General features: G+C 70.3%; 102 protein-coding genes and 1 pseudogene (1 of these 103 running past the window's edge). 55 read left to right on the top strand and 48 right to left on the bottom strand.

The window, feature by feature from the left end; genetic code table 11:
* Nucleotides 1-1,032, bottom strand: partial view of a type III polyketide synthase gene (locus AWB89_RS05510; protein ID WP_085172131.1) — the 5' portion only. It extends 57 nt beyond the left edge of the window; only the first 1,032 of its 1,089 coding nucleotides appear in the window; it begins with the start codon at nucleotides 1,030-1,032; its stop codon lies off the left edge, out of view.
* A 56-nt stretch (nucleotides 1,033-1,088) separates the two neighbouring features.
* Here AWB89_RS05510 and AWB89_RS05505 point away from each other — a divergent pair, with 56 nt between their 5' ends.
* Nucleotides 1,089-2,234: an NAD(P)H-binding protein gene (locus AWB89_RS05505; RefSeq protein WP_085172130.1), complete on the top strand. Its 1,146-nt coding sequence runs from the start codon at nucleotides 1,089-1,091 to the stop codon at nucleotides 2,232-2,234.
* Nucleotides 2,231-2,953 carry a CPBP family intramembrane glutamic endopeptidase gene (locus AWB89_RS05500; RefSeq protein ID WP_085172129.1) on the top strand — a complete coding sequence of 241 codons (723 nt, stop codon included), beginning with the start codon at nucleotides 2,231-2,233 and terminating at the stop codon, nucleotides 2,951-2,953. The genes AWB89_RS05505 and AWB89_RS05500 overlap by 4 nt, the downstream gene beginning before the upstream one ends.
* On the opposite strand, the gene AWB89_RS05495 is transcribed toward AWB89_RS05500, so the two are convergent.
* Nucleotides 2,916-4,283, bottom strand: coding sequence for a DUF2867 domain-containing protein (locus AWB89_RS05495; RefSeq protein WP_085172128.1), 1,368 nt, complete (start codon nucleotides 4,281-4,283; stop codon nucleotides 2,916-2,918). The genes AWB89_RS05500 and AWB89_RS05495 overlap by 38 nt on opposite strands.
* A 75-nt stretch (nucleotides 4,284-4,358) precedes the next feature.
* Nucleotides 4,359-5,171, bottom strand: coding sequence for an enoyl-CoA hydratase (locus AWB89_RS05490; protein ID WP_085099679.1), 813 nt, complete (start codon nucleotides 5,169-5,171; stop codon nucleotides 4,359-4,361).
* A gap of 89 nt (nucleotides 5,172-5,260) precedes the next feature.
* Between AWB89_RS05490 and AWB89_RS05485 the strand changes: the two genes are divergently transcribed.
* Both AWB89_RS05485 and AWB89_RS05480 read left to right on the top strand, forming a co-directional pair.
* The gene (locus tag AWB89_RS05485; RefSeq protein ID WP_085172127.1) at nucleotides 5,261-6,343 is read left to right on the top strand and encodes a CaiB/BaiF CoA transferase family protein; all 1,083 of its coding nucleotides are present in this window, start codon (nucleotides 5,261-5,263) and stop codon (nucleotides 6,341-6,343) included.
* Nucleotides 6,344-6,385: 42 nt separating this feature from the next.
* Nucleotides 6,386-7,138, top strand: coding sequence for a 3-hydroxyacyl-CoA dehydrogenase (locus AWB89_RS05480; RefSeq protein WP_085099686.1), 753 nt, complete (start codon nucleotides 6,386-6,388; stop codon nucleotides 7,136-7,138).
* 130 nt (nucleotides 7,139-7,268) lie between these two features.
* On the opposite strand, the gene AWB89_RS28250 is transcribed toward AWB89_RS05480, so the two are convergent.
* The gene (locus AWB89_RS28250) at nucleotides 7,269-7,400 is read right to left on the bottom strand and encodes a hypothetical protein (protein ID WP_255361745.1); all 132 of its coding nucleotides are present in this window, start codon (nucleotides 7,398-7,400) and stop codon (nucleotides 7,269-7,271) included.
* Nucleotides 7,401-7,697: 297 nt separating this feature from the next.
* Here AWB89_RS28250 and AWB89_RS05475 point away from each other — a divergent pair, with 297 nt between their 5' ends.
* Genes AWB89_RS05475 through AWB89_RS05465 form a run of 3 tightly spaced genes read left to right on the top strand, consistent with a single transcriptional unit; the run spans nucleotide 7,698 to nucleotide 11,363 of the window.
* Entirely contained in the window at nucleotides 7,698-10,022 is a 2,325-nt protein-coding gene (locus AWB89_RS05475; protein ID WP_085099689.1) for an MMPL family transporter, read from the top strand.
* 1 nt (nucleotide 10,023) lies between these two features.
* On the top strand, nucleotides 10,024-10,725 hold the full coding sequence (locus AWB89_RS05470) for a TetR/AcrR family transcriptional regulator (RefSeq protein ID WP_085172126.1): 702 nt from the start codon (nucleotides 10,024-10,026) through the stop codon (nucleotides 10,723-10,725).
* Nucleotides 10,722-11,363 (top strand): class I SAM-dependent methyltransferase, encoded by a 642-nt coding sequence (locus tag AWB89_RS05465; RefSeq protein WP_085172125.1) that lies wholly within the window; start codon nucleotides 10,722-10,724, stop codon nucleotides 11,361-11,363. Before AWB89_RS05470 ends, AWB89_RS05465 begins: the two co-directional genes overlap by 4 nt.
* Before the next feature lie 25 nt (nucleotides 11,364-11,388).
* On the opposite strand, the gene AWB89_RS05460 is transcribed toward AWB89_RS05465, so the two are convergent.
* Both AWB89_RS05460 and AWB89_RS05455 read right to left on the bottom strand, forming a co-directional pair.
* A complete protein-coding gene (locus tag AWB89_RS05460) occupies nucleotides 11,389-12,282 on the bottom strand; it encodes a hypothetical protein (protein ID WP_085172124.1) in 894 nt (297 codons plus the stop codon).
* A gap of 104 nt (nucleotides 12,283-12,386) precedes the next feature.
* The gene (locus tag AWB89_RS05455; protein ID WP_085099700.1) at nucleotides 12,387-13,100 is read right to left on the bottom strand and encodes an NAD-dependent deacylase; all 714 of its coding nucleotides are present in this window, start codon (nucleotides 13,098-13,100) and stop codon (nucleotides 12,387-12,389) included.
* A 37-nt stretch (nucleotides 13,101-13,137) separates the two neighbouring features.
* Here AWB89_RS05455 and AWB89_RS05450 point away from each other — a divergent pair, with 37 nt between their 5' ends.
* Nucleotides 13,138-13,503 (top strand): Rv1152 family transcriptional regulator, encoded by a 366-nt coding sequence (locus tag AWB89_RS05450; protein WP_066914931.1) that lies wholly within the window; start codon nucleotides 13,138-13,140, stop codon nucleotides 13,501-13,503.
* 21 nt (nucleotides 13,504-13,524) lie between these two features.
* On the opposite strand, the gene AWB89_RS05445 is transcribed toward AWB89_RS05450, so the two are convergent.
* Nucleotides 13,525-14,049 (bottom strand): DUF1697 domain-containing protein, encoded by a 525-nt coding sequence (locus tag AWB89_RS05445; protein WP_085099702.1) that lies wholly within the window; start codon nucleotides 14,047-14,049, stop codon nucleotides 13,525-13,527.
* A 33-nt stretch (nucleotides 14,050-14,082) separates the two neighbouring features.
* Here AWB89_RS05445 and AWB89_RS05440 point away from each other — a divergent pair, with 33 nt between their 5' ends.
* On the top strand, nucleotides 14,083-14,526 hold the full coding sequence (locus AWB89_RS05440; protein WP_085099705.1) for a PPOX class F420-dependent oxidoreductase: 444 nt from the start codon (nucleotides 14,083-14,085) through the stop codon (nucleotides 14,524-14,526).
* Nucleotides 14,527-14,568: 42 nt separating this feature from the next.
* The gene (locus AWB89_RS27245; protein WP_158089805.1) at nucleotides 14,569-14,745 is read left to right on the top strand and encodes a DUF5302 domain-containing protein; all 177 of its coding nucleotides are present in this window, start codon (nucleotides 14,569-14,571) and stop codon (nucleotides 14,743-14,745) included.
* A 23-nt stretch (nucleotides 14,746-14,768) separates the two neighbouring features.
* On the opposite strand, the gene AWB89_RS05435 is transcribed toward AWB89_RS27245, so the two are convergent.
* Both AWB89_RS05435 and AWB89_RS05430 read right to left on the bottom strand, forming a co-directional pair.
* The gene (locus AWB89_RS05435) at nucleotides 14,769-15,443 is read right to left on the bottom strand and encodes a hypothetical protein (RefSeq protein ID WP_085099708.1); all 675 of its coding nucleotides are present in this window, start codon (nucleotides 15,441-15,443) and stop codon (nucleotides 14,769-14,771) included.
* A gap of 18 nt (nucleotides 15,444-15,461) precedes the next feature.
* Nucleotides 15,462-15,995, bottom strand: a complete 534-nt coding sequence (locus AWB89_RS05430) for a nuclear transport factor 2 family protein (RefSeq protein ID WP_085172123.1) — start codon at nucleotides 15,993-15,995, stop codon at nucleotides 15,462-15,464.
* Nucleotides 15,996-16,026: 31 nt separating this feature from the next.
* Between AWB89_RS05430 and AWB89_RS05425 the strand changes: the two genes are divergently transcribed.
* Together AWB89_RS05425 and AWB89_RS05420 are read left to right on the top strand one after the other, a co-directional pair.
* Nucleotides 16,027-16,608, top strand: a complete 582-nt coding sequence (locus tag AWB89_RS05425) for an HhH-GPD-type base excision DNA repair protein (RefSeq protein ID WP_085172122.1) — start codon at nucleotides 16,027-16,029, stop codon at nucleotides 16,606-16,608.
* A complete protein-coding gene (locus tag AWB89_RS05420) occupies nucleotides 16,605-16,751 on the top strand; it encodes a hypothetical protein (RefSeq protein WP_003875447.1) in 147 nt (48 codons plus the stop codon). Before AWB89_RS05425 ends, AWB89_RS05420 begins: the two co-directional genes overlap by 4 nt.
* On the opposite strand, the gene AWB89_RS05415 is transcribed toward AWB89_RS05420, so the two are convergent.
* Nucleotides 16,752-17,183 (bottom strand): MarR family winged helix-turn-helix transcriptional regulator, encoded by a 432-nt coding sequence (locus AWB89_RS05415; RefSeq protein ID WP_085172121.1) that lies wholly within the window; start codon nucleotides 17,181-17,183, stop codon nucleotides 16,752-16,754.
* A gap of 51 nt (nucleotides 17,184-17,234) precedes the next feature.
* Here AWB89_RS05415 and AWB89_RS05410 point away from each other — a divergent pair, with 51 nt between their 5' ends.
* Nucleotides 17,235-17,849 (top strand): TIGR03086 family metal-binding protein, encoded by a 615-nt coding sequence (locus AWB89_RS05410; RefSeq protein ID WP_174627809.1) that lies wholly within the window; start codon nucleotides 17,235-17,237, stop codon nucleotides 17,847-17,849.
* Between the two features lie 14 nt (nucleotides 17,850-17,863).
* Here AWB89_RS05410 and AWB89_RS05405 read toward each other — a convergent pair whose 3' ends face one another.
* Together AWB89_RS05405 and AWB89_RS05400 are read right to left on the bottom strand one after the other, a co-directional pair.
* Nucleotides 17,864-18,934 (bottom strand): Rv1157c family protein, encoded by a 1,071-nt coding sequence (locus tag AWB89_RS05405; protein ID WP_085172119.1) that lies wholly within the window; start codon nucleotides 18,932-18,934, stop codon nucleotides 17,864-17,866.
* 45 nt (nucleotides 18,935-18,979) lie between these two features.
* Nucleotides 18,980-19,651 carry a hypothetical protein gene (locus AWB89_RS05400; protein ID WP_085172118.1) on the bottom strand — a complete coding sequence of 224 codons (672 nt, stop codon included), beginning with the start codon at nucleotides 19,649-19,651 and terminating at the stop codon, nucleotides 18,980-18,982.
* An 87-nt stretch (nucleotides 19,652-19,738) separates the two neighbouring features.
* Here AWB89_RS05400 and AWB89_RS05395 point away from each other — a divergent pair, with 87 nt between their 5' ends.
* Complete coding sequence (locus AWB89_RS05395) at nucleotides 19,739-21,028, top strand: mannosyltransferase (protein WP_085172117.1); 1,290 nt, start codon at nucleotides 19,739-19,741, stop codon at nucleotides 21,026-21,028.
* On the opposite strand, the gene AWB89_RS05390 is transcribed toward AWB89_RS05395, so the two are convergent.
* Nucleotides 21,025-21,309, bottom strand: coding sequence for a 4a-hydroxytetrahydrobiopterin dehydratase (locus tag AWB89_RS05390; protein ID WP_085172116.1), 285 nt, complete (start codon nucleotides 21,307-21,309; stop codon nucleotides 21,025-21,027). The genes AWB89_RS05395 and AWB89_RS05390 overlap by 4 nt on opposite strands.
* Nucleotides 21,310-21,912: 603 nt before the next feature.
* Here AWB89_RS05390 and AWB89_RS05385 point away from each other — a divergent pair.
* From AWB89_RS05385 to AWB89_RS28245, 8 genes are all read left to right on the top strand, one after another.
* Nucleotides 21,913-22,305, top strand: a complete 393-nt coding sequence (locus tag AWB89_RS05385; protein WP_085099734.1) for a (deoxy)nucleoside triphosphate pyrophosphohydrolase — start codon at nucleotides 21,913-21,915, stop codon at nucleotides 22,303-22,305.
* A gap of 298 nt (nucleotides 22,306-22,603) precedes the next feature.
* Nucleotides 22,604-26,284: a nitrate reductase subunit alpha gene (locus AWB89_RS05380; protein ID WP_085172115.1), complete on the top strand. Its 3,681-nt coding sequence runs from the start codon at nucleotides 22,604-22,606 to the stop codon at nucleotides 26,282-26,284.
* On the top strand, nucleotides 26,284-27,936 hold the full coding sequence (narH, locus tag AWB89_RS05375; protein ID WP_085172114.1) for a nitrate reductase subunit beta: 1,653 nt from the start codon (nucleotides 26,284-26,286) through the stop codon (nucleotides 27,934-27,936). Before AWB89_RS05380 ends, narH begins: the two co-directional genes overlap by 1 nt.
* Complete coding sequence (gene narJ, locus AWB89_RS05370; RefSeq protein WP_085172113.1) at nucleotides 27,933-28,598, top strand: nitrate reductase molybdenum cofactor assembly chaperone; 666 nt, start codon at nucleotides 27,933-27,935, stop codon at nucleotides 28,596-28,598. The genes narH and narJ overlap by 4 nt, the downstream gene beginning before the upstream one ends.
* A gap of 10 nt (nucleotides 28,599-28,608) precedes the next feature.
* Nucleotides 28,609-29,340: a respiratory nitrate reductase subunit gamma gene (narI, locus tag AWB89_RS05365; RefSeq protein ID WP_085099746.1), complete on the top strand. Its 732-nt coding sequence runs from the start codon at nucleotides 28,609-28,611 to the stop codon at nucleotides 29,338-29,340.
* A 146-nt stretch (nucleotides 29,341-29,486) separates the two neighbouring features.
* On the top strand, nucleotides 29,487-31,376 hold the full coding sequence (typA, locus tag AWB89_RS05360; RefSeq protein ID WP_085099749.1) for a translational GTPase TypA: 1,890 nt from the start codon (nucleotides 29,487-29,489) through the stop codon (nucleotides 31,374-31,376).
* Between the two features lie 45 nt (nucleotides 31,377-31,421).
* Complete coding sequence (locus tag AWB89_RS05355; RefSeq protein ID WP_085172112.1) at nucleotides 31,422-33,320, top strand: ABC transporter family substrate-binding protein; 1,899 nt, start codon at nucleotides 31,422-31,424, stop codon at nucleotides 33,318-33,320.
* A gap of 238 nt (nucleotides 33,321-33,558) precedes the next feature.
* Nucleotides 33,559-35,856, top strand: coding sequence for a PE family protein (locus AWB89_RS28245; protein WP_085172111.1), 2,298 nt, complete (start codon nucleotides 33,559-33,561; stop codon nucleotides 35,854-35,856).
* On the opposite strand, the gene AWB89_RS05345 is transcribed toward AWB89_RS28245, so the two are convergent.
* A complete protein-coding gene (locus tag AWB89_RS05345; protein WP_085172110.1) occupies nucleotides 35,853-36,455 on the bottom strand; it encodes a TetR/AcrR family transcriptional regulator in 603 nt (200 codons plus the stop codon). The two genes, AWB89_RS28245 and AWB89_RS05345, sit on opposite strands and share 4 nt — an antisense overlap.
* 60 nt (nucleotides 36,456-36,515) lie before the next feature.
* Here AWB89_RS05345 and mshB point away from each other — a divergent pair, with 60 nt between their 5' ends.
* Nucleotides 36,516-37,421: an N-acetyl-1-D-myo-inositol-2-amino-2-deoxy-alpha-D-glucopyranoside deacetylase gene (gene mshB / locus AWB89_RS05340; RefSeq protein ID WP_085172109.1), complete on the top strand. Its 906-nt coding sequence runs from the start codon at nucleotides 36,516-36,518 to the stop codon at nucleotides 37,419-37,421.
* A 92-nt stretch (nucleotides 37,422-37,513) separates the two neighbouring features.
* Nucleotides 37,514-37,975 carry a hypothetical protein gene (locus AWB89_RS05335; protein ID WP_085099765.1) on the top strand — a complete coding sequence of 154 codons (462 nt, stop codon included), beginning with the start codon at nucleotides 37,514-37,516 and terminating at the stop codon, nucleotides 37,973-37,975.
* Nucleotides 37,976-37,985: 10 nt separating this feature from the next.
* Here the strand turns inward: AWB89_RS05335 and AWB89_RS28240 are convergent, their stop codons facing one another.
* On the bottom strand, nucleotides 37,986-39,089 hold the full coding sequence (locus AWB89_RS28240) for a PE family protein (protein ID WP_085099768.1): 1,104 nt from the start codon (nucleotides 39,087-39,089) through the stop codon (nucleotides 37,986-37,988).
* A 226-nt stretch (nucleotides 39,090-39,315) separates the two neighbouring features.
* On the opposite strand from AWB89_RS28240, the gene AWB89_RS05325 reads away from it, so the two are divergent.
* Nucleotides 39,316-41,907 (top strand): bifunctional FO biosynthesis protein CofGH, encoded by a 2,592-nt coding sequence (locus tag AWB89_RS05325; RefSeq protein ID WP_085172108.1) that lies wholly within the window; start codon nucleotides 39,316-39,318, stop codon nucleotides 41,905-41,907.
* Between the two features lie 30 nt (nucleotides 41,908-41,937).
* A complete protein-coding gene (locus AWB89_RS05320; RefSeq protein WP_085172106.1) occupies nucleotides 41,938-42,702 on the top strand; it encodes a maleylpyruvate isomerase N-terminal domain-containing protein in 765 nt (254 codons plus the stop codon).
* A gap of 11 nt (nucleotides 42,703-42,713) precedes the next feature.
* On the opposite strand, the gene AWB89_RS05315 is transcribed toward AWB89_RS05320, so the two are convergent.
* Complete coding sequence (locus AWB89_RS05315; RefSeq protein WP_085099904.1) at nucleotides 42,714-43,046, bottom strand: hemophore-related protein; 333 nt, start codon at nucleotides 43,044-43,046, stop codon at nucleotides 42,714-42,716.
* 392 nt (nucleotides 43,047-43,438) lie between these two features.
* Here AWB89_RS05315 and fdxA point away from each other — a divergent pair, with 392 nt between their 5' ends.
* The 4 genes from fdxA to AWB89_RS27680 are packed head-to-tail and all read left to right on the top strand — an operon-like array spanning nucleotide 43,439 to nucleotide 48,568.
* Nucleotides 43,439-43,765, top strand: a complete 327-nt coding sequence (gene fdxA, locus AWB89_RS05310) for a ferredoxin (protein WP_085099779.1) — start codon at nucleotides 43,439-43,441, stop codon at nucleotides 43,763-43,765.
* 26 nt (nucleotides 43,766-43,791) lie between these two features.
* Nucleotides 43,792-44,904 (top strand): succinyldiaminopimelate transaminase, encoded by a 1,113-nt coding sequence (gene dapC / locus AWB89_RS05305; protein WP_085172387.1) that lies wholly within the window; start codon nucleotides 43,792-43,794, stop codon nucleotides 44,902-44,904.
* A gap of 32 nt (nucleotides 44,905-44,936) precedes the next feature.
* Nucleotides 44,937-47,312 carry an APC family permease gene (locus tag AWB89_RS27685; protein ID WP_085099782.1) on the top strand — a complete coding sequence of 792 codons (2,376 nt, stop codon included), beginning with the start codon at nucleotides 44,937-44,939 and terminating at the stop codon, nucleotides 47,310-47,312.
* The gene (locus AWB89_RS27680; RefSeq protein WP_085172385.1) at nucleotides 47,282-48,568 is read left to right on the top strand and encodes an alpha/beta hydrolase; all 1,287 of its coding nucleotides are present in this window, start codon (nucleotides 47,282-47,284) and stop codon (nucleotides 48,566-48,568) included. Before AWB89_RS27685 ends, AWB89_RS27680 begins: the two co-directional genes overlap by 31 nt.
* Here AWB89_RS27680 and AWB89_RS05290 read toward each other — a convergent pair.
* From AWB89_RS05290 to stf0, 3 genes are all read right to left on the bottom strand, one after another.
* Complete coding sequence (locus AWB89_RS05290) at nucleotides 48,554-49,204, bottom strand: GAP family protein (protein WP_085172104.1); 651 nt, start codon at nucleotides 49,202-49,204, stop codon at nucleotides 48,554-48,556. The genes AWB89_RS27680 and AWB89_RS05290 overlap by 15 nt on opposite strands.
* Before the next feature lie 30 nt (nucleotides 49,205-49,234).
* A complete protein-coding gene (locus AWB89_RS05285; RefSeq protein ID WP_085172101.1) occupies nucleotides 49,235-50,362 on the bottom strand; it encodes a YeiH family protein in 1,128 nt (375 codons plus the stop codon).
* 156 nt (nucleotides 50,363-50,518) lie between these two features.
* Nucleotides 50,519-51,322, bottom strand: coding sequence for a trehalose 2-sulfotransferase (gene stf0, locus AWB89_RS05280; protein ID WP_085099913.1), 804 nt, complete (start codon nucleotides 51,320-51,322; stop codon nucleotides 50,519-50,521).
* A gap of 99 nt (nucleotides 51,323-51,421) precedes the next feature.
* Between stf0 and AWB89_RS05275 the strand changes: the two genes are divergently transcribed.
* On the top strand, nucleotides 51,422-52,414 hold the full coding sequence (locus AWB89_RS05275) for a class I SAM-dependent methyltransferase (protein WP_158089804.1): 993 nt from the start codon (nucleotides 51,422-51,424) through the stop codon (nucleotides 52,412-52,414).
* A 128-nt stretch (nucleotides 52,415-52,542) separates the two neighbouring features.
* Here the strand turns inward: AWB89_RS05275 and AWB89_RS05270 are convergent, their stop codons facing one another.
* The 4 genes from AWB89_RS05270 to AWB89_RS05260 all read right to left on the bottom strand — a co-directional run bounded on the left by AWB89_RS05270 (nucleotide 52,543) and on the right by AWB89_RS05260 (nucleotide 57,101).
* A complete protein-coding gene (locus AWB89_RS05270) occupies nucleotides 52,543-52,953 on the bottom strand; it encodes a hypothetical protein (protein WP_085172097.1) in 411 nt (136 codons plus the stop codon).
* A 76-nt stretch (nucleotides 52,954-53,029) separates the two neighbouring features.
* Nucleotides 53,030-53,377 (bottom strand): hypothetical protein, encoded by a 348-nt coding sequence (locus AWB89_RS26900; protein ID WP_142282452.1) that lies wholly within the window; start codon nucleotides 53,375-53,377, stop codon nucleotides 53,030-53,032.
* Between the two features lie 83 nt (nucleotides 53,378-53,460).
* On the bottom strand, nucleotides 53,461-55,380 hold the full coding sequence (locus AWB89_RS28235; RefSeq protein WP_085172095.1) for a PE family protein: 1,920 nt from the start codon (nucleotides 55,378-55,380) through the stop codon (nucleotides 53,461-53,463).
* A 134-nt stretch (nucleotides 55,381-55,514) separates the two neighbouring features.
* Complete coding sequence (locus AWB89_RS05260; protein ID WP_142282451.1) at nucleotides 55,515-57,101, bottom strand: PucR family transcriptional regulator; 1,587 nt, start codon at nucleotides 57,099-57,101, stop codon at nucleotides 55,515-55,517.
* Between the two features lie 84 nt (nucleotides 57,102-57,185).
* On the opposite strand from AWB89_RS05260, the gene pruA reads away from it, so the two are divergent.
* From pruA to AWB89_RS05245, 3 genes are read left to right on the top strand one after another with little or no spacing between them, the layout of a single operon-like run.
* Complete coding sequence (pruA, locus tag AWB89_RS05255; RefSeq protein ID WP_085172093.1) at nucleotides 57,186-58,817, top strand: L-glutamate gamma-semialdehyde dehydrogenase; 1,632 nt, start codon at nucleotides 57,186-57,188, stop codon at nucleotides 58,815-58,817.
* Entirely contained in the window at nucleotides 58,817-59,773 is a 957-nt protein-coding gene (locus AWB89_RS05250) for a proline dehydrogenase family protein (protein WP_085172091.1), read from the top strand. Before pruA ends, AWB89_RS05250 begins: the two co-directional genes overlap by 1 nt.
* Nucleotides 59,774-59,790: 17 nt before the next feature.
* Nucleotides 59,791-60,534 (top strand): MBL fold metallo-hydrolase, encoded by a 744-nt coding sequence (locus tag AWB89_RS05245; protein ID WP_085172089.1) that lies wholly within the window; start codon nucleotides 59,791-59,793, stop codon nucleotides 60,532-60,534.
* Nucleotides 60,535-60,639: 105 nt separating this feature from the next.
* Here AWB89_RS05245 and AWB89_RS05240 read toward each other — a convergent pair whose 3' ends face one another.
* Genes AWB89_RS05240 through AWB89_RS05200 form a run of 9 tightly spaced genes read right to left on the bottom strand, consistent with a single transcriptional unit; the run spans nucleotide 60,640 to nucleotide 68,392 of the window.
* The gene (locus AWB89_RS05240) at nucleotides 60,640-61,245 is read right to left on the bottom strand and encodes a TetR/AcrR family transcriptional regulator (RefSeq protein WP_085172087.1); all 606 of its coding nucleotides are present in this window, start codon (nucleotides 61,243-61,245) and stop codon (nucleotides 60,640-60,642) included.
* A complete protein-coding gene (locus tag AWB89_RS05235; RefSeq protein WP_085172085.1) occupies nucleotides 61,242-62,312 on the bottom strand; it encodes a zinc-binding dehydrogenase in 1,071 nt (356 codons plus the stop codon). Before AWB89_RS05235 ends, AWB89_RS05240 begins: the two co-directional genes overlap by 4 nt.
* Nucleotides 62,313-62,323: 11 nt before the next feature.
* Nucleotides 62,324-63,490: a lipid-transfer protein gene (locus AWB89_RS05230; protein ID WP_085172083.1), complete on the bottom strand. Its 1,167-nt coding sequence runs from the start codon at nucleotides 63,488-63,490 to the stop codon at nucleotides 62,324-62,326.
* Nucleotides 63,487-63,939, bottom strand: coding sequence for a MaoC family dehydratase (locus tag AWB89_RS05225; protein WP_085096822.1), 453 nt, complete (start codon nucleotides 63,937-63,939; stop codon nucleotides 63,487-63,489). The genes AWB89_RS05230 and AWB89_RS05225 overlap by 4 nt, the downstream gene beginning before the upstream one ends.
* Nucleotides 63,936-65,051, bottom strand: a complete 1,116-nt coding sequence (locus AWB89_RS05220; RefSeq protein ID WP_085172081.1) for an acyl-CoA dehydrogenase family protein — start codon at nucleotides 65,049-65,051, stop codon at nucleotides 63,936-63,938. Before AWB89_RS05220 ends, AWB89_RS05225 begins: the two co-directional genes overlap by 4 nt.
* An 8-nt stretch (nucleotides 65,052-65,059) precedes the next feature.
* The gene (locus AWB89_RS05215) at nucleotides 65,060-65,458 is read right to left on the bottom strand and encodes a Zn-ribbon domain-containing OB-fold protein (RefSeq protein ID WP_085096827.1); all 399 of its coding nucleotides are present in this window, start codon (nucleotides 65,456-65,458) and stop codon (nucleotides 65,060-65,062) included.
* The gene (locus AWB89_RS05210) at nucleotides 65,458-66,006 is read right to left on the bottom strand and encodes an FAS1-like dehydratase domain-containing protein (RefSeq protein ID WP_085096830.1); all 549 of its coding nucleotides are present in this window, start codon (nucleotides 66,004-66,006) and stop codon (nucleotides 65,458-65,460) included. The genes AWB89_RS05215 and AWB89_RS05210 overlap by 1 nt, the downstream gene beginning before the upstream one ends.
* A complete protein-coding gene (locus AWB89_RS05205) occupies nucleotides 66,003-67,202 on the bottom strand; it encodes an acyl-CoA dehydrogenase family protein (RefSeq protein WP_085172079.1) in 1,200 nt (399 codons plus the stop codon). Before AWB89_RS05205 ends, AWB89_RS05210 begins: the two co-directional genes overlap by 4 nt.
* A complete protein-coding gene (locus AWB89_RS05200) occupies nucleotides 67,202-68,392 on the bottom strand; it encodes a cytochrome P450 (protein WP_085172077.1) in 1,191 nt (396 codons plus the stop codon). The genes AWB89_RS05205 and AWB89_RS05200 overlap by 1 nt, the downstream gene beginning before the upstream one ends.
* Before the next feature lie 201 nt (nucleotides 68,393-68,593).
* On the opposite strand from AWB89_RS05200, the gene AWB89_RS05195 reads away from it, so the two are divergent.
* From AWB89_RS05195 to AWB89_RS05175, 5 genes are all read left to right on the top strand, one after another.
* Nucleotides 68,594-70,063, top strand: a complete 1,470-nt coding sequence (locus AWB89_RS05195; RefSeq protein WP_085172075.1) for an aldehyde dehydrogenase family protein — start codon at nucleotides 68,594-68,596, stop codon at nucleotides 70,061-70,063.
* Entirely contained in the window at nucleotides 70,060-72,264 is a 2,205-nt protein-coding gene (locus AWB89_RS05190) for a CaiB/BaiF CoA transferase family protein (protein WP_085172072.1), read from the top strand. Before AWB89_RS05195 ends, AWB89_RS05190 begins: the two co-directional genes overlap by 4 nt.
* A 47-nt stretch (nucleotides 72,265-72,311) precedes the next feature.
* On the top strand, nucleotides 72,312-73,220 hold the full coding sequence (locus AWB89_RS05185) for an alpha/beta fold hydrolase (RefSeq protein ID WP_085172070.1): 909 nt from the start codon (nucleotides 72,312-72,314) through the stop codon (nucleotides 73,218-73,220).
* 22 nt (nucleotides 73,221-73,242) lie between these two features.
* Complete coding sequence (locus tag AWB89_RS05180; protein WP_085172068.1) at nucleotides 73,243-74,667, top strand: acyl-CoA synthetase; 1,425 nt, start codon at nucleotides 73,243-73,245, stop codon at nucleotides 74,665-74,667.
* Nucleotides 74,668-74,795: 128 nt separating this feature from the next.
* Entirely contained in the window at nucleotides 74,796-76,082 is a 1,287-nt protein-coding gene (locus tag AWB89_RS05175) for an MFS transporter (protein WP_085096878.1), read from the top strand.
* 1 nt (nucleotide 76,083) lies between these two features.
* Here AWB89_RS05175 and dapD read toward each other — a convergent pair whose 3' ends face one another.
* Nucleotides 76,084-77,028 (bottom strand): 2,3,4,5-tetrahydropyridine-2,6-dicarboxylate N-succinyltransferase, encoded by a 945-nt coding sequence (gene dapD, locus AWB89_RS05170; protein WP_085172066.1) that lies wholly within the window; start codon nucleotides 77,026-77,028, stop codon nucleotides 76,084-76,086.
* Nucleotides 77,029-77,093: 65 nt separating this feature from the next.
* Nucleotides 77,094-77,579: a winged helix-turn-helix transcriptional regulator gene (locus AWB89_RS05165; RefSeq protein WP_085172064.1), complete on the bottom strand. Its 486-nt coding sequence runs from the start codon at nucleotides 77,577-77,579 to the stop codon at nucleotides 77,094-77,096.
* 97 nt (nucleotides 77,580-77,676) lie between these two features.
* On the opposite strand from AWB89_RS05165, the gene AWB89_RS05160 reads away from it, so the two are divergent.
* From AWB89_RS05160 to dapE, 3 genes are read left to right on the top strand one after another with little or no spacing between them, the layout of a single operon-like run.
* Nucleotides 77,677-78,597 carry an NAD(P)H-binding protein gene (locus AWB89_RS05160; RefSeq protein ID WP_085172062.1) on the top strand — a complete coding sequence of 307 codons (921 nt, stop codon included), beginning with the start codon at nucleotides 77,677-77,679 and terminating at the stop codon, nucleotides 78,595-78,597.
* A gap of 46 nt (nucleotides 78,598-78,643) precedes the next feature.
* The gene (locus tag AWB89_RS05155; protein ID WP_085172060.1) at nucleotides 78,644-79,381 is read left to right on the top strand and encodes a hypothetical protein; all 738 of its coding nucleotides are present in this window, start codon (nucleotides 78,644-78,646) and stop codon (nucleotides 79,379-79,381) included.
* Between the two features lie 25 nt (nucleotides 79,382-79,406).
* Complete coding sequence (gene dapE, locus AWB89_RS05150; RefSeq protein WP_085172058.1) at nucleotides 79,407-80,471, top strand: succinyl-diaminopimelate desuccinylase; 1,065 nt, start codon at nucleotides 79,407-79,409, stop codon at nucleotides 80,469-80,471.
* A 6-nt stretch (nucleotides 80,472-80,477) separates the two neighbouring features.
* On the opposite strand, the gene AWB89_RS05145 is transcribed toward dapE, so the two are convergent.
* Both AWB89_RS05145 and AWB89_RS05140 read right to left on the bottom strand, forming a co-directional pair.
* Nucleotides 80,478-81,977, bottom strand: a complete 1,500-nt coding sequence (locus AWB89_RS05145) for a cellulase family glycosylhydrolase (protein ID WP_085172056.1) — start codon at nucleotides 81,975-81,977, stop codon at nucleotides 80,478-80,480.
* A gap of 114 nt (nucleotides 81,978-82,091) precedes the next feature.
* The gene (locus AWB89_RS05140) at nucleotides 82,092-84,209 is read right to left on the bottom strand and encodes an ATP-binding cassette domain-containing protein (RefSeq protein WP_169716579.1); all 2,118 of its coding nucleotides are present in this window, start codon (nucleotides 84,207-84,209) and stop codon (nucleotides 82,092-82,094) included.
* Nucleotides 84,210-84,270: 61 nt separating this feature from the next.
* On the opposite strand from AWB89_RS05140, the gene AWB89_RS05135 reads away from it, so the two are divergent.
* A complete protein-coding gene (locus tag AWB89_RS05135) occupies nucleotides 84,271-84,834 on the top strand; it encodes an LOG family protein (protein WP_085172054.1) in 564 nt (187 codons plus the stop codon).
* 36 nt (nucleotides 84,835-84,870) lie between these two features.
* Complete coding sequence (gene fadD6 / locus AWB89_RS05130; protein WP_085172052.1) at nucleotides 84,871-86,655, top strand: long-chain-acyl-CoA synthetase FadD6; 1,785 nt, start codon at nucleotides 84,871-84,873, stop codon at nucleotides 86,653-86,655.
* A gap of 85 nt (nucleotides 86,656-86,740) precedes the next feature.
* Here the strand turns inward: fadD6 and AWB89_RS28230 are convergent, their stop codons facing one another.
* Nucleotides 86,741-88,555 carry a PE family protein gene (locus AWB89_RS28230; RefSeq protein WP_142282450.1) on the bottom strand — a complete coding sequence of 605 codons (1,815 nt, stop codon included), beginning with the start codon at nucleotides 88,553-88,555 and terminating at the stop codon, nucleotides 86,741-86,743.
* Nucleotides 88,556-88,824: 269 nt separating this feature from the next.
* On the opposite strand from AWB89_RS28230, the gene folP reads away from it, so the two are divergent.
* From folP to AWB89_RS05085, 5 genes are all read left to right on the top strand, one after another.
* The gene (folP, locus tag AWB89_RS05105) at nucleotides 88,825-89,649 is read left to right on the top strand and encodes a dihydropteroate synthase (RefSeq protein WP_142282467.1); all 825 of its coding nucleotides are present in this window, start codon (nucleotides 88,825-88,827) and stop codon (nucleotides 89,647-89,649) included.
* Entirely contained in the window at nucleotides 89,646-90,602 is a 957-nt protein-coding gene (locus tag AWB89_RS05100; protein ID WP_085172047.1) for a glucosyl-3-phosphoglycerate synthase, read from the top strand. The genes folP and AWB89_RS05100 overlap by 4 nt, the downstream gene beginning before the upstream one ends.
* Before the next feature lie 47 nt (nucleotides 90,603-90,649).
* The gene (locus AWB89_RS05095) at nucleotides 90,650-91,015 is read left to right on the top strand and encodes a DivIVA domain-containing protein (RefSeq protein WP_085172045.1); all 366 of its coding nucleotides are present in this window, start codon (nucleotides 90,650-90,652) and stop codon (nucleotides 91,013-91,015) included.
* Entirely contained in the window at nucleotides 91,012-91,593 is a 582-nt protein-coding gene (locus tag AWB89_RS05090; protein WP_085172043.1) for a DNA-3-methyladenine glycosylase I, read from the top strand. The genes AWB89_RS05095 and AWB89_RS05090 overlap by 4 nt, the downstream gene beginning before the upstream one ends.
* A 178-nt stretch (nucleotides 91,594-91,771) precedes the next feature.
* Nucleotides 91,772-91,939, top strand: a complete 168-nt coding sequence (locus AWB89_RS05085; protein ID WP_003406247.1) for a DUF3117 domain-containing protein — start codon at nucleotides 91,772-91,774, stop codon at nucleotides 91,937-91,939.
* Nucleotides 91,940-91,945: 6 nt separating this feature from the next.
* Here the strand turns inward: AWB89_RS05085 and glgA are convergent, their stop codons facing one another.
* The gene (gene glgA / locus AWB89_RS05080) at nucleotides 91,946-93,109 is read right to left on the bottom strand and encodes a glycogen synthase (protein WP_085104395.1); all 1,164 of its coding nucleotides are present in this window, start codon (nucleotides 93,107-93,109) and stop codon (nucleotides 91,946-91,948) included.
* Between the two features lie 242 nt (nucleotides 93,110-93,351).
* Between glgA and glgC the strand changes: the two genes are divergently transcribed.
* Nucleotides 93,352-94,566 carry a glucose-1-phosphate adenylyltransferase gene (gene glgC / locus AWB89_RS05075; RefSeq protein ID WP_085104393.1) on the top strand — a complete coding sequence of 405 codons (1,215 nt, stop codon included), beginning with the start codon at nucleotides 93,352-93,354 and terminating at the stop codon, nucleotides 94,564-94,566.
* Nucleotides 94,567-94,645: 79 nt separating this feature from the next.
* On the opposite strand, the gene AWB89_RS05070 is transcribed toward glgC, so the two are convergent.
* The 6 genes from AWB89_RS05070 to AWB89_RS05045 form a co-directional block, all read right to left on the bottom strand.
* The gene (locus AWB89_RS05070; protein ID WP_085172041.1) at nucleotides 94,646-96,328 is read right to left on the bottom strand and encodes a CocE/NonD family hydrolase; all 1,683 of its coding nucleotides are present in this window, start codon (nucleotides 96,326-96,328) and stop codon (nucleotides 94,646-94,648) included.
* 29 nt (nucleotides 96,329-96,357) lie between these two features.
* Nucleotides 96,358-97,032, bottom strand: a complete 675-nt coding sequence (locus tag AWB89_RS05065; protein ID WP_085172039.1) for a methyltransferase family protein — start codon at nucleotides 97,030-97,032, stop codon at nucleotides 96,358-96,360.
* Between the two features lie 13 nt (nucleotides 97,033-97,045).
* On the bottom strand, nucleotides 97,046-98,686 hold the full coding sequence (locus AWB89_RS05060) for an ABC transporter permease (RefSeq protein WP_142282449.1): 1,641 nt from the start codon (nucleotides 98,684-98,686) through the stop codon (nucleotides 97,046-97,048).
* Nucleotides 98,683-99,594: an ABC transporter ATP-binding protein gene (locus AWB89_RS05055; protein ID WP_085172037.1), complete on the bottom strand. Its 912-nt coding sequence runs from the start codon at nucleotides 99,592-99,594 to the stop codon at nucleotides 98,683-98,685. The genes AWB89_RS05060 and AWB89_RS05055 overlap by 4 nt, the downstream gene beginning before the upstream one ends.
* Nucleotides 99,584-100,222, bottom strand: coding sequence for a TetR/AcrR family transcriptional regulator (locus AWB89_RS05050; protein WP_085172034.1), 639 nt, complete (start codon nucleotides 100,220-100,222; stop codon nucleotides 99,584-99,586). Before AWB89_RS05050 ends, AWB89_RS05055 begins: the two co-directional genes overlap by 11 nt.
* Before the next feature lie 80 nt (nucleotides 100,223-100,302).
* Nucleotides 100,303-100,971 carry an O-methyltransferase gene (locus tag AWB89_RS05045; RefSeq protein WP_085172032.1) on the bottom strand — a complete coding sequence of 223 codons (669 nt, stop codon included), beginning with the start codon at nucleotides 100,969-100,971 and terminating at the stop codon, nucleotides 100,303-100,305.
* 202 nt (nucleotides 100,972-101,173) lie between these two features.
* Between AWB89_RS05045 and sigE the strand changes: the two genes are divergently transcribed.
* Complete coding sequence (gene sigE / locus AWB89_RS05040; RefSeq protein WP_085104381.1) at nucleotides 101,174-101,941, top strand: RNA polymerase sigma factor SigE; 768 nt, start codon at nucleotides 101,174-101,176, stop codon at nucleotides 101,939-101,941.
* A gap of 2 nt (nucleotides 101,942-101,943) precedes the next feature.
* Here the strand turns inward: sigE and AWB89_RS28225 are convergent.
* Nucleotides 101,944-103,019: pseudogene (locus tag AWB89_RS28225) on the bottom strand (PE family protein).
* Nucleotides 103,020-103,384: 365 nt separating this feature from the next.
* Here AWB89_RS28225 and AWB89_RS05030 point away from each other — a divergent pair.
* A complete protein-coding gene (locus AWB89_RS05030) occupies nucleotides 103,385-103,807 on the top strand; it encodes a hypothetical protein (RefSeq protein ID WP_085172030.1) in 423 nt (140 codons plus the stop codon).
* A gap of 11 nt (nucleotides 103,808-103,818) precedes the next feature.
* On the opposite strand, the gene AWB89_RS05025 is transcribed toward AWB89_RS05030, so the two are convergent.
* Nucleotides 103,819-104,550: a lipoprotein LpqH gene (locus tag AWB89_RS05025; RefSeq protein WP_085172028.1), complete on the bottom strand. Its 732-nt coding sequence runs from the start codon at nucleotides 104,548-104,550 to the stop codon at nucleotides 103,819-103,821.
* 116 nt (nucleotides 104,551-104,666) lie between these two features.
* Nucleotides 104,667-107,303, bottom strand: a complete 2,637-nt coding sequence (locus AWB89_RS05020) for an ATP-binding protein (RefSeq protein WP_085172025.1) — start codon at nucleotides 107,301-107,303, stop codon at nucleotides 104,667-104,669.
* A gap of 232 nt (nucleotides 107,304-107,535) precedes the next feature.
* Here AWB89_RS05020 and AWB89_RS05015 point away from each other — a divergent pair, with 232 nt between their 5' ends.
* Nucleotides 107,536-107,832, top strand: coding sequence for a hypothetical protein (locus AWB89_RS05015; RefSeq protein WP_085104373.1), 297 nt, complete (start codon nucleotides 107,536-107,538; stop codon nucleotides 107,830-107,832).
* A gap of 30 nt (nucleotides 107,833-107,862) precedes the next feature.
* The gene (locus AWB89_RS05010; RefSeq protein WP_085172023.1) at nucleotides 107,863-108,402 is read left to right on the top strand and encodes a hypothetical protein; all 540 of its coding nucleotides are present in this window, start codon (nucleotides 107,863-107,865) and stop codon (nucleotides 108,400-108,402) included.
* Nucleotides 108,403-108,449: 47 nt separating this feature from the next.
* On the opposite strand, the gene AWB89_RS05005 is transcribed toward AWB89_RS05010, so the two are convergent.
* Nucleotides 108,450-111,071, bottom strand: coding sequence for an ATP-binding protein (locus AWB89_RS05005; RefSeq protein ID WP_085172021.1), 2,622 nt, complete (start codon nucleotides 111,069-111,071; stop codon nucleotides 108,450-108,452).
* Between the two features lie 232 nt (nucleotides 111,072-111,303).
* Between AWB89_RS05005 and AWB89_RS28220 the strand changes: the two genes are divergently transcribed.
* A partial coding sequence (locus AWB89_RS28220; protein WP_142282446.1) for a PE family protein occupies nucleotides 111,304-112,862 on the top strand: 1,559 nt, incomplete at its 3' end.

The following is a 112,862-nucleotide window of genomic DNA, read 5'->3' as shown; positions in this document are numbered from 1 at the left end:
CCCGATCGAACCCGGCGACGGTGGGTCGGCCATGGTGGCGTGCAGTATATCAAGTACCGAAACCGACGAGAGGTTTCCGTTGTTGCGCAACGAGTTTCTGGTGACCTCGAGCGCATCCGGCGGAAGCTCCAACGCGTCCTCGACCGCGTCGATCACCTTCGGGCCCGCGGCGTGCAACAGCCACGTGGACACGTCCGTGATAGTCAGTCCGTGGTCGGCCAGGAACGCGCGGATGTCGTCGCCCACAAATTTCTCGACGAGCGTCGAGATCTCGGCGGACAGGACGATCCCGAACCCGTTGCTGCCGATGTTCCAGCCCAGCACGTCCTCGGTGTCGGGGTAGGTCCGGCTGCGGGTGGCCAGCACCTTGGGCCCGGCCGCTTCCCGGTCCGCCCCGGTCGCGATGACGACGCCGGCGCCGTCGCCAAATAGGCTGGAAGCCACCAGGTTTGGGATCGAATTGTCCTGCCGCTGAACGGTCAGCGAGCACAGCTCGACCGCCAGCAGCGCCGCCACCTCGTTGGGGAACGCGCGCAGGTAGTCGTGCACGCGCGCCATGCCCGCGGCGCCGGCCACGCAACCCAGGCCGAACAACGGGATGCGTTTGACGTCCGGGCGCAGCCCGATCCGCGTCGCCAGCCGCGCCTCCAGCGACGGCACGGACAACCCGGTGACCGTCGTCGAGAAGACGGCGTCGACCTCCGACGGCTCGACGTTGGCCTGGTCGAGCGCGTCGAGCATCGCCTGCTCGGCCAGGTCGAGGGCGATTTCGATGTAGGCGTCGTTCGCCTCGGTGAAGCCGCTCAGCTTGCTGTACCGCGAGAGCGGCAGCGCGATGTTCCTGAACTCCACCCCGGTGCTGAGCGCAAAACGCCGGAACTCCGGACCGGCGAAGTCGGTCAGCGCCCCGATGGTTTCGTCCTGCGTATAGCGGTTGGGTGGGAATGTAACGGCCACGCCCGCGACGGACGGGTCCGCTGTCTGTTTGTTGATGCGCACGCGCGTAGAAGCGCCCCCGGTGATCTCCTCCATGTGGGGGTCACGGTGCGGCCGCCGCATCGGTTCAAAAGTCTGGCTAGTGTCGGGGTATGCGGATTCTGGTCACCGGCGCCACCGGCTATGTCGGGTCGCGCCTGGTCACTGCGCTGCTGGGGGATGGGCATCAGGTCGTGACCGCCACCCGAAACCCGGAGCGCCTCAAGCGTTTAGGCTGGTTCGACGACGTCACACCTGTCACCCTCGACGCGTCCGATCCGGCGTCGGTGCGGGCGGGCCTGGCCGCCGCGGGCCCGATCGACGTGCTGTATTACCTCGTGCACGCCATCGGCCAGCCCGGCTTTCGCGACGCGGACAAGGCCGCGGCCCACAACCTCGCGGTGGCGGCACGGGACGCCGGGGTGGGCCGCATCGTCTACCTGGGCGGCTTCGTGCCCGCCGACGAGGCGCTGTCCGAACACCTGACCAGCCGGGCTGAGGTCGCCGAGGCCCTGACCGTCGAGGACGGGCCCGAGCTGGTGTGGTTGGGCGCGGCGATCATCATCGGCGCGGGGTCGACGTCGTTCGAGATGATGCGGTACGTGGGGGACCGGTTCCCGCTCATCCCGATCCCAAGCTGGATGGACAACCCGATCGACCCGATCTCCATCCGCGACGTGCTGCACTACCTCGTCGCCGCGGCGGACCGCGAACGGGTGCCGGCGGGGGCGTACGACATTTCCGGCCCGACCACCACCAGCTACCGGGGCCTGCTCAAGACGTACGCGCGCGTCTCGGGCAGGTGGCATGCCCCGGTGCCGGTCGGCAGGATCGACACCGCCCTGGCGTCGCTGGTCACCGGCGTCGCGCTGCCGGTGCCCCCGGGCCTGGCCGCGGACCTGGTCGAGTCGCTCGACCATCCGATGGTGGCGTCGGCCAGCGGGCTGCGCGAGCGCGTTCCCGACCCGGCCGGGGGGCTCCTCGGCGTCGAGGAGGCGATCGCCCTGGCGTTGGCCGGGTCGAGGCGCCGGCCCCGGCCCGTGAACGCGCTGACCGATCCGCACGACCTGGCCGACAGCGATCCCTCCTGGGCCGGCGGCGACGCCCTGCGGATCCGCCGCCTCGCACGCGCGATCACCCCACGCGTCGCCCGGCCCACACTGAGGCTGGTCAACACCGTGCCCGGCCCGCTCGCCGGGGCGCTGCGCACCTGGCTGGACATCCTGTCCGCGCTGAACGCGAAGGTGCGTCCGGCATGAGCCAGTCGACCGCGCCGTACCGCACCAGCGTCGCGTCCGAATTGCGCCGCGCGATCACCAATGTCGCTGTGCCACATAACGAACCGCCCGGCGTGGTGCGCCGCCGCCGCGTCGTCGTCGCCATCACGCTGGTGATCGGCGCCGCGGTGCTCGGGTTCTCGCTGCGCCGCCACCCGGGCGAGTCCAGCTTCTACTGGTGGACCCTGCTGCTGGCGGCGGTGTGGATCGCCGGCGGGTTCCTGTCGGGCCCGCTGCACCTGGGGGGCATCTGCTGGCGGGGCCGCAACCAACGGCCGGTGATCACCGGGACCACCGTCGGGCTGCTGCTCGGCGGGGCGTTCCTGGTGGGCGGGCTGATCGCCCGGGAGATACCGCCCGTGGCCGCCCTGATCACCCGGGTGCTGCTGTTCGCCCACCACGGGTACCTGCCGTTCATCGTGGCGATCACCCTGATCAACGGCATCGCCGAGGAGATCTTTTTTCGCGGCGCGCTCTACACCGCGCTGGGCCGGCACCGCCCGGTGGCGATCTCGACGCTGCTGTACATCTGCGCCACCCTGGCCAGCGGCAACCCGATGCTGGGGTTCGCCGCGGTGATCCTCGGGACGGTGTGCGCGCTGGAACGCCGCGCCAGCGGCGGGGTGCTGGCGCCGGTGCTGACCCACTTCGTGTGGGGCCTGATCATGGTGCTCGCACTGCCCCCGTTGTTCGGCGTCTGACGCCCCGCGCGGCGTCGCGCGCCAGGGCGCGCAGCGCGGCGGTGAGCAAGGGCCGCAACGCAACCCAGTACAGCCGCCCGGGAAGGCCGCACGGCACGAAGGTCGCCCGCTGCGTGTATCGGGCGCCCCCGGCGGCGCGCGGCGCGACGCCGATCTCGAGCCACCCCTGGCCCACCGAGCCCGGCGCGGAGCGCAGTCGCAGCGCGCTGCCGGGGGCGCGCTCCTCGACGACCCAGCCCCTGAACAGGCGGCTTCGGGCGACCCCGGCCTCGGCCGCCCGCCACACGTCGGCGGGTTCCGCGGTGGTTTCGGCGGTCCGCACATCGGAGTGGATGATCTCGCCGGCCCAGCGCGGGTCGCTGGGCAGCGGCTCGGCCGGGTCCGAGCCCAGGGAGTCCCAGGTGGCCTTGGTCAGGCCGCGCGTCGCGCGGTCGAGCGCGAGTTCGACGGCGCGGCGGTAGCCCGTCAGGCCGCCGGCGGGCGGCTCGACAATGCCGTCGATGTCCGAATTGCGCATCACCGCATCGCATTCCAGCGATTCGATCAGCGGGCGCGCCAGCCCGGGCGGGATCGGCGTGACGGCCCCGATCCAGAGGCTGGCGATCGTCGGGGTCAGGAATGGCAGCACGATCAGATAGCGCCGCCCCAGCCCGGCGACGTCGGCGTAGACGCGCATCATGTCGCCGTACTCGAGCACGTCGGGCCCGCCGATGTCCCACGTCCGCGATCCCGGCACCGGCGCGGTCGCCGCGGCGACCAGGTAATGCAGCACGTCGCGCACCGCGATCGGCTGAATTTTGTTGTGCACCCACTTCGGCGTGGTCATCACCGGCAACCGGTCGGTGAGGTGGCGGATCAGCTCGAACGACGCGGAACCCGACCCGACGACCACCCCGGCCTGCAACACCACCGTCTCGATGCCGGAGCCGATGAGGGCCTCGCCGACGGCCGCGCGCGATTCCAGGTGCTCGGACAGCTTGGCGCCCTCGGGATGCAGCCCGCTCAGATACACCACCCGCCGCACCCCGGTGCTGCGCGCGGCGGTCACCACGTTGCGCACGGCGCGGTCTTCCTCGGTGGCGAAATCCTTGGCGGCACCCATCGAGTGCACCAGGTAGTAGACGACGTCAATCCCGTCGAACGCGGCGGTCAGCGACTCGACGTCGGCGAGGTCGCCGCGCGCCACCTGCGCCCGCTCGCGCCACGGCACGTCGGCCAGCTTGTCCGGGTTCCGCGCCAGGGCGCGCACCTCGTGGCCCTCGTCGAGCAGTCGGGGCGCCAGCCGGGCACCGATGTAGCCGGTCGCCCCGGTGACCAGGCAGCGCACCATCGACCCTCCATTCCTCGCAGGGTTATTCGGAACCAACGCGAGGAAGGATTGCCGGTTCTGGCCGGAGTAAGCGCGTCAGTCGTCGGTGAAGTTGGGCGCGCGGCGCTCCTGGAAAGCCGTTGTGCCCTCCTTGAAGTCGTGCGACACCAGCAGCCGCGACTGCCCTTCGTATTCGCGGTCCAGGGCGGCGTCCAACTCGGTGAGCGTGGCCGCGTTGATCGCCTGCTTGGTCTTGGCGAACGCCACAGCCGGGCCCGCCAGCAGCCGCGCGATCACCTTGTCCACCTCGGCCTCGAAGTCGTCGGCCGGATAGACCGCGCTGACCAGCCCCCACGACAGGGCCTCGGTGGCCGGCAACCGCTCGGGCAGCAGCGCCATCTGCATCGCCCGGATCCGGCCGACCGCGGCGGCGATCAGCGCGGACGCGCCGCCGTCGGGCATCAAACCGATCTTGGTGAAGGCGAGCATGAAAAACGCTTTGTCCGACGCCAATACGACATCACAGGCCAGGGCGATGGAAACGCCCACGCCGGCCGCCGGTCCCTGAACCGCCGCGACCACCGGGTGCGGCACCGCCGCGATGGCCCGCACCAGCCGGTTGATCTCCAACACGATTTCGTCCGGCGGGACGCCGCCACTGCCGGCCATGTCGTCGGCGCTGATGCCCGCCCCGGAACTGAAGCCGCGGCCCGCGCCGCCCAGCCGCACCACCCTGACCGCGGGGTCGGTGGCCGCGCGTTCCAACGCGTCGGCGATCCCGGTGATCACCGGGATCGTCAGGGAGTTCAGGCTGTCGGGGCGGTTGATGGTCACCGACAGCACGCCGTCGGCCAGCGTGACGTCGAGACCAGCAACCGGTGCGAGCGTGGCGATTCCAGAATCCGGCATGCGCCTCAGACTAGGTGACCGGGCTGCGCGGCTGCCGACCGCGGCTGAGAAGATGCCAACGACGTCAAAGCGGACGAAGGGGCAACATCATGGCGGGACCGCTACAAGGGCTGCGCGTAGTCGAGCTGGCCGGCATCGGGCCGGGCCCACATGCCGCCATGATCCTGGGCGACCTGGGCGCCGACGTGGTGCGGATCGACCGGCCGTCGGCGACTTCCGGCGGTGTCGTCAAGGACGCCATGAGCCGCAACCGCCGCATCGTGACGGCCGACCTCAAGTCCGACGAGGGCCGCGACCTGGTGCTCAAGCTCGTCGCGAAGGCCGACGTGTTGATCGAGGGTTATCGCCCCGGCGTCACCGAGCGGCTCGGCCTGGGCCCCGAGGAGTGCGCGAGGGTCAACGACCGGCTGGTCTACGCCCGGATGACCGGCTGGGGCCAGACCGGCCCGCGTAGCCAGCAGGCGGGCCACGACATCAACTACATCTCGCTGAACGGCATCCTGCATTCGATCGGCCGGGTGAACGAGCGGCCGGTGCCGCCGCTGAACCTGGTCGGCGACTTCGGCGGCGGCTCGATGTTCCTACTGGTCGGCATCCTGTCCGCGCTGTGGGAGCGGCAGAGCTCCGGTAAGGGTCAGGTCATCGACGCCGCGATGGTCGACGGGTCCAGCGTGCTGATCCAGATGATGTGGCAGATGCGCGCCTCGGGGATGTGGACCGACGTGCGCGGCACCAACATGCTCGACGGCGGCGCGCCGTACTACGACACCTACGAGTGCGCCGACGGCCGCTACGTCGCCGTCGGCGCCATCGAGCCCCAGTTCTATGCGGCCATGCTGGCCGGGCTGGGTCTGGACGGCGCCGACCTGCCGGCGCAGAACGACGTGACCCGGTGGCCCGAGCTTAGGGCGGTGCTGACCGAGAAGTTCGCCGCCCACGACCGCGACCACTGGGCGAAGGTGTTCGCCGACTCCGACGCCTGCGTGACGCCGGTGCTGGCCTTCGGCGAGGTGCAGACCGAGCCGCACATCACCGAGCGCAACACCTTCTACGAGGTGAACGGGGCCCTGCAGCCGTTGCCGGCGCCGCGGTTCTCCCGCACCGCGCCGGACACGCCCCGCCCCGCGGCCCCGGCGGCCGATGTCGAAGCGGTGCTTGCGGACTGGGTATAGTCCCCAACCAACTGGTTGGCTGGACGAGAGGGAAGGACTCGCATGGAAATCAAGGACGCCGTAGCCGTCGTCACCGGAGGAGCGTCGGGCCTGGGCCTCGCCACCACGAAGCGACTGCTCGACCGGGGTGCCCAGGTGGTGGTGATCGACCTGCGCGGTGAGGAAGCGGTCCGCGAGCTGGGCGATCGCGCGCGTTTCGTCGAGGCCGACGTCACCGACGAGGCCGGCGTCGCCAAGGCCCTGGACACCGCGGAGTCGATGGGGACGCTGCGCATCAACGTCAACTGCGCCGGCATCGGCAACGCCATCAAGACGCTGTCCAAGGACGGCCCGTTCCCGCTGGACGGGTTCAAGAAGGTGATCGGGGTCAACCTGATTGGCACGTTCAACGTGCTGCGGCTGGCCGCCGAGCGCATCGCCAAGACGGAACCGATCGGTGAGGAGCGCGGCGTCATCATCAACACCGCGTCGGTCGCCGCGTTCGAGGGCCAGATCGGCCAGGCGGCCTACTCGGCGTCCAAGGGCGGCGTCGTCGGCATGACGCTACCGATCGCGCGCGACCTGTCGCGCGAACTCATCCGCGTGGTGACGATCGCGCCGGGGCTGTTCAAGACCCCGCTGCTGGGCTCGCTGCCCGAGGAGGCGCAGAAGTCGCTGGGCAAGCAGGTTCCGCACCCGGCCCGGCTCGGTGACCCCGACGAGTACGGCGCCCTGGCCGTGCACATCGTCGAGAACCCGATGCTCAACGGCGAGGTCATCCGGCTCGACGGCGCCATCCGCATGGCGCCCCGCTAGTTCCGCAAACGAAAGCCCCCCGCGGTGAGCGGGGGGCTTTCGTTCGTAAGCAAGACCAGTGGCTATCGACGGAACCATCGACTGACGGCGGGTTCGGCCATGAGGAGCCGCGCTAATACGCTCATGACGGTCAGCTCGCCGTCTGCAGCGGGTGCCAGTCTTCGAGCTGCTCGGAGGTCTCGCCTTCCACCAGCATGTCGCCGTGGTAGAGGGCGTCGAAGTCAGCCTTGATGACGTCTGCGCTTGAGTCGTCGATCCACATGACACTGAGCGTATGGGCCGCCTCTAAGGATTCCTTGAGTCACGATTCGGAAAATGATGGCAATTTACCGGCGGGTAGGTTTCCGGCGGGTAAGGACGGGTCTCCGGCCCCTGAGCGGCTTAGACGCGGGCAATTTTTCTTGCCGGGCTCTTAGCGCCGCCCGGGTTTGAACCATCCGGCCGCGCCGAACCGTACTAATGGGTAAGGTTGTTTTACACCTGTCAGTTATCGCTGATAAGTTACCGCGGATAGGGGCGGTCCAGCGTGGCCGGCACGGCGGCGGGAGGACCGGGGAATATGCTGCAAGCGATCGCTCGACTGGCCATAGCGGCGCCACGAAGAATCATCGCGATCGCGGTCCTGGTGTTTATCGGCGCGGCCGTCTTCGGCATCCCCGTCGCCAAGAGCCTGTCTCCCGGCGGCTTCCAAGACCCGAACTCCGAATCGGCCCACGCCATCGACGTGCTGACCAACAAGTTCGGCCAAAGCGGCCAGCAGATGCTGATCATGGTGACGGCGCCCGGGGGCGCCAACAGCGAGCAGGCCCGCAAGGTGGGCACCGACCTCGCCCGCGACGTGCAGGGGTCGCCGCTGGTGTACAACGTGACGTCGGCCTGGACGGCGCCGCCGCAGGCCGCCGCAGACCTGGTCAGCAAGGACGGCAAGTCGGGGCTGATCGTGATCAACCTCAAGGGCGGCGAAAACTTCGCGCAGAACAACGCGCAGACCCTGGCGGACCAATTCGTCCACGACCGCGACGGCGTCACGGTCCGCGCCGGCGGCCCGGCGATGCAGTACGCCCAGATCAACAAGCAGAACCAGGACGACCTGGTGGTCATGGAGATGATCGCGCTGCCGCTGAGCTTCCTGGTGCTGATCTGGGTGTTCGGTGGGCTGCTCGCGGCGGCGCTGCCGATGGCCCTCGGGGCCCTGGCCGTCGTCGGCTCGATGACGGTGTTGCGGCTCATCACCTTCACCACCGAGGTGTCGATCTTCGCGCTGAACCTGAGCACCGCCTTGGGCCTGGCGCTGGCTATCGACTACACACTGCTCATCGTCAGCCGCTACCGCGACGAGCTGGCCGAGGGCAGCGACCCCCACGACGCGCTGATCCGGACCATGGCCACCTCGGGCCGCACCGTGCTGTTCTCCGCTGTCACCGTGGCGTTGTCGATGTTGGCGACGGTGGCATTCCCGATGTACTTCCTGAAGTCGTTCGCCTACGCCGGCGTGGCTACCGTCGCGTTCGTCGCCGTCGCGTCCATCGTGGTGACACCGGCCGCGATCGTGTTGTTGGGTTCCCGGCTGGACTCGTTCGACGTGCGCCGCCTGATCCGGCACGCCCTGCGCCGACCGGATCCGTTGCACAGGCCGGTCGAGGAGTGGTTCTGGTACAGGTCCAGCAAGTTCGTGATGCGCCGCTGGGCGCCGATCGGCCTGGCCGTCATGGCGCTGTTGCTGCTGCTCGGGGTGCCGTTCTTCTCGGTGAAGTGGGGTTTTCCGGATGACCGGGTGCTGCCGCGTTCGGCGTCTTCGCATCAGGTCGGCGACGAACTGCGCAACGGTTTCGCGCACGACTCCGCGACCGCCGTTCCCGTCGTCGTCCCCGACGTCCGCGGATTGAGCCCGGCGGCCCTGGACACCTACGCGGCCAACCTGTCGCGGGTCCCCGACGTCTCGGGCGTGTCGGCGCCGGGCGGCACCTTCGTCGGCGGAAACAAGGTGGGGCCACCGGCCGCGGCCACCGGGCTGGCCGACGGCAGCGCCTTTTTGACCGTGAACAGCAACGCGCCGCTGTTCACGCAGGCCAATGACACACAGCTCAGGCGGCTGCACGAAGTGTCCGGCCCGGACGGCCGATCCGTGGAAATGGGCGGCGTCGCGCAGGTCAACCGCGACAGCGTCGACGCGGTGACCGATCGCCTGCCGCTGGTGCTGGGCCTGATGGCGGCCGTGACGTTCGTCCTGCTGTTCCTGCTCACCGGCAGCGTGGTGCTGCCGCTGAAGGCGCTGATGTGCAACGTGCTGTCGTTGAGCGCGGCGTTCGGCGCGCTGGTGTGGATTTTCCAGGACGGCCATCTCGGCGCGCTGTGGACGACCCCGAGCGGGACGCTGGTGGCCAACATGCCGGTGTTGCTGTTCTGCATCGCCTTCGGGCTGTCGATGGACTACGAGGTGTTCCTGATCTCCCGCATCCGGGAGTACTGGCTGGAGTACCGACCCGAGAACCCGACCGCGAAAGAGGCGCACGCCGCCAACGACGAGGCGGTGGCGCACGGCGTCGCACGCACCGGACGCGTGATCACCGCCGCGGCGCTGGTGATGTCGATGTCGTTCGCCGCGCTGATCGCCGCCCACGTCTCGTTCATGCGGATGTTCGGCCTGGGGCTGACGCTGGCCGTGTTCGCGGACGCGACCCTGGTGCGGATGGTCCTGGTCCCCGCGTTCATGCACGTGATGGGCCGCTGGAACTGGTGGGCGCCAAAGCCTTTGGTGTGGCTGCACGAGCGGTTCGGCATCAGCGAGGCGCCCTCGGAGATCACCGTGCATGCCGAGCCGGCCGCGGAAGCCGTGCAGCACAACGGGCGACCGGTGAGGGAGTCGGTGACCAACATTGGTTGACGTGTCGGTCGAGGGCCTGCGTCGGTCCAGGGCTCCACGTGGTTCCGGCGAGCGGCTTCGCGACGAGATTCTGTCGGCGGCCACCGAATTGCTGTTGGAAACCGGACACGCCCGGTCGGTGTCGATTCGTTCGGTGGCTCAACGCGTCGGCATCACCCCGCCGTCGATCTATCTGCATTTCGCCGACAAGGACGCCCTGCTGGACGCGGTGTGCGCGCGCTACTTCGAAAAGCTGGACCCCGAGATGCGGCGGCTGGCCGGCGCGCACGCCTCGCAGGTCGAGGTGCTGCGCGCCCAGGGGCTGGCCTATATCCGGTTCGCGGTCGGGACCCCGGCGCTGTACCGGATCGCCACGATGGGCGAGTGGCGCTCCGGAAGCAGCGTCGATACGACGCTGAACGGCTCGGCGTTCAAGCACATCCGCGCCACCGTGCAACGGCTGATGGATGACGGTACGTACCGTCAAGGAGGAGACCCCACCACGGTCGCCCTGGAGCTCTGGAGCGCGCTGCACGGGGTGGCGGCCATGCTGATCGCCAAGCCGCACTTACCGTTCGGCGATGCGGAGGCGTTCGCGGACCGCGTGCTGTCGTCGGTATTCTGCGGGCAACTGGTGATGGGGTACTGCGGTCGGGACGCCACACCTCAGATGTTGGCGGCATGGGTCGCGACGCATCCGCCGCAGGAGGGCGCTCGGAAATGACGCAGGTAGTGGAGTCCACGCTCGACCATCCGTTCTTCGCGCGCGTTTGGCCCGTCGTCGCCGCCCACGAGGCGCCGGCGGTCCGGGCCCTGCGCCGCGAGAACGTGGCCGGCCTGTCGGGCCGCGTGCTCGAAATCGGGGCCGGCGCCGGGACGAACTTCGCCAACTACCCGTCGTCGGTCGAGAAGGTGATCGCCGTCGAGCCGGAGCCGCGGCTGGCCGCCCACGCCCGCGCCGCGGCCGCCGTGGCGCCCGTGCCGGTCGAGGTCATCGGCCAGACGGCGGAGGCGTTCAGCGACGACGAGCCGTTTGACGTCGTGGTGTGCTCGCTGGTCTTGTGCTCGGTGCGCGACCCGGCCGGCGTGCTGCGGCGGATCTATTCGCTGCTGCGACCGGGCGGGGAGCTGCGTTTCCTCGAGCATGTGGCCAGCGCCGGCGGGCGGGGACGCGTGCAGCGCTTCGCCGACGCGACGTTGTGGCCGAGGCTGTTCGGCAACTGCCACACCCACCGCTACACCGAGCGCGCCATCATCGACGCCGGGTTCCAGATGGACACGTCGCGGCGGGAGTGGACGTTGCCGGTGTGGGCGCCGCTGCCGGTGTCGGAATTGGCGCTGGGCCGGGCGCGCCGGCCGTAACGTTTTTGCTGCGCCGAGACTGCGCTCAGCGCGTGTCGTGGCGGCCAAAGCGCGATCTGCGCGCAGGCTCGATGCCCTCGCGGAAAGCCAACGCCTCGCGAACCCGCGCGATGATGCCGGCTGGACGATCTGCCGCGGTCACCCGGATGACGATCCAGCCGAGCCGCTCCAGATCCTCACTACGACGAATGTCTTTGTTGTACTGGATGCGATCGAGGCGATGGTGCTCGCCGTCGTACTCGACGGCGACCATGGGGTTTTCCCATCCCATGTCGAGGTAGTACACCGGCGCCCCGCCCGCGATCAGCACCGGGATTTGGGTGGTCGGCCGCGGCAGCCCTTCGTTGATCAGCAGCAGTCGGAGCCACGTCTCCTTCGGAGACTGCGCACCGGGATCGACTAGCGCGAGCGCTCTTTCGAGCTGCCTCAGCCCCCGTGCGCGGCGATGGTGGTCCGCGATGTGGAGCACCTCGTTTGCCTTGGTACCGGTCGCTCGCAGGAGGGCGTCCAAATGCGCGATCGCCAGACCCAGCGGCTTGCGCCGAGCGATGTCGAAGGCCGTGCGCTCCGGCGTCGTGACCGGAACGCCCGCGAGCACCATGACCTCCTCCGCGCGAAGCGCGAAAGCGTAGGTGCGCAGGCCTTGCGGAGGCCGCACGTTCGACCACACCAACTCGATCGGCAGGTCGTCGTCCACCCACTTAGAGCCATGCCACGCTGCCGCCGTCAACCCGGCGAGTATCCCTTGCCGATGCGACCACAGCCATGCCGCCGCGACACGGTCCCGAAACGTCAGTTGCTGATCGCGCTGGACATAAATGTCGGGGAATACCGCGCGGAACTGGGCCCGCAGCTGGTGCTTCTTCAGCGACCCGGCCTTCACCGCCTCGCTGCCACGAAAGGGTTGGCCGCTCGTCATGAGCGCACCCTGGTCGGTTACTTGGCCACAGGCACGTCGAGATTGCGCTCAGCGCGCAAAAGTGTGGGCAAACTGCGATCTGTGCGCAGGCTCGCTGCGCCGAGCTACTTCAGCAGGGCCGGCAACCGCTGCAGCAGGTCGGGCAGCGCCTGGCTGGCGCCCTCGCGGATGCTGATCGTGGCGCTGGAAGTCAGTGGCGTCGGCTCGGGGTTGACCTCGACGACGACGGTGCCGCGGGACAGCGCCAGGTCCGGCAGGCCGGCCGCCGGGTAGACGATCGCCGAGGTGCCCACCACGACCATCACGTCGGCGGACTGCGTCGCCTCGACCGCGCGCTGCCACGGCTCGTCGGGCAGCGCCTCACCGAACCACACGATGTCGGGCCGGATCAGGCCGCCGCAGTGGCACACCGGGGGTTCGACCTCCAGCTCGGGTTCGGCCATCTTGGGTAGTGGCCCGGTGTAGTCCATATCGCAACGGTCGCAACGGAATTCGAAGAGGCTGCCGTGCAGATGGTGCACCGCGGTGCTGCCCGCGCGCTCGTGCAGGTCGTCGACGTTCTGGGTGACGACGGTGACCTCGGCGTGGTCTTGCCAGGCCGCGATCGCGCGGTGCCCGGCGTTGGGTTCGACGTCGGCGACCAGGTAGTGGCGCCACAGGTACCAGCCCCAGACCCGTTCGGGGTTCTTGTGCCAGCCTTGCGTGCTGGACAGCTCGTAGGGATCGAAGCGGGCCCACAGTCCGTTCTTGTCGTCACGGAATGTCGGCACTCCGCTTTCCGCGGAGATCCCCGCGCCGCTGAGCACAGTTACTCGCATCCCACAAAGATAGTCGTGCTTGGGACATACTGAAGACGTGGAGCTGCGGGATTGGCTGAAGGTCGATGTCAAGGCGGGCAAACCGCTGTTCGACCAGCTCAGAACCCAGGTCATCGACGGGGTTCGGGCCGGCGCGCTGCCGCCCGGTTCCCGCCTCCCGACGGTGCGCGACCTGGCGGGGCAGTTGGGCGTCGCGGCAAACACGGTGGCCCGCGCCTATCGCGAGCTCGAGTCCGCGGCGATCGTCGAAACGCGCGGGCGCTTCGGCACTTTCATCTCCCGCTTCGACCCGACCGACGCGGCGATGGCCGCCGCCGCCAAGGAGTACGTCGACGTGGCCAAGGCGTTGGGCCTGACCAAGTCCGACGCGATGCGCTATCTGACCAACGTGCCCGACGACTGAGCGCGCTTGGCGCGCCGCGTGTTAGCGCGACACCTTGTCCAGGGTGCGCAGGTTGCGGGTGGTCGTCGAGGATTTGTAGCGCGCCTTGCCCATCGTCTTGCCGATCGTGCTGTCCAGCGTGCCGCCCTTGGGGACCTGCCAATAGACGACGCCGTCACCGCGCGCGATCTTCTCGTCGGGGCCCGCACCCAGGGCCGCGAGCTCGTCCAGCACGGCGGGATCGGCGACGAAGGTGACGTAGGACTGATACCCGTCGACCTCGCGCTCGAAGGGGTAGGCGTCGACGACCGCACGCACCGCCTGCAGGTCGTACACCAGTACCCACGCGTCGTAGCCGAACCTCTCGCGCAGCGTCGCCTCGGCCTTCTTGCGCACCTGAGTAACCCCAGCCGTCCCGGCCGACGAGTCAAGCAGCACGTTGCCGCTGGCCAGGATCGTGCGGACATTGGCAAACCCGGCCTCCGTCAGCGCGGTCGCGACCTCGGCCATCTTGAGGTTGACGCCGCCGACGTTGACGCCGCGCAGGAACGCCGCATATTTGGTCATGCCCCGATTTCACCACGACGTAGGCTTTCTCCCATGGGACGCCAAGTCTTCGACGACAAGCTGTTGGCCGTGATCAGTGGGAACTCCCTCGGGGTGCTGGCCACCATCAAGCGCGACGGACGGCCCCAGCTGTCGAACGTGAGCTATCACTTCGACCCGCGGGAGATGGTGGTGCGGGTGTCCATCACGGAGCCACGGGCCAAGACCCGCAACCTGCGCCGCGACCCGCGGGCCTCGATCCTGGTCGACGCCGACGACGGATGGTCGTATGCGGTCGCCGAGGGCACCGCGGAATTGACCCCCCCGGCGGCCGCCCCCGACGATGACACCGTCGAGGCGCTGATTGCCTTGTATCGCAACATCGCCGGTGAGCATCCGGACTGGGACGACTACCGGCAGGCGATGGTCACCGACCGTCGGGTGCTGATGACGCTGCGGATCTCGCACGTGTACGGCATGCCGCCCGGCAAGCGGTAAAAACCACGAGCCAGGCCGGGCCATGCAGGCTAGGCTGCCGGTATGGCCGAATCGAAAGCCCAGCAAGGGGACGATACGAAGCGCAAGTTCCGCGAGGCCCTCGATCGCAAGAAGGCCAAGTCGGCGGGCGCGTCCGATCACAAGGACGCCGGCGACAAGCAGTCGCGGGCTCACGGTCCGGTGGAGAACCGCCGCGAATTCCGCCGCAAGAGCGGGTGATTCGGGGTAACGGACGCGGGCCGTCAGTGATGGTGGTGGTGGATGTTCCCCGTGGCGATCGCCCAGATGAACCACACGAAAAACACCGTCGTGGCAACGATTATCAAGGCGGCGAACCCGATCCCGATCACCTTCATGAATTTCGCCTCGCTGTCCAGCGCGCCCGAGGCGTACTCGTCGACCGCGAGGTTCCCCAAGCCGAATGTCTCGACGAGGCTGTGCCATTCGGCGTCCGTGACCACGTAGAGGGGTCGGCGTTCGACCCGTTCGTGGCGATACGCGGCGTCCAGATCGAGGGGCTGCGCCTTGCGCCGCCAGGCGTACCGGAATTGGTGACCGGTCCACGTCGTGACGCGCATCGGCAGAATGCCGATCCTCACGTCCAGCCCACCGGGGGCGTCGAGGAGGAGCAGCGGTTGCGTGTAGCGCCGGCTTGTCGATTCGGAGGACTGGTCCATGGGCGCGTAAGTGCCCGGTGTCGCGGTGACCGCGTGGATCGGGGCGGAGCTGATCACCGCGTTGCCGCCCGGGTCGACGATCGAGATCGTGCCCCCACCCACGTCGATCGCCAGCGGCGGCTGCTGGGCGAATGTCTTGACCGCGTCGTCTTCCAGCGCGCGCTGCTTATAGCTGAATTCGTCCGGCTGGGCGAAGAGCAGATAGCGGGTGGTTTCCGCCGATGCGTCGTCGGTGCTCACCGGGAAAGAATCCCACTCTCAGCCTGAGGGCGGCGCAAACAGGCCGATCGACGGGTCGGCCTGGCCCGGCTGGCCGCGCAGGCTGCCGCGGGTGCTGGGGTGCCCGAAGTCCAGTCGGGATGGGTCGTTCTGGTATGCCCAGTCCGCGACGATGGTGCGCTGACTGAACTTCCAGCGGCCCTCGTGTTTGGTGTACGAGTCGAGGTACCGGCCGCCGATGATGACGTCTGACTCGTGTTCGGGGCCGGCAAAGGTGTGAAACACCAGGCAGTAGACCTCACCGCGGGCCGTGTCGCCGTCGACCACGAAGTTCGTCGTGGTGATGTTGTGTTGGGACACACGCACATACGGTTCGGCGGCCCGCAGCTGCGCGATGAACTCGTCGACACCGCCGGTCGAGAACGAGCCGTGCGCGTCGGTCGCGTCGGGGTGGTACAGGCTCCGGAGCGTGTCGTAATCCGCGCGGTCGACGGCCCGGCAATAGGCGGTGACGAGCTGATGCAGCTCGTCGCGAGCCAGCATCAGTTCCAATCTGGCCTCATCCACCACCACGCCACGATAGCCCGGGCGCTAAAGTCGGCGTATGTCGAAGCTCTGCCTGGCGCAGGAGGCCGAGGCCGACGCGCTGCTGGAAGACGATCCGTTCGCGTTGCTGGTCGGGATGCTCCTTGACCAACAGGTGCCGTTCGAGACGGCGTTTGCCGGCCCGAAGAAGATCGCGGACCGGATGGGTGGCCTGGACGCGGGCAAGATCGCCGAGTATGACCCGGATAAGTTCGCCGCGCTGTGCTCGGAAAGGCCTGCGGTGCACCGTTTCCCGGGATCGATGGCCAAGCGCATCCAGGCCCTGGCACAGATCATCGTGGACCGCTACGACGGCAACGCCGCGGGGTTGTGGACGGCCGGCAAGCCCGACGGGCAAGAGCTGCTGCGGCGGCTCAAGGGGCTGCCGGGTTTCGGCGAGCAGAAGGCGAAGATCTTCCTGGCGCTGCTCGGCAAGCAGTACGGCGTGACGCCGACGGGTTGGCGCGAGGCGGCCGGAGACTTCGGCAAAGCCGGAACGCACCTGTCGGTTGCCGACATCGTCGACGAGCAGTCCCTGGGGAAGGTGCGGTCGTACAAGAAGCAGATGAAGGCAGCAGCGAAGGGAAAGGCGGCAACGTGAAGACGCACATTACGTGTCCGTGTGGCGAAGCCATCGTCGGCAAGGACGAGGACGAACTGGTCGAGCTGACCCAGGCTCACCTCGCCAGCGTCCATCCCGGCCTCGAGTACGACCGCGACGCCATCCTGTTCATGGCGTACTAGTCAGCCGCCTCGCGCGTCCGACAGCTGACGCAGGACGCGCAGGAACGCCCGACGATCGTCGGCCGACAGCTTTCCGAGCCAGCGCTCCTCGCCGCGCTGAATGTCTTGCTGCGCACCGTCTTTCGCGGCCCGGCCCGCCTCGGTGAGCGCAAGCAACCGCACCCGGCGGTCCTCGGGGTCGGGGCGGCGCTCGATATAACCCCGGTTCTGCAGCTCGTCGAGCGTGGGGATGATGCGGGTCTTGTCGGCGCCGATCGCCTCCGCCAGCGCCGCCTGACTGCGCACCGGCGAACGATCGAGCGCATTCAGCACCACATAGCCCCACATCGACAATCCGTGCGCTTCCAGCACGGGAATCTCGGCGGCGATCAGTTCCCGAACGAGTGGCCCCATCATCGCGGCGAGATCGGGACGCCGTGCGGTCGGTGCCATGGTGGAAGCGTAGCCGTTGACAGATAATATGCTGATGCATATCGTATGCGCATGCATACTATTCCCGACGTCCGCTCCTTCCACCGGACCGCCGTGCAGGCGTCCGTCGACGTCGTCGCGGCGGTCACCCGCGACGATCTGCACCGGCCGACGCCCTGCGCGGGCTGGAACCTGCTCGACCTGCTCTCCCACATGACCGCGCAACACCACGGGTTCGCCGCGGCGGCGCGTGGCGACGGGGACGGCCCGGCCATCTGGGCGGCGGACCGCGTGGCCGATGCGGTGGCGGCCGACCCCGCCGGCAGCTACGCCGCGGCCGCCGCCGAAGTGCTCGACGCATTCGCCGCGGACGGGGTGCTCGACGCGACGTTCTCGTTGCCCGACTTCGGCCCCGGGGCAACCTTCCCCGGTGCCGTCGCGATCGGCTTCCACTTCGTCGATTACGTCGTGCACGGCTGGGATGTCGCCCGCAGCATCGGCGCCGAATTCGCGCTCCCGGACGACGTTCTGGCTGCGGTGCTACCGCTGGCGTTCGTCGTTCCGGATGGCGACTACCGCACCACCGACGGCGCGCCGTTCGGGCCGGCCGTGACCGCGCCCGCCGGCGCAACCGACCTCGACCGCATTCTCAGCCACCTCGGCCGCACGCCCGACTGGACACCCTGAATCGGGTCGGTCGCTCAGGGCACCACCGTCGAGCCGATGGTGGGCATGAACTGGCACTGCTTTTCCTTGGTGGTGACCTGCCCGAAGATCGTCGACATGATGCTGCCCGAGCCGGTGTCGACGATCGCCGTCAGCGTCGTCGGGCCGTCCCCGTTGATGTCGGTGCGCGGCTTGAGGGTGACCGTTCCGGACTTGCCGGTCGTCAGGTTCACCCAGGTGACGTTCAACGGCAGCTTCTGCACCTCGGCGGGCCCCGGCGTGCCGACCGCGGTGAACACATAGGCGGTCTGGCCGGGCCCGGGTCCCGGCGTCGGGATCTTGGCAGGCCCCGCCACCGACAGGGCGGTCGCGATCGAACTACTGCCGTCCGCAAGGCAATTCGTGCCGATCGAGGGATACATGAAGTCCTGGGTGGGCGGGGCATCCGGGCCGAAATCGGGCGACGCGGCGGGCGCGGCACCCGGCGCGGGAGCCGGTGCCGGAGCCGGGGCAGGCGCGGCGGCCGGCGCGGGAGCCGGGGGAGCGGCCGCGACGGGCTCGGCGGGTCCGGGCGCGGGAGCGGCGGCCGGTGCGGGCGCGGCCGCCGCGGGCGTCGGCGCCGGTGCGGCGGCGGGGCCAGGACCGGCGGCGTGGGCCGGATCGATGCCCGGCGGCAGGTGCGACTGCAATCCGGGCTCGATGCCCAGCGGCGGCACGTGTTGCACCGGCGCGGTGTCGGGCGGGGTGGCGACGCCGGGCGCGGGCGCCGGTGCACCGGGAACCGGCGAGCCCGGCTCCTGCACAAAGTGATCCACCGACGCCGCAACGTTTTTCGATTCGGTCGGCGCGGTCGGACTGTGGGTGAAAGCTTGCGCGGCGGCCATGAGCAGCTGGGTCGCCTGCCCGGGGTTGCTGGCCGCCTGCTGGATGATCGGGCTCAGCTCCGAAAGCGCCGGGAGGCCCGGTAGTTGCTGGGTGGAGTTCGCCTGCGGTGTCGGCAGCGGCGCCGCCGGGTCGGCCGCCGCGCCCGGGCAGAACCCGAGCGCGGCAGCCGACGCCGTGACGACAGCGGCCAACCCTTTGGACAGATTCCGAGTGCTTACCACGATGCCCTCCGGTCTAGGTTGTGGGTTTGCCGTTTAACGGATCGCTCAGGGAATGGCCGAGAGCAGCGGCGCCATCGGGTTGGTGAGCGACGGCAGTGTCGCCGCCGGTGCCGCCGGTGCCGCCGGGGCGGCCGGAGCCGCCGGAGCCGCCGGGGCGGCCGGAGCCTGTCCGGTGGCGAGCGCCGTCAGATCCTGCGGAAGCGTCAGCTGCGCGGGCACGTTGACCGGCAGGCCGGACGGCAGCGCCGGCATGTCGACCTTCGCCTGCGGGAGCTGAGGGGCCGGAGGCGTTGCGGGCGCCGCCGGTGCCGACAGCCCGGGGATGGCGGGCAGGCCCGGAATGGACGGAGCGGCCGGAGCCGCCGGGGCGGCCGGAGCCGCCGGAGCCTGCTGCGTCAGGCCCGGGATCGCGCCGAGCCCCGGAATCGCCGAGGTTGCCGACGGAGCCGAGGGCGACACAGGCGAGGTCGCCGAGGGCAGCCCGGGGAAGGTGACGCCGGGAGCGGCCGGGGCCGCCGGGGGCGTCGCGCCGAGCGCGGTCGCGAGGTTCTGCAGGATTTGGGGCGCGTTGGCCGCCGAACTGATCAGCTGCTGCGGAATGTTCGGCACGGGCGGGGCCGGCACGGGGTCGGCGTGGGCGATACCGCCCGTCAGTAGGGCGGCGGACGAACCGACAACGACGGCGGTCGCTCGCAAATAGGTCCAGATGGTTGGCATGACTCTCCCTGGTGTTCGACGACGGGTCCGCGGCCGAAGTTACTTTGATACTGGTGTGACTCAAGTGACACGTGTGGCATTTATTCGATCGTTACCGATACGAGTGGCGGCGGTGACCGGGCGGGTGCGGCGATCGCTAAAGTCGGGCGAATAGACACCACCTCGACCGCCGCCCCGGCGGTTCCCCTCAACCGGCGGCTGGCGGGTCCGCTGCAGGCGGCCGCGCCGGCGCTGCTGGCCGTGAGCGTCGTGGCGCGGCTGGCCTGGACCTACCTGGCGCCCAACGGCGCGAACTTCGTCGACCTGCACGTCTACCTCGGCGGCGCCGCCGCGATCGACCATCCCGGCACGCTGTACAGCTACGTGTACGCCGACCAGACGCCCGACTTCCCGCTGCCGTTCACGTATCCGCCGTTCGCGGCGGTCGTCTTCTACCCGCTGCACCTGTTGCCCTTCGGCCCGGTCGCTTTCCTGTGGCAGGTCGCGACGATGGCCGCGTTGTACGGCGCCGTCCGCGCCAGCCAGCGCATCATGGGTGTCCCCGCCGACGCCGGGCGGCGCGTCGCGATGTTGTGGACGGCGGTCACCCTCTGGATCGAGCCGCTGCGCAGCACTTTCGACTACGGGCAGGTCAACGTGCTGCTCATGCTGGCGGTCCTGTGGGCGGTCGCCACCTCGCGGTGGTGGCTATCGGGGCTGCTGGTCGGCGTGGCGGCCGGGATCAAGCTGACGCCGGCGATCTCCGGCGTCTATCTGGTCGGCGTTCGGCGCTGGGGCGCCGCGGCGTTCTCGGCGGCGGTGTTCCTGGCGACCATCGGCGTGTCGGCTCTGGTCGTCGGGGATCAGACCGGCTACTACTTCACCAAGCTGCTGGGCGACGCGCGCCGGGTCGGGCCGATCGGCACGTCGTTCAATCAATCCTGGCGCGGCGGCATCTCCCGGATCCTCGGCCATGACGCCGGCTTCGGTCCGCTGGTCTTGGGCGCCATCGCCGGCACCGCCGTGCTCGCCTTGCTGGCCTGGCGGGCGCTCGACGGGTCCGATCGGCTGGGCAAGTTGCTCGTGGTCGAGTTGTTCGGGCTGCTGCTCTCGCCGATCTCGTGGTCTCACCACTGGGTTTGGCTGGTGCCGCTGATGGTCTGGGCGATTCACGGGCCGCCGCGCGAGCGCCCGGGCGCCCGCGCGGTGGGGTGGGGCTGGCTGGCGCTCACGACCATCGGCGTGCCCTGGCTGCTGAGCTTCGCGCAACCGAGCATCTGGCAGATCAGCCGGCCGTGGTACCTGGCCTGGGCGGGACTGGCCTACATCGTGGCGGCGGTGGCGACGCTGATCTGGGTCGCGGCCACCGGCCGACGGGACGCGGGATCGGCGGATTAGTCCCCGAGGATCCCGTCGATGTCGCGCGCCATGTCGAGGTCGTTCTGCGTGATGCCGCCCTGCGAATGCGTGACCAGGGCGAAAGTCACTGTCCGCCAACGGATATCGATGTCCGGATGATGGTCCTTGCTCTCGGCGTGCTCGGCCACCCGGCGCACCGCGTCGATGCCGTCGAGAAACGCCGGGAACTTGACCGACCGGCGCAGAGCCCCGCCGGAACGCTCCCATCCGTTGAGTCCGGACAGCGCGGCGTCCACCTGCTCATCCGTTAACACGGCCATAACTGAAAACCTCCTTATTTCCAGAACCGTTTTTCTGACTCGGGGCTGTAAATTTCCGCGACCGAGAAATTACCCCCTCCCTCATTCGTGAAACGTGTCCCGGAAACTCGGTTCTACGCGCGCGAGCCGACCCTGCCGAGCCGGGTTGCCGCACCCGTTCGCTCGGCCGGGATTACGACTGCGTGGGCAGCCTACGGAGGCGGAGGTGGAGGTGGCGGCGCGGGCGGAGGCCAGGTGCGCTGCGGGCGAATTGGCCCACAGTTCAGGCCGATTTTGCAGTCCCAGCGGCTCGATTGGGGTTGGGCCGGGCAGCAGGCGTCGTCCGGCGATGACGGCGTCGGGGCCACGGTCGGCGAGGGGTCCGGCGACGGGTCCGCGTTGGTGCGCGCAGTACCGGCGACGCCACCGAGCGCCACGGCAAACACCGCGGCACCACCGCACGCTGCGGCCATAGCCCTGCCCATTCGATTTTTCATGACATTCAATTTTAGTTTTTCCGGCCTGAATGTACAGAGCCCGACGTCATCCGATAATGCGCAATTTTTATTGCGAATAATGACCGCCACACCGGTACGCGGCGGCGACGGTATACCGTCACTGGCCATGCCGTCCCAGATCGTCGTCGCCGCCGCGGTCATCTCCGGCCCCACGGTGTTGGTCGCGCAGCGCGTTCGGCCGCCGGAGCTGGCCGGCCGCTGGGAACTGCCCGGCGGCAAGGTCGCGCCCGGCGAAACCGAGTCCGACGCGCTGGCCCGCGAGCTGGCCGAGGAGTTGGGCCTGCGTCGCGGCGACGTCGAGGTGGGTGACCGCCTGGGCGCCGACATCGCGCTGAACGAGACGACGACGCTGCGCGCGTACCGGGTTCGGCTGCTGGGTGGCGAGCCCCATCCGCGCGACCACCAGGCGCTGCGGTGGGTGACGGCGGCCGAACTCGACGACGTGGACTGGGTGCCCGCGGATCGGGGCTGGTTGGAGGACCTGGCCCGAGCGCTGTGAGCAGGCTCATAACAAGTCCACAGGCTGCGTGCAGGCAACCTTCAGCGCTATCGCAGCAGACACGCGTGAAATCGGAAGGTACGAGCCCCAAAAATCCGTAACGTCGATGTGCATGCCGGAAGTGATCCCGAGGCCAGTTCGCATGGTGTGGCCCTGGCCGCCGTGCCGGGCCCCGCGTCGTCGTATCGGAAGAACGCCGCATGACGGCGGCTCAGGTTTTCGCTGACGCGCGCGTGCGGGGTTCGGACACCCGAACCCAACGGCGAAGTTCCACGTGGATTTAGCAGGAGGCTTTTTCTTGACTGTCACACCTCACGTTGGTGGACCGCTCGAGGAGCTACTGGAACGCAGTGGGCGTTTTTTCACCCCGGGCGAGTTCTCCTCCGATTTGCGCACCGTCACCAGGCGGGGTGGCCGCGAAGGCGACGTCTTCTACCGCGACCGCTGGAGCCACGACAAGGTGGTGCGCTCGACGCACGGGGTGAACTGCACGGGGTCGTGCTCGTGGAAGATCTACGTCAAGGACGGGATCATCACCTGGGAAACCCAGCAGACCGACTACCCGTCGGTGGGTCCCGACCGGCCGGAGTACGAGCCGCGCGGCTGCCCGCGCGGTGCATCGTTCTCCTGGTACAGCTACTCGCCCACCCGGGTGCGTTACCCGTACGCCCGCGGCGTGCTGGTCGAGATGTTTCGGGAGGCCAAGGCTCGGCTGGGCGACCCGGTGCTGGCCTGGGCCGACATTCAGGCCGACCCGGAGCGCCGACGTCGCTATCAGCGGGCGCGCGGCAAGGGTGGGCTGGTGCGGATCAGTTGGGCCGAGGCGACCGAGCTGATCGCCGCCGCCCACGTGCACACGATCAAGACCTACGGCCCCGACCGGGTCGCCGGCTTCTCGCCGATCCCGGCGATGTCGATGGTGTCCTACACCGCCGGCTCGCGCTTCTACGAGCTGATCGGCGGCGCCATGACGTCGTTCTACGACTGGTATGCCGATCTGCCGGTGGCGTCCCCGCAGGTGTTCGGCGACCAGACCGACGTGCCGGAGTCCGGGGACTGGTGGGACGCCGCGTATTTGATGATGTGGGGTTCCAACGTCCCGATCACCCGTACCCCCGACGCGCATTGGATGGCCGAGGCCCGCTATCGCGGCACCAAGGTGGTGACCGTCAGCCCCGACTACGCCGACAACACCAAGTTCGCCGACGAGTGGATGCCGTGCGCCGCCGGGACCGACGGGGCGCTGGCCATGGCGATGGGTCACGTGATCCTGTCGGAATGCTATGTGCAAAAGCAGGTTCCGTTCTTCACCGACTTCGCGCGCCGCTACACCGACCTGCCGTTCCTGATCAAGCTGGAGCAACGCGGCGACCTGCTGGTGCCCGGTAAGAACCTGACGGCGGCCGACATCGGCGAGTCGGTCGAGAACGCCGCGCTCAAGCCGACCCTGCTCGACGAGGCCACGAATTCCGTTGTGGTGCCGCAGGGTTCGCTGGGTTTCCGCTACGGCGAGGACGGCGTCGGCAAGTGGAACCTCGACCTCGGCGAGCTGACGCCGGCGCTCAGCGTCCTGGGGGACGGCGATACCGCGCTGATCCACCTGCCCAGCTTCGACACCGTGAACGGCGAGGGCGGCACGCTGGCGCGCGGGGTGCCGGTGCGACGCGTCGGTAAACACCTGGTGTGCACCGTGTTCGACCTGATGCTCGCCCAGTACGGGGTGGCGCGGCCCGGGCTGCCCGGCGACTGGCCCACCGGCTACGACGACCCGACGCACCAGAACACCCCGGCCTGGCAGGAGCCCATCACCGGCGTGTCGGCGGGGCAGGCGATCCGGGTGGCCAAGGAATTCGCCCGCAGCGCAGAGGAATCCGGCGGGCGTTCGATGATCATCATGGGCGGCGGCATCTGCCACTGGTTCCACAGCGACGCGATCTACCGCGCGGTGCTGGCGCTGCTGATGCTGACCGGGTCGATGGGCCGCAACGGCGGCGGGTGGGCGCACTACGTCGGACAGGAAAAGGTGCGTCCGCTCACCGGTTTTCAGACGATGGCGATGGCCACCGACTGGTCGCGCCCGCCACGGCAGGTGCCGGGCGCGTCGTACTGGTACGCGCACACCGACCAATGGCGCTACGACGGGTACGGGGCCGACAAGCTGGCCAGCCCGGTGGGTCGGGGCAGGTTTGCGGGCAAGCACACGATCGACCTGCTGGCTTCGTCGGTGGCGATGGGCTGGAGCCCGTTCTATCCGCAGTTCGACCGGTCCAGCCTGGAGGTCGCCGACGAGGCGCGCGCCTCCGGTGCCGACGCCGGCGAGTACGTCGCCGAGCAGCTCGGCCGGCGCGCGCTCAAGCTCGCGGTGACCGATCCCGACAACCCCGTCAACTGGCCACGGGTGCTTACCGTGTGGCGGGCCAACCTGATCGGGTCGTCGGGCAAGGGCGGCGAGTATTTCCTGCGTCATCTGCTGGGGACCGATTCCAACGCGCAGGCGCAGCCGCCGGAGGACGGGGTGCGCCCGGTCGACGTGACGTGTGAGGGTGAGATCCCCGAGGGCAAGCTCGATTTGATGATGTCGATCGACTTCCGGATGACGTCGACGACGTTGGTATCCGACGTGGTGCTGCCGGCCGCGACCTGGTACGAGAAGGCCGACCTGTCCAGCACCGACATGCACCCCTACGTGCACGCGTTCAGCGCCGCCACCGACCCGCCCTGGGAAACCCGTTCGGACTTCGACGCTTTCGGTGCCATCGCCCGCGCGTTCAGCACGATGGCCAAGGACCATCTGGGCACCCGCAGCGACGTGGTGCTCACCGCGCTGCAGCACGACACCCCCGACGCGATGGCCTATCCCGACGGTTCGGAGCGGGACTGGCTGCACGATGGCGGCACTCCGGTGCCGGGGCGCACGATGGCCAAAGTCACCGTGGTGGAGCGCGATTACACCGCCATCTACGACAAGTGGCTCACTCTGGGCCCGCTGGTGGACCAGTTCGGGGTGACCACCAAGGGCGTCACGGTGCATCCGTTCCGGGAGGTCGAGGAGTTGGCGGCCCGGTTCGGCGTGATGAAGTCCGGTGTGGCGGCGGGCCGCCCGGCGATCACGACGGCGAACCGGATGGCCGACGTGCTGCTGCTGCTCTCGGGGACGACCAACGGCCGGCTGGCCGTCGAAGGGTTCCGGGAGCTGGAGAAGCGCACCGGTCAGCGGCTGGCGCACCTGGCCGAGGGCAGCGAGGAGCGCCGCATCACCTATGCCGACACCCAGGCGCGCCCGGTCCCGGTGATCACCAGCCCGGAATGGTCGGGCAGCGAGACCGGCGGGCGCCGCTACGCGCCGTTCACGATCAACATCGAGAACCTCAAGCCGTTCCACACGCTGACCGGGCGGATGCACTTCTACCTGGCGCACGACTGGGTGGAGGAGCTCGGCGAGCACCTGCCCGTCTTCCGCCCGCCGCTGGACATGACCCGCCTGTTCGGCCAGCCGGAGCTGGGCCCCACGGACGACGGCGTCGGCCTCACCGTGCGTTATCTGACCCCGCACTCGAAGTGGTCGTTCCACTCCACCTACCAGGACAACCTGTACATGTTGTCGCTGTCGCGCGGCGGCCCGACGATGTGGATGAGCCCGGGCGACGCGGCGAAAATCGGGGTGCGCGACAACGATTGGGTCGAGGCGGTGAACGTCAACGGCATCTACGTGTGCCGGGCGATCGTCAGCCACCGGATGCCCGACGGCGTGGTGTACGTCTACCACGTCCAGGAACGCACCGTCGACACCCCGCGCACCGAGACCAACAACAAGCGCGGCGGCAACCACAACGCGCTGACCCGGGTGCGCATCAAGCCCAGCCACCTCGCCGGCGGCTACGCCCAGCACTCGTTCGGCTTCAACTATTTGGGCCCCACCGGCAACCAGCGAGACGAGGTGACCGTGGTGCGGCGCCGCAGCCAGGAGGTGACCTACTAGTGAAGGTAATGGCGCAACTGGCGATGGTGATGAACCTCGACAAGTGCATCGGCTGTCACACCTGCTCGGTCACCTGCAAGCAGGCGTGGACCAACCGCGGCGGCACCGAGTACGTGTGGTTCAACAACGTGGAAACCCGCCCCGGGCAAGGCTATCCGCGCACTTACGAGGATCAGGAGCGCTGGCGCGGCGGCTGGATCCGGGACAAGAAGGGACGGCTGCGGTTGCGCGACGGCGGCCGCATCAGCAAGCTGCTGCGGATCTTCGCCAACCCCAAGCTGCCCACCATCGACGAGTACTACGAGCCGTGGACCTACGACTACGAGAACCTGACGACGGCCCCGGCCGGTGACACCTTCCCCACGGCCGCCCCGAGGAGCATGATCACCGGGGAGCCGATGAAGGTTTCGTGGGGGCCGAACTGGGACGACAACCTGGCCGGGTCGCCCGAAATCCTGTCCGGCGACCCGATTTTGCAGAAGGTCAGCGACGAGGTCAGGCTCAAGCTCGAAGAGACCTTCATGTTCTACCTGCCGCGCATCTGCGAGCATTGCCTCAACCCGTCCTGTGTAGCGTCCTGCCCCTCGGGCGCGATGTACAAGCGCAGCGAGGACGGCATCGTGCTCGTCGACCAGGACCGCTGCCGCGGCTGGCGGATGTGCGTGTCCGGATGCCCTTACAAGAAGGTGTATTTCAACCACAAGACCGGCAAGGCCGAGAAGTGCACCCTGTGCTACCCGCGCATCGAGGTCGGCCTGCCGACGATCTGCTCGGAGACGTGCGTGGGACGGCTGCGCTACCTGGGACTGGTGCTCTATGACGCCGACCGGGTGCTGGAGGCCGCGTCGGTGGAGGACGACAAAGACCTCTACGCGGCGCAGCGCCGAATCCTGTTGGATCCCAACGATCCCGAGGTCATCGCCGCCGCGCGGGCCGAGGGCATCACCGACGAGTGGATCGAGGCCGCGCAGCGGTCACCGGTGTACGCGCTGATCAACAAGTTCCGGGTGGCGCTGCCGCTGCATCCCGAGTACCGGACCATGCCGATGGTCTGGTACATCCCGCCGCTGTCGCCGGTCGTCGACGCCGTCAGTCGCGACGGGCACGACGGCGAGGACCTGGGCAACCTGTTCGGCGCGCTGGACGCGCTGCGCATCCCGATGCAATACCTGGCCGAGCTGTTCACCGCCGGGGACACCCACGTCGTCGAAGCCGTGTTGCGCCGGCTGGCCGCGATGCGCTCCTACATGCGCGACATCAACCTCGGCCGGGAAACCCAGCCGCACATACCGCACGCCGTCGGCATGACCGAAGAAGAGATCTACGACATGTACCGGCTGCTGGCGATCGCCAAATACGAAGAGCGGTACGTCATTCCGACCGCCTTCAGCGCGCAGGCGCGGGATCTGGAGGAGATGGGCTGCTCCTTGTCGAGCGATGGCGGCCCGGGGATGTACGAATCCGGCCCGTTCGGCGAGGGCAGCGGGGCCCCGGTGCCGGTGGCGGTGGAGACCTTCCACGCGCTCAAACAGCGCCAGCGCGGCGAGGACGGGGAGCGCGGTCATCGTCGCTCCCGGGTCAACCTGCTCAACTGGGACGGCAACGGCGCGCCGGCGGGCCTGTTCCCCGAGTCGGAGCCGGCGCAGCGATGAGGCTGCTGGCCCACGTCAGGGAGCGCTCGGCCAACCGGACGATGCAGGACCGGCTGGTGTGGCAGGCGGCGTCGCTGCTGCTGGCCTACCCGGACTCTCGCCTGGGCGAGCGGCTCGACACCGTCGACGAACTGGTGGACCACATCGACGGGCTCGCGGCGGCGCTGCTGCGCCGCACCGTCGCGGCCCTGCGCGGCCTCGAACCGATGGCCGCCGCGGTGGGCTACGTCGAGACCTTCGACATGCGCCGGCGCAACACCATGTACCTGACCTACTGGACCGCCGGGGACACCCGCAACCGCGGCCGGGAGATGTTGGCGTTCGCCACCGCCTACCGCGACGCGGGGGTCGAACCGCCCCGCGCCGAGGCGCCCGACCACCTGCCCGTCGTCCTCGAATTCGCCGCCACCGTCGACCCCGACGCCGGGCGGCGCCTGCTCATCGAGCACCGCGTCCCGATCGACGTGTTGCGCGAAGCCCTGGCGGACGCGAAGTCGCCCTACCAGCACACCATCGCCGCGGTCTGCGAGACGCTGCCCGCCGCCACCGACCAGGAGGCGCGCCGGGCGCAGCGGTTGGCTCAGGCCGGACCTCCCACCGAAGCCGTTGGGCTGCAACCGTTTACCCTGACCGTCCCACCGAAGCGCACCAAGGGAGCCTGACTTGGTACACATGAAGCTGATCGAAATCTTTTGGGACGACGTGCCTTACGTCGTGCTGGCGGCCGCGGCCGTCGGCACCTGGTGGCGCTACCGCTACGACAAGTTCGGCTGGACCACCCGCTCGTCGCAGATCTACGAGTCGAAGTTGTTGTCGATCGGCAGCCCGCTCTTCCACTTCGGCAGCCTGGCCGTGATCATGGGCCACGTCATGGGCCTGTTCGTCCCGGAGTCCTGGACCCGCGCGGTCGGGATGAGCGATCACATCTATCACCTGCAGGCGCTGCTGCTCGGCGTGCCCGCCGGTTTCGCCACGCTGATCGGCATCGGCCTGCTGATCTACCGGCGGCGTACGCACGGGGCGGTGTTCCTGGCGACCACCCGCAACGACAAGCTGATGTATCTGGTGCTCGTGTGCGCGCTGGTGGCGGGGCTGTGCTGCACCCTGGCGGGCGCCACCCACTTCGGCGAGCTGCACGACTACCGGCAGAAGGTGTCGGTGTGGTTCCGGTCGATCTGGCTGCTCGACCCGCGCGGAGACCTGATGGCGCACGCGGCGTTCTACTACCAGCTCCACGTGGCGCTCGCGCTGGCGCTGTTCGCCCTGTGGCCGTTCACCCGGCTGGTGCACGCGTTCAGCGCCCCGATCGCCTATCTCTTCCGGCCCTACATCGTCTACCGCAGCCGTGACGTGGCCGACACCCACGAGCTGGTCGGGACGGCGCCGCGCCGCCGCGGCTGGTGACGCGGCCGAGTGTGCGACCACGGCTTTTGAGTGTCTATCCAGGCTGACGACACGCCGGAGGCGGCAGCCCTGGACGCACATTGACCGAGCGGCCCACGGGGGCGGCCAGTTCGCTATCTGAGGCGCCCGCTGCCAGAATCACCGACGTGCCATTCCGCAACGTCGCCATAGTCGCCCACGTCGACCACGGGAAAACCACCCTGGTCGACGCGATGCTGCGGCAGTCCGGGGCGCTGCACCACCGCGGCGACGACGCCCAGGAACGCATCATGGACAGCGGTGACCTGGAGAAGGAAAAGGGCATCACCATCCTGGCCAAGAACACCGCCGTGCACCGGCACAACGACGACGGCACGGTCACCGTGATCAACGTCATCGACACCCCGGGGCACGCCGACTTCGGCGGCGAGGTGGAGCGCGGGCTGTCCATGGTGGACGGGGTGCTGCTGCTGGTCGACGCGTCCGAGGGGCCGCTGCCGCAGACGCGGTTCGTGCTGCGCAAGGCGCTGGCCGCGCACCTTCCGGTGATCCTCGTCGTCAACAAGACCGACCGGCCCGACGCGCGCATCGCCGACGTGGTGGAGGCCAGCCACGACCTATTGCTCGACGTCGCATCGGATCTCGACGACGAGGCGGCCGCCGCCGCCGAGCGTGCGCTGGGCCTGCCGACGCTGTACGCGTCGGGCCGCGCGGGCATCGCGAGCACCGAACAGCCGGCCGACGGCGAGGTGCCCGTGGGCGACAACCTCGACCCGCTGTTCGACGTGCTGATGGAGCACATCCCGGCGCCGTCGGGGGACCCGGAGGCGCCGCTGCAGGCGCTGGTGACCAACCTCGACGCGTCGGCGTTCCTCGGGCGGCTCGCGCTGATCCGGATCTACAACGGCAAGCTGCGCAAGGGCCAGCAGGTCGCCTGGATGCGCGAGGTCGACGGCGTGCCGGTCATCACCAGCGCCAAGATCACCGAGCTGCTCGCGACCGAGGGCGTCGAACGCAGCCCCACCGACGAGGCGATCGCCGGTGACATCGTGGCCGTGGCCGGCCTGCCCGAGATCATGATCGGGGACACGCTGGCCGATCCCGACCATGCCCACGCGCTGCCGCGCATCACCGTTGACGAGCCGGCGATCTCGGTGACCATCGGCACCAACACCTCGCCGCTGGCCGGCAAGGTATCGGGACACAAGCTGACCGCCCGGATGGTCCGCAACCGGCTGGACACCGAGCTGGTCGGCAACGTGTCGATCCGGGTCGTCGACATCGGCCGGCCCGACGCCTGGGAGGTGCAGGGCCGCGGCGAGCTCGCCCTGGCCGTGCTGGTCGAGCAGATGCGGCGGGAGGGCTTCGAACTGACGGTGGGCAAGCCGCAGGTGGTCACCAAGACCATCGACGGTCAGCTGCACGAACCGTTCGAGGCGATGACCATCGACTGCCCCGAGGAATTCGTCGGCGCGATCACTCAGTTGATGGCCGGCCGTAAGGGCCGCATGGAGGAGATGACCAACCACGCGGCCGGCTGGGTCCGGATGGACTTCATCGTGCCCAGCCGCGGCCTGATCGGCTTCCGCACCGACTTCCTCACGATCACGCGCGGCACCGGCATCGCCAACGCCGTGTTCGACGGCTACCGGCCGTGGGCGGGGGAGATCCGGGCGCGCCACACCGGCTCGCTGGTATCGGACCGGTCGGGCACCATCACGCCGTTCGCGCTCATCCAGCTCGCCGACCGGGGCCAGTTCTTCGTCGAGCCGGGGCAGGACACCTACGAGGGCATGGTCGTCGGAATCAACCCGCGCGCAGAGGATCTCGACGTCAACGTGACCCGCGAGAAGAAGCTGACCAACATGCGGTCGTCGACCGCGGACGTCATCGAGACGCTGGCCAAGCCGCTCGAGCTCGACCTGGAACAGGCCATGGAGTTCTGCGCGCAAGACGAATGCGTCGAGGTGACGCCCGAGGTCGTTCGGGTGCGCAAGGTCGAGCTGGACGCCACCTCACGGGCCCGCAGCCGCGCGCGGGCCAAGGCCCGGGGTTAGCGCCGCGTGGCCCGGCGGGCGGCTGGGCGCCTGCTCGATACCCTGATGGGCGTGCCGAGACCAGCCCGCCGCCTGTTCCTGACGGTCGGCGCGGTGGTCTCGCTGTTCGGGGTGGTGTTGGCGGCGTGCACGGTCAACCCGCCGCCGGCGCCGCAGAGCACCGACACGCCCCATAATTCGGCGCCGCCGCCGCAGCGGCCGACCCAGATCATCATGGGCATCGACTCGATCGGCGCCGGGTTCAATCCCCATCTGCTTTCGGACCTGTCGCCGGTCAACGCGGCGATCAGCGCGCTGGTGCTGCCCAGCGCGTTTCGGCCGGTGCCCGACCCCAACACCCCGACGGGCTCGCGCTGGGAGATGGACCCGACCCTGTTGGTGTCGGCCGAGGTGACCAACCAGAGCCCGTTCACGGTGACCTACAAGATCCGGCCCGAGGCGCAGTGGACCGACAACGCCCCGATCGCCGCCGACGACTTCTGGTATCTGTGGCGGCAGATGGTCAGCCAGCCCGGCGTGGTCGACCCGGCGGGATACGACCTGATCACCGGCGTGCAGTCGCTGGAGGGCGGCAAGCAGGCCGTGGTCACCTTCGCGCAGCCGTATCCGGCGTGGAAGGAGCTATTCAGCAACATCCTGCCGGCGCACATCATCAAGGACGTGCCGGGCGGTTTCCTCGCCGGGCTGGCCCGCACGCTGCCGGTCACCGGCGGCCAGTTCCGGGTGGAGAGCATCGACCCGCAGCGCGACGAGATCCTGATCGCCCGCAACGACCGCTATTGGGGCCCGCCCGCCAAACCCGCGCTGATCCTCTTCCGCCGCGCCGGCGCCCCGGCCGCGCTGGCCGATTCCGTGCGCAACGGCGACACGCAGGTGGCCCAGGTGCACGGCGGCTCGGCGGCCTTCGCCCAGCTCTCGGCCATCCCGGACGTGCGGACCGCCCGGATCGTCACGCCGCGGGTCATGCAGCTCACGCTGCGGGCCAGCGAGCCGAAGCTGTCCGATGCGCAGGTCCGCAAGGCGATCCTGGGTTTGCTCGACGTCGACCTGCTGGCGGCCGTGGGTGCCGGCAGCGATAACACCGTCACGCTGGACCAGGCCCAGATCCGCTCGCCGAGCGATCCCGGCTACGAGCCGACGGCCCCGCCCGCGATGACCACGCCCGCGGCGCTCGCGTTGCTCTCGGCGTCCGGCTATCACGTCGAGTCCAACCCGTCGACGTCACCGTCGCCCACCTTGGCGGGCCCCGGGCCGACGGAGGTCATCCGCGGCCGGATCACCAAGGACGGCCAGCCGCTGACGCTGGCCATCGGGGTGGCCGCGAACGACCCGACCTCGGTCGCGGTGGCCAACACGGCCGCCGACCAGTTGCGCAACGTCGGCATCGACGCGACCGTGCTGGCGCTGGACCCGGTGACGCTGTACCGCGACGCGCTGACCAACAACCAGGTCGACGCGATCGTCGGCTGGCATCGGGCCGGCGGAAACCTGGCGACCCTGCTGGCCTCGCGCTACGGGTGCCCCGCGCTGCAGACGACGACGGTGTCGCCGTCGAGCACGCCGACCACCACGCCCGCCGCGGGCCCGCCGCCCGGGGGCCCGGGCACCACTCCGGCGACGTCTCCGTTGACCCCGACGCCGGCGCCGCCGGCCCCGCGGCCGCCCGAGCCCGGCGCGCTGGTGCAGGCGCCGTCGAACCTCACCGGAATCTGCGACCGCAGCATCCAGTCGAATATCGACGCCGCGCTCAACGGCACCAAGAACATCAACGACGTGATCACCGCTGTCGAGCCGCGGCTGTGGAACATGTCGACGGTGTTGCCCATCCTGCAGGACACCACGATCGTCGCGGCGGGGCCCAGCGTGCAGAACGTCAGCCTGACGGGTGCGGTACCGGTCGGCATCGTCGGCGATGCCGGCCAATGGATCAAAACCGGTCCCTAACCGAGCATTTCTACGAAATTTGAAAACGTCCATTTTCTACGAATGGACATGTGACGCATCGCGTGGCTCGAAAGTAACGAATTTATGACGAATTAATCGAAACGCGTATCCGCAAACTTGCTTGGTGCAAACGACCGTTTTCAGCTCGCCATTTCGATACGCTGCGGCCATCGCGACACCCGCCCGATCGGGCGACGGGGGTATAGCGACCATGGTGTGGTGAACCGGGGAGGTCAGTGTGTCGTTTCTCATCGCAGCGCCGGAGCTAATCGCCGATGCGGCAAGCAATTTGGCGAATCTTGGCTCGGCCATCGGGTCCGCCAACAGCGCGGCGGCCGCGGCGACCACCGTGTTGCTGCCCGCGGCCGCGGACGAGGTTTCGGCGGAAATTGCCGCGCTCTTTTCTTCGCATGCCGCGGGCTACCAGCAACTCAGCGCGCAGGCGGCGCTATTCCACCAGCAGTTCGTCCAAACTTTGACCACCGGCGCGGGCAGCTATGCGGCCGCCGAGGTAAACGTTGTGCAGACACTCGCGAGCGCGGTGCCCGCGGCCGGCTTCGACCTGAGTGCTGGGCTCTCGGGCCTCGGCGCCAGCCTGAGCGCCGATCTCAACGCGCTCGGTGTCTCGCTGAACGCCGCGGTGTCGGCCAGCCTCAGCGGCAGCCTCGGGGCCAACCTCGGGGGACTGGCCCCACTGGGCGCGGCGATCGCAACCAACCTGAACAGCGGCCTGACGGCGCTGGCGCAGACCGGCGGGGCGCTGGCCACCAACATCGGCACCAGCCTGTCCGGTCTGGCGGGCGGCTTCAACGCCGCGCTGCCGGGGTTGCAGGCCAGCCTCAGCGGCGGACTTTCCGGGCTGAACGCCTCGGTCAACGCCGCGTTGTCGGGCGCCCTGGGCGCCGACCTCGCCGGGTTCGGGCCGCTCGCTTCGATGTTTGCCACCGACTTCGGCGCCGAACTGTCGGGGGCCATCCAGGCCGCCAACGCCATCGCGGCGAGCCTCGGCGCCGGGCTGCCCGGCCTCATCGGCGGCCTGAGCCTCGCGTTCCCGGGCCTCGCGGCCAGCCTCAGCGGCGGGCTTTCCGGGTTGAACGCCTCCCTGAACGCCGCCCTGTCGGGCGGCCTCGGCGCCAGCCTCTCGGGGCTGGGCCCCCTCGGCGCGACCCTGGCCGCCGACATCAACAGTGGCCTTGCGGGATTGGCGCAGACCGGCGGGGCGCTCGCGACCAGCCTGAACGCCGGGCTGTCCAACCTGGCGGGCAGCCTGTCCGCCGGGCTGCCGGGACTGAGCGGCGCGATCAACGCCGCGCTGTCGGGCGGCTTCGGGGGCAGCCTGTCGGGTCTCGGCGCCGCCCTGTCCGGTGCCCTGCAGACTGGCGGGTCGCTGATCGGCAACCTCAGCGCCGGCCTGCCCGCGCTGGTGGGCGGCTTCACCCTGCCGACCAACCTGAACGCCGCGCTGGCGGCGCTGGGCGGGGCCTTCGGCTTCAGCCCCAGCCTGGGCGCCAGCATCACCGCCGGCCTGTCGGGGCTCAGCGCCCAGCTCAATGTCGCGCTGAACGGGGGCCTCAGCCTCGGTCTCGCCGGGCTGCCCACCCTGTTCGCCAACCTGGTTGCGCCCTGGCAGGTGCTCCTGACGGCGCCGAACGTGCCCGCTTTCCTCGCCCAGCTGCAGGCGATGGAGCTGGGCTTCAACGGGGCGTTGATCACCAACGAGCTGGGCTTCAACGGCGCCCTGGTCGCCCAGGAGACCGCGTTGGAGACGGCCCTGTTCGGCGGCGTCGGCGCCGTGGGCGGCTCCATCGACAGCTTCTTCAACTTCTGGAACACGGTGCTGGGCACCGGCGAGGTGACCTTCGACAGCCTGTTGGGCGCGCAACTCCCGACCGGCGGCGCCATCCTGGCCAGCCTGGCCATGGGCGCCCCGGCCAACCTGATCGCCGGCGGCACCCTGGGCGGCTTCCTCGGTGCCTTGGACACCAAGTTCTTGTGGGACCTCAACGTCATCAGCGCGGTCGCGACCTCGCTGACCGGCAACGGCTCCCTGCAGGCCGCGTTGACGGCGGGGATCAACGCGGCCGGCCTGCAGGCTTCCCTGACCGCGGCGCTCAACGGATCGCTGTTGGCCGGGGTGCCCAACCTCGGGGTGGCGCTGGTGGCGGCGCCCACCGCGGGGTTGCAGGGCCTGGCTTCGGGGCAGGTCAACTTCCTGGCCAACCTGATTCCCGCGGAGGTCGGCTTCAACACCAACCTGGTGGCCAACGAGCTGGCTTGGGAGACAAGCACTTTCGGGACCCCGGTCGCCTTCAACGGCGGGCTGAACCGGCTCTTCAATGTGGGCAACCTGATCCTGGGCACCGGCGAGCAGACGGTGAACAGCTTCCTGAGCGGTGTCCAGACGCCGGCCATCAGCACGCTGCTGACCGGTACCGCGGGGCAGGTCTTCAACGGCGGCAACATCGGCGGCATCGAGGGCATCTTCGACCAAAGCCTGGCCGCCGGTGCCGACTTCGCCGGCCTGATCCTGGGTTAGTCGGCCGTCGCGCGCGGCGGGATCACGGTGTCGACGATGATCGCCAGGTCCCGCCGGGTCGGCGGTTCGCCGGTGAGCAGGAAGTGTTGGTTGATCAACGCCGGTCCCACCCGCGCGGTCAGCGGCGTGATCGTGGTGGGATCGAGGTCGCCGTCGTCGACCGCGGACCGCAGGATCGATTCGAGAATCTCCAAGCGCGGCGCCACCACGGCGTCGGCGAAGATGATGCGCATCTCCGGTTCGTGCAGCAGCTGATGGACGACGTCCAGTCCGGGGAAGGTGGTCTTGCCGGCCAGCATGTCGCGGTGCGAAATGAACATGGCCAGCAGGTTCTCCCTGGCCGACCGGCCGGAGCGCAGCTCGGGCATCGGCGGCAGCGCATAGACCAGGGCGGCGTGCACCAGATCGTGCTTGCTGCACCAGCGCCGGTACAGCGCCGCCTTGCCGGTGTGGGCGCGCGCCGCGATACCTTCCATGGTCAGCCCGCCGTAGCCGACTTCGGCCAACTCCGCCAGCGTGGCCTCGTAGAGCGCACGTTCGAGCACTTCGCCACGTCGGCGGCTCCGGGTGCTGCTCCGGTCCTGGGTTAGCTGCGGCATTTCTCGATAGTAGCCGCCCGCGTTCCTATCCGCCGCTCGCCTCCGGGGTAGGGTGCGTCCATGCCCGAGACTCCGCGGCTGCTGTTCGTCCACGCGCACCCGGACGACGAGAGCCTCAGCAACGGCGCCACCATCGCCCACTACACCGCACTCGGCGCGCAGGTGCGCGTCGTCACCTGCACCCTCGGCGAGGAGGGCGAGGTCATCGGCGAGCTGTGGGCCGGACTCGCCGTCGATCAGGCGGACCAACTTGGTGGCTACCGAATCGGCGAGCTCACCAACGCCTTGCGGGCGCTCGGCGTCAGCGGGCCCCTCTATCTCGGCGGCGCGGGACGATGGCGCGATTCGGGCATGCAGGGCACCCCGAAGCGGCGGCGCGAGCGGTTCATCGACGCCGACGAGCGCGAGGCCGTCGGCGCGCTGGTCGCCATCATCCGCGCGCAGCGCCCGCACGTCGTCGTGACCTACGACCCCAACGGCGGCTACGGCCACCCCGACCACATTCACGCCCACACCGTCACGACGGCCGCCGTCGCCGCCGCCGGCTCCGCCGACGACTACCCCGGCGAGCCCTGGGCGGTGCCGAAGTTCTACTGGACGGTGTTGGCGGAGAGCGCATTCCATGCCGGCTGGCGGGCGCTGGGTCGCGAAGACCTGCTGGCCGACTGGGCCATTCCGCCCCACGAGGAGTTCGACTTCGGCTACGCCGACTCCGACATCGACGCCGTCGTCGAGGCGGACCCGGAAGCGCTCGCCGCGAAGAGGGCCGCCCTCGCCGCGCACGCCACGCAGGTCGTCGTCGGCCCGACCGGCCGGGCCTGCGCCCTGTCGAACAACATGGCGCTGCCCATCGTCGCCGAGGAGCACTACGTCCTGGTGGGCGGCGCCGCGGGCGAGCGCGACGGGCGCGGCTGGGAGACGGATCTGCTCGCGGGGCTGGGTTTCACCGCGGCCGCAGCGCGGTAGGCTGCGAAACAGGCAGCCACGGAAGGAATTCGCATGGACCCCGACCTGGACCCTAACCAGCAGCACTGGCAGGACCGCCTCGACAGCCTGCAGTGGGTCATCGGCTCGATACTCGCCAACATCGACAGCGTTCCGACCTGACCGAAACCAAGCCGCGCGCCGCGTCCGCCGAGGACGGCGGCGCGACAGATCCCGCGATTCGTTTCGTTGTCTTGGCGCTGCTGGCCGTCGACGGGATCCTGTCGGCACTCGCCGGCGCGCTCCTGCTGCCTACCTATCTCGGCTCGATTCCGTTCCCCATCAGTGGTTTGCTCAGCGGGCTGCTCAACGCGGCACTGGTGTGGGCCGCCGGGCTGTGGACCAAGTCCGCGCGGGTGGCCGCGCTGCCGCTGTGGACCTGGCTGCTCACGGTGGCCGTGATGAGCATGGGCGGGCCCGCCGACGACGTCATCCTGGGCGGCCGGGGGCTGATGGCGTACGGAGCCCTGCTGCTGATCTTGCTGGGCGTTGCCCCGCCGATGTGGGTGCTGATGCGGCGCGGGCGCCGGCGCTGACGGGCTCCCGTTACGGGAAGAACGGCGGCAGCGGCGGGAGCGGCGGCAGGAAGCTCAGGAACCAGTTGATCTCGGTCTGGATGAAGTAGTTGATCGACGCCGTGGTGGCGTTGATGAAGTTGTTCAGGCCCTGGGCAAAGGTGATGGTGCCGCCCAGCCAGTCCAGGATGTTGAACAGGCCGCTCTGCACCATGGGCTCGAACAGGTTGTAGAAGTACATGATCTGCGGGGCCACGATCCAGCCGATCCAGGGCAGCCAGCCCGCCGCGTAGGAGGCCAGCTCGAAGCCGTACTGCACGTACGGCTCGATCAGCAGGTAGGCGTTCTCGATCGACTGGGCGATCGGGGCGAATGCGTTCGCCGCCGACACCGCTGCGGCGTTGGTCACCGCGGCCGGCGCGAGCAGCGCGCTGGCCGCCGTCAGAGCCCTTATCCCGCCCGTGGGCCCCAGCAGCAGCGCGGCGGCCTGGCCGACGCCGCCGAACAGCCCGGCGCCGCCCAGCAGATTGGCGGAGCTCGCCACGACGCTTTCGACCTCGGTCATCGCACCGGAGACGGCGTTGACGGCCGCCCCCGACACGGCGTTGATCGCCGCGCCGGCCTGGCCGGCGACGGCCTGGGCGCCGCCGCCGAGCAGCCCGGCGCCGAGCGCCCCCGCGCCGCCGCCCAGGAGATTGGTGGAGCCCGCCACGACGCTTTCGACCTGGTTCACCGCACCGGACACGGCTCCGCCGGCCACCGCGGCCGCACCGGCGACGCCGGCGACGCCGGTGCCACCGCCGCCGAGCAGCGACGCGGCGGGTGCGTTCACCGCACCCGCGAGGTTCTGCGCCGCGTCGGCCTCGGCCGCCGCATACGCGCCGGCACCGGCGCTCAGCGCCTGGACGAACTGCTCGTGAAACCCGGCGATCTGCGCGCTGATCTGCTGATATCCCAGCCCGTGCTCGGACAGAAACGCCGCGACCTGCGCCGATACCTGGTCAGCGGCGGCCGCCGCCACCGCGCTGGTCGGGGCCGCCGCCGCGGTATTGGCCGTGCTGAGCGTCGATCCGATGCCGAACAGGTCCGAAGCCGCTGCTGCCAGCGCCTCGGGGTCGGCGAATAGGAACGACATCTAGCACCTCTCTGAGATACGACGGATGGTAACGCGATCGCCGCTGGTTAGCGGCCAAGTCCGCCAAACACATAGCTAAGGGCAGCGGGGGCGTCCCCGGGGCCGGGATGTCGACCTCGGGCCGGCCGCAGCCTGGCGCTACTGTTGCGCGTATGGCACCGTTGCCCAAGCTTTCACAGGTTTGGGCCGGGCGGATGAAATTCGAGCGTGGGGAAGTTACACCAACGTGCCACTGACACCGGGAACACCGGAGCCTCTGGAGCCCGTCGTTCTGCCCAGCCCTGTCGTTCCCCCCAAGGCCGGCGCGTCGGCGTTGCGGCGGGTGCTGCGGCGGGCCCGGGACGGGGTCGCGCTGAACCTCGACGAGGCGGCCGTCGCGATGACGGCGCGCGGCGAGGATCTCGCCGATCTGTGCGCCAGCGCGGCGCGGGTGCGCGACGCGGGCCTCGAGTCGGCCGGGCGGCGCGGGCCGAACGGCCGGTTGCCGATCAGCTATTCCCGCAAGGTCTTCATCCCGGTCACCCACCTGTGCCGCGACACCTGCCATTACTGCACCTTTGTCACCGTCCCCGGCAAGCTGCGCGCCCAGGGCGCGGGCATGTACCTGGAGCCCGACGAGATCCTCGACATCGCCCGCCGCGGGGCCGAACTGGGTTGCAAGGAGGCGCTATTCACCCTCGGTGACCGGCCCGAGGACCGCTGGCCGGAGGCCCGGGACTGGCTCGACCAGCGGGGCTACGACTCGACCCTGTCGTACGTGCGGGCGATGGCCATCCGGGTGCTCGAGGAGACCGGGCTGCTGCCGCACCTGAACCCCGGCGTGATGAGCTGGTCGGAGATGTCGCGGCTCAAGCCGGTGGCGCCGTCGATGGGCATGATGCTCGAGACCACGTCGCGGCGGCTGTTCGAGACGAAAGGCCTTGCGCACTACGGCAGCCCGGACAAGGACCCGGCGGTGCGGCTGCGCGCGCTGACCGACGCCGGGCGGTTGTCCATTCCGTTCACCACCGGGCTGCTCGTCGGCATCGGCGAGACGCTGCCAGAACGCGCGGACACCTTGCATGCGATTCGCAAGTCGCACAAGGAGTTCGGGCATGTCCAGGAAGTGATCGTGCAGAACTTCCGGGCCAAGGAGCACACCGCGATGGCCGCGGTTCCGGACGCCGGGATCGAGGACTACCTGGCGACCGTGGCGGTCGCGCGCTTGGTGCTCGGGCCGGGGATGCGCATCCAGGCGCCGCCCAACCTGGTCTCGCGCGAGGAGTGCCTGGCGCTGATCGGCGCCGGCGTGGACGACTGGGGCGGCGTCTCACCGCTGACCCCCGACCACGTCAATCCCGAACGGCCGTGGCCCGCGCTGGATGAGCTGGCGGCGATCACCGCCGAGGCCGGATACGACCTCGTGCAGCGGTTGACCGCACAGCCCAAGTACGTCCAGGCCGGCGCGGCGTGGATCGACCCGCGGGTGCGGGGACACGTTGCCGCGCTTGCCGATCCGCGGACCGGCCTGGCCCGCGACGTCAACCCGGTCGGCATGCCGTGGCAGGAGCCCGACGACGTGGAGTCCGCCGGCCGGGTCGACCTGCATGCGGCGATCGACACCGAAGGCCGCAACACCGAAGCACGCAGCGACCTGGACAGCGCGTTCGGCGACTGGGAATCGATCCGGGACCGCGTGCAGGAGCTGGGCGCGCAGGGCGCCAAAGCGCCTGAACGCCTGGACACCGACGTGCTGGCCGCCCTACGGTCGGCCGAACGCGATCCCGCCGGCTGCTCCGACGACGAGTACCTGGCGTTGGCGACGGCCGACGGCCCGGCGCTGGATGCGGTTGCGGCGCTGGCGGATTCGCTGCGGCGCGACACGGTCGGCGACGACGTCACCTTCGTGGTGAACCGCAACATCAACTTCACCAACATCTGCTACACCGGCTGCCGGTTCTGCGCCTTCGCGCAGCGCAAGGGCGACGCCGACGCATATTCGCTGTCCACCGAAGAGGTCGCCGACCGCGCCTGGGAGGCGCACGTCGAGGGCGCCACCGAGGTGTGCATGCAGGGCGGGATCGATCCCGAGCTGCCGGTGACCGGCTACGCCGAGCTGGTGCGCGCGGTCAAGGCCCGCGTGCCGTCGATGCACGTGCACGCGTTCTCCCCGATGGAGATCGCCAACGGCGTGACCAAGAGCGGGTTGAGCATCCGCGAGTGGCTGATCAGCCTGCGCGAGGCCGGGCTGGACACCATCCCCGGCACCGCCGCCGAGATCCTGGACGACGAGGTCCGCTGGGTGCTCACCAAGGGCAAGCTGCCGACGTCGATGTGGATCGAGATCGTCAGCACCGCGCACGAGGTCGGCCTGCGATCCTCGTCGACGATGATGTACGGCCACGTCGACAGCCCGCGGCACTGGGTCGGCCACCTCAACGTCCTGCGCGACATTCAGGACCGCACCGGCGGATTCACCGAGTTCGTGCCGTTGCCGTTCGTGCACCAGAGCTCGCCGCTGTACCTGGCCGGCGCGGCGCGGCCCGGGCCCACCCACCGCGACAACCGGGCCGTGCACGCCCTGGCGCGGATCATGTTGCACGGCCGCATCTCCCACATCCAGACCAGCTGGGTCAAGCTCGGTGTCGAACGCACGCGGGTGATGCTCAACGGCGGCGCCAACGACCTGGGCGGCACGCTGATGGAGGAGACCATCTCGCGGATGGCCGGCTCCGAGCACGGATCGTCGAAGACCGTCGCGGAGCTGGCGGCGATCGCCCAAGGCATCGGTCGCCCGGCGCGCCAGCGCACCACCACGTACGCCCCGCTCGCGGCTTAGTTGTCAGAGGCGGCGGGTATACCGGACGCCGTGAAACGACACATCGACCACGATCGATTCCCCGAATGGCGGCCCTTCCTCGACGCGGTGCAGCAGCGCCGGCCCGACACCGGCACCTGGTGCGAAGCCTGGACGGTCCGCGACGTCGTCATCCACCAGGCCGGAAACGCCGAGGAGCTGGCCCGGGTCCTGCAGGCGCACCTGGAGGGAAACCCCGTCGGCACCCGCGGGTTCGAGGAGCGGGAGGGGCCCCTGCGCGCCCTCGGCGACGCCGAGCTGTGGGACGCGCTGCACGAGCGGATGGCCACGCTGAACGACGTCGCGACGGCCGCGGACGCCGTGCCGGCGGACACGGACGTCGCGTGGACCGGTCGCACCATGAAGGTGCCGTGGTTCGCCGAGCACATGCGCGAAGAGCTGGTCCTGCACTGCTGGGACATCACCGGCGACGATCCGGCCGCGCAGGCGCGGCTGGCCGAGCCGTGGATGACCACGCACAGCGTCACCGCGGTCGGGCGCCCGCTGCTTGCCAAGGGCGCCAAGGGGTTACGCGAGGGTGAGCGGATCGAAGGCCGGCTGCGGGTCCCCGGCGGCGACGACGTCGTCGTCACCGCCGACGCCGACCACACCTACATCGGAATGGCCGGGCCCGAAGGCCCGGCCACCCTGGAAACCGATGCTGCCGCGCGGGTCCTACTGCTGTGGGGTCGTCGCCCCGGGAACCCTTCGCGGATCTGCAGCGACGCCGGACCCGAAACCCTGGGCCAGCTGCGCCGCCTGCTCAGCGGCTACTGAGCGCGCTGCGCTCAGTAGTTGTTGCAGCTGCCCGCCACCGACAACACGTCGTTGAAGTACGGCGCGGCCTGCGGCATGGCCTGGATCTGACGCGCCATCTGCAGGCGCTTCGGCGGCGGCGACGCGAGGAACTGGTTCAAGTAGCTCACCGCGATCGGCGACGCGGTCAACTGCGCGGCGGCCGCTGGGTCCGTCGCGTTCAGCGCGGCCATGACCTGCCCGTAGTTGCACGTCGTGTTGATGACCGGGTCCAGGGGATCTGCGGATGCGATCCCGGCACCGGCGGTCAACGCGAACGCCGCCCCGCCAACGGCGGCGGCGAATTTGGTCAACGACAGCCTCAACATTTATGGACACCTTCCCCATTCAATGCACCGTAAAAAACGGCGACGACATCTGCCCAACGGTTGCCGTCTGCGGTCGAGGTTACCAGGCCCCGTGAGCTTTCCTCCTCGCAACCGTAATCGCACAGGAAGCTCTAATCGTAACTATTCGCAGGTCAGCGCGTTGCGGGGGATGTTCGCCGTCAGTGAACGCGGGCCCGGGCGGGGCCGGGCGGCCCGGCGCCGCCCGTGACGGCCCGCTTTGCGTTCCCGTGTTACATGCCCAGTGGTTGACGTGTATGTGCAACGTCTAGTATCAGTAACCGAAAGCTTTCGCCGAAGCGGTCGAAGCGCCGCGGCGAGCCGAACAGCAGCCCACACGCAGTACATGGACAGAGCTGGAGGAGACGTCTGTGACGTACACGATCGCCGAACCCTGCGTCGACATCAAAGACAAGGCATGCATCGAGGAATGCCCGGTCGACTGCATTTACGAAGGCGCCCGGATGCTGTACATCCACCCCGACGAGTGCGTCGACTGCGGTGCCTGCGAGCCGGTCTGTCCCGTCGAAGCGATCTACTACGAAGACGACGTGCCGGAGCAGTGGAGCCAGTACACCCAGATCAACGCCGACTTCTTCGTCGAGCTGGGGTCACCGGGCGGCGCGGCGAAGGTCGGCTTGACCGAGAACGACCCGCAAGTGGTCAAGGATCTGCCGCCCCAGGGCGAAGGCGACTGAGCGGGCCGGTGCCCCAGCAGGCCGAGGTGGGGGCGCGGCCCCGTCAAGGGAAAGTTTCGGCATCCCTGCCCGAGTTCCCCTGGGACACCCTGGCCGGCGCGAAGGCGCTGGCCGCGGCGCATCCGGACGGCATCGTCGACCTGTCCGTCGGCACCCCGGTCGACCCGGTTGCCCCCCTGATCTCCGACGCGCTGGCCGCCGCCGGTTCGGCGCCAGGCTATCCGGCCACCGCCGGCACCGAGCGCCTGCGCGAATCGGCGGCGGCGGCGCTGGCCCGCCGCTACGGCATCACCGGGCTGGCCGAGTCGGCCGTGCTGCCGGTGATCGGCAGCAAGGAACTCATCGCATGGCTGCCGACCCTGCTGGGCCTCGGCCCCGCCGACGTGGTCGTGGTGCCGGAGCTGGCCTACCCGACGTATGACGTCGGGGCCCGCCTGGCCGGGACGCAGGTGCTGCGCGCGGATTCGCTGACCCAGGTGGGCCCGCGCTCTCCGGCGCTGTTCTACCTGAATTCCCCGAGCAATCCGACCGGACGCGTGCTGGGCGTCGAGCACCTGCGCAAGGTGGTCGGGTGGGCCAGGGACCGCGGCGTAATCGTCGCCTCCGACGAGTGCTACCTGGGCCTGGGCTGGGAGGCCCAACCGCTCTCGGTGCTGCATCCCTCGGTGTGCGACGGGGACCACACGGGGTTGCTGGCGATCCATTCGCTGTCGAAGACCTCGTCGCTGGCCGGCTATCGGGCCGGCTTCGTCGCCGGGGATGCGGCGCTGGTCGCCGAGCTGCTGGCCGTCCGCAAACACGCCGGGATGATGGTGCCGACGCCGGTGCAGGCCGCCATGGTGGCCGCCCTCGACGACGACGCCCACGAGCGGGTGCAGCGCGAGCGCTACGAACGGCGCCGGGCGGCCCTGTTGCCGGCCCTGCGCGCGGCCGGGTTCGCCGTCGACGATTCCGAGGCGGGCCTGTACCTGTGGGCCACCCGCGACGAGCCCTGCCAGGACAGCGTCGCGTGGCTGGCCGGTCGCGGCGTCCTGGTGGCGCCCGGCGACTTTTACGGCCCGGGCGGCGCCCGGCATGTGCGGGTCGCGCTGACCGCCACCGACGAACGCATCGCCGCGGCGGTACGGCGCCTCTCCTAGGGGCGGGGCTTGCTCAGGCAGAATGCTGGAGCGTGACCACTTCAGCGGGTTCGGCGGGCAAGCTGCACATCCCGACCTCGATCGGGGACATCGCCAAGCGGATTTTCCTGGGCAAGCCGCTGATCACCGAGGAACTGTCGAGCGAGAAGCTGTCGAATCCGGTTGCGCTCGGGGCGCTTTCGCCGGACGCCATCTCGTCGACGGCGTATGGCCCCGAGCAGATCCTGATCGAGCTGTTGCCGCACGCGGGTTTGGCGGCGTTTGTGCTGTTGCTGCCCGTCACCGGCGTCATCCTGCTGATCCTGGTCCTGGTGGCCGCGTCGTACCGCCAGGTCGTCATGGCCTACACCCGGGCCGGCGGTTCGTACATCGTCGCGCGCGAGAATTTCGGGCCGCGGGTGGCGCAGGTGGCCGCCGCGGCGCTGTTGATCGACTACGTGGTCACGGTGGCGGTGCAGTCGGCGGCGGGCACGGTCGCGGTGGTATCGGCCGTTCCGGCGCTGGGCCCGCACAGCCTGCAGATCACCATCGGCGTGGTGCTGGTCATCTGCTACCTGAACCTGCGCGGCCTGAGGGAGGCCGGCTGGCAATTCGCGTCCGCGACCTACCTGTTCATCGCGATGGTCGGGCTCACGATCGTGGTCGGCGTGGTGCGCGTGGTCGTGGGGGATCTGCCGGTGTACCACCCGGAGCACATGCCGGGGACGGTGCCGGTCCATCAGGGTGATGCGCTGGTGATGGGCGCGACGATCCTGACCGTCTTGCGCGCGTTCGCCAACGGAGGCTCGTCGCTGACCGGGGTCGAGGCGATCTCCAACACCGTCGACGTGTTTCGAAAGCCGCAGGGGGTCAACGCGCGCCGGGTGCTGACGGCGATGGCGACCATCCTGGGCCTCCTGCTGGCCGGCGTTGCGTTCCTCGCCTACGTCACGCACGCCACCCCCTACCTCACCGAGTATCCGTCGGTGCTGTCCCAGATCGCGCGCGCGGTCTTCGGCAACGGGGTGGCGGGCAACGTCCTGTACATCCTCGTCCAGACGGCGACCGCCGCGATCTTGTTCACCGGCGCGAACACCAGTTTCAACGGCTTCCCGGCGCTGGCCAGCTTCGTGGCCGAGGACCGCTTCCTGCCGCGGCAGCTGACGAAACGCGGTCACCGCCTGGTGTTTTCGAACGGGATCATGACGCTCGCGGCGCTGTCGGTGGCGCTGCTGCTGACGACGGGCGGTTCGGTCAATGCGCTGGTGCCGTTCTATGCGATCGGCGTGTTCACCGGGTTCTCGATGGCGGGTTACGGGATGACCAAGCACCATCTGACCCACCGGGAACCGGGATGGCGGCGACGGCTGGCGATCAACCTGTCCGCGGGGATCCTGTCGACGATCGTGGTGGGCATCTTCGCGGTGGCGAAGTTCACCGAGGGCGCGTGGCTGGTCGTCGTCGTCTTCCCGATCCTGGTCTTCCTGCTGATCCGGCTCAATCGCGAATACCGCGCGGAGGCAGCCATTCTCGAGATGTTCCGCACCGACCGGCCCGAGTTGGTCAAGTACGCCAGGCATCGGGTGTTCGTGTTCGTGAACTCGGTGGACCTCGCCACCATCGAGGCGTTGCGCTACGGCCGGGGCTTGCGGTCCGACGAGCTGATCGCGGTGCACTTCATGGTCGACGCGGCCCACGCCGCGCAGCTGCGGAAGCGTTGGGATCACTTCGAACTCGACACGCGGCTGCGGGTGGTGGACTGCCCGGACCGGCGGATCAACCGGTCGGCGCAAGTGCTGGTCGCCAAGGCGCTGCAGGAACATCGGGACACCAACGTCACGGTGCTGCTGCCGCGCCGCACCTATTCGCCGCTGCTGGGCAGGCTGCTGCACGACCGCACGGCCGACAAGATCGCGCGGGCGGTCAGCCTGATCCCGGACGCGGCGGCGACGATCGTCCCGTACGACGTGGAGTCGCGGATCAAGGATGCGTTCCCCGACGATTTCGAGCATCGGATCGCGCGCGCACTCGACCGGGTCGAGGCGCTGGTCCTTCAGGACGAGGAGCGCGATGTCGAGGCCTACGAACATCCCGAACGGCCGTCGGTGATCACGGTGGCCGGGCTGATCCCGGGGCAGCGCGCCACCATCGAGGGGCGCGTCACCCAGGTCGAGGACATCACCAAGCGGCGCCGCACGCTCCGCTGGATCGTCGTCGGCGACGACAGCGGCGAACTCAACGTCACGTTCCGCCCGGGGCGCGGGGGCGCCGACATCCAGCCCGGTCAGCTGTTGCGGATCACCGGCAAGGCGCGGCAAAGCGGCAACAAGGCCGTGTCGATGGTCGACCCGGTGTATCACGTGATCGACGATCCCGCCAAGGCGGAGGAGTCGAAGGGATCCGACGAAACCGGAAGCGAACAGGCGTGAGACGGGGAGCCGCCGTGTTGGTGTCGGCGCTGGGTCTGGCGTACACCGCCAACGGCTACCGGCCGCTGACCAGGGACCGCTTCGGCTCGGGCATCGCGTTCGCTCACGGGGTGTTCGCGTCCGAGCTTCCGATGCAAACCCTCGCCGTCCAGCTGGCGGCCGTGGCGGCGGTGTCGCGCGGGCTGCCGACGCGGCCGCGCCGGTTGAGCTGGCTGCTCTCGGCGGTGTCGTGGCTGGGATTGCTGGGCCTGCGCCGCGTCGGGCGGCGGGCGAACGAGCCGCTGACGGCCGCGCTGGACGCGGGGCTGGGTCCCGGCCGTCGCACCGAGTCGGGCGATCTGTGGAAGCGGCCCGCGGCCGGGGGTGCGACGGCGAAGAAGCCCGGCGCGGCGCGGATGCTGCGGATCTACCGCGACTACGCGCACGACGCCGACATCAGCTACGGCGACTGCGGCTCGCGCAACCACCTGGACATCTGGCGCCGGCCCGACTTGGATCGCGGCGGGCGTGCCCCGGTGCTGCTGCAGGTGCCCGGCGGGGGCTGGATGGTGGGAAACAAACGCGGACAGGCGCATCCGCTGATGAGCCACCTGGCCGAGCTGGGCTGGATCTGCGTCGCGATCAACTACCGGCTGAGCCCGCGCTCCACGTGGCCCGACCACATCGTCGACGTCAAGCGCGCGATCGCGTGGACGAAGCAACACATCGCCGAATACGGCGGCGACCCGGACTGGATCGCGATCACCGGGGGTTCGGCGGGCGGGCACCTGTCGTCGCTGGCCGCGCTGACCCCCAACGACGCGCGGTTTCAGCCGGGCTTCGAGGACGCCGACACCCGCGTGCAGGCGGCCGTGCCGTTCTACGGGGTGTACGACTTCGGTTCGCGCGACGCGATGCACCCGTTGATGGCGCCGGTGATCGCCAAGCGGGTGTTCAAGCTGCGCCTGACCGACGTCGACGAGGCCTTCCGGGTGGCCTCGCCGATCACCCACGTCCGTGCGGACGCGCCACCGTTTTTCGTGCTGCACGGCACCAACGATTCGCTGATCCCGGTCGAGCAGGCCCGCCGCTTTACGACGCGGCTGCGCGAGGTCAGCCGCCAGCCCGTCGCCTACGCCGAGTTGCCTTGCGCGCAGCACGCTTTCGACATCTTCGGGTCGGCGCGCGCGGCGCACGCCGCGGTGGCCGTCGAGCAGTTCCTCGCCGAGACGTACGCGGCACGGCAGGCCGTCGCGCGGTCCTCAGGCACCGGCTAAGCCGGCAACCAGCAAAACGCACCCGACCGCCGCCAGCAGCGTGGCGACCTCGATGCGGCGTCGGGACCGGATCCAGTCGTGCAGCGCGCCCATCGACGCGCGCGTGCGCCCGGGCGCCAGCAGATACGCGATCAGCGGGAGCTCCACCAGCGCGAAGGCCACGACGTTGAAGATCACCAACGCCCCGACTTGCTTCGCGGCCGCGGCGCCCGAGGCCAGGATGACGGCCAGCGCGGCCAGGTAGTCCACCGAGGGCAGCGCGATCCCCAGCCCGGCCACTCCCGCCACCCACAGCGAGCGCCCGTTCACCAGTCGCTGGGCGTGTGTCGCCAACCGTTGCGGCACGGCGGCGCGGCGCGTGTCGGGCTTCACCATCGCCACGGCGGCGATCGCGAGCGCCAGCAGGCCGATGGCGATTTGCACCCTGGGCAAGGTGAAGTACGTCGACCCCAGCAGCCTGCGACGCAGCACGAACAAGACGACCAGGCCCACGGTCAGGCCCATCGCGAACCCGCCGCACAGGAAGGCGAGCAGTTGCAGCAGCGGTCGGGGCCGGTTGAGCATCAGCACCGTCATGCCGACCCGGAACGGCTCGAGGCTCACCGCGATGGCCATCACCAGGATCGTGATCAACATGACGGCCGCCAGGTTACCGTCCGGCGTTCGCTACGTGGTTACGCCCCAATGGAACACGCGGGAGGTCAGCAGCACCAGCCCGAGGGAGACCGACGCGACCACCGTCAGCCCGATGACCGCGACGACGAGCGGGCGCCACCCGGTGCGGGCGATTTGCCGGATGTCGGTGGTGAGGCCGACGCCGGCGAAGGTCAGCAGGAACGCCCATTTCGACACGTTGGCCAGGTTCGCGGTCTGCCCCTTGCTCAGCCAGTGCGCCGTCGCGATCGCCGAGACCGCGAGGAAGCCGAGCACGAATTTCGGGAACTTCGCCCAGACGAACGCGGCCTTGGCCCTGGCGCCGGGCGCGATCGCGTCGGCCTGCCCGCGCGCGGCCCAGTACAACGCGAATCCCAGGACGACGAAGCCAATCAGCGCGTTGCGGGTGGACTTGACCAGCACCGCGATCTTGCCGGCGTGATCGGAGAACAGGTATCCGGTCGCGGTGGTTTCGGCGGTGTTGTCCACCGCCAGGCCCGCCCACAGCCCGAATTCGTAGTTGGTGAGGCCGAACAGGTGGCCCAGCGGCGGCAGCGCGAACAGCCCGACCGCGCCCAACGCCAGGATCGCCGCGATCGCGTAGCTGACGTCGGCGTTGCGGGCCCGGATCGCGCCCTTGGCGGCGACGATGGCCGACACCCCGCAGATCGAGGTGCCGATAGCCAGCAGCGAGCCCAGCTTGCCCGACAGGCCGAAGGCGCGCGCCACCACCAGAATGATGGTCCCGGCGACCGCCATGTCCACCAGGATCTGGACCAGACTGGTGGCGCCGAGCTTGGCGATGTCGCCCAGCACGAATCGCGAACCCAGCGCCACGATCCCGACCTTGAGCCAGAACTGGTAGGTCAACACGCCGGGCCGAAATATCCGATGCAGGCCAACGGTGTTGGTGATGAGCAGGCCAATCACGATGGCCCACAACACGTATTCGATGTCGGGAACGGTCCAGTGGTGGTGTTTGGCCGTCGCGTTCCACCAGATCTGGGCGTACTTGCCCAGCACGCCCACGCCGATCAGCAGCAGGATGCCCGGCACGTAGTCCAGCGGGCGCCCACTGGTGAAGGCGGCTTCCGCCGGCTCTTCCTCGGCCTCCCGCGCGTCGACGCTGAGCGTGCTCACGCCGTCACCAGGGGATCCTGGGAAGCGCGCCGGCCACCGCCAACGCCACGATCACGCCCGCGAGCAGCGTCGCCCACCAATCCTCGGATAACCGGTTCACGACGGCAATGGTGGCGTGGCCGGCGTTGGGGGCCAACCGATTGGCTCGCGCTGAATTTAGGTCGGCAGCCCGTCCCGCTCGGCGTCGGCGCGGTAGCGTTCCACCCATTCGTCGGAGCGCTGGTCGGCCTGGCGCTCCAGCGCCGGCTCGGGCGCCAGGCGCGGGTCGAGCCCCAACGCCTCGAGGATGGTGGCCACCACCTGAGTCAGGTTGCGCCACAACACGGGATACGGGACCTCCATCGGCTCGACGCCTTCCTCGGCGAACCACGTCCGCCAGCCCTCCTCCTGGGCGCGCAGCATGGTGACGACGTGCGCGATCGCGCCGGCGTGGTAGGTGGCGCGCGCGTCGCGGACCGGATCGGGCCGGCCCCGCCACACCCGCGTCTGCACCGCGCGCCAGAAGGACACCGCCTGCGACACCACGTCGGGCCGGTGCACGTGGATGAGCAGCGGTTCCTCGCCGACGACGTCGCGGATGGCGGCCCGCAGGCCGTCGCCGGATCGATTCGGCAGGTCTTTGGCGCGGTTCAACAGCAGCGGGGTCTGGTTCCACATCAGCTTGCCGCCCCACACGCCGTTGGGTGTCCTGCCGACCGTGCGGATGTAGTCGCGCCAGATCTCGGGCGGCGCCAGGTCGGGCGTCCCGGCGTCCAGGGGATCCAGCAGAGACAGGATCGACTCGTCGTCCACGCCGGCGAACCACTCCCGCGGCTGCGGTGACTGGCTGGTGGCCGGCAGGTACTGAAAGAACTCCTGGGGCTCGCCGGCCACGCCGGTGGAGCGCAGGGATTCCACCAGCAGCGTGCTGCCGCTGCGCTGAGAAGCCAGCACCAGATACGACGACGGGCTTTCAGGCACCAAGAAAGCCTAACCGCAGGAAAACGCCCCGCAACTCATTCGATTGGGTTCACGCTGAACATAAGTATTGCCGCCAGGCGGCCGCCGCCGGATGCGATGATGACCGTCGTGCAAAACTCCGCCAAGGAGTCGGTCCGCCGAATCATCTGGCGCGCCGACCGGGGAACGACCGCCGAGCTGCGTCGACGCTTCACACCCCTGAATCCGGTGAGCGTGGAAGGTTTTCGTCAATACCTGCGCGAGAACTGGTCGACCGAGGACTACTGGGATTCCGAGGTTGGGCGCCACGACATGGATGAGCACGCCGTCGGGCGGCTGATCTACGACAGGCACGAGTACGTGCCCTGGCTTGACGGCCTCCGCCGCCTGGACGGCGCGCGCGTGTTCGAGATCGGCTGCGGGACTGGGTCGTCCGTCATGGCCCTGGTCGAGCAGGGCGCCGAGGTCACGGGCATCGACGTGGTGGAGGAATCCCTCGCCGTGTCGCGGGCCCGGCTGCGTTTCTTCGGGCTCGGCGAACCGCCCCTGCAGCACATGAATGCGACCGACATAGCCACGCATTTCGACCACGCCGGCTTCGATTTCGTCATCTTCTTCGCGTCGCTGGAGCACATGACGTACCACGAGCGGTTGACCAGCCTGCGGGCCGCGTGGCAGTTACTGGCCGACGGCGGCATCCTCTGCATCATCGAAGCGCCCAATCGGCTATGGCTTTTCGACGATCACACCGCCGACTTGCCGTTCTTCCACTGGCTGCCGGACGAGATAGCTCTGGAATATCTGAAGCGGACGGCGAGATACCAGGCGTCGGCGTTCGACACCACGTCGGAGGACGCCGGGCTGGAACTGGCCCGGCGCGGTCGGGGCGTGAGCTTTCACGACATCGAGTTGGCCTTGGGGCCGATCTCCGAACTCGACTTCATGGTCGACCGGCAGACGTTCCACATGAAGCAAAACCCGTTGCGCTGGCTGTACTATCGCCAATCCGCGAATCGCCGCTACGCCAACCTGTTACGCCGACAATGCCCGGAACTGCCGTTCGGCCTGTTCATGCCCTACCTCAACATCGCGATCCGCAAGAAGGCGACCTGACGCCGGCGCTCGGTGGCCCGCACCCCTACAACGGCGGCGGCTGGTTGCGTTCGGCGACGCCGGTCCGGACCTAATGTCATTGGCGCGCTGAGGATTTCATGCTTGGGAAGCGCGGAGCCGGGACGGCCCTACGGTGTGCCGGAACACATGAAGGGAAATCCGCACGGTGGCTTCTGCGTCGCCTCCGGCGGCGGGGGATCGGGTCCCTCCCAAACGGCGGCGTCGACGTTGCCATGACCCCAGACGACTCCCCACCAGGTATGGCACTGACTCCGGTCCCAGTTCACACCGAGCCCGTTCGACCCGGACGGACACCCGTGACCGGTATTCGGGCGAAGTCCCATCGGATCCCCCGGGCAGCACTTGTATGGCCCGGATGCGCCCGGGGGCACCGGCCCGTCTTCCGGCAAGAGACCATGCCCGGATGGCATGGACCCGGGGTCGGCTTGGGCGGTAGCGGCTCCCACGCCCAACAGCGCCACGGCGACGCCGCCTGGCAGCAGCGCCCCGGCGATGACCTTCTTCACGGTGATACCCATGGCGCTTCCTTTCGCCGTTCTCGGGTCAATGTAACGCGGGCGGGTGCCATTTTCATGGGCAATCTGCTGACGGGAATCAGGGCCAGGGAGCGCACAGGGGTGCGCAGGCGGGTCCACGCGGAACATGGTCGCCCTCGACAATGTCGTTGTGTTGCGGACTATCCGGGAAACCGGCCGCGGGATACCAATAGTCGTGGCAGACATTCAGGTCCCACCCCTCCCGCTGCATGGCGGCGATCGGGCCGCCCGGTGACATGTGGTCGTTCGGATCCGGATGGCCTGGGCACCACGTGAAGTGGTTGAGCGGCACAGGATTTGGTTGGGCTTGGGCGGTACCCGCGCTCAGCCCCAAAGCCGCAACCGCGACGCCGCCCGCCAACAACGCCCGCGCCATCAACGCTCCGCACGTGCGAGCGGTGTCCATGGTGGCTCCTTTCGCTGCTGCCGGTCAGCCTATGGCCGAGCGCTTGCGAAATCCTTGCGTCTGATCGGCCGCATCGGCTGGGCTTAGGGGCCGCCGCCGCCACCGCCTTGCCCACCATTGGCTGTGTCCGGCGAGTTGCCGAAGGCGACGGCGGCACCGCCGCCCCCGCCGCCGCCGATGCTGGCCGCGCCGCCCACGCCGGGGTCAATGGTGGCGTTGCCGCCGCCGGCGCCCTGGCCGGTTTTGCCGTCAATGCCGCCGCCGCCGATGGTTTGGCCGGTGCCGCCTGGGCCGCCCTGGCCACCGGCGTAGGTGTCGGCGCTGCCGCCTTGGCCGCCGCCCGCGCCGGGGCTGCCGGCGACGCCGGCGCCGCCGCCGCCCCCGCCGCCGGCGCTGAACTCGCCCGAGGTGCTGTTGACGTAGCCACCGTGACCGCCATGACCGGGGGCGCTGAAGCTGCCGGCGAAGGCGCCGTCGGAACCGTTGTCGCCGATGGCAATTGCGCTGCCGACCCCGGCGGCGCCGCCGCCGCCCCCGCCGCCGCCGGGACCCACGGACGGTGTTTGGACGCCACCGCCGCCGAAACCGCCGCCGCTGGTGGCGACCTGGTTGCCGGACTGGGCGGTGGCGCCACCTCCGTTGCCTCCGTCGCCGCCCCTGCCGGCGTTGCCGCCGCCGGTGCTCAGGCCGCCGGCACCGCCGCCGCCCCCGCCGCCGCCCGCGGCGGCGACACCGGGGGCGCTGATGAAGGGGACGACGTCGGCGCTGCCGCCGTTGCCGCCGGTGCCGCCGTTGCCGCCGGTGACTCCCTTGCCGCCGGTGCCGCCGTTGCCGCCGTGACCGCCGGTGAAATTGGCGCTGCCGGTGCCGGTGTAGTTGCTGTCGCCGCCGTTGCCGCCGTTGCCGCCTTGACCGCCGGCTCCGCCGACGCTGTCGCCGCCGCGGCCGCCGTCGCCACCGGCGCCCGCGGAAACGAAGTGCCCCGCGGCGCCCGCGCCGCCGCCGTTGCCGCCGTTGCCGCCGGCGCCCCCTGTTCCCGCGGCGCCCGCACCGGCGCCGGGGCCGCCCGCACTGCCGCCCGCGCCGGCGGCCCCGCCGTTGCCGCCGGTGCCGCCGTGGCCGCCACCGGACCCGTTGGTGTCGGCCGCCCCGGTGCCGCCGTGGCCGCCCTGGCCGCCCTGGCCACCCTGGCCGCCGTCGCCGCCATGACCGAAGAGAGGTGAGCCCGCGCCGCCGGCGCCGCCGGCGCCGCCGTTCCCCGCCAGGCCGCCCTGGGTGCCATTGACACCGCTGGTCGGGGTGACGCCGGCCCCGCCGGTCCCGCCGATGCCGCCGATGCCGCCGCCCCCGCCGTTGCCGTAGAGCAGCCCGCCGTTGCCGCCGGCCCCGCCGGTTCCGCCGCCGCCACCGGGGCCGCCGTTGGTGCCGCCGGACACCGAGCCCGGGGTGCCGGTGATGCCGGTCCCGCCGGTCCCACCGTGCCCGCCGTTGCCGAACAGCCAGGCGCTGCCGCCCTTGCCGCCCGCCTGGCCGGGCGCCCCGGACCCGCCGTCGCCGCCGTCGCCCCACAGCAGGCCGCCCGGCCCGCCGTTCTGCCCGGTACCGGGAGCCCCGTTGCTGCCCTTGCCGATCAGCGGGGTCCCCAGCAACAAGTTCGTCGGCGCGTTGATCACGGCCCGCACGTCTTGCCACAGCGGCCAGAGGGCGTCCAGCGGCGAGGCGTTGGCCGCTTCGGTGGCCGTGTAGGCACCCCCGGCGGCGCTCAACGCCTGCACGAAGTCTGCGTGAAACGCCGCCGCCTGCGCGCTCACCGATTGATAGGCCTGGGCGTGGCCAGAAAACAGCGAGGCGACAGCCACGGAAACCTCATCGGCGGCGGCGGTGGCCACCGCGGTGGTCTGCGCCGCCGCCGCGGCATGGGCGGTGCTGACGGCTTCGCCGATGCCCGCCAGATCCGACGCCGCCGACGCGACAAACTCTGGGACAGCCACCAAGTAGGACATCGTTACCCCTGTCGCGTCGTCGACGCATCGCTGCATCGGATGGATATGAGATCAACTGAAAGTAGCGGCAAGGGTACGCCGATACCGATCCCAAGTTCGGCGTTCTGGCAAACTTTGCACCGGTCGCGGAGCAACTACGCCGAGCGCTCGGTCACCCGCAATCCCAGGGAAAACAGCAGCCGCACCTCGGGATCCGACAGGGAGGTCGCCAACACCTTCTCGATCCGTCGCACCCGGTAGCGAACGGTGTTGGGGTGCACCTGCAGCGCCCGGGCGGCCGTGGCGATGTCGCCGAAGCTGTCCAGGTAGGCCCGCAGCGTCTCGACCAGCATCGGGTCGTGGGCGCGCAGGTCGCGTATCCGCGGATCGACCAGCCGTCGGTCGGCGCCCACCAGGGTGACGATTTCGTCGAGGAGGACCGTGGTGCGCGCTTCGGCCAGGGTGGTCACCCGTCCGATCGAAATCGGGTGTCGCTCAGCGCTGTCCAGCACGCGGTCGACCTCCGCGCGCGCAACCGCGACCTCTGCCAGGCCGGCCACCCACGGGGCGATGGCGGCGCGCAGCTCGACGCCGAGTTCGGCGCGCAGGGAGGCGATCGTGCCGCGCACCCACGAGGTGACCGACCTGGCCTGCGTCTGTGGCAGCAGCACGTAGACGCGCGATTCACGGGAGGCGACCTGGGCATCGCGCCGAAAAGCGCTGGCGCTCAACGCCAACACGTCCGCGATCCGTGGGTGGGGAGTTTGCACGGTGTCCCAACCGACGAGCGCGGCGGGGCCGTCGGCGGGGAGGCCCAGTTCGTGGGCGACGGCGGCAGCGTCGCCGGGTTCGTCGGTGAGTCCGAGCAGTTGCTGCACCCGTCGTGCGTGCGTGGACGGACGGGCGGTCAGCCGCAACATGATTCGCGCGGCAAGGACCGCCGCGCCGCGCAGCACGTCTTCGGCGTCGTCGGCCAGCGGCTGCGAGCCCTGCTGGACCCAGATGGCGCCGGCGAACACCGGCGGTCGGCGCGGCCCGGCCGGTGCCTGGTGGATGCCGATCGCCAGCCGGGGGCGCAAACCGAGCTCGGGGCGCTCGGCAACCCGCACCACCTCGCCGCCGGATCGCAGCGCGTCGAAGATGCCCCATTGGCCGATCCACTCCAGGTGCTCGGGTGGCCCCGCGCGCCCCAGGATGGACAGCCGGCGCAGCTCGTCGGCTTCGTCGTTGGAGGCGGAATAGGCGAGCACGTGTGACTGCGCGTTTTCGATGCTGACCATGCCGTGGATGCGGTCGGCCAGCGACTGCGCCAGGCCGAACAGGTCGGTGCCCGAGTCATCGACGGGGTCGCCGCGATCGCCGTGATGTTCCAGAACGTGATTGACCAACTGGTAGAGCCGCTCCCACCGGGCCCTTGGCTCGACGGCGACCACCGCCGAGCCGGCCGCGACCGCCGCCGCCACGAGGTCGTCCGATGGCTCCTTGGCGAAGATCGCCACCGGGACCCGCTCGCGCGCCTGCTTGTCCACCCACCGCCGGGCCTCGTCGTCGGTGACCCCGAGCAAGAAGAAGACGTCGGCCGAGCCCGCGGCGGCGGCAAGGCCGAGCCGCACATCGTCGGAATCGATCAGCGCCGCGGACCCCACGGGGAGGTCCAGGCCCCGCGGCGCGTCCACCAGGCTGACCAGCGTCGCGTCCAGCGCGAGCAACAACTGGCCGAGGCCGACACCCACCACCTGCATGTTGTCCGATTCTACTAGCCTCGGCCGCGGGTCTTGTCCAATTAGCCAACAAGATCGGGCGCCGCGCCGGGGATCCTGAGCAGCATGGACGCGATCACCCAGGTACCAGTCCCCGCCAACGAGCCGGTCCACGACTATGCGCCGCAATCCCCGGAACGAAGCCGCCTGCTCGACGAGTTGAGCGCGCTGGCCGACAATCCGATCGACCTCCCGCACGTCATCGGCGGCCGCCACCGGATGGGGGAGGGCGAGCGGATCGATGTCGTCCAGCCGCACCGGCACGCCGCGACGCTGGGCACCCTCACCAACGCCGTGCACGCCGACGCGACGGCGGCCATCGAGGCCGCGATGGCCGCGAAGAAAGACTGGGCGGCAACGCCTTTCGACGAGCGCGCCGCGGTGTTCCTGCGCGTCGCCGACCTGCTGGCCGGACCGTGGCGCGAAAAGATCGCGGCCGCAACGATGCTCGGCCAGTCCAAGTCGGTCTACCAGGCCGAGATCGATTCGCCGTGCGAGCAGGTCGACTTCTGGCGGTTCAACGTCGCGTTCGCCCGGCAGATTTTGGCGCAGCAGCCGATCAGCGGGCCCGGCGAGTGGAACCGCAGCGACTACCGCCCGCTGGACGGCTTCGTCTACGCCGTCACGCCGTTCAACTTCACCTCGATCGCCGGCAACCTGCCGACCGCACCCGCGCTGATGGGCAACACCGTGGTGTGGAAGCCGTCGATCACCCAGACCCTGTCGGCGTATCTGACGATGCAGCTGCTCGAGGCCGCGGGCCTGCCGCCCGGAGTGATCAACCTGCTCACGGGCGACGGCTTCGCGGTTTCGGATGTGGCGCTTGATGATCCCCGGCTGGCCGGCATCCACTTCACCGGTTCGACGGCCACCTTCCAGCACCTGTGGCAGCGGGTGGGCGCCAACATCGGCCGCTACCACAGTTACCCGCGGCTGGTCGGCGAGACCGGCGGCAAGGACTTCGTCGTCGCACACGCCTCGGCGCGCCCGGATGTGCTGACCACGGCGCTGATTCGCGGGGCGTTCGACTACCAGGGGCAGAAGTGCTCGGCCGCGTCGCGGGCGTTCGTCGCCCACTCGGTGTGGCAGCGCATGGGCGATGACTTCCTGGGCGCGGCGGCCGCGCTGCGCTACGGCGACGTCACCGACCTGTCCAACTACGGCGGCGCGCTGATCGACCGGCGGGCCTTCATCAAGAACGTCGACGCCATCGAACGCGCGAAGGGCGCTCCCGGCGTCACGATCGCCGTCGGGGGCGAATACGACGACGGCGTCGGCTATTTCGTGCGGCCGACAGTGCTGCTGTCCGACGACCCGACCGACGAGTCCTTCGCGACGGAATACTTCGGCCCGCTGCTCTCGGTGCACGTCTACCCCGACGACCAGTACGAGCGGATCCTCGGCGTTGTCGACACCGGTTCCCGCTACGCGCTGACCGGCGCCGTCATCGCCGACGACCGGGCGGCCGTGCTGACCGCCCAGGACCGGCTGCGGTTCGCCGCCGGGAATTTCTACGTCAACGACAAGCCGACCGGCGCGGTGGTCGGTCGCCAGCCGTTCGGCGGTTCGCGCGGGTCCGGCACCAACGACAAGGCCGGCTCGGTGCTGAACCTGCTGCGCTGGACGTCGGCCCGCACGATCAAGGAGACGTTCGTCCCGGCCACCGAGCACATCTATCCGCACATGGCGGCCGACTGATGGCCGGCTTGTTCGCCCACACGGTGCGCCCGGCGATCATGGCCGCCAGCCGGTGGGAGGCGTTGCGGCGTGCGGCCGAACGCATGCCCGTCACGCGTAAGGTGGTGCGCCGCTTCGTGCCCGGCGAAACGATCGACGCCGTGCTGGACAGCGTTGGCGCGCTGCGTGCTTCGGGACGCCTCGTCAGCGTTGACTACCTGGGCGAGGGCGTCGACGACGTCGACGACGCCGACGCGGCGGTGCGGGTGTACCTCGATCTGATCGACAGGCTGGGCCGGTTCGGTGAAACGGGTGGCGGCGTCCGGCCGCTGGAGGTGTCGCTGAAGCTGTCCGCGCTGGGGCAGGCCCTGGATCGCGACGGGGAGAAGATCGCGCGCGAGAACGCCTGGTCGATCTGTGATGCCGCGCGGCGCGCCGGCCTGTGGGTGACGGTGGACGCCGAAGACCACACCACGACCGACTCGACCCTGTCGATCGTGCGCGACCTGCGCGCCGACTTTCCCTGGCTGGGCACGGTTTTGCAGGCCTACCTACGACGCACCCTGGGGGATTGCGAGCAATTCGCCGCGGCCGGTGCGCGGATCCGGTTGTGCAAGGGCGCCTACGACGAGCCCCCCTCCGTGGCCTACCGGGCCGACGCCGACGTCACCGCGTCCTACCTCGCGTGCCTGCGCGTGCTGATGGCGGGCAGCGGCTATCCGATGGTGGCGTCGCACGACCCGGCGGTGATCGGGGCGGTGCCCGCCATGGCGCGTGTATCCGGCCGTGCCGTCGACGATTTCGAATACCAGATGCTGTACGGCATCCGCGACGGCGAGCAGCGCCGGTTGGCCGAGGCGGGCAACCACGTGCGGGTGTACGTCCCGTTCGGCACCCAGTGGTACGGGTACTTCGCCCGCCGGTTGGCCGAGCGGCCCGCCAACCTGAAGTTCTTCCTGCGGGCCTTGACCCACTAGGGCGTAGCGTCTCGGGCATGAGCCTGGTCATCGAGGAGATGCCCGACCTCGGCATCACCCGGCTGTCGCGCTGGATCTTCAACTGCTATGTGCTGCGCAGCGGCGACGGCGCGGTGGTGGTCGACGCCGGGCTACCGCGGGTCGCCGGCGATCTCGCGGCCGTCCTGGGCCGCGCCGGAACCCTGCGTGCCGTCGTGGCGACGCACGGGCACAGCGACCACGTCGCCGGCGCGGCGGAGCTGGCCACGCGCCACCGCGCGCCGATCTGGTTGCCCGAGGCCACGCTTGCCTACCTCGGCGGGGTGAAACCGCGCACCCCGACCCTGGGCAAGGCCGCGACCATCTGGCCCACCATGATCGACCAGCCGCTGGACCGGCGCGGGCTGACCGGGTTCCTCGGCGGTCCCCGGATCGCGGGATACGGCACGCCGGTCGGCATGCGTTGGACGGGTCCGGCCCCCGGCGGCGGGCTCGCCGACGGGCAGCCGCTGCCCGGCGCGCCGGAGTGGACCGTGGTCGACGCGAACGGACACACCGACGACAGCATCGCGCTGTGGAATCCGACGACGCGGACGCTGTTGTCCGGTGACGCCGTGCTGACCGTTCGCGGACAGGCCTGGCACACGCCCGAAATCGTCGACGCCGCGAGCGCCGCCGAGACCCGCAGGCGTCTCGAAGAACTACCCGTCGCGCACCTGCTGCCCGGCCATGGCCGGCCGGTGCATGCCGCCGACACCGTCTGGGCCCAGCAGCGCCGCTGAGTGTGCGCTGATGTACTCGAGTGTGCGTCCCGGGCGTGAAAATCGCCGAATTCCCGCCCTGGGCGCACACCGAAGGTCCAGGATGCACGCTCGAAGGCGGGTCCTTTAACCGCGCCGGGGTCGCGTGCGCTCGCTGGCGAATCCGCGCACCACGTGCGCGCGCACGAACTCCGCCGCCACCTCGGGATCGTCCATGTCCAACGTCGACGACGGCGTGCTGAACAGCGAAAAGAGTATGCGCGCGAACCATTCCCCGGCGGCCTCGACGTCGAGGTCCTTGCGCACCTCGCCGGTGAGCCTGGCGGCGGACAGATAGGGCGCGAAGAAGTCGACGCACTCGCGCAGCAACACCGCGGCGTCTTTGGTCAGCAGCAGGCTGATCGCATCCTCGTCAAAGTACTTCTCGGAGGCGATCACCCGCCGCGCCTGGGTCACGAACACCGCCGCGCGGCTCAGCTTGTCCTCCAGCGAGCTGCCCTGGTCCATCGCCTTGGACATCTCGCAGTAGAACCGTTCGGAGGCGTGCTCGGCGCAGGCTTCGACGATCGCGCCCTTGTCGCTGAAGTACTCGTAGACGGTGCTGCGTGAGACGCCGGCCTGCTTGGCGATGTCGACGACGGTCGCCTTGTCCAATCCCTGTCTGCCGAAACAAATGAACGCGGACTCGACGATGAGTTCGCGCGTGTCGGTGGTCTGCGCCGCCTGGGTCATGGCACCAACGCCCCGCGCGGCACCAGCCCGGCATCGGCCGACGCGAAGGCGTCGTTGACGTCGGCGAGATGAAACGGCTTGGGCATCAGCCGGTCGAACGGAAAGTCGGTGTGCTGCAAAAAGTTGAGGCCGGTCGCCAGGGTGACGGGGTCGTAGAGCATCACGCCGCGCACGGACTTGTTGCCGTAAACCAGCGAGCTCGGGTCGAGCTCGAACGTGCGCCCCATGCCGACGTTGCCGACCTCGAGCAGCGTGCCGCCGTTGTTCAGAAAGCCGACCCCGTCGGGGATGACGCCCGGCACCCCGACCACCTCGAGCACCCAGTCGGCGCCGATGCCGTCGGTGTGCGCACGGACCCGCTCGGCCACCTCGAAGGTCGAGATGCCGCTCGCGTCGATGCAGAACGTCGCGCCGAAATCGGCTGCGACGTCGAGGCGTTCGGGGATCTTGTCGATGACGATGACGGCGGCAGCGCCCGCGGTGCGCGCCACGGCCGCGGCGTTGATGCCCAGCCCGCCCGCGCCCTGGATGACGACGGTGTCGCCCAGCCGCACGTCGCGCAGCGCGAACAACACCTGGGCCAGCGCGCAATTCAGCGGTGCGACGGCCGCGTCGGCGAGGTCCTCGGGCACCTTGTACAGCGGCTGCCGCCGACTGGTGTAGTAGTACTCACCGTGCGCGGCGACGAAGTGCGGCTCCTGGTCGTGGGTGCGGTACTCGCCGGCCATCAGGTTCTGGCACGCGTGGGGCCGGCCCCGCGCGCAGGCGTGGCACTGCCCGCAGGTCCAAAAGTACGGCGTGACGATGCGATCGCCGACGGCGAGCGGCTTGCCGGTCGCGTCGGTGGTGAGCCCCTCGCCGAGTTCGGTTATCTCGCCGACCATTTCGTGGCCCAGGGCGAAGGGGCACGGCAGGGGCAGCTCGCCGCGGAAGATGTGCAGGTCGGATCCGCAGATGCCCGCCATCCGCAGCTTGAGCGCCGCGGTGCCCGGGGCGGGCGCGGTCAGCGGGAATTCGGCCAGCTCGATCGGCCCCCCGGGTGCGGTCAATACCGCGAGCTTGGGCATGAGCTTCCCCCTTATTCGGCGGGCGCGAGGATCAGTCCGCTGGTGGGCACGCCGGTTCCCGACGTGACGAGCACGTGCTCGACGCCCTCGACCTGGTTGTGCGAGGTGCCGCGGACCTGCCGCACGCCCTCGGTGATGCCGTTCATGCCGTGGATGTAGGCCTCGCCGAGCAGCCCGCCGTTGGTGTTGATCGGAAACTCCCCGCCCAGAGACAGCCGCTCGACGGTGGCGAAGTCCTTGGCCTCGCCGCGCCCGCAGAAGCCGAGCTCCTCGAGCTGGGCGAACACGAACGGCGTGAAATGGTCGTAGATGAAGGCGGTTTGGATGTCCTGGGGCTTGAGGCCCGAGTCGCGCCACAGCCGGTTGCCGACCACCCCCATCTCCGGGAGCCCCGTGATGTCCTCGCGGTAGTAGCTCGTCATCATCTCGCCGTTGGCGGCCGCGCCCTGGGCGGCCGCGGTGATCACCGCCGGCGGCTGCCGCAAGTCGCGGGCGCGCTCGGCGCTGGTCACCACCAGGGCGACCCCGCCGTCGCTCTCCTGGCAGCAATCCAGCAGCCGCAGCACGGGTTCGACGATCCAGCGCGAGTTCTGGTGGTCTTCCAGGGTGATCGGGCGCTGGTAGAACCATGCGTCGGGATTGGTGGCGGCGTGCTTGCGGTCGACGACGGCGATGCGGCCGAAGTCCTCGTTGGTCACCCCGTAGGTCGACATGTAGCGCTGGGCGTGCATGGCGACCCACGCCGCGGGCGTCAGCAACCCGAATGGCGCGTAGTGCGCCATGAACAGCGGGGTCGCGGTCATGTCGCGCCCGCTGCCGCCAAACCGGAAGCCGGAACGTTCGTTGAACGCGCGCCAGCACACCACCACGTCGGCGACGCCGGTCGCGACGGCCATCGCCGCATGCACCACGGTGCCGGCCGCAGCGCCGCCGCCGTGATGGACGCGCGAGAAGAAGCTCAGGTCGCCGATGCCCACGTTGCGGGCGATGTCGATCTCGTCGCTGGAGTCCATCGTGAAGGTGACCATGCCGTCGACGTCGGCGGGCGTGAGACCCGCATCGTCGAGCGCGGCACTGACTGCCTCGCAGGCCAATTGGAGCTCGCTGCGCCCCGACTCCTTGGAGAACTCGGTCTGGCCGATGCCGACGATGGCGCAGCTGCCGGGCAGCGGGCTCATGCCCCATCCCCGTCCAGCAGGCTGAGCACCGCGGTGCCCGAAACGTGATCGCCCAGGCTGTTGGAGCCCTGAAAGGTCACCTCGACGAAGTTCTCGCCGCCGGAGCCCTCGCTTTTGGATGTCACGGTGCCGGTGAAGCGCAGCGGGTCGTCGGGGAAGCACGGCACGCCGAGGCGGATGGACAGGTTCTTCACCATCGCCTCCGGCCCGGCCCAGTCGGTGAGGAAGCGCACGCAGTACCCGTTGGTGGTCAGGATGTTCATGAACAGGTTCGGCGAGCCCTGCTTCTTGGCGAAGTCGCGGTCGTGGTGCACCGGCATGAAATCCCGCGAGGCGATCGCGCCGGCGACGATCATCGTTGTGGTGATCGGGATTTCGAGGGGGTCCACCTCATCGCCGACGTTGATGTCGGCCCACTTGAGCGTTGTACGGCTGTTAGCGGTCTTCATCGGAATCCTTCCGGATAGGTACTGCCGATACTGGCCAGCTGGGCAGGCGCGGGACCGAGGGAGAGCTCGATGTGTTTGGCCCACAGGAAATAGCGGTGCAGGGGATAGGTGACGTCGATCCCGATGCCGCCGTGGACCTGCTGGGCGCTGGCGGCGACCCGCGAGCCGGCCTCGGCGGCCCAGAACTTCGCGATGCGCGCCGCCCGCTCGGCCTCCTGCGCAGGCCGTCCCCGCGCGATCAGCCACGCCGCATGCCAGGTGGTCCAGCGGATCGCTTCGACGTCGATGAAGGCGTCGGCCAGCCGCTGCTGCACCGCCTGGAAGCTGCCGATGGGCCGACCGAATTGCTCACGGCCGCTGGTGTACTCGGCCGCGATGCGCAGGGCGCGCTCGCAGGCGCCGAGCGCGATCGCGCACAGCCCGACCAGGGCACGCGTGTGCAGGGCCCCCACCGGGCCGCCGAGCCGATCGTGGTCGGAAACGATTGCGCCGTCGACGAATACGTCCGCATGCGGTTCGCGGTTGGTGGTCGCGACCGGCCGGATCTCGACGCCGCGGGCGTCGACGGGCAGCAGGAACAGGCCCACCTCACCGTCGTCCAGGGCGGCCGGGATCAGGATGGTGTCGGCGAGCTGTGCGGCCGGCACCAGCTCCTTGACCCCGTCCAGTCGCCAGTTCAGGCCGTCGCGACGGGCCGTGGTGGACGGGCTCATCGGATCGGACCGGCCGGGCTCCTGCAGCCCGGCGCTCAGGATGCGGGCTCCCGTGACGACGCCGGGCAGGAACCGTCGCTGTTGCTCGGCGGTTCCGTGCCGGGCGATCGGGTCGGCGCCCAGCACCAGCGTCGCGTAGGCGGGCACCGGGGCCACACTCCAGCCCACCTCGGCCAGCAGCACACCCAGCTCCAGGAACCCGCCGCCGTTGCCGCCGACGGCCTCCGGCAGCGCCGTGCCCAGCAGGTCGGCGGCGGCGAGCTCGCTCCACAGCGCGGCGTCGTAACGGGTCTCGCCGGCCTCCAGTTCGGTCAGCCGGTCGGGGGTGGCCCTGCGCTCGAAGATCTCGCGGGCGAGCTTGGCGATCGTCTCCTGCTCTTCGGTGAACGTGAAATCCATTGCGCCACCTACTGGACGGGCCGGAACTGGTGCAGCACCAGGTCGTTATCGAAGGTCTGGTAGTAGACCTCGACCGGCATCCCCACCGTGACGTCGGCGGGGTCGATGCCACAGAGGTTCGACACGATCCGTACCCCCTCGTCGAGCTGCACCAGCGCCACGATGTAGGGGTACTCGAAGAACGGGAATTTGGGCTCGTGCGGCATCACGTAGCTGTAGACGGTGCCTCGGCCCGACGACTCGATCGCTTCCCAGTCCAGGGAGCGGCAGTGCGGGCACATGGGGCGGGGCGGGTGTCGCAGCGCCCCGCATCCGGAGCAGCGCTGGATGAGCAGCTTCTGCTCGCGCAGGCCGTTCCAGAAGAACTCGGTGTCCGGGCTGATGGCCGGCGCCAGGCGGGGCGCCATCAGCGCGCCGGCCTGAATCGCAGCACGCGGAATCGCTGTCGCCCCAACACCTCACCGTTCTGGTCGGTGTAAGTGATCAGCCAGGTCAAAAAGAAACCGGTGCCCAGCGCCGTCTTCTTCTCGTCGGAGACCTCCTCGAACACCGACGTCGAGCTGATGACGTCGCCGAGCCGGGGATAGCGTTCGATCTCGAACTCCGAGTTGGTGGCCACCGTGCTGGTGTATCCGGCCTCGTCCAGGAATGCCGTTGGGTTGCTGAGGATCTCGACGGGGGCGCCGCCGCGCTCAGCGATCCCCTCCAGCTTCGGCGAGGGCATCGTCCAGGTCTGCAGCATCACCGGCGGCGACACGATGCCGCCGAACCGCGACGACGCCGCGAACTCGGGATCGAGGTAGACGGGGTTCATGTCGGCGAGCGCGTGGGCCCAGTGCCGAATCATCGGCTGGTTGACCGGATCCGGTGCCACCGTGGGCAATCCGGTGCCGCCGGTGGGCTTGCCGACGAGCGCCCGCAGTTTGGTGCGCACCTCGGAATCTTGGTCGGTCATGATCCTCCTGTTGTCTGCTGGGCGCGAAGGTCGCGGGGTGCCCTGGGCATCCCCAACCCGGCCATGGCGATGATGTCACGCTGAATCTCGTTGGCGCCACCGCCGAACGTGTTGATGACCGCGAAGCGGTAGGCGGATTCGAGTGCCCCGCGCAGCGGTGCGTCGGCGCCCGAGCGTGTCCCGTTGCCGTCGAGCACTTCGAGCAGCTGGCGGGCGACCTGCTGGGTGAGCTCGGTGCCGAAAACCTTGGCCGCCGACGCCTCTCCCATGCTCAGGTCGCCCTGCGACATGGCCGCGTTGACGCGCGCGTTGACGAGTTTGTACGCGGCGACCTGCGCCTCGACCCTGGCCAGCGCGAGCCGCACCCAGGGCTGGTCCAGGACTCGGCCGCCGTCGAGCTCCGTGGTGGCGGCCCAGTCCAGGGTCTTCTCGAAGAGCGGCTCGAGCGCGCCGAGGTTGCCCAGCGCGGCGCGTTCGAAGTTCAGCTGCGTGGTGATCAGCTGCCAGCCCTGGTTTTCGCCGGCCACGATGGCGCCGGCCGGGACCCGGACGTCGTCGTAGAACGTGTAGAAGGTGGAGATGCCGGGCATGGTGTGCAGCGGCTGCCAGGAGAACCCGGGTGACGAGGTCGGCACGATGAAGATCGAAATGCCCTTGTGCTTCTTGACATTCGGATCGGTGCGTGCGGCCAGCCAGACGTAGTCGGCGTAGGCGGCGCCGCTGGTGAACATCTTCTGGCCGTTGATCACATAATCGTCGCCGTCGCGCACCGCCGTGGTGCGCAGCGACGCCAGGTCGCTGCCCGCCCCGGGCTCGGAGTACCCGATCGCGAACTCGACGCTGCCGTCCAGGATCGCCGGCAGAAACGTCCGCTTCTGTTCGTCGGTGCCGTACTGCATCAGGGTCGGCCCGACGGTGTTGAGCGTCACCAGCGGGATCGGAGCGCTGACCCGCTGCGCCTCCTCGGAGAAGATGAACTGCTCGATCGCCGAGAAGCCGCGCCCGCCATACTCTTTGGGCCAGCCCACGCCGAGCAGGTTGGCGGCGCCCAGGGCGCGCACGCAGTCGCGGACCGCCGGGCCGCCCTCGATGCCCTCACTCACCGCGGCGGTGCGCTCCGGCGTCATCACCCGTTCCAGCGCGGCGCGGATCTCGGCGCGAAGCCGCTGTTGCTCGGGCGTGTAGTCGAGCTCCATCACTCGCCCGTCCCGAGCCGCACCGGCATCCGCTTCACTCCCGGCACCATCGTGGCGCGCATCCGGTCCACCTCGCCCACCAGCTCCAGCCGGGGGAAGCGCCGCAGCAGCTCGTCGAACATCACCGAGGCCTCCAGCCGGGCCAATTGCGCACCGACGCAAGAGTGTTCACCGCAGCCGAACGCGATGTGCGGATTCGGGTGGCGGGTCACCACGAACTCCTCGGAGTCGGGACCGAAGATGTCCTCGTCGCGGTTGGCCGACCCGTACAACATCACCACCGTGTCGCCCTCGGCGATCCGCTGCCCGCGGATCTCGACGTCGGCCGTCGCGGTGCGCGCCATGTGCACCACCGGGCTGTTCCAGCGCAGCATCTCCTCGACGGCGCCCGGGATCAGCGATCGATCCTCAACCAACACGCGACACTGGTCGGGGTGGGCGATCAACGCCAATGTTCCCAAAGCGATGAGATTGCGGGTGGTTTCGTTGCCGGCGACCAACAACAGGAACGCGAAGTTGAGCAGGTCTTCGTCGGTGAGCCGGACCCCGTCGATCTCCGCGCCCGCCAGCACCGACAGCAGGTCGTCGTGCGCCTCGACGCGCCGCTGGGCGATCAGCTTCTGGAAGTACTCGAAAAGCTGCCCCATGGCCACCAGGGGATCCAGTTCGATCTCCGGGTCGGCGCTTCCGGTGGCGGCGTCCGACCACGCCCGGAACTGCTCCCAGTCGTCGGGCGGGGCGCCGATCAGCTCGGCGATCATCCGGGTGGGCAACGGAGCGGCGATCTCTTCGGCGAACTCGTGGACGGAGTCGGGTGCGACGTCGTCGAGGATGCCCCGCACGATCTCGCGGATCTTCGGCTCGAGGACGGCCACCCGGCGCCGGGTGAACCCCGAGTTGATCAGCTTGCGCATCTGCCGGTGCCGCGGCGGGTCGGTGAAGATCAGGCTGCCCGGCTGGACCGGGCTCGGCTGTGCGGGATCGGGGATGGTGATGCCCTGGGTCGACGAGAACAGCCCCGGGTTGCTCGACACGAAGCGGATGTCCTCGTACTTCAGCAGCGCCCAAAAGTTGGTCACGTCGTTCCAGCACACCGGCGACGTCGCGCGCAGCTCCCGGTACGCCGGGTAGGGATCGCCCGCGTAGAAGTCGGGGGAGTGCAACAGAGAGGCGGGCATAGCGGTCCGCATGCGGGCCTCCTCGACGGACGATCCGACACATCACGCCAATGTGTCTTGCGACGTTGTGTCTACCCGCTGCCGATCGTCCCTGTCAATACGTCCGCAACGCGCTGGAATAGCGGAAAATTCGCCGAATTGGTGATTGACGCCAGGGTACCGGCGGTGAACACTGGCTCTCTAGATGACCGACGTTCGGGTGAGGAAGCGCGCATGACCGAGCTACAAACTCCGGGATCTCTCGTCGACACCTACCAGCTCTACATCGATGGCGGCTGGGTCGACGCGGAGGGCGGTCGCTACGACGACATCAACCCGGCCACCGAACAATCGATCGGCACCGCGCCCGACGCCAGCATCGCCCAGCTCGGCGCGGCGATCGACGCCGCGCGCCGGGCCTTCGACAGCGGGCCGTGGGGCCGGATGGGTCCCGACGAGCGGGCCGGCTGCCTCAATCAGCTCGGCGCGGCGCTGCTGAAGCACGCCGACGAGTTCTTCGCGCTGTCGCAGGTGGAGTGGGGCTGCGTTGCCAACGAGCGGATGATGCAAATCGACGGGGCCGGATACATGTCGATGGTCGCGGCCCAGCTCGCCGCGCAGCTCGGCGAGGAAGCGGTGACCGGAATGAGCGCCGGCACCACGTTGCTGCGCCACCAACCGCTGGGCGTCGTGTCCGTCCTGACGCCATGGAACTTCCCGCATTGCCTCAACGTCATGAAGCTCAACCACGCGCTGGCCGCCGGCAATACCGTCGTGCTCAAGCCCTCCCCGCTGACCCCGCTGGCGGGGCTGGCACTCGCGCGCATCATCGACGAGCAGACCGACATCCCGCCCGGCGTGGTCAACGTCGTCACGCCCTCCGGCGTCGAGGCCGCCCGGCTGCTCACCACCGACCCGCGCATCGACATGGTGAGCTTCACCGGCAGTTCGGTCGTCGGGCGCCAGGTCATGTCCGCCGCGGGCGACACCATGAAGCGGATCCTGCTGGAACTGGGCGGCAAGTCGGCCAGCATCGTCCTGGACGACACCGAGGTCACCGACGAGACGTTGCGGCAGATGCTGTTCGACTCGTGCTCGCTACACGCCGGGCAGGCCTGCATCCTGCACAGCCGGATGCTGCTTCCCGATTCGCTGCACGACGACGTCGTCGACCGGCTCGTGGCGCTGGCCCGCGAGGTCAAGGTCGGCGACCCCGCCGACCCCGACGTGCAGATGGGCCCGTTGATCAGCGCGGCGCAGCGGGACCGGGTCCAGGCGCACGTCGACGGAGCGGTCAACGACGGAGCCCGGCTGGCGACCGGTGGTGGCCGTCCGGCCGGGCTGGACGTCGGGTTCTATTTCGAGCCGACGATTCTCACCGGCGTCGATCAGGATTCGACCATCGCCCAGGAGGAAGTGTTCGGGCCGGTGCTGACGGTGCTGCGCTACCGCGACGACGACGACGCGGTCGCCATCGCGAACAACTCCCAGTACGGGCTTTCCGGGGCGGTGTGGGGCGGGGACGTGGACCGCGCCGTCGGTGTCGCGCGGCGCATCCGCACCGGGCAGGTCGCCGTCAACGGGTGCGGCCCCGGCGGCGCGCCGTTCGGCGGGTTCAAGCTGAGCGGGTTGGGCCGGGAGGGCGGCGGCATCGGCGGGCTGCACCAGTACATGGAGGCAATGGCGATCGGGGTTCCCGCGTGAGCGGACCCCTCGCGGGGCTGTCCGTCGTCGAAATCACCAAGGAGATCTCCGGGCCTTATGCGGCAAAGCTTTTGGTTGACCTCGGTGCCGAGGTCACCAAGATCGAGCCCCCGGGCGGAGATCCGCTGCGCTATTGGGGTCCGTTTCCCCGCGGGGTTCCGGATCCCGAACACAGCGGATTATTTCAATACCTGAACGCCGGCAAGCGAAGTGCGGCGTTCCAGGATGCCCGCGAGCTGATCGCGGGTGCGCACCTGCTGATCGAGAACTTCCCGCCCGGAACGCTGGAGGGCTGGGGATTCGACCGCGACAGCCTGGGCGGGCTCAACCGGAACCTGGTGTTGCTGCGCATCTCGGCCTTCGGGCAGTCCGGGCCGTGGCGGGACCGGCCGGCCACGTCGCTGACGCTGCAGGCGGCGTCGGGCTGGGTCAGCGCCCGCGATCCCGACCGCCCCCCGGTGCAGGTCGGCGCGCGGATCGCCGAGTACGTTGCGGGCGCCTACGGCGCCCTGGGCGCATTGACCGCGCTGCGTTGCGCATCCGATGAGGTTGTGCAGGTCGATGTTTCGGAGTTCGAATCGTTGCTGTCGACGCTGCCCTATCCCATGCTGATGGCGGAGAAGATGCAGAGCCTCGGCCTGCCCGCCAACGCACGGGGCGCTCCCATGCTGGGGGTGGTCCGCGCCGCCGACGGCTGGGTGGGCATCAACTGCCTGACGGGGCAGCATTGGCTGGACGTGTGCGCGATGCTGGGCCTGCCCGAGTTCGGCGAGCAGCAGATCCCGATCATGTTGGGCGGCCCCGAGCGCGCCGAATTCTATGCCCGCGCAGAGCCAGTGCTCGCCGAGCAGACCGTCGCCGAGATCGTCGACCTGAGCCAGGCGTTGCGGATTCCGGCCACCCCGGTCAACGACGGCGCCACCGTGCTGGAATGTCCGCAATACGCCAAGCGCGAGTTCTTCATAACCGGGGAGTTCCAACGCCCCGGGGCGCCGTTCCGGCTGACCAAAGGCCCTGCGGCACAGCATCATCGGGCCTCGGTTCGCACGACGAGGGCCCTACCGTTCGCGGAGCTGAAGGTGCTCGACCTGACCACCTTCTGGGCGGGCGCATACCTGACGTGTTACCTGGGCGCGTTCGGCGCCGACATCGTCAAGGTCGAGTCGATCCAGCGGCCCGACGGTTTTCGTTACTCCGGCGCCTTTCCCTTCGAGGGTGACGACTGGTACGAGCGCAGCGGCCTATGGCAGGCCACCAACCTCAACAAGCAAGACCTCACGCTGGACCTGACCTCGCGGCGCGGCCAAGAAATCGTCCGGCGGCTGGCCGCGCAGGCCGACGTGGTCGTGGAGAACTTCTCACCACGAGTCGTGGAGCAGTTCGGTCTGGGCTACGAGTCGCTGGTGGCGCTGAAGCCCGACGTGATCATGATCCGGATGCCGGGGTTCGGCCTGCAGGGCCCCTGGCGCGATTACGTCGGCTGGGCGCTGAACTTCGAGCAGACCGCGGGGATGTCGGCGGTCACCGGCTATCCCGACGGGCCGCCATGCAACCCGCAGGGGCCCGCCGACCCCGTCGTCGGCGTGCACGCGGGGGTCGCGCTGCTGGCCGCGCTCGAGCACCGAAGCCGCACCGGGGAGGGGCAACTGATCGAGATCGCGCAGATCGAGGTCGCCGCCGCCGTGACCGCCGAACCGGTGATCGAGTACTCGATGAACGGCGTCGTGCAATCCCGCGAAGGCAACCGCCGGCGCGGCTACCTGCAGGGCGTGTACCCGACCAACGAGGACGGCGCGTGGGTGGCGCTGTCGCTGCCCGGGGACCCGGACGTCGACCATGACGCGTTCGACGAGATGGTCGCGGCGTGGACCCGCACCCAGGCGCCCGACGCGATCGTCGGAGCCCTTGCGGCGCAGGGCATCCCGGCCGAGCGGGTGGTCACCGGCGAGCGGATGTATGAGATCGCCCAGCTCGACGCGCGGGGGTTCTACCAGGAGCTGGCGCATCCCGTCACCGGATCGCACCGCTATCCCGGCTGGCCGCTTCGGATGGCCCCGGGACCGGCGCGGCCCCACCGCAGCCCCGCGCCGACGCTGGGTCAGCACAACGACGAGATCCTGCGCGGGCTGGGCCTTTCCGCCGACGAGCTGGCCGGCCTGCGGGCCGAACGGGTCATCGGGGAGCGGCCGCTCAACGGGTAGGCCGTGAGCCTTTGGTAAACGGCTCGTCACATGCAAAGCTGCTGGGCATGGTCATGGAGATCGCCCGCCCCAAGCTCGAAGGCAACATCGCCGTGGGGGAGGACCGCCAAATCGGCTTCGCCGAGTTCGGCGCCCCCTGGGGCCGGGCGGTCTTTTGGCTGCACGGGACCCCCGGCGCCCGCCGACAGATCCCGATCGAGGCCCGTGTCTACGCCGAACAGCACAACATCCGCCTGATCGGCATCGACCGGCCGGGCATCGGATCGTCGACACCCCATCGCTACGAGAACATCCGGGCGTTCGGCGACGACCTGCGGACGATCGCCGACACGCTGGGCATCGACAAGATGGCGGTCATCGGCCTGTCCGGCGGCGGCCCCTACGCGCTCGCATCCGCCGCGGTGCTGCCCGACCGGGTCGTGGACGTCGGCGTGCTCGGGGGCGTCGCGCCGTTCCTCGGTGACGAGGGGATCACCAGCGGCCTGATGAACCTGGGCAAGCGGATGGCGCCCCTGCTGCGGCTGGGAGGCGACCCGCTGCGGATCGGAGCGAGCCTGGTGGTCCGGGCGATCCGCCCCGTCGCGAATCCCGCCCTCTATCTCTATGCCGCGATATCGCCCGAGGGCGACCGGCGCCTGCTCACCCGGCCCGAGTTCGGCGCCATGTTCCTCGACGACCTGCTCAACGGCAGCCGCAAGCAACTGGCGGCGCCGTTCAACGACATCATCCTGTTCACCCGGGACTGGGGATTCCGGCTCGACGAGGTCAAGGTCCCGGTGCGCTGGTGGCACGGCGACAGCGACCACATCGTTCCGTTCGCCCACGGCGAGCACGTCGTGGCCTTGCTGCCCGACTGCGAGCTGATCGTGCTCCCGGGCGAAAGCCACCTCGGCGGGCTGGGCCGCGGCGAGGAGATCCTGTCCACCCTGATCAAGATCTGGGACCAGCAGGCCTGACGCCGCCGGGTAACCTGCAGGCGTGCTGCTCGCGTCGCTCAATCCCTCGACCGTCACCACCACCACCGACATCGCCGACGCGGTGCGGATCGACGGCGTCACGCTCAGCCGCAGCGACTTGGTCGGTGCCGCAACGTCGGTGGCCGAGCGGGTCGCCGGCGCAAATCGGGTCGCGATCCTGGCCACGCCGAGCGCGGCCACCGTGCTCGCGGTCACCGGCTGCCTGCTCGCGGGCGTGCCGTTCGTGCCGGTGCCCTCCGACGTCGGCGTGGCCGAGCGCCGGCACATGCTCACCGACTCCGGCGCGGAGGCCTGGTTGGGTCCCGAGCCCGAAGATCCCGACGGCCTGCCGCACATCCCGGTGCGGTTGCACGCCCGCTCCTGGCACCGCTACCCCGAGCCGTCGCCGGACGCGACCGCGATGATCATCTACACCTCGGGCACCACCGGGCTGCCCAAGGGGGTGCAGCTGAGCCGCCGCGCGGTCGCCGCCGACCTCGACGCCCTGGCGGAGGCCTGGCAGTGGACGCCCGACGACGTCCTGGTGCACGGCCTGCCGCTGTTCCACGTGCACGGGCTGGTGCTGGGCCTGCTCGGGTCGCTGCGGATCGGAAACCGCTTCGTGCACACCGGAAGACCGACACCGGCCGGGTACGCGCAAGCGTGCGCCGAATGGGGCGGATCGCTGTTCTTCGCGGTTCCCACCGTGTGGTCGCGGGTGGTGGCCGACGGCGCCGCGGCCGAGGCGCTGCGCCCGGCGCGGCTACTGGTCTCGGGCAGCGCGCCGCTGCCGGTGCCGGTGTTCGACCGGCTGGCCGAGCTCACCGGGCACCAGCCCATCGAACGGTACGGCGCCTCGGAATCGCTGATCACCATCTCGACCCGGGCCGACGGCGAGCGCCGCGCGGGCTGGGTGGGCCTGCCCGTGGCCGGCGTGGAAACCAGGCTGCTCGACGACGACGACAACCCGGTGCCTCACGACGGGGAAACCGTTGGGCGGCTTCAGGTTCGGGGCCCGATGATGTTCGACGGCTACCTGAACCGGCCGGAGGCCACCGCGGAGGCGTTCGCGCCCGACGGCTTCTACCGCACCGGCGACGTCGCGGTGATCGACGGCGGCGGCATGCACCGCATCGTCGGGCGCGAGTCGGTCGACCTGATCAAGTCCGGCGGTTACCGCGTCGGCGCGGGTGAGATCGAGACGTCGCTGCTGGGGCACCCCGGCGTGCAGGAGGCGGCGGTCGTCGGGCTGCCCGACGAGGATCTGGGCCAGCGCATCGTCGCCTACGTCGTCGGCTCGTCCGACCTGCGCTCCGACGACCTGATCAACCACGTCGCCCAGGAGCTCTCGATACACAAGCGGCCGCGGGAGGTGCGCCTGGTGGCGGCGCTGCCGCGCAACGCGATGGGCAAGGTGCTCAAGAAGCAGCTGCTCGCCGAGGGCTGAGCGCCCGGCCCTTAGGCGACACGCAGCGTTTTGCCAGCTTTTCCGTCGAGCGAGACGGCAAACCTTCACCTACCGTCGTAGGCGTGACGGAACTGCCGACGGTTGCGGCCGGGGCCGCCTCGACCCCGATGAGGCGGGTGGCGGCGGCGTGTCTGGTCGGCTCGGCGATCGAGTACTACGACTTCCTCATCTACGGCACCGCGGCCGCGCTGGTGTTCCCGACGGTGTTCTTCCCGCGGCTCGGTTCGACGCTCGGTGTCGTCGCCGCGATGGCGACGTTCGCGACGGCGTTCCTGTCCCGGCCGCTGGGCGCGGCCGTCTTCGGGTACTTCGGTGACCGGCTGGGCCGCAAGAAGACGCTGATCGCCACGCTGCTGATCATGGCCGTGTCGACCGTCAGCGTCGGGCTGGTGCCCAGCACGGCCGCCATCGGCGCGGCGGCCCCGTTGATCCTGATCGTGTTGCGGCTCCTGCAGGGGTTCGCCGTCGGCGGCGAATGGGCGGGGTCGGCGCTGCTGAGCGCCGAGTACGCGCCCCCCGGCAAGCGAGGCCGCTACGGCATGTTCACCCTGCTCGGCGCCGGCACCGCGGCGGTGCTCGCCAGCCTGACCTTCCTGGGGGTGAACTTCAGCATCGGGGAGAAGAGCGCCGCGTTCATGCAGTGGGGATGGCGGCTGCCGTTCCTGTTCAGCGCGGGGCTGATCGGGATCGCGCTCTACGTGCGGCTCAACATCGAGGAGACCCCGGTGTTCGCCGCGGAGAAGGCCCGCGACCTGGTGCCCAAGGCGCCGCTGCGAGAGCTGTGGCGGCTGCAGCGCCGCGAGATCCTGCTGGCCGGCGGCAGCCTACTGGGCGGATTCGGCTTCGGCTACCTGGGTCACACCTACCTGCTGATCTACGCCAATTCGCACCTGGGGTACACGCGCGGCTTCATCTGGACGGTGGGCGCGCTGACCGGGCTGGTCAGCATCGCCACCGTCGCGGCTTCGGCCACCCTGTCCGACCGGGTCGGGCGCCGCCGCTTGATGCTGCTGGGCTGGTCGCTGCTGTTGCCGTGGGCGTTCGTGGTGATGCCGTTGCTGAACACCCGCAACCCGGCGCTGTACGTGGTTGCCGTCGTCGGCATGGCCGTCGGCGGTGCGATCGGCTCCGGGCCCACCGCCGCCTTCATCCCGGAGCTGTTCGCCACGCGTTACCGCTACAGCGGATCGGCGCTCGCGCTCAACCTCGCCGGGGTCGTCGGCGGGGCCCTGCCGCCGCTGCTGGCCGGGACGCTCCTCGCGACGTACGGCAGCTGGGCGATCGGCGCCATGCTGGCCGCGCTGACCGCGATCGGCCTGGTCTGCACCTACCTGCTGCCCGAAACCAACGGCACGTCGCTGGGGGCCCGCTTCGAAGAGGTGCCCGGCCGCTAGCTCAGTTGGCGTGCAGGTCCTCGTTGAGCGCGATGCCGTGGCCGTCGCGGGACACCACCTCGACCGCGCCGGTGACCGAGTTGCGCCGGAACAGCAGGTTGTCGGCGCCGGAGAGGTCGCGTGCCTTGACCGCGGTGCCGTCGGGCGTGGTGACCTTGGTGCCGGCGGTGACGTACAGGCCGGCCTCGACGACGCAGTCGTCGCCCAGCGAGATGCCCAGGCCCGCGTTGGCGCCGAGCAGGCACCGCTTGCCGATCGAAATGACTTGCGTGCCACCGCCGGACAGCGTGCCCATGATGGACGCCCCGCCGCCGATGTCCGACCCGTCGCCCACCACGACGCCGGCCGAGATGCGCCCCTCGACCATCGACGCGCCCAGGGTGCCGGCGTTGTAGTTGACGAAGCCCTCGTGCATCACCGTCGTGCCCGGCGCCAGGTGGGCGCCCAGCCGCACCCGGTCGGCGTCGGCGATGCGCACCCCGGTCGGCAGGACGTAGTCGACCATCCGCGGGAACTTGTCCACGCCGTAGACGGTCACCGGACCGTGGCGGCGCAGCCGCGCCCGGACCGCCTCGAAGCCCTCGATCGCGCACGGCCCGCGATTAGTCCACACCACGTTGGTCAATACCCCGAACAGGCCGCCGGCGTTCAGCCCGTGCGGCGCCACCAACCGGTGCGACAGCAGATGCAGGCGCAGGTAGGCGTCGTACGCGTCGGCGGCAACCTCGTCGAGCGAGCCGATGACCGTGCGCACGGCGATGGTCTCGGTGCCGCGCTCGTCGTCGCGGCCGACCAGCGCGACGAGTTCCGGCGGAACGTCCGACAGCGCGAGCCGCGACGTGCCGCCGGTGCCCGATTCCGTCAGTTCCGGTGCGGGAAACCACGTGTCGAGGACCGACCCGTCGTTGGCCAGCGTCGCCAACCCAATGCCTGCAGCTCCAGTCACGCCTCGACACGCTACTTTCCCGGCCGGGCAGAACACAAAAAGGCGGTCCCGACGCCGGCCCCCGCTCAACTGCGCCGGTGGGCGGCGTTTCGTTGGACCCGGATGTCCGCCGAGCGCTTCGTCGGGCTGTCGGTATCGGCGGTCACGCAGACCCCCAGTGTGCGGCCGGTGTCGGCGTCGACGAACGACAGGGGAGCCGCTCCGTCGTGCAGGTACTTGTCGCCCCATTGCACCAGCGCCATGAAGATCGGAAGCAGATCCTCCCCGGCCTCGGTCAGCCGGTATTCGTGTCGCGCACGGCGCCCCGGCACCTGGTAGGGAATGCGGGCAACGATCCGCGCCGTCTCGAGCTGCTTGAGCGCGCGGGATACCGCCGGCGCCGACGTTCCGATCCGCTCCACAAAATCCTCGAACCGCGTTGTGCCGAAGAACAATTCACGGATCACCTGGAAAGCGGTCTTGGTGCTGAGCAGCTCGAGCACCTTCGACATCGAGCAGGCGTCGCCGATCGACCATTGCTGCCGGTCTTGCAGCCGCTCCTCGAACTCCATCCGGGCCCCTCATAACTAATGCTTGCGTTACTCAGCCATCGATGGTTACATCTTACTAACGACATCGTTAGTCAGCAAGCATCGCGGAAGGATCGACATGTCATCCGATCGGCTGTTCCTCATCACCGGCGCCACCGGCAACACCGGCGCGCCCACCGTCAGGCTCCTGCGCGAGGCCGGCCACCGGGTGCGAGCATTCGTGCACCGCGCCGACCGGCGCTCCGAGGCGCTGGCCGCGCTCGGGGCCGAGATCGTCGAAGGCGACCTGCTCGATTTCCGCGCGGTGAGCTCGGCGATGTCCGGTGTCAGCGCCGCCTACTTCTGCTATCCCATCGCCCCGGGCGGCCTGCTGCCCGCCACCGCCATCTTCGCCCAGGCCGCCAGCGAGGCCGGCGTCGAGGCGGTGGTCAACATGTCCCAGATCTCGGCGCGGCGTGAGGCGAAAAGCCATGCCGCCCAGCAGCATTGGCTGGCCGAACGGCTACTCGACCGCTCCGCGTTCGGCACCACCCACCTGCGCCCGACCTTCTTCGCGGAGTGGTTGATTTGGCAATGGCTTCGCAACGGCAACGAAGGCGTGCTGCCGCTGCCGTTCGGCAACGGTCGCCACGCTCCCATCGCCGGATACGACCAGGCCCGGGTGATCGCCGCGATCCTGCAAAACCCCGCCCCGCACGACCGCCAGGTCTACCCGCTGGTCGGTGCCGAGGAGCTCGACCACTACGGCATCGCCGATCAAATGGCGGACACGCTCGGCATCCCGGTTCGCTACGAGCCGGTCGACATCCCCGCGTTCGCGGCGGCCCTGTCGGCCCACGGCATGCCGGACTTTTTTGTGCAACACATCAGCAGCGTCGCCCAGGACTACCGCGACGGCATTTTTGCGGGCGAGAACAACCTCGTCGAGGTCGTCGGCGGGCACAAACCCATGACCGTCGCCCACTTCGTCACCGCCAACCGCGCCGCCTTCGAACGCGACGGCCACTTCGCGCTGCGCGAGCTGCTCGCGGCGGCCTAGGCCAGACGAAACCCCTTGCCCCGCTGAGCCGTTAGGAGAACACAACATGAGCGATCTGCTCGACGACGTCATCGCCGCGCACGGCGGCATCAAGCGGTGGCGTGAGGTCCGCACCGTGTCGACCGGTCTGCGATCTTGGGGGCGGACCTGGTCGCTCAAAGGCCAACCGACGCTGCTCGCCGACGGACGCGCCGAGGCCGAGACTGAAAGGCAGGCCCTGCAACTCCATCCGTTCACCGCCGACGACGCGCGCGGCTTCTACACCCCCGACCGGGTCTGGATCGAATCCGTGGACGGGACGATCCGGGAGGATCGCCGGAACCCGCGCGACGCCTTCGCCGGGCACTCTCTGCAAACACCGTGGGATCACCTGCACGGCTTGTACTTCGCGGGCTATGCGCTGTGGAACTACTTCAACCTGCCGTTCGTGGCGACCAGACCCGATGTCGACGCGCAGGAGATCGATCCCTGGCGCGAGGGACCGGGACAGGACTGGCGGCGACTGCGGCTCACGTTCCCGTCCCACATCGCCACCCACTGCCCCGTTCAGGTTCTCTACATCGACAACGACGGGCTCATCGCCCGCCATGACTACGCACCCGAGGTCCTGGGCTCCAACGGCGCCGCCCACTACCTGTACGACTACGCCGATTACGACGGCATCATGTTCCCCGGGAAGCGAAAAGTGTTGCCGCGTCCCGCCGATAACCGTCCGGTGCCGCCGGACGATCCCGAATCCTTGCTGATCGGCATCGAATTCGCGGGGGACTACGTCCTGGCCTGACCGCCCCGAGGGCTAGGCTGGTTTCGTGCTGGACTTGCGCGGGGACCCGATCGAGCTGACCGCTGCGCTGGTCGACATCCCCAGCGAATCCCGCGACGAGGCGCGCCTGGCCGACGAGGTGGAGGCCGCCCTGCGCGCCCAGACGTCGGGCTTCGAGATTGTCCGCAGCGGCAATGCGGTGCTGGCGCGCACCCGGGCGCGGCGGCGCATGCGCGTGCTGCTGGCGGGGCACCTCGACACCGTCCCGGTGGCGGACAACCTGCCCAGCCGCCGCGAGGGCGGCGACCTGTACGGCTGCGGCACCGCCGACATGAAGGCCGGCGACGCGGTGTTCCTGCACCTGGCCGCGACCGTGGAAGCGCCGGTGCACGACCTGACGCTGGTGTTCTACGACTGCGAGGAAATCGACGCCGCCGCAAACGGTTTGGGCCGCATCGAGCGCGAGCTGCCGGACTGGTTGGCCGCCGACGTCGCGATCCTGGGCGAGCCCACCGGCGGCTACATCGAGGCCGGTTGCCAGGGCACTCTGCGCGTGGTGATCAGCGCGACCGGCACGCGCGCCCACTCGGCGCGGGCCTGGTTGGGCGACAACGCCATTCACAAGCTCGGCGCCGTGCTGGACCGGCTGGCCTCCTACCGCGCCCGCACCGTCGACATCGACGGCTGCGAGTACCGGGAGGGATTGTCGGCGGTGCGCATCGACGGCGGCGTCGCCGGCAACGTGATCCCCGACGCCGCCTCGGTGACGGTCAACTTCCGCTTTGCCCCGGACCGGTCGGTGGACGCGGCGCTGCAGCACGTGCGCGAGGTGTTCGACGGCCTCGACGTGCACATCGAGCGGACCGACGCCGCCGCCGGCGCCCTGCCGGGGCTGTCGCAGCCCGCCGCCAAGGCGCTGGTGGAGGCCGCCGGCGGGCGGGTGCGCGCGAAATACGGGTGGACCGACGTGGCGCGGTTCGCCGCGCTGGGCGTCCCCGCGGTCAATTTCGGCCCGGGCGATCCCAACCTCGCGCACACCCGCGACGAGCGGGTGCCGGTCGCCAACATCACCGCCGCGGTGGAGATGCTGCGGCGCTACCTGAGCGCGTAGCCGCGGTTACGCCGGGGCCACGACCACGTCGACGGCGCCGACGCCCGGGTTGGCGACGACGGCCAGCACCGGGGCGTTGGGCGGCGAAACCACCTGTCCGCCTGCGACGCTCACCTGATAGCCGTTCGGATACTCGATGGGCGGCACCGAGATGAGCGTCTGCGCGCCCGGCGCGAAACTGCCGGTGCGGTCGGCCCGCGCGGTCGAGTAGCACAGCCGGAACACGCTCGACCGAAACGACCAGTCCCGCGGCGTCCCGGCGACCACCTGGGGGTAGGGGGACGCGAGCACCCCGAGCTTCGGGACGTTGACGTTGGCGCCCGTCGGCGGCTGGGCGGGGTTGAACACCAGCGCCTGGTCGGTCGGCGAGGAGCTCGTCTTGTCGTTGCCGGTGTACGCCCACTCCAGCCAGCCCATCCGCTGGTGGTCGGTGTGGCGCATCACCTCCGCGAGGTTGTTCAGGTCGTTGGTGGCGCCGAACTCCGTCAGCAGCGGCGGGACGTGGTGGAAGTCCGCGTAGAGGTTGGCGTTGGTGATCGTGAGGCCGTCCTGGAAGCGGCAGGTGATGTTCTTGTGCAACGCCGATTCGATGGCGCAGTAGTCGTGGAACGAGAACCCGGTGCTCGGGTCGGCCACCCCGCCGATGTCGGTGTGAACGCCCTCGTCGGACAGCGTGTTCGGCTCGAAGAACACCATCGTGGTGGGGTCGGCCGTGCGAATCACCGGCACCACCTTCCGGTAGAACACGGTCAGCTTGTGGTCCTGGATCGGGCAGCCCAGCACGAAGTTGAAGCAGCCCTCCCAGATGAAGCCGGGCCACGGCTCGTTCAAAATCTCGTAGCCGAAGACGCCCGGGTTGCCGTGGAAGAAGCCGGCGACGTGGGCCCACGCGCGCGCGTAGTGGTCCTGCAGCCCGATCCCGTCGGGCGCCGGGGCGTCCCGCCAGAAGGCGTTCCAGGCGAACTCCTCGGCGGGGTTGAGGAAGTAGTTGCCGGGGAAGCCCAGCTGCGGGTTGGGCAGCCCGGCCGTCTTCACCGCCCACGCCGGCGCCCCCTCGCCCTGGAACGCCTCGTTGTAGAGGTCCTGATGGAAGTCGAGCAGGCTGACGATGCCGTGCGACGCCAGCGTCGCCACCGTCTGCGCGATCGAGTTCAGATAGTTGTCGTCGTAGCTGAGCGGCTGCGGCTCCACCGCGGCCCAGATGACCCCCACCCGCATCGCGTTGAAGCCGTTGGCCTGCAGAAACGCCGCGTCGTCGTCGCCGAACCCGTCGGCCGACGGCGTGTAGGGCGGCAGCTTGTAGACCTGGTTGAGCCCGTGCAGGATGACGACGCGCCCGTCGGCGTCGGTCATCCAACGGCCGGCGTGGCCGAGCGGCAGCGTCGGCCCCGTCAGCGCGGCCCGGGCGGCGGGCGGGGTGACGACCGTCGACGCGTCAGTCGTCAGCGCGGCGATCAGCAAACCGGCCGCGAGCAGTCTGGCCGCACGCGAAGGGCGGATACGCATCCAGCCTCCCACCGCCGAGCGAAGTCACCTTCGGAAACAGTGAGGCGTAAGAGTCACCGTCGTAGCACGGCGGCGTCACGGTTCGCGCACGATGCGGCGAGCCCGTTTGCGGCACTAAGCGCCGAGGCGGTCCGCCTGCGCGGCGGCATCGGCGGCCGCCGCCCGCATCCCGACCGCCGCGAGTTGCTCCGCGGCGGCCCGCAGCGCCGCGCCGTCACCGGCCGCCAACGCCCGCGCGTGGGCGAGCGCGAGCCCGCCCGCCACGCAGTCGACCTCGCCGCACAGCCGGGCGAGGGGATCCGCCGCGCGGGTGTCCCCGAGGCGGACGGCCTCGTGCCAGGCGCGCAGCGCCACGGCCGCCTGCCCGCCCCGTTCGGCCATCCGGGCGGCGTCGCGGGCGGCGGCCACCGCGCCGTGCGCGTCGCGCATCGTCGCCAGCCGCCACGCCCGCGCCACGCCGAGCTCGGGGCCGAACAGCGCCGACTTGGTGCCGTGCCGGGATTCGGCCCTGCTCAACGCCTTCGCCGTCGCGGCCGTGTCGCCCTGCTGGGCCAACGCGATGGCCAGCAGCGTCAGCGACAGCGGCCCCCAGGAGTAGCCGGTGCGTTCCAGGGTGGCGGCCGCCGGGGCGAGCAGCTCCGCGGCCGCGCCGAATTCGCCGTCGGCGATCAGCACGTGCGCCAGCAGCACCTCGCCGATCGCGCGGCCGGGCTGCTGCAGTTCGGCGAAGTCGGTGAACTGCTGGGCCACTTCGCGGGCGTCGGCCAGCCGGCCCGCCATCAGCAGCGCGGTGGTCTGGCCCAGCCCGATGGTGAAGCGCAGCAGCCCGGGGTGCTCGGCGGCCAGGGCGCGCTGCGCCAGCGGTTCGACGTCGCCGAACCGGCCCTGCCGCGCCGCGCACAGCGCGGACGCGCTGGCGGCCCAGGCCACCGCCTGGTCATCGGCCGCCGGCGACGCAAGCACCTCGCCGGCGACCTTGACGGCGTAGCCGACGTTGCCCGCGTTCATCGCGAAGGTGGCGCTCAGCGCGTCGAGCGTGGTGCGCGGGCCCGCCTCCGAAACCCGGCCGCGGATGGTCCGCAGGAAGGCCGTCGCCCGTTCGGGCTCGCTGAGCATCCAGAACTGGTTGGCCGCCCGCAGCAACGCCCAGTCCATCAGCGCCGGCTCGGCCAGCGCGCCCGCGTCCACGGCGCCCAGCACCGCGTCCGCCTCGCGGCCGCGGCCCTGCCACGCCAGCGCGTGGGCCAGCGCCAGCCGCGCCGCCAGCCCCCCGGAGCGGTCCAGTGCCGCGCGGGCCAGGCGTTCGCCCAGCGCGAGGTCACCCAGCCGCAACGCCTGCTGCGCGGCGGCGGCGACGTCGGCGGCGCGCTGCGGGGCGTCGCTGTCGAGCGCCAGCGACGCCAGCCGCAGCCGGTCGCTGAGGTGCTCCGACGGGTGCTGCGCCAGCACCCCGACCACCTCGGTGCGCCGCCGCCGCGCCTCCTCGGCGCCGAGCGTGGCCAGCGCGCGCTCGGCGAACAGCGGGTGCGCGGTGTAGACCACCGGGTCGTCGGAGCGCCCGCCCCGCGACCGCGTCTCCGCCGCGCCGAGCTCCTCCGCCGCGGCGACCGCGCCCGCGCCCGCGAGGGCGGTCAGGTCGGCGAGCGAGAGGGGCTCCGCGACCGCGAGGTAGTCCAGCACTGCCCGGGCCGGGGCGGGCAGCTCGGCGAGGAAGGCGTCGACCTCGGCGCGCCCGGTCTGCCCGCCGGGCGCCTCGACGTCGATCCGGTCCAGCAGGCCGTCGGTCCACAGGGCCGCGATGGCGTCGGGGGCTTTGTCGGCGCGGGCGGTCACGATCATCCGGGCCGTGCCGGCCAGCGCCAACTGGTACACCAGCGTCGCCGACAGCACGTCGAGCTCGTGGGCGTCGTCGACGACGAGCAACAGATCGCCCTGCCCGTCGAGCGACGCGCGGGCCGACCGCAGCAGCGCCGCCGGCTTGCCGATCTCGGAGATCGCCACCAGGTGGCCGAACGCCCCGAACGGGACCGCGCGCTCGGTCGGGGTGCCGGTGACCCAACGGGTGAGCGTGCCCGGGTGCGCGGCGGCGTAGCCCTCGGCGGCCAACCGGGCCAGGGTCGATTTGCCGCACCCGTCGGGCCCCAGCACGACGGCCCCCCGGCCGGCCGCCACGGCGCCGTTCAGCCGCTCCAACGTCTCCTCGTGCTGGGGGACGTTCCATCGCATCGGCACCCGCCGGATTTTATTGCGCGCGGTGTGCGTGGCGCATCGGGCTTGGTCTACGTTTCGTTGTATGCGCCCGGAACGCGACCCGTCAGCCCCCTGGGCGGTCTGCGTGTACTGCGCGTCGGGACCCGAGCATCCCGAATTGCTCGCGCTCGCTTCGGAACTCGGCGAGGCGATCGCCGAACGCGGCTGGACCCTGGTGTGGGGCGGCGGCCGGGTGTCCGCGATGGGCGCGGTGGCGAGCGCGGCGCGCGCCCGCGGCGGGCGGACCGTCGGCGTGATCCCGCAGCACCTGATGCGCCTCGAGGTCGCCGACGTCCAGGCCGACGAGCTGATCGTCAGCGACACCATGCACGAGCGCAAGCAGATCATGGAGGACCGCGCCGACGCGTTCATCGTGCTGCCCGGCGGCGTGGGCACCCTCGACGAGCTGTTCGACGCGTGGACCACCGGTTTTCTCGGGGTGCACGACAAGCCGGTCGTGTTGCTCGACCCCTTCGGGCACTACGAGGGCCTGTGGCTGTGGCTGTGCGGAGTGGCCGACCGCGGCTACATCACGCAAGCGGCGATGGACCGGTTGGTGCTGGTCGATAAGGTGGGTGCCGCAGTGGAGGCGTGCGCACCCGCGTGAGGGCGCCGTAGGGGACTTACAGGAATAGAGGAAAACGTGTCCGACCACGACGGGGGAGCGCGCACAGCGGTCAGGCTGACCGACATCGCATCGCGGGTGCCGGGAGTGCTGGCCGACGTCCCGGTGATCATGCGGGGTGCGCTGACCGGGCTGCTGGCGCAGCCGGGCTCCAAGAAATCGATCGGCACGGTGTTCGCCGACCGCGCCGCCCGCTACGGCGACCGGGTCTTCCTGCGGTTCGGCGACCAGCAGCTGACCTACCGCGACGCGAACGCGGCCGCCAACCGCTACGCCGCGGTGCTGGCCGCGCACGGCGTCGGCAGCGGCGACGTCGTCGCGATCATGTTGCGCAACTCGCCCCAGGCGGTGCTGGCGATGCTGGCCGCGGTCAAGTGCGGCGCCGTCGCCGGGATGATCAACTACCACCAGCGCGGCGAGGTGCTGTCGCACAGCCTGGGCCTGCTGGACGCCAAGGTGCTCATCGCCGAGACCGACCTGGTGAGCGCGGTGGCCGAGTGCGGCGGCGCGGGCGCGACCGAGACGATGACCGTCGAGGACCTGGAGCGATTCGCCGTCAGCGCACCGGCCACCAACCCGGCGTCGGCCTCGGCCGTGCGGGCCCGCGACACCGCGTTCTACATCTTCACCTCGGGCACAACGGGTTTCCCGAAGGCCAGCGTGATGACGCACCTGCGGTGGCTGAAGGCGCTGGCCGCGTTCGGCGGCATCGGGTTGCGGCTGAAGAGCTCCGACACGCTGTACAGCTGCCTGCCGCTGTACCACAACAACGCGCTGACGGTGGCGCTGTCGTCGGTGATCAACTCCGGCGCGACGCTGGCCCTGGGCAAGTCGTTTTCGGCGTCGAAGTTCTGGGACGAGGTGATCGCCAGCGAGGCCACCGCGTTCATCTACATCGGCGAGATCTGCCGGTACCTGCTCAACCAGCCGGCCAAGCCGACCGACCGCCGGCACAAGGTGCGGGTGATCGCCGGCAACGGGCTGCGCCCGGAGATCTGGGACGAGTTCACCAACCGGTTCGGGATCGCGCGCGTCTGCGAGTTCTACGCCTCCAGCGAGGGCAACACCGCCTTCATCAACGTCTTCAACGTGCCCAGGAGCACCGGCGTCTTCCCGATGCCGCTGGCCTACGTGGAGTACGACCCCGACACCGGTGAGCCGCTGCGCGACGAGAACGGCCGGGTGCGCCGGGTGCCGCCCGGCCAGCCCGGCCTGCTGCTGAGCCCGGTCAACCGGCTGCAGCCCTTCGACGGCTACACCGACAAGGAGTCGAGCGAAAAGAAGTTGGTGCGCAACGCTTTTCGCGAGGGCGACTGCTGGTTCAACTCGGGCGACGTGATGAGCCCGCAGGGCATGGGCCACGCCGCGTTCGTCGACCGGCTCGGCGACACGTTCCGGTGGAAGGGCGAGAACGTCGCGACGACCCAGGTCGAGGCGGCGCTGGCCTCCGACAAGTCCGTCGAGGAGTGCACGGTGTTCGGCGTCGAGATTCCGCGCACCGGCGGCCGCGCCGGGATGGCCGCGGTCCAGCTGCGCGAGGGCGCCGAGTTCGACGGGCAGTCCCTGGCCCGCGCCGTGTACGACGAGCTGCCGCCGTACGCGCTGCCGTTGTTCGTGCGGGTGGTCAAGACGCTGGAGCACACCACGACGTTCAAGAGCCGCAAGGTGGAGCTGCGCGAGCAGGCCTACGGCCCCGACGTCGAAGACCCGCTGTACGTGCTGGCCGGCCGCGACGAGGGCTATGTGCCGTACTACGACGAGTACCCCGAGGAAGTCGCCGAGGGTAAGCGCCCGAAGGGCTGACGTCCGCCGAGTGCGCGGCCAGCCGCACGTTCGGCGTCCGATGTGCGGCTGGCCGCACACTCGCCGATGCGTGTGCCCGTCGGTGCTAGCCGCCGTTGCCGCCGGTGCCGCCGAAGGCGCTTCCGGCGGCGCCCAAAACGACGGCGGCGCCGCCGCCACCACCTCCGCCGGTATGTCCGGTGCCACCGGGGCCGACGATGCCGCCGGCGCCGACTGCGCCAGGACCGCCGTTTTGACCGGCCGGACCGGCGGCGCCGCCGCTCAGCAAGTCGGCGCCGCCGCCGGCGCCGCCGGCGCCGCCGGCGCCGCCGAAGATACCGCCGATACCGCCGCCGCCCCCGCCGCCCCCGCCGGCGGCGTCGAAGGTGTTGGCGCCGCCGGAGCCCGCGCCAGCGAGGCCGCCTTGGCCACCGCCGGTGCCGCCCGCGCTGACGCCGTCCTCGTGACCATTGTTGACGGTGTTGGCACCGACGGTGGCGATGGCGCCGCCGCCGCCACCACCACCGGGCCCGCCGATAGCGCCGGTGACCCCGGCGGGGCCGCCGCCCCCACCACCGGTGCCGCCGCTGGCGATGGCGTCGGCGCTGGTGTGGCCGATGCCGAAGGACTCGACCCCACCGCCGGTGCCGCCGGTGCCACCGGTGCCGCCGGTGCCACCGCCGGTGCTGTCGCCGCCGGTCCCTCCGCTGCCACCGCCCCCGCCCATGACAAAGCCGGTGGGATTGCTGACCGTGGCGCTGAAGCTGCCGCTGCCGCCGTTGCCGCCGTGGCCGCCGTTGCCGCCGTTGCCGGTGCTGGCACCGCCGTTGCCGCCGTTTCCGCCTTGGCCGGGGCCGTCGAGGCCGAAGGTGCTATTGCCGCCGGGGCCGCCGTCGCCGCCGTTGCCACCGGTGCCTGCGGCGCCCGCGATGGCGCCGGGGCCGCCAGCGGTGCCACCCAGGCCGGCGGCGCCGCCGTTGCCGCCGCTGCCGCCATGCCCACCGCCGTTGGCGGTGCCGTCGTCGAAGGCGCCGCCACCGCCCTGGCCGCCCTGGCCGCCGTTGCCGCCGGCGCCGCCGTTGCCGTTGGCACCCGCATGGCCGCCGAACATTCCCGCCACCCCCTCGGCTTGGCCGCCGACCCCGCCCTGGCCACCGTTGCCGCCCTGGCCGCCGTCGGTGCCGCTGAAGGCGTTGACTGGGCCGCCGAACGCGCCGTCGGGGCCGTTGCCGCCCTGCCCGCCGGTCCCGCCGATACCGCCGGCACCGCCGGCACCGCCGTTGCCGAAGATCAACCCGCCGTTGCCGCCGGCGCCGCCCATCCCGGCGTTGCCGCCGAGGCCGCCATTGGTGCTCTGGGTCGCGTCGCCCGTGGTGCCGGTGATGCCCGTTCCCCCGGTCCCGCCGCGGCCGCCGCTGCCGAACAGCCAGGCGTTACCGCCCCGGCCGCCGGGCTGCCCGGGCGCGCCGGAGCCGCCGTCGCCGCCGTCGCCCCACAACAGCCCGCCGGGCCCGCCGGGCTGCCCGGTGCCCGGTGCGCCGTTGATGCCCTTGCCGATCAGCGGGGTGCCCAACAGCAGCTCGGTGGGCAGGTTGATCACCCCGCGCACGTCTTGCCACGCGGTCTGCAGCGGCGAGGCGTTGGCCGCCTCGGTGGCCGCGTAGGCGCCGGCGGCCCCGCCGAGGGTTTGCACGAATTCGGCATGGAAGGCCGCCGCCTGCGCGCTGAGCGCCTGAAAGGCCTGCCCGTGCCCGGAAAACAGCGCCGCCACCGCCGTCGACACCTCGTCCTGCGCGGCGGCCACCACCGCGGTTGTCGGACCCGCGGCCGCCGCGTTCGCGGCGGTCACCGCCGAGCCGATATTGGCCAGATCCGTTGCCGCGGCGTTCATGAACTCGGGCGCCGCAATCAGCAGCGACATCGCCGCCTCCCTTCGATCCAGGGCATTCGCTGTGAAGTGTGCGCGGGCGGGCGGCCCCGGTTGATGGGGAATTTTCCCCATTTATTTGTGCCCGCGCGCGTCGCCCGGCGGTGCCGCCTGGACCGCTGACGCTGGCCGAGTGTGCGGCCAGCCGCACGTTCGGCGTCCGGTGTGCGGCTGGCCGCACACTCGCGGGGCAGACCAGGCACCATGTACGGGTGCAGTCCACGCTCTGCGGCCGGCCCGTCGCCGGCGATCGCCCGCTGATCATGGCGATCGTCAACCGCACCCCGGATTCGTTCTTCGACCGGGGCGCGACGTTCAGCGACGAGGCCGCCCGGGACGCCGCGCACCAGGCGATTGGGGACGGCGCCGACGTCATCGACGTCGGCGGGGTGAAGGCCGGCCCGGGCGAGACGGTCGACGAGGCCACCGAGATCGCCCGGCTGGTGCCGTTCATCGAATGGCTGCGCGGCGCCTACCCCGACCAGCTGATCAGCGTCGACACCTGGCGCTCCGGGGTGGCCAGGGTGGCCTGCGCCGCGGGCGCCGACCTGATCAACGACACCTGGGGCGGCATCGACCCGGCCCTGCCCGAGGTGGCCGCCGAGTTCGGCGCGGGTCTGGTGTGCTCGCACACCGGCGGCGCCCAGCCGCGCACGCGGCCGTTCCGGGTGAGCTACGGAACGACCACGCGGGGCGTGCTCGACGACGTCATCGGCCGGGTGACCGCGGCGGCGGAGCGGGCGGTCGCGGCGGGGGTGGCCCGCGACCGGGTGCTCATCGACCCCGCCCACGATTTCGGCAAGAACACCTTCCACGGGCTAGTTTTGTTGCGCCACGTGGGCGATCTGGTTAAGACGGGGTGGCCCGTCCTGCTCGCTTTGAGCAACAAGGACTTCGTCGGGGAGACTTTGGGTGTGGAACTGACCGAACGGCTCGAGGGAACGCTGGCGGCCACCGCGCTGGCGGCGGCGGCCGGCGTCCGGATGTTTCGGGTGCACCAGGTCGCGGCCACCCGGCGGGTGCTCGAGATGGTGTCCTCGATCCAGGGGACGCGCCCGCCCGCGCGCACGGTGCGGGGGCTGGCATGACGGAGCTGGTAGACCTCGCCAGCGAGGGGGTGCTCGCCGCGCGGCCCGGCGACGTCTGGCTGTCCGACCGCAATTGGAACCGGCCCGGCTGGACGGTCGGCGAACTCGAAGACGCGAAGGCCGGGCGGACCATCTCCGTCGTGCTGCCCGCCCTCAACGAGGAAGCCACCGTCTCCTCGGTGATCGAAAGCATCTCGCCGCTGGTGGACGGCCTGGTCGACGAGCTGATCGTGCTGGACTCCGGCTCCACCGACGACACCGAGATCCGCGCGATCGCGGCGGGCGCCCGCGTCGTCAGCCGCGAGCAGGCGCTGCCCGAGGTGCCCGTCCGGCCCGGCAAGGGCGAGGTGCTGTGGCGTTCGCTCGCCGCCACCAGCGGCGACATCGTGGTGTTCGTCGATTCCGACCTGATCAATCCGCACCCGATGTTCGTGCCGTGGCTGGTGGCCCCGCTCCTCGCCGGCGACGGCATTCACCTGGTGAAGAGCTTCTATCGGCGGCCGCTGGGCGGCGCCGACGCGGGTGGCGGACGGGTCACCGAGCTGGTCGCCCGGCCGTTGCTGGCGGCGCTGCGCCCGGAGCTGGGGTGCATCCTGCAGCCGCTCGGCGGCGAGTACGCGGCCAGCCGGGAGCTGCTGACGTCGGTGCCGTTCGCGCCGGGCTACGGCGTGGAGATCGGCGTGCTGGTGGACACCTTCGACCGGCTGGGGCTGGACGCGATCGCGCAGGTCAACCTCGGGGTGCGGGCGCACCGCAACCGCCCGCTGCCCGAGCTGGGCGTGATGAGCCGCCAGGTCATCGCGACCCTGCTCTCGCGCTGCGGGATCCCCGATTCCGGGGTGGGCCTGACCCAGTTTTTCGCCGACGGCGCCGACGGTTACGGCTACACCGCGCACACCGCGCCGGTGTCGCTGGAGGACCGGCCGCCGATCCAGGGACTGCGGCCGCGCTAGGGCCCACGCCGGTCGGGATGTCGGCGGGATAGGGCAATATCGAACGCGTGGCGTTGGTGTTGCTGTACCTGGTGGTGCTGGTCCTGGTGGCGATCGTGCTGTTCGGCGCGGCCAGCCTGCTGTTCGGCCGCGGCGAGCAGCTGCCGCCGTTGCCGCGGGGGACCACGGCGACCGTGCTGCCCGCCTACGGCGTCACCGGCGCCGACGTCGACGCCGTCAAATTCACCCAGGTGCTGCGCGGATACAAGACCAGCGAGGTGGACTGGGTGCTGGACCGGCTCGCCCGCGAGCTCGAGGCGCTGCGCGGCCAGCTGGCCGCGGTGCACGCCCCGCCCGCCGCCGACGACGAGACCGAGGCCGAACCCGATTCCGTGGAACCGCGCGACGGCGAGGATCGTCAGGAATCAATGTGAGCGATGACGGGCTGGTGCGGTGCGGCTGGGCGGCCATTCGTCCCGGGCCGGACTTCGAGATGTACCGCGACTACCACGACCAGGAATGGGGCCGCGCGCTGCACGACGGGGTGGCGCTGTTCGAGCGGATGAGCCTGGAGGCCTTCCAGAGCGGCCTGTCGTGGCTGATCATCCTGCGCAAACGGGAGAACTTCCGGCGTGCCTTCGACGGGTTCGACATCGAGACGGTCGCCGGGTACACCGACGCCGACGTGCAGCGGCTGATGGCCGACACCGGCATCGTCCGTAACCGGGCCAAGATCGACGCGACCATCGCCAACGCCCGCGCCGCCGCCGAGCTGGGTTCCGCCGAGGACCTGTCCAAGCTGCTGTGGTCGTTCGCGCCGTCACCGCGTCCCCGCCCCGCCGACGGCTCCGAAATCCCCTCCGCGAGCGCCGAGTCGAAGGCGATGGCCGCCGAGCTGAAACGGCGCGGATTCCGCTTCGTCGGGCCGACCACCGCCTACGCGCTGATGCAGGCGACCGGCATGGTTGACGACCACATTCGCGGTTGCTGGGTGCCGGCAAACCCGCGTTGAGGGCCCCGATGAGGTGTCAGAAGCGGGTCTTGGTGTAACTGCCGCCCCGGATAGGGAACAATGGGGGGGTGATTTGGCAGTTCAATGTCGGGTATGGCTGGAATTCCACTGGCGGGGCATGCTCGGCGCCGACCAGGTCCGCGACGTCGGGCCAGCTCGAATCTGGAGGGAGCACTCGATGGCGGCGATGAAGCCCCGTACCGGAGACGGTCCTTTGGAAGCGACCAAGGAGGGGCGCGGCATCGTTATGCGAGTACCGCTCGAGGGCGGCGGTCGGCTGGTCGTTGAGCTGACGCCGGACGAAGCCGCCGCCCTGGGCGACGAACTCAAGGGCGTCACCAGCTAAGCCGGCTTACGCCGACACCTTCCGGTAGATCTCCAGCGTCTGCTCGGCCGCGTGGGCCCAGGAGAAGTCCTCGATGCAGCGCTGGCGTCCCGCCTCGCCGTAGCGCTTAGCCTTATCCGGGTCGGCGATCAGCTCGTTGACCGCTTCGGCCAGCCCCGCCTCGTAGCCGGCCCCGTCGTCGGCGTCGTAATGCACCAGTGACCCGGTGCTCCCGTCCCTGACCACCTCGGGTATCCCGCCGACGTCGGACGCCACCACCGCCGTCGCGCACGCCATCGCCTCGAGGTTGACGATCCCCAACGGCTCATACACCGACGGGCACACGAAAACCGTTGCCGCCGACAGTATTTCCCGTAGCTCCCCGATGGGCAGCATCTCCCTGATCCAGAACACCCCGTCCCGGTCGCGGGCCAACTCGGCCACCGCGGCCCGAATCTCCTCCGCCAGCTCCGGGGTGTCGGGCGCGCCGGCGCACAGCACCACCTGTACGCCGGGGGCGAACCGGTGTGCGGCCGCGACCAGGTGGGCGACGCCCTTCTGCCGGGTGATGCGCCCGACGAACGCCACCATCGGCCGGCCCGGGTCCACCCCGAGTTCGGCCAGCACCGAACCGGTTTGCGTCGGGCCGGCGGGGTGCCACACGTTGGTGTCGACGCCGTTGCGGATGACGTGCACCAGGCTCGGATCCAGCGTGGGGTAGACGCGCAGGATGTCTTCGCGCATCGCGGCGCTGACCGCGATGACGGCGTCGGCGGCCAGCACCGCTGTCCGCTCGACCCACGTCGACACCCGGTAGCCGCCGCCGAGCTGTTCGGCCTTCCACGGTCGCAGCGGCTCGAGCGAATGCGCGGTGAGCACGTGCGGGATGTCGTAGAGCAACGCCGTCAGGTGCCCGGCCAGACCGGTGTACCAGGTGTGCGAATGCACGACCGTGGCCGCCGACGCGGCGTTGGCCATCATCAGGTCGGCGGACAGGGTGGCCAGCGCGGGGTTGGCGCCGTGGATGCGCGGGTCGGGTTGCTGCGCGAAGGCATCCGGACGGGGCGCGCCGATGCAGTGCACGTCGACCGAACACAGCCGGCGCAGCTGCGCAACGAGCTCGGTGACGTGTACCCCGGCCCCGCCGTAGACCTCCGGTGGGTACTCCCGAGTCATCATCGCCACCCGCATACTCCGCACCGTAGTTCGGCGAGGACGCCGCCCGCGAGTCGGGCGGCGCACAAATTCGAGAGAATCCGGTTTTCGTTCCGGTGGCGGTGCGGCCCGCTTGTGGGACTGCGCAATAATGGACGGTATCGGGTTGTGAAACGTGGCAAGAACTAAGCCAAATACCTTGACAGGCAGTCCGTCAGAACGGCGGCCACCGGGATTCCCCCTGGCAGCGGTTGGCGGCGGCCGATAGTTTGGGAGCCATGAGGGAAGCGCCACACGTGCTGGGCATTGTCCTGGCCGGGGGTGAGGGCAAGCGGTTGTATCCGTTGACCGCGGACCGGGCCAAACCCGCGGTTCCCTTCGGCGGCGCCTACCGGCTGATCGACTTCGTGCTCTCCAACCTGGTCAACGCCCGCTATCTGAGGATCTGCGTTCTCACCCAATACAAGTCGCATTCGCTCGACCGTCACATTTCGCAGAACTGGCGGTTGTCCGGCCTGGCGGGTGAGTACATCACCCCGGTGCCCGCGCAGCAGCGCCTCGGCCCGCGCTGGTACACCGGCTCGGCCGACGCGATCTACCAGTCGCTGAACCTGATCTACGACGAAGACCCGGACTACATAGTCGTTTTCGGCGCCGACCACGTCTATCGGATGGACCCCGAGCAGATGGTCGGCTTCCACATCGAGAGTGGGGCCGGCGCGACCGTCGCGGGCATCAGGGTGCCCCGCAGCGACGCGACCGCCTTCGGCTGCATCGACGCCGACGACTCCGGCCGCATCCGCGCCTTCGTGGAAAAGCCGCTGGATCCCCCCGGAACCCCCGATGACCCCTCGTCGACGTACGTGTCGATGGGCAACTACATCTTCACCACCAAGGTGCTCATCGACGCGATCCGCGCCGACGCCGACGACGACCACTCCGATCACGACATGGGCGGCGACATCATCCCGCGGTTGGTGGAGGACGGGCTGGCCGCGGTGTACGACTTCTCCGACAACGAGGTGCCCGGCGCCACCGACCGCGACCGGGGCTACTGGCGCGACGTCGGAACGCTGGACGCGTTCTACGACGCGCACATGGACCTGGTCTCGGTGCACCCGGTGTTCAACCTGTACAACAAGCGCTGGCCGATTCGCGGCGAGTCGGAGAACCTGGCGCCGGCCAAGTTCGTCAACGGCGGCTCGGCGCAGGAGTCGGTGGTGGGCGCCGGCAGCATCATCTCGGCGGCGTCGGTGCGCAACTCGGTGCTGTCGTCCAACGTGGTGGTCGACGACGGCGCGATCGTCGAGGGCAGCGTGATCATGCCCGGCGCCCGCGTCGGCCGCGGCGCTGTCGTGCGCCACGCGATCCTGGACAAGAACGTCGTCGTCGGGCCCGGGGAGATGGTCGGGGTCGATCTCGAGAAGGACCGCGAGCGCTTCGCGATCAGCGCCGGCGGCGTGGTCGCGGTCGGCAAGGGCGTCTGGATCTAGCGCGGCTTAGCTTGCCGAGCAGACGCAGAATCGCACTGTTTCGAGATGAAACGTGCGATTCTGCGTCTGCTCGCGTCTCTTAGGGGACCTCCGGGACCAGCAGGTGCGCGTCGTGGTGGGGACCCCAGTGCAGGGTGACGCGGCCGCGCGGTGAGTTCGCGTAGGCCGCCGGCATCTGCCCGACCAGCGGATTGGTCGGGCACAGCCATCGCCCGGCGACCACCAGCCGCAGCTCCTCGCCGGCGCGGAACAACGTCGCCGACGGGCCCAGCGCGACGTCGACCGCGACCACCTCGCCGGCGGACACGGGCTGCGGCTCCGCGCAGGCCGCGACGGGCTCCCACGGTCGCGAGAGCTCGGGGTCCAGCGCCCGCAGCGAGATCCGCTGCCACCCGGTGGTGACGCGGTCGCGGCCGTAGCCGTAGGAGCCCTCGAACGCGACGAACCGTCCGGCACGCCATTTCTCCACGCCCACGAACAGGTTGGCGTCGTCGCAGCCGTCCAGCGAGACCCACAACCGGGCGGCCATCGGCCCGGTCAGCTCGATGTCCGCCGGCAACGTCCAGGTGAATGACGCCGCGCGGGAACGCGTTTGGAACGCGATGCGGCCTGAGTCGGAGGGCCGGTCCGGCGTCAGCGTCCCGCCATCGCCGAGATACACAGGGCGCCAACGGGTCCGGGGCAGCGGCCAGTCCGCCTCCTCGCGCACCGCCGCGATGGTGTCGCGGTCCTCGCGCACCTCGAGCCGGACGCTGCGGGAACCGTCCGCACCGTCGAGCACGCCGCGGAAGAAGTCGAGTTGTTCGGCCAGCGCCGCTTCGGAGTAGAAGGTCGTCCATTTGCCGCCGCGGTGGGTGTAGAGGCGGGCGTGGGTGGAGCCTGCGCGCGTGAAGGCGCGGATCGAGCCGCGGCTGTGCAGGTTGTTGTCGGAGAAGCTTCCGCAAACCAGCATGGGCACCTTGATTGCGGACAGGTCGGGCACCACCGAGCGCCAGAAGTCGTCGCGCAGGGGATGGGCGTCCTGCATGGCCTCCAGGTCGTAGGCCTGCCGCGTGTCGCGGCGCAGGTTGCGCGACCACATCCGGGTGAAGCCCAATTCGCGCACGCCGCCGGGGAAGGTCAGGTCGCGATAGGCGTCGGTGAAGCCCTCCCACGGGCAGATCGCCCGCAGCGCGGGCGGTTGCAGAGCCGCCACGGCGTACTGGCTGATGGCCAGGTAGGACACCCCGAGCATGACGACGCGGCCGTCGCACCAGGGCTGGCCGGCGATCCACTGCACGACGTCGTAGGTGTCCTCGGCCTCCTTGCGCGACAGCAGGTTTCCGTTGCCGTCGGAGTGGCCGCAGCCGCGCGCGTCGGCGTTGACAACGGCGAAGCCCCGCGCGGTCCACCACGCCGGGTCCGGTGCCTCCCAACCGGTCAGCGCCGAGAAGATCACCGGTCGCGGCTGGCGCAACACCCGGTACTGCACGGAGAAGGTCCACCTGTTGCCCCGCCGCCTCGGCAGGTTGTCCTTGCCGTACGGGTGGATGCTCAGGATGGCCGGCCGCGGGACTTCGTCGGGCCTGCGGTGAACGTTGATGCGCAACGCCGTCCCGTCGCGGGTCGGGACGGCGACGTCGCGCTCGACGAGGAGGTCGGGCGGCCCATCGGTGACCGTGACGGGAGGTTTGGCGATGCCGCGCAGCCGGTCCAGCGCGTACCGGAGGGCGCCGGGGCGCCGCCACGGACGGTCAAGGGCCGGTGCCGAATTGCGCGCCACGGCAATACCTTAGGCGCATCCGTCGGGGGCTACCAGACGTTGGGCACCAGCCGGTAGCGCACGTGCTGCGCGTACTCCCGGTACCCGGGCAAGTCCTGGGTGAGCAGCTTCTCCTCGTCGAGGATGCGGAAGACGAGCACCGCGATGCCGGGGAGCACGAAGAGCAGGCCCCAGTAGGAGCCGAGCGCCAGGGGCATGCCGACCATCATGATCACGTTGCCGACGTACATCGGGTGCCTGACGAACTTGTAGACCCCGCCCGAGGCGACCCGCTGGCCCTGCTCGACCGTGACGGTGGCCGCCGCGTAACTGTTCTGGATGATGACCAGCATGGCTAGGCCCAGCCCGGTCGCCACCAGGACGTCGCCGAGCACGGACACCCATGGCGGCACCGTCGACCACCCCATCCGGTGGTCCAGGGCGCTGAACGCCATCATCGCGAAGAGGATGACGAACGAGCTTGTGATGATGACCTTTTGGGCGGCCCTGGTTTCGGCACGGGGCCCGGCGTGCATGCGGCGCTGCAGGGCCGCCGGGTTGTTGCGCGCCAGGTAGATCGTGGGGCCGAGCGACGCCGCGGTGAACACGGCGAGGAACGCCCACGCCTGCCAATAGCGCAGCGTGCCGGCCGGTCCGAACAGGATGAGGCCAACCGCGAGGGTCCCGAAGACCGAGGATGCCGTCAGCCGAACAGCAGTTTTCATGATCGTGCCCTCCCTAGCAACGTAGATCGCGACGCCGAAAAGCTATGACGCCCACGAGGATCAGCGCCGCGTCGATGGCCAGCAGCCACAGCAGCGGCACGGCGGTGAAATCGGCCCCCACCCGCGGGGTGTGCCCGAACGGTTCCAGGTCGAGCAACCACTGCGGGAACCGGGCCAACTCGCCGATCAGGTACACCGCGACGAACCCGACCAGCACGCCCCACGCCACGGGCGTGAACCGCGGCGCCAGGCCGAACAGCGCGACGGTGACCGCGGCGAGCAACCAGACGGCGGGCAGCTGCACGGCGGCGGTGCCGAGGACGCTGAGCACCTTGCCGGCGACGTCACCGGCCGCGATGCCGTACACGAGTCCGCCGGCGACGCCGCTGGCCAGCATCGCGACCGCGGAGCCGAGCAGCGCGGCGGCCAAATGGCTTGCCAGCCAACGCGTTCGGGAGACCGCGCCGGCCAATGCCGTCTCGGCGCGCTGGCCGGATTCCTCCTGATGCAAGCGCAGCGTGAGCGAGATGGCGAACGCGGCGGCGACCATGCCCATCATGGCGTACGCCACGGCGATGAAGGCCTCCTCCAGCGCGGAGGTGCCGCCCATCCGCGCCACGATGTCGCGCACGACGGTGCTGCCACCCAGCTCGTCGCCGATGCCGTGCACCACGCTGCCCATCAGCAGGCCGTACAGGAGCAGGCCCACCGTCCACAGCAGCAGCGCGCCGCGATCGAGCCGCCAGGTCAGGCCGTCGGTCCCGCGCAGCCGCATCCCGGCGGTGCCGGGGCCGGCGCGCTCGGCGATGAGCCCGGCGCCCACGTCGCGGCCCGCGAGCAACCAGTAGGCCACCAGCGTGAGCGCCGCCGTCGTCGCCAGGTGCAGCAGCAAAACCCACCAGCGGTCCCCGGCGTACGGCCTTACCTGCAGCGACCAGCCCAGCGGCGAGAGCCACGACAACCCGCCGCCGCCCGCGTCGCCGACGGCGCGCAGCGTGAACGCGGCCCCCAGCACGGCGAACGCGGCACCGCGGGCGAACCGGGCGCTCGGCGACAGTTGGGCGGTCACCGCGGCCACCGCGGTGAAGACCAGCCCGGAGCACGCCAGCGCCGCCCCGAACGCCAGCGAACCGGCCGCGGGGACGTCGGTCGTCAACAAACCCGCCGCCCCGATCGCGCCGGTGGCGATGGACGCCCCGAACGACAACAGCAGCGCCGCGCTCAGGCTGGCGTAGCGGCCGATCGCGGTCGAATCGACCAGCTCGGTGCGGCCGGTCTCCTCGTCGGCGCGGGTGTGCCGGATCACCGTGAGGATGACGGCCACCGCGATCAGCAGGTGGAACATCCCGGCCTTCCAAATGCCCACGGCCCCAAGGCTGTCGTTGTAGACCTGGCCGTAGAGCGCGCGCTGGGCCGGGCTGGCCATGATGGAGGCCGCGAACCCGGCCCGGTCGGCCTGGGTGGGGTAGACCTTTTCGATGCTGCCGACGTACACCGTGGCCAGCGGCACCGACAGCAGCAACACCCACAGCGGCAACGAAACCCGGTCGCGGCGCAGGTAGAGCCGCAGCATGTCCAGCGTCCCGGAGAAGTTCGAGGCGGCCCGCGGTGCCGGCTGTGCCGGGCGCGGCCGATCCAGCGTCGCGGTGCTCATGCCGAGACCTTGTCCGTGGTGTCGTAGTGGCGCAGGAAGAGTTCCTCGAGCGTCGGCGGCTGGCTGACCAGGCTGCGCACTCCGGCGTCGCCCAGCGCCCGGATGAGTTCGCCCAGGCTTTCGCTGTCCACCTGGGCGCGCAGCGTGTTGCCGTCGAAGCTGACGTCCTCGACACCCCTGATGCGGGTGATATCGCCCGGGTTGCCGATCATTTCGGCCTTGATCGAGGTGCGGCTGAGGTGGCGCATCGACTCCAGCGAGCCGCTCTCGACGGTCTTGCCGGCGCGGATGATCGTTACCCGTTCGCACAGCGCTTCCGTCTCGGCCAGGATGTGGCTGGACAGCAAGACCGTCGTGCCGCGGTCGCGCGCCTCGCCGACGCACTGCTGAAAGACGTTCTCCATCAACGGGTCCAGGCCGCTGCTCGGCTCGTCCAGCAGGAGCAGGCGGGCGTGCGAGCTGAACGCGGAAATCAGGGACACCTTTTGCCGGTTGCCCTTCGAGTAGGTGCGCGCCTTCTTGTGCGGGTCGAGGTCGAAGCGCTCGATCAGCTCGGCGCGGCGCCGTTCGTCGATGCCCCCGCGCATGCGGGCCAGCAGGTCGATGGTCTCGCCGCCGGTCAGCGACGGCCACAGGGTGACATCGCCCGGCACGTAGGCGATGTGGCGGTGCAGTGCCACCGCGTCGGTCCACGGGTCACCGCCCAGCAACCGGGCGGTTCCGCCGTCGGCCTTCACCAGGCCCAGCAGGACGCGGATGGTCGTCGACTTGCCGGCCCCGTTTGGGCCGAGGAAGCCGTGCACCTCACCCTCGCGCACCGTCAAATCCAGGCCGTCCAGGGCGCGCACCGCGCCGAAATTCTTGATGAGACCCCGGATTTCGATGGGTGCGACGTTGTTAGCTGGCATGGGATCCTCCTTGATCTTCGGCGGCCAGAAATGCGTCGTACATGGTGCGGTCGACCATCAGGCCCTCGCTGTAGATCTCGAGGGCGGGCAGGATCATCTCCCTGGCATAGTCGCGCAGAACCGCACGCAAATCCGTTGGCGTGTCGTGCATTTGCATGTAGAGCAGGAGGCTGCCGCCCCCGGTGATGCCGAGATACTTGGCCCTGGCCTTCGGGTCACGGCTGGGCTTGATCGTCCCGGCCCGCACGCCCTCTTCCATGTACTCCTCGGCGTTGGCAATCATCCTCTGCCACAACATCTTCGCCAAGTCGCCCCCGGTCTGCATGCTGCGCACCACGTAGGCCGTCAGCGGTGCAAACTCCTCGATCTCGGCGAGCTGCGCGAACCAGGTGGCGGGGTCGTTGGACCGCATCGCCTCCGATTTGGTGCTGCGGATCTCTTCGGCGACGTAGTCGTCGCAGGCCTTGCGCAGGCCTTCCTTGGAGCCGAAGTGGTGGATCACCAGCGCGGCGCTGACGCCCGCGGCTTCGGCGATGGCGCGCAGGCCCACGTCGAACCCGTGCTGGCCGAACTGCTCGATGGCCGCGTCGCGGATCCGGGCGGCGGCCGTCAGGTCGGCTGAACGCATGTTCAGTACACTAAACGCGCGTTCAGTCGGCGGTCAAGGGGGCGCCCCGTCAGGAATCCGTAAAGAAAGTTGGCCGCGAACTAGTCGCGGACCGCGGCCAGCAGCCCGTCGCCGAGCGGCACCAGCGCGGGGGTGAGCCGCTCGTCCTCGGCGATGAGCCGGGCCGCCTCGCGCACCGCGGTCACCTCGGCGTCGCGGGCCGCGGGGTCGCCCGCCCGGCCGCCGAGCGCCGCGCGGTGCACCACGATGACGCCGCCGGAGCGCAGCAGTCGCACGCCCTCGACGACGTAGTCGGGCTGGTCGATCGGGTCGGCGTCGATGAACACCAGGTCGTAGGACTCGTCGGCGAGCCGGGTGAGCACCTCCTGGGCGCGGCCGCTGATCAGCCGGGTGCGCGAGGGTCCGATGCCGGCCTCGGAGAACGACTGCTTGGCGAGCCGCAGGTATTCGGGCTCGATGTCGATCGTCGTCAAGACGCCGTCCTCGGCCATGCCCGACAACAACCAGAGGCCGCTGACACCGGCGCCGGTGCCCACCTCGGCGACGGCCTTGCCACCGCTGAGCTTGGCCAACAGGCTCAACAGCGCCCCGACCGCCGGCGTCACCGCGCCGGCGCCGATCTCGACGGCGCGCTCCCGGGCCGCCGCCAGCAGCGCGTCCTCCGAGATCGACCCCTCGGCGTGGGCGCTCAGTGACTCGGCTCGACTGGTGGCCGTCTGGCCGGGGGCTGCTGCGTCGGTGCCGTCCATGTCCCGCAGCGTATTCCAAATCGCCGCGCGGTCCGGCAGGCGCGCCTGATTCGATCGGTGCCGACACGCCCGGCGACCGAGGGGCGACCCAACTCACTCGCCCGGCGGTTCGCGCTGTTCAACGCAGGTAACGATCTGGTTTCTCAGCCAAACCTCAGATTGCTCCTATGTCGTGCATACGCCGATGGGCGACGGTATCCCTATGGAACGGGGGACCGGGAATAGTTCTCGCCGGATTGGGAATACACGTTTGCAGCTTCGCGTTGACGCGGCTGACGAGCTGTCAGGCTTCTCTGGCAGGGAAAATCCGGAGGATTCAATCATCACAGCGCTTTTGAGCCCGACCACGATGTCGCACGCCCAGGACTGCCGGGACGACGAATGGGTGGAGCCGACGGACGCGTTGCAGGGCACCGCGGTGTTCGACGCGACCGGGGACAAGGCGACGATGCCGTCGTGGGACGAGCTGGTGCGCCAGCACGCCGACCGGGTGTACCGGCTGGCCTACCGCCTGTCAGGCAACCAGCAGGACGCCGAGGACCTGACCCAGGAAACCTTCATCCGCGTGTTCCGCTCGGTCCAGAACTACCAGCCCGGCACCTTCGAGGGCTGGCTGCACCGCATCACCACCAACCTGTTCCTGGACATGGTGCGTCGGCGCGCCCGCATCCGCATGGAGGCGCTGCCCGAGGACTACGACCGGGTGCCCGCCGACGAGCCCAACCCCGAGCAGATCTACCACGATGCGCGGCTGGGGCCCGACCTGCAGGCCGCGCTGGATTCGCTGCCGCCGGAGTTTCGCGCCGCGGTCGTGCTGTGTGACATCGAGGGGCTGTCCTACGAGGAGATCGGCGCCACCCTGGGCGTGAAACTGGGAACCGTGCGCAGCCGCATCCACCGCGGGCGCCAGGCGTTGCGCGACTACCTCGCCGCGCACCCCGCGCAGGGCGAGCAGCTCAGGTCGGCGTAGCGCTAACCGTCCTGACCGGACGCGCCGGTGGCGCCGACCTTGCCGTCGGCCCCATTAGCGCCCGTTTGGGTCGAGCCGATGCCACCGGTGCCGCCCGTACCGAGGCCGCCGCCGGCGCCCCCGCTGCCGCCGACCCCGCCACCGCCGGCCGCGCCGTTGGTGCCCGACTGGCCCATCAACAGGCCTCCGGGACCGGCCATCCCGCCGAGGCCGCTGCCGCCGCCATTACCGCCCGTGCCGCCGGTTCCGCCGTTGGCGCCGCCGCCGCCTTGTCCGCCCAAGTTCGAAAGCGCGCCCAGGGCAGGGCCACCGTGACCGCCGTTGCCGCCCGTTCCGCCGGGACCCCCGAATCCGCCCGGACCGCCTGTTCCGGCGTTGCCGCCGTTGCCGCCATCACCCAGCAGGCCACCGGCGCCGCCGCTACCACCCGGACCTCCAATACCGCCGTTGCCGCCGACGCCCCCGGTCCCGCCGTCACCGCCGAGGCCGCCGAAGCCCCCGACCGAGAAGGTGGTGGCATTGTCGGCGTCACCGCCGCTGCCGCCCGTGCCGCCGGTGCCGCCGGCCGCGCCGGCGCCGCCGGTCCCGCCGGTGCCGATGAGCCCGGCGGGGCCGCCGTTGCCGTCCGCCTGGCCGGGCAGGCCGTCGCCGCCCGGCCGCCGTTTCCGAACAAGAGCCCGCCGGGGCCGCCGGCCTGGCCGGGGCCGCCGGGCGTTCCGGGTCCGACGAGCGGCCGGCCGATGACCGCCTCGACGGGCGCGTTGATGACGCCTTCCAGGGTCTGCAGCGGCGACAGGTTGGCCGCCTCCGCGGCGGCGTACGCCCCGGCGCCCCCGGACAGGGCCTGTACGAACTCCGCATGAAACGCCGCCGCCCGGGCGCTGAGCGCCTGGTAGGCCTGGGCGTGATCGCCGAACAGCGCCGCGATGGCGGCCGATACCTCGTCGGCGCCCGCCGCGAGTATCCCGGTCGTGGGGCCCGCCGCCGCGGCGTCGGCCGCGCGGACGGTGGCCGCGATGTTCTCCAAATCCGTTGCCGCCGCTGCCAAATCGCTCGGCGCCGCAATCACATACGACATCGTCTGCCTCCCAACGGTTTAGGAGGCCCGGCGAAGGCTGGGGCGACAGCGACGGCCGCACCGTGTCCGGATGCGCCGTTGCATTGCGGTGGCCTCGCCGGGCCGCTCGTTGTGCAGTGTGCGCCGGTGGGCCGCCGCGGTTGATGGAGAATTTTCCCATTTATTTGTCCTGCCGGGCGGCCGCGTCGGGCGGGCGGCGCGCGAACACCCTGGCCGAAAAGATAGGGAAAATTCCCCATCAATCGGCGGCGCTCGCCACGACACACTGTGGGCAGCACTCACATCCGGCAGTGAGCCGGCAACAAAGGAGACACCGTGAACACTCGCACCCGTACGCAGACGACGGTCAGGCAGAGGTAAGCCCCATGGACGCGGGTTTGATCGTGAGCTTGAGCCTAGGGCTCCTGACGGTGGGCAGCATCCTCGGGATCTTGTGGTTCATCATGTCGATGTGGTCGAAAGCGGGGCTGCTGCATGACAAGATGCTGCAGGGTCCCTCGTTCACCGGTTCCGCATTGCTGGGAACTGCGCGCGTCGTGTCGCTGCAGACGACCGGCATGAGCATAGAACGAAGCGGTCACCCGCCGGCATATCGGTGCCAGATCGGGTTACAGGTGGAGCTTCCTGGTAGTCCGCCCTACGACGCGACAGTTAGTCAGTTCGTCGGCATGTTCTCGATGTCCGCGCTCGAGCGGGGCGCGCGCGTGCCGGTGCACGTCGATTCGGCCAACCCCTACAACGTCCGCGTCGATTTCAGCCAGCTTCCCGGTCTTCCCGCCAGCCCTTAGCTCCGCATCGTCTACTTGCCGGCGGAGCAGCTCACGTCGATCTCGAAGGGTTTTAACGTCCGCTTCAGGTCTGAATGCTCGACGACCTCCCCCGTGATCCGGTAGGAATCGCCGGTTCGAGTGACGGCAGCGCGGCCTTCGCCGGTGTTTTCGTCGAAGGTAAACCCTTGGCCCGCGGGGTTGAGCAGGAGCGAATGGACGGTCGGAGCGCTCGTGTCGTTCAGCGAGATCGCGTAAATGCCCGGGTTCGAGCCGACCGAAATGTCCAGCATGGGTGGCGATTGCAAGGAAAAGCAGGTGATGTCGGTCGGGGCGATCTGATCCCTGCCATCAATTTTCACCCGCACATGCCCGCCTTCCCTCATGGCGGGGGACGGCGCCGACGTGCGGGGAGGGCTGTACTTGCTGCAGTCGATGCCGCTGGTGCTGCCGTGGGCGCAGGCATAAGCGTCCCACGCGTCGTTGTGGGAATACCGCGACAGACCCCACGTGACAAGTGCCGGGCCGACGAACAGCAGCGACAACGCCACGAAGGCAACAGCCCACGGGTGTCTGCGCCACAGCGGTCGGCGACGTGGGCCGCCGGCTCCCGAAACCGCGGGGAAGGGCCGCCAGCCGACGCCGCCCGGGACATCACGTTCTATCCCAAAGCCACTCGGGCCGGCGGAGTTTCGCGTCGCGTTCAGGTCGGCCTGCATACGCTCCAGCTCGGAGATGCGCTTCTCTGGGTCGTCCTGTTTCATCGGCAATCCATCCCGCAAATTCCGGTGCCTCCGTCGTCGACGCCGGTTGGCGCCGGGGAATAGTGTGCGCGCGGGAGCGGGCGCAGTTGATGGGGAATTTTCCCCATTTCTTTCGTCTAGCCGGGCTGCTGGACCTGCCGGGCGTGGGCGGCGGCTTGGGTGCGGTTGTCGGCGCCGAGTTTGGTCAGGATTGATTCGACGTGGTGGCCGACGGTTTTGCGGCTCAGGGAGAGTTTGGTGGCGATGTCGGCGTCGCTGTGGCCGGCGGCGATGAGGGTCAGCACTTCGCGTTCGCGGCGGCTCAGTCCGTCGGGGTCGGCGTGCAGGTCGGTGCGGCGGGTGCGGCGGGTGGGGCCGCGTAGTTGGGTGAGGCGTTGGCGGGCGCGGCGGGCGGCGGCGGTGGCGCCCAGTCCGCGGAAGGTGGCCAGTGCGGCTTCCACGGCGGGGATGTCGCCGCCGAGTTGGGCGATGGCCGCCTCGTAGGGGCAGCCGCGGCGCGTCCATTCGGCGACGGCGGCTTGCCAATCACCGCTGACCTCCAGTTGGAGCGGATTAATCGGGTTGTCAACGGGTGTGGGTGTGCCTCCGGGAAGTTGCACCCACCGGTGCAGCTGCCAAGTCACCCATGGATCAAGCTCCCTGCCCGACGTCCGCAGTGCGCTCTGCGCCTCGCCGCGAGCGGTGTCGTCGTCGCCGGCCAGCCACGCGGCCTCGGCGCGCACGGCCCGCACCGGAAAGAACGGCACATCGTCTAGCTCGCAGCTGGCCGCGGCCTCATCGAGCGGGGAGGTGGCCGGTTGTTCGCCGCGGCGCGCGTGAATAAGGGCGAGGGTCAGCCGCGCCAGGAGTCGATGCACGACGGGCAGTCCGGGGCGGGTGAGCACATCCTCGGCGCACGTGCGGGCGCCGGCCCAGTGGCCGCGATGCAGGCCGACCAACGCGGTGGCGACCGTGCCAATCGCCTCATACGTGTAGATGTCGTGGTCGCGGCAGTATGCGAGGAAGTCGGCGATGTAGCCATCGGCCCGATCCAGGTCGTAGTGCAGCGCCGCCACCACGCAGAGGAAGCCCCCGAGGATTCCGGCCGTCTCGCGGCGCGCGTCGGTGGCCATCGCGCCGCGCCAGACCGCTTCCAGCTCTTCCCAGCCGTTGTCGGTGTGCAGCGGACGGGCTAGCGCGGCAAACCCGCGGGCCCGCGCGACCACCGCGTCATCACCCAGCTCGGTGCCCACCGCGATCGCCCGGGCCGCATAATCGGCGGCGTCCGGGTCGAAATCAAACACGCCCTGCTCGGCCACGTTGGCCAGGGCCCAGGCCAGCTGCGGGCACGCACCGCTGTCCTGGGCCAGCCGCAGCGAGGCCCGCCCCGCCTCGCCGGCCTCCCGGAGGCGCCCCATCGGCCACAACATAAACGAAAGCGAGCGGAGGTCCTCGGCCTCGGCGAGGCGATCACCCAGCGCGTGGCGCATCGCGCTCGCCTCCCGCCACGACGAGACCGACGCCTCAGCCAGCCCGCAGAAACCGGTGGCCAACGCGTGTTGCTCGAGCCAGACCACCTTCTGCTCGGCTGGAGCGGTGTGGGCGTGGCGCAGCGTGAGGGCGTAGAGGTCGGCGGCTTGGCGATGGGCACCCAAGCCGCCGGCGCGCTGCGCTGCGGCGACGCCAAACCGAACCGCTGCCTCATGGTCGCCCGCCTGGTCGGCGTGAAACGCCAACGCCGCAAAGGTGTTCGGATTGATTGGTGGTGCGGCCAACGCGGCCAGTGCCCGTCTGTGCAGCGCTTTGTGCTGGTAGTCGTCGATGCGCTCCAACGTGGCGCGCCGAGCCAGCTCATGGCGAAACCCAACCGCATCCCCTTCGGCGACCAACACGCCCGCATCCAGGCATTCGGCCAAACCCGCGTCCGCTGCGGGGCAGACCTTCTGCACTAACGCCGGCTCAGCGCGTGGTCCGCACACCGCCACCGCCTGCGCCGTGTCGCGCGCGCCCGGGGACAGCCGGGCTAGCCGGCCCCATACCGCCTCGAAAACGCTGCGCGGCAACAGATTACGGCCGCTCGCGTCCACGCCGGCGGCCACCACCTCGGTGACGAAGAACGGGTTCCCGCCGGTGAGGTCGTGTAACCGGTCGGCGTTGACGCCGCTGCCCGCGGCGAGGACCGCCACCGCGTCGCGGCTCAGCGGTTCCAACCCGATGCGGCTCAGCGCCGCGCAGCTCGCCACGTCCCCCAGCGCCACCGCCAACGGGTGTTGCGCGTCGAGCTCGTCGTCGCGATAGGACACCACCAGCAGCAGCGGCAGCGATCCGATGCGGCGTGACAAAAACCGCAGCAGGTCCAGCGTGGCCCCGTCGGCCCAGTGGGCGTCCTCGATGACCCACACCCAGCGGTGCCCGGCGCGCAACAGCGCCAGCAGGCGCCGGTACAGGGCCGCGGTGTCGCCGGCGTCGATCGCCGCGCCCACGGGCTGGGCCGCCTCCGGTCCGAGCCCGGCCAGGGCGTCCAGCACCGGGCCCAGCGGGCGCGGCGCCGCCAGCGGGTCACAGCCGCCACTGAGCACCTGAACCGCGGGATCCAGTGCGGCGCCGAATCTTCTGAGCACCGCGGTCTTGCCGATTCCGGCCTCCCCGCGCAGCAACACCACTCGGCCCGCGCCGCGCCGCACGCCACGTGCGAGGGCGCCCAGCTCGGCCAGCACCTGCTCCCGCTCGAGCAATCGCTCTGCGGGCACCGGACGTCGCGGTGCCCTCGTCATCTGCGGTGTCCCGAAACATTCGGGGGCCCCGAAAAATGGGGAAAATTCCCCATCAACCGCGCCCGGCCTCCGGCGCACAATTCATAGCGAGCGCCCCAACAGGCCGCCCGACGAGTTTGAGGGGCCACACTAACCGCACATCCGGACATGATGCGGATTCACTGTAGCTCCGACGGCGCCCCGGGCGCGCCCTCTACGGCTTGTCAAAGACCGTGCAACGGAAGGAGCAGCCATGAAATCGAGGCGCACCGTGCGGCGGATCGCGGTCGCGGCAGCGATGACGGGCGGCATCGCGGTGGCCGGTATGGGGCCGTCCGTCGGCGCCGCCCAAGCCGTCGGAGGCCCACTGCAATGGTGTCCGGGACAACCGTTGCCCGGGGGCGGCGTGAAATGGGATATGACGGTGTGCCACACCTACTACTACGTGATGACGGGGCAGGGCAATTCGGGTTCCCCGTATATCTGGGACGGCCCGAATCCGCCGGCATATCAACCGCCACCCAACATGCCGCCGTTGTGGGTGCCGTGAGCTGGACAACTCGTTCAGGGCGGATGTTCGATGACGGACCAGGGTGACCTCGAGAGACGCATCGCCGAGCTCGAACGCCGGCTGGCCGACGCGAAAGCGGCCGACGGCGCCGACGCGCCGTTCACGGTCGACGCCCCGCGAGGGCTTGGCGGTACCCGTGCCCCGGACGAGACGGCGCGCGGTGACGGGCGCGTGTGGATCTTCTTCGGACTGGTGTTCGTCCTCCCGGTCGCTGCCGTCGTCTGCCTATGTGTCACAACGGCATTGGTGACCTTCGCACCATCGAGCGCGATGTGGATGAGCGGGATCGTGTGCGGCGCTGGGTATGACCTGGCCAACGACAACAGGCACTACGGCACGCCGTCGGGCGGGTCGGGCACCACGATGAGCTTCCGGTGCGTCAGCGGGCAGAACTCGTATCACGCCAGCGATTTCGCGGTCTTCGGGCTGCAGTTCTTGCTCGTGGGGGTCGTGTTGTGCGCCGCGGTGGCGGTCGGCGTCCTGATGTGGCGGCTGTCGCCCAAGCGCGCAACCGAGCGCCGCCGTCGCCACCCGCGCGGGTGGCGCTGATCACGGCGATCGTCCCGATGCCCGGGTCGTACCGCTCGGGGACGTCCTCAGCCCCGCGAGGCGGTGATCTGGCGCTCGCGGGCGTGGGCGGCGGCTTGGGTGCGGTTGTCGGCGCCGAGTTTGGTCAGGATTGATTCGACGTGGTGGCCGACGGTTTTGCGGCTGAGGGAGAGTTTGGTGGCGATGTCGGCGTCGCTGTGGCCGGCGGCGATGAGGGTCAGCACTTCGCGTTCGCGGCGGCTCAGTCCGTCGGGGTCGGCGTGCAGGTCGGTGCGGCGGGTGCGGCGGGTGGGGCCGCGTCGTTGGGTGAGGCGTTGGCGGGCGCGGCGGGCGGCGGCGGTGGCGCCCAGTCCGCGGAAGGTGGCCAGTGCGGCTTCCACGGCGGGGATGTCGCCGCCGAGTTGGGCGATGGCCGCCTCGTAGGGGCAGCCGCGGCGCGTCCATTCGGCCGCCGCGCCTTGCCAGTCGCCGCACGCCTCGAGTTGGAATGGGGCGCTGAGTTTTTCGTGGCCGTCGGGTTCGCCGCCGGCCAAACGCAGCCACCGGTGAAGGGACCCGACCAGCAAGGGGTGCGCGTGTTCGGGGGCGCTCGCCAGCCCGTCGCGCGCCTCGGCGCGGGCGCAATCGTCGTCGCCGCGCAGCCAGGCGGCCTCGGCACGCGCGGGCCACAGCGGTCCCAGGCGAAAGAAGTCGTCGGGTTCGGCGGTCGTCAGGGCCTCGTCGAGCAGCGGGAGTGCCGGTCGGCGGCCGCACCGGGCGTGGATCAAACCCAGGGTGGTCAACGGGAGAAACCTGTGCAGCGGGGTCATCGCGGGCCGGGACAGCACGTCCTCGGCGTAGGCGGCGGCGCGGTCCCAATCCCCGCGGTGCAGGGCGACCAGCGTTGCCGCGGACAGCGCCAGCGGCTCGAATGTGGCCAAATCGTGGGCGGCGCAGAACGCCGTCGTCTCGGCGATGTAGCCCTCGGCACGATCCAGCTCGTAGAGTTGCGCCGACTGCCAGCACAGGCCCATGCCCATCAGCCCGGCGAGTTCGGCGAACTCCGGGCCGCCCATCGCCTCTCGCCACACCGCCTCGACCTCGTCAAAGCCCACACCGGTATGCACGAGCCCGTTGAGGGCCGCATAGTAATTGGCCTTCAGGACGATGGCCGGCAAGCCGAGCTGGGTACCCAGAGCGCTTGCGCGGGAAGCGTATTCGGAGCAGGCCGGGTCGTAGGCCAGCATGGAAAGCTCGGCCAGGTGAGCCAGCGACGCGGCGAGCTGCGGGGTGGGCCCACACTGCTCCAGCAGTCGTAACGACGCCTGACCCGCCTTCCTGGCCTGGGATAGCCGGCTCAGCACGTGCGACAGGCGGTGCAAGTCGTCGCCCTCGCCCAGCGGATCGTCCAGCTGGTGCCGAAGCGCGATCGCGTCCCGATACGAGCGCACGCACGCCTGCACGTGACCGCCCAGGTAACTGGCCCGCGCGTGCTGCTCGATCCACGCGACCCTCTGTTCGGCGGGGGCGTTGCCCGCGTGGCGCAGCACCAGCGCGTACAGGTCCGCGGCCTCGCGGTGCGCCCCCAGGCCGGCGGCACGCTGCGCGGCGCCGAGCCCGTAGTGCATCGAGGCGTCATGGTCGCCGGCCTCCTCCGCGTGAAAAGCCAACGACGCCAGCGTGTTCGGATCGATCGGCGGTTCGGTCAGCGCGCGCAGCGCGCGGGAATGCAACGCCTTGCGCTGATAGTCGTCGATGCGGTCGAGCGTGGCGCGCCGCGCCAGTTCGTGGCGGAACCGCACCGATTCCCCCTCGGCGAGCAGCATTCCCGCGTTCAGGCATTCTGTCAGCCCGGCACCGGCGGCCGGACACAGGCGGCGCACCAGGGCCGCGTCGGCGCGCGGACCGCAGATCGCCACCGCCTGGGCCGTCGCCCGCGCGCCCGTGGAAAGCCGGGCCAGCCGTCCCCAGACCGCCTCGGAAACGCTGCGCGGCAACGTGTTCCGGCCCATCGCGTCGGCGCCGGCGGCCAGCACTTCGGTGACGAAGAACGGGTTCCCGCCGGTCAGCGCGTGCAGCCGGTCGGCGTTGAGCCCGCTGCCCGCGGCCAGCGCCGCCACCGCGGCATTGCTGAGCGGGTCCAACCCGATGCGGGTCACCGCCGCACAGGTCGCCACGTCGCCGAGCGCGACCGCCAAGGGGTGGTGTGCGTCTAATTCGTCGTCGCGATAGGACACCACCAGCAGTAGCGGCAGCGACCCGATGCGCCGCGCGAGGAAGCGCAGCAGGTCGAGGGTTGCGCCGTCGGCCCAGTGGGCGTCCTCGATGATCCACACCCACCGCCGCCCGTCGCGCAGCACCGCGAGCAGCCTCCGGTACAGCGCTGCGGTGTCACCGGCGTCGATCGCGTCACCCAGTGCGCCGGCCGCGGCGGGACCCAACCCGGTCAGGGCGTCCAGCAGCGGACCCAGCGGCCGCGGCGCCGCCAGCGGGTCGCACCCGCCCCACAACACCGACACCGTGCGTTCGAGCCCGCCGGTGAATCCGGTGATCACCGCGGTCTTGCCGATCCCGGCCTCGCCGCGCAGCAACGCCACCCGGCCGGCGCCGCGGCGCACCCCCCGCGCCAGCGCGGCGAGCTCGGTCAGCACGGCCTCGCGCTCGAGCAAGCGTTCCGCCGGACCGCCCACTGTTTTCACGATGCCGTTCCCGCCCGCTGCCGCGAAAAATGGGGAAAATTCCCCATCAACCGCACCGACCCGCCGGCGCACGCTACATAGCGAGCGGCCTCGGAGGCCGCCCGCCACGACTGAGGGGCCACGGCTACCGCACCTGCGGACATGATGCGGGTCAACTGTAGCTCCGAGGCCGCGCGGGCGCGCCCGAAGTGAGTCGCCGAGCAGTCGGCCGTGGAGGTGCGGGATGTCATTTGTCGTTGCGGCGCCGGGGTCATTGGCGGCGGCGTCGGAGACACTGTCGGGGATCGGCGCGGCGCTGCGGCAGGCTAATTCCGCGGCTTCCGGGTGGACCACCGAGGTGGCGGCCGCGGCCGACGATGAAGTGTCGCTTGCCATTTCGGCGGTGTTCGGGGGCTACGCGCGCGACTTCCAGGCGCTGAGCGCGCGGGCGATGGCGTTTCACGACGAATTCGTGCAGTCGCTGGCGGGGGCGGGTGGCTCCTATGCGGCCACGGAGGCGGCGAGCGCCAACCCCCTGCAGGCCCTCGAGGACGACGTCCTGGCCGTCATCAACGCGCCCACCGAAACGTTGTTCAGCCGCCCCCTGATCGGCCCGGGTGCCAACGGCGCGCCCGGGACGGGCCAGCCCGGCGGGCCGGGAGGGTTTTTGTGGGGCAGGGGCGGCGACGGCGGGTCGGGGGCGCCCGGCCAGACCGGCGGCGCCGGCGGGCCGGCGGGACTGTTCGGCAACGGCGGGATGGGGGGCGCCGGCGGAAACGCGGCGGCACCCGGCGGGACCGGCGGCGCCGGTGGCAATGGCGGATCGGGTGTCAGCGTCGGCACGGTCGGCGGCAACGGCGGGGCCGGCGGCGTCGGCGGTCCGAGTCTGGCGCCGCTGGCGTGGGCGGGCGGCCAGGGCGGGCCAGGCGGCGTGGGCGGTACCGGAAGCGTCGGCGCCTCGGGCAACGCCTTCCTCGGCGGACCCGGTCATATCGGCAGCGCCGGCGGCCTGGGCGGGCCGGGCGGCGCCGGTGGGGCGAGTTTGGGGATTCTTGGTCACGGCGGGTCCGGCGGTGTCGGTGGCGCCGGCGGAATGGGCGGTAACGGCGGCGCCGGTGTCACTTCCCTGCTCGGAGGCGACGGCAGCGTCGGCGGCATCGGGGGGACGGGCGGTACCGCGGGTCCGGGCGGCGCGGGCGGTCCCGGCGGATTGTTCGGGGCGCCCGGCGCCAACGCGCCGTTCGGGATTGGCGGCACCGGCGGGACCGGCGGAGCGGGCAGCGACGCCACCGCGGGTTCGGGTCCCGGAGCCCCCGGCCACACCGGCGGCGCGGGCGGCGCCGGCGGCCAGGGCGGAAACGCGGGTGCCGGTGGGACGAACGGGACCGGCGGAAACGGCGGCCAGGGCGGCAAAGGCGGCGACGGCTACAGCTACACCACGAGCTTCTTCAGCGGCCTGAACGGGGGCTTCGGCGGGCAGGGTGGCGCCGGCGGGGACGCCGGCGCGGCGGGAACCGGCAGCGGCAATGCCGGTCACGGGGGAACCGGGGGCACCGGCGGCCAAGGCGGTGCGGGCGGCCGCGCTGACGTCGGCGCCCTCGGCGCCGGGACGAACCTCAGCGCCGGGGGATTCGGCGGCGACGGCGGCCCGGGCGGCCAGGGCGGAGCAGGCGGCGGCACGCCCTTCGGCGGCACCAACGGCGATGGCGGCCAGGGCGGCACCGGCGGAAACGGCGGTTGGGGCGGCGCAAACTCCGCGTCAGCGTCCTCGCTGAACGCGGTCGCCGGCGGCGGCGTTCAGCG

Origin of the sequence: Mycobacterium paraense, assembly GCF_002101815.1 — a bacterium.
Classification (GTDB): domain Bacteria; phylum Actinomycetota; class Actinomycetes; order Mycobacteriales; family Mycobacteriaceae; genus Mycobacterium; species Mycobacterium paraense.
Note: the sequence above shows the minus strand (reverse complement) of the source record. Positions and strands in the feature narration are given on the sequence as shown.

What these genes read in the sequence shown, in the direction of transcription:
- AWB89_RS05505 (WP_085172130.1), top strand. Translation starts at nt 1,089, where the DNA reads ATGCGGATTCTGGTCACCGGCGCCACCGGCTATGTCGGGTCGCGCCTG.
- AWB89_RS05500 (WP_085172129.1), top strand. Translation starts at nt 2,231, where the DNA reads ATGAGCCAGTCGACCGCGCCGTACCGCACCAGCGTCGCGTCCGAATTG.
- AWB89_RS05495 (WP_085172128.1), bottom strand. Translation starts at nt 4,283, where the DNA reads ATGGTGCGCTGCCTGGTCACCGGGGCGACCGGCTACATCGGTGCCCGG.
- AWB89_RS05490 (WP_085099679.1), bottom strand. Translation starts at nt 5,171, where the DNA reads ATGCCGGATTCTGGAATCGCCACGCTCGCACCGGTTGCTGGTCTCGAC.
- AWB89_RS05485 (WP_085172127.1), top strand. Translation starts at nt 5,261, where the DNA reads ATGGCGGGACCGCTACAAGGGCTGCGCGTAGTCGAGCTGGCCGGCATC.
- AWB89_RS05480 (WP_085099686.1), top strand. Translation starts at nt 6,386, where the DNA reads ATGGAAATCAAGGACGCCGTAGCCGTCGTCACCGGAGGAGCGTCGGGC.
- AWB89_RS28250 (WP_255361745.1), bottom strand. Translation starts at nt 7,400, where the DNA reads ATGTGGATCGACGACTCAAGCGCAGACGTCATCAAGGCTGACTTCGAC.
- AWB89_RS05475 (WP_085099689.1), top strand. Translation starts at nt 7,698, where the DNA reads ATGCTGCAAGCGATCGCTCGACTGGCCATAGCGGCGCCACGAAGAATC.
- AWB89_RS05465 (WP_085172125.1), top strand. Translation starts at nt 10,722, where the DNA reads ATGACGCAGGTAGTGGAGTCCACGCTCGACCATCCGTTCTTCGCGCGC.
- AWB89_RS05460 (WP_085172124.1), bottom strand. Translation starts at nt 12,282, where the DNA reads ATGACGAGCGGCCAACCCTTTCGTGGCAGCGAGGCGGTGAAGGCCGGG.
- AWB89_RS05455 (WP_085099700.1), bottom strand. Translation starts at nt 13,100, where the DNA reads ATGCGAGTAACTGTGCTCAGCGGCGCGGGGATCTCCGCGGAAAGCGGA.
- AWB89_RS05445 (WP_085099702.1), bottom strand. Translation starts at nt 14,049, where the DNA reads ATGACCAAATATGCGGCGTTCCTGCGCGGCGTCAACGTCGGCGGCGTC.
- AWB89_RS05440 (WP_085099705.1), top strand. Translation starts at nt 14,083, where the DNA reads ATGGGACGCCAAGTCTTCGACGACAAGCTGTTGGCCGTGATCAGTGGG.
- AWB89_RS27245 (WP_158089805.1), top strand. Translation starts at nt 14,569, where the DNA reads ATGGCCGAATCGAAAGCCCAGCAAGGGGACGATACGAAGCGCAAGTTC.
- AWB89_RS05425 (WP_085172122.1), top strand. Translation starts at nt 16,027, where the DNA reads ATGTCGAAGCTCTGCCTGGCGCAGGAGGCCGAGGCCGACGCGCTGCTG.
- AWB89_RS05415 (WP_085172121.1), bottom strand. Translation starts at nt 17,183, where the DNA reads ATGGCACCGACCGCACGGCGTCCCGATCTCGCCGCGATGATGGGGCCA.
- AWB89_RS05410 (WP_174627809.1), top strand. Translation starts at nt 17,235, where the DNA reads ATGCATACTATTCCCGACGTCCGCTCCTTCCACCGGACCGCCGTGCAG.
- AWB89_RS05400 (WP_085172118.1), bottom strand. Translation starts at nt 19,651, where the DNA reads ATGCCAACCATCTGGACCTATTTGCGAGCGACCGCCGTCGTTGTCGGT.
- AWB89_RS05390 (WP_085172116.1), bottom strand. Translation starts at nt 21,309, where the DNA reads ATGGCCGTGTTAACGGATGAGCAGGTGGACGCCGCGCTGTCCGGACTC.
- AWB89_RS05385 (WP_085099734.1), top strand. Translation starts at nt 21,913, where the DNA reads ATGCCGTCCCAGATCGTCGTCGCCGCCGCGGTCATCTCCGGCCCCACG.
- narJ (WP_085172113.1), top strand. Translation starts at nt 27,933, where the DNA reads ATGAGGCTGCTGGCCCACGTCAGGGAGCGCTCGGCCAACCGGACGATG.
- narI (WP_085099746.1), top strand. Translation starts at nt 28,609, where the DNA reads ATGAAGCTGATCGAAATCTTTTGGGACGACGTGCCTTACGTCGTGCTG.
- AWB89_RS05355 (WP_085172112.1), top strand. Translation starts at nt 31,422, where the DNA reads ATGGGCGTGCCGAGACCAGCCCGCCGCCTGTTCCTGACGGTCGGCGCG.
- AWB89_RS05345 (WP_085172110.1), bottom strand. Translation starts at nt 36,455, where the DNA reads ATGCCGCAGCTAACCCAGGACCGGAGCAGCACCCGGAGCCGCCGACGT.
- mshB (WP_085172109.1), top strand. Translation starts at nt 36,516, where the DNA reads ATGCCCGAGACTCCGCGGCTGCTGTTCGTCCACGCGCACCCGGACGAC.
- AWB89_RS28240 (WP_085099768.1), bottom strand. Translation starts at nt 39,089, where the DNA reads ATGTCGTTCCTATTCGCCGACCCCGAGGCGCTGGCAGCAGCGGCTTCG.
- AWB89_RS05290 (WP_085172104.1), bottom strand. Translation starts at nt 49,204, where the DNA reads ATGTTGATCACGATCCTGGTGATGGCCATCGCGGTGAGCCTCGAGCCG.
- AWB89_RS05275 (WP_158089804.1), top strand. Translation starts at nt 51,422, where the DNA reads ATGACCGTCGTGCAAAACTCCGCCAAGGAGTCGGTCCGCCGAATCATC.
- AWB89_RS05270 (WP_085172097.1), bottom strand. Translation starts at nt 52,953, where the DNA reads ATGGGTATCACCGTGAAGAAGGTCATCGCCGGGGCGCTGCTGCCAGGC.
- AWB89_RS26900 (WP_142282452.1), bottom strand. Translation starts at nt 53,377, where the DNA reads ATGGACACCGCTCGCACGTGCGGAGCGTTGATGGCGCGGGCGTTGTTG.
- AWB89_RS28235 (WP_085172095.1), bottom strand. Translation starts at nt 55,380, where the DNA reads ATGTCCTACTTGGTGGCTGTCCCAGAGTTTGTCGCGTCGGCGGCGTCG.
- AWB89_RS05260 (WP_142282451.1), bottom strand. Translation starts at nt 57,101, where the DNA reads ATGCAGGTGGTGGGTGTCGGCCTCGGCCAGTTGTTGCTCGCGCTGGAC.
- pruA (WP_085172093.1), top strand. Translation starts at nt 57,186, where the DNA reads ATGGACGCGATCACCCAGGTACCAGTCCCCGCCAACGAGCCGGTCCAC.
- AWB89_RS05250 (WP_085172091.1), top strand. Translation starts at nt 58,817, where the DNA reads ATGGCCGGCTTGTTCGCCCACACGGTGCGCCCGGCGATCATGGCCGCC.
- AWB89_RS05245 (WP_085172089.1), top strand. Translation starts at nt 59,791, where the DNA reads ATGAGCCTGGTCATCGAGGAGATGCCCGACCTCGGCATCACCCGGCTG.
- AWB89_RS05240 (WP_085172087.1), bottom strand. Translation starts at nt 61,245, where the DNA reads ATGACCCAGGCGGCGCAGACCACCGACACGCGCGAACTCATCGTCGAG.
- AWB89_RS05235 (WP_085172085.1), bottom strand. Translation starts at nt 62,312, where the DNA reads ATGCCCAAGCTCGCGGTATTGACCGCACCCGGGGGGCCGATCGAGCTG.
- AWB89_RS05230 (WP_085172083.1), bottom strand. Translation starts at nt 63,490, where the DNA reads ATGAGCCCGCTGCCCGGCAGCTGCGCCATCGTCGGCATCGGCCAGACC.
- AWB89_RS05225 (WP_085096822.1), bottom strand. Translation starts at nt 63,939, where the DNA reads ATGAAGACCGCTAACAGCCGTACAACGCTCAAGTGGGCCGACATCAAC.
- AWB89_RS05220 (WP_085172081.1), bottom strand. Translation starts at nt 65,051, where the DNA reads ATGGATTTCACGTTCACCGAAGAGCAGGAGACGATCGCCAAGCTCGCC.
- AWB89_RS05215 (WP_085096827.1), bottom strand. Translation starts at nt 65,458, where the DNA reads ATGGCGCCCCGCCTGGCGCCGGCCATCAGCCCGGACACCGAGTTCTTC.
- AWB89_RS05210 (WP_085096830.1), bottom strand. Translation starts at nt 66,006, where the DNA reads ATGACCGACCAAGATTCCGAGGTGCGCACCAAACTGCGGGCGCTCGTC.
- AWB89_RS05205 (WP_085172079.1), bottom strand. Translation starts at nt 67,202, where the DNA reads ATGGAGCTCGACTACACGCCCGAGCAACAGCGGCTTCGCGCCGAGATC.
- AWB89_RS05200 (WP_085172077.1), bottom strand. Translation starts at nt 68,392, where the DNA reads ATGCGGACCGCTATGCCCGCCTCTCTGTTGCACTCCCCCGACTTCTAC.
- AWB89_RS05195 (WP_085172075.1), top strand. Translation starts at nt 68,594, where the DNA reads ATGACCGAGCTACAAACTCCGGGATCTCTCGTCGACACCTACCAGCTC.
- AWB89_RS05185 (WP_085172070.1), top strand. Translation starts at nt 72,312, where the DNA reads ATGGTCATGGAGATCGCCCGCCCCAAGCTCGAAGGCAACATCGCCGTG.
- AWB89_RS05175 (WP_085096878.1), top strand. Translation starts at nt 74,796, where the DNA reads ATGAGGCGGGTGGCGGCGGCGTGTCTGGTCGGCTCGGCGATCGAGTAC.
- AWB89_RS05165 (WP_085172064.1), bottom strand. Translation starts at nt 77,579, where the DNA reads ATGGAGTTCGAGGAGCGGCTGCAAGACCGGCAGCAATGGTCGATCGGC.
- AWB89_RS05160 (WP_085172062.1), top strand. Translation starts at nt 77,677, where the DNA reads ATGTCATCCGATCGGCTGTTCCTCATCACCGGCGCCACCGGCAACACC.
- AWB89_RS05155 (WP_085172060.1), top strand. Translation starts at nt 78,644, where the DNA reads ATGAGCGATCTGCTCGACGACGTCATCGCCGCGCACGGCGGCATCAAG.
- AWB89_RS05145 (WP_085172056.1), bottom strand. Translation starts at nt 81,977, where the DNA reads ATGCGTATCCGCCCTTCGCGTGCGGCCAGACTGCTCGCGGCCGGTTTG.
- AWB89_RS05135 (WP_085172054.1), top strand. Translation starts at nt 84,271, where the DNA reads ATGCGCCCGGAACGCGACCCGTCAGCCCCCTGGGCGGTCTGCGTGTAC.
- AWB89_RS28230 (WP_142282450.1), bottom strand. Translation starts at nt 88,555, where the DNA reads ATGTCGCTGCTGATTGCGGCGCCCGAGTTCATGAACGCCGCGGCAACG.
- folP (WP_142282467.1), top strand. Translation starts at nt 88,825, where the DNA reads ATGGCGATCGTCAACCGCACCCCGGATTCGTTCTTCGACCGGGGCGCG.
- AWB89_RS05100 (WP_085172047.1), top strand. Translation starts at nt 89,646, where the DNA reads ATGACGGAGCTGGTAGACCTCGCCAGCGAGGGGGTGCTCGCCGCGCGG.
- AWB89_RS05085 (WP_003406247.1), top strand. Translation starts at nt 91,772, where the DNA reads ATGGCGGCGATGAAGCCCCGTACCGGAGACGGTCCTTTGGAAGCGACC.
- glgA (WP_085104395.1), bottom strand. Translation starts at nt 93,109, where the DNA reads ATGCGGGTGGCGATGATGACTCGGGAGTACCCACCGGAGGTCTACGGC.
- glgC (WP_085104393.1), top strand. Translation starts at nt 93,352, where the DNA reads ATGAGGGAAGCGCCACACGTGCTGGGCATTGTCCTGGCCGGGGGTGAG.
- AWB89_RS05065 (WP_085172039.1), bottom strand. Translation starts at nt 97,032, where the DNA reads ATGAAAACTGCTGTTCGGCTGACGGCATCCTCGGTCTTCGGGACCCTC.
- AWB89_RS05060 (WP_142282449.1), bottom strand. Translation starts at nt 98,686, where the DNA reads ATGAGCACCGCGACGCTGGATCGGCCGCGCCCGGCACAGCCGGCACCG.
- AWB89_RS05055 (WP_085172037.1), bottom strand. Translation starts at nt 99,594, where the DNA reads ATGCCAGCTAACAACGTCGCACCCATCGAAATCCGGGGTCTCATCAAG.
- AWB89_RS05050 (WP_085172034.1), bottom strand. Translation starts at nt 100,222, where the DNA reads ATGCGTTCAGCCGACCTGACGGCCGCCGCCCGGATCCGCGACGCGGCC.
- AWB89_RS05045 (WP_085172032.1), bottom strand. Translation starts at nt 100,971, where the DNA reads ATGGACGGCACCGACGCAGCAGCCCCCGGCCAGACGGCCACCAGTCGA.
- sigE (WP_085104381.1), top strand. Translation starts at nt 101,174, where the DNA reads ATGGAACGGGGGACCGGGAATAGTTCTCGCCGGATTGGGAATACACGT.
- AWB89_RS05030 (WP_085172030.1), top strand. Translation starts at nt 103,385, where the DNA reads ATGGACGCGGGTTTGATCGTGAGCTTGAGCCTAGGGCTCCTGACGGTG.
- AWB89_RS05025 (WP_085172028.1), bottom strand. Translation starts at nt 104,550, where the DNA reads ATGAAACAGGACGACCCAGAGAAGCGCATCTCCGAGCTGGAGCGTATG.
- AWB89_RS05020 (WP_085172025.1), bottom strand. Translation starts at nt 107,303, where the DNA reads ATGACGAGGGCACCGCGACGTCCGGTGCCCGCAGAGCGATTGCTCGAG.
- AWB89_RS05015 (WP_085104373.1), top strand. Translation starts at nt 107,536, where the DNA reads ATGAAATCGAGGCGCACCGTGCGGCGGATCGCGGTCGCGGCAGCGATG.
- AWB89_RS05010 (WP_085172023.1), top strand. Translation starts at nt 107,863, where the DNA reads ATGACGGACCAGGGTGACCTCGAGAGACGCATCGCCGAGCTCGAACGC.